This is a genomic window from Lysinibacillus sp. NPDC093216, from assembly GCF_050280325.1.
Taxonomy (GTDB): domain Bacteria; phylum Bacillota; class Bacilli; order Bacillales_A; family Planococcaceae; genus Lysinibacillus.
This window is the reverse complement of sequence record NZ_JBNNVB010000019.1, coordinates 1-105,902: the sequence shown is the minus strand read 5'-3', so window position 1 is coordinate 105,902 and position 105,902 is coordinate 1. Positions and strand designations below refer to the sequence as shown.

The following is a 105,902-nucleotide window of genomic DNA, read 5'->3' as shown; positions in this document are numbered from 1 at the left end:
ATTTTTTATGAAAAAAATTGAAAGCCGGTGAAATTTTACTGATCGTAAAATTTCGCCGGCTTTTTAGTTTAGAGATGGGTTTTGTCCCAGCCTCCAATTGATTTATTTAAAATAATTTGTGATAAAATGGTTGGCTTCTTGCCAGTTATAAACACGTACGACATTGTCTGGAACAGCAAGGCGATTATACGGAGTGTCAAATAATACAACCGGTATTTTTAATTCCTCCGCAAGCATAACCGCATTATCATGCTTATCTTCAAAAAATGCATCAACACCATGGTTTTTTGCTACGGAAATTTTATCGTGACTACCGATGAGCTCGATATGATCATACGGAATAGATTGTGATTTAAACCAATTTACCGTAACATCTGATACATTCCCACCACGAGCAGAGATGTAATAAAGTTCGTAGTTTTTTTTCCACGTATTTAAAATATCTTTCGCATCTTTAGCTGCTTCAGATACTTCATACATATATGGCTCATTTTCTTTAAACCATGTATTAAATGCTACACGATCAACAGGGTGGGGAAATGCTGATAAAAAATCATATTCGCACACATCGTCGAGTGTAATATTTATATTGTATTGTTTATTGATATGTGGAATGAGAGTACTAGGACATGTCACTGTTCCATCGATATCAATACCAAAGCGAGGCTTTTTCATACTAGCACCTCCTTAGGCGTTCGCTTTTTCTGCTTCTTCAGCAGCACGTTTTTCTGCCATTTCAGCTGCTAATTTATCGATTTCTTTTTTCAACTCTTCTACCATTGTTTCTTCAGGCACTTTACGAACAGTTTTGCCCTTCATAAATAGTAAACCTTCACCACGAGCACCAGCAATACCAATATCGGCTTCACGTGCTTCACCAGGACCGTTTACCGCACAACCAAGAACAGCTACTTTTAATGGTACATTAAGTTTAGAAATATATTCTTCTACTTCATTGGCAATTGAAATTAGATCAATTTCGATACGACCACATGTTGGGCAAGAAATAAGTGTTGCCATATTAGAAGCAAGACCGAATGATTTTAATAGTTCACGTGCTACTTTAATCTCTTCAACAGGGTCTGCAGATAGTGAAATACGTAATGTATTACCGATACCTTTTGAAAGGATTGCGCCAAGGCCAGCCGCTGATTTTACTGTACCAGCAAATAATGTACCTGATTCAGTAATTCCTAAATGTAGAGGATAATCAAAGGCTTTAGACGCTTTTTCATAGGCCTCAATCGCTAAATTTACGTCTGATGCCTTCATGGATACGATAATATCGTGGAAGTCCAAGTCTTCCAAAATTTTAATATGGTGAAGAGCAGATTCTACCATACCGTCTGCAGTAGGGTAACCATATTTTTCTAAAATATGACGCTCTAATGAACCAGCGTTTACCCCGATACGGATTGGAATACCTTTAGCCTTAGCTGCATTAACAACAGCTTCAACTTTTTCCTTACGCCCGATATTACCTGGGTTAATACGAACTTTATCGATACCATTTTCAATTGCTTTTAATGCTAATTTATAGTCAAAGTGAATATCAGCTACTAATGGAATATTGATACGTTTTTTAATTTCCGCTATCGCATCAGCTGCACGTTCATCTGGTACTGCTACGCGAACGATTTGACAGCCTGCTTCCTCAAGACGAAGAATTTCTGCTACTGTTGCTTCGACATCATGTGTTTTTGTTGTACACATACTTTGAATGAATAATTCATTACTACCACCAATTGTTAAATTACCGACACGCACGGGACGTGTATTTGTACGGTGACAAATTTCACTCATTAACTTTCTCTCCTTTTCGGGCCATACTTTCGACCGTCACTGACATTTATTTTAGCAGTGTAAGAAAATAAGGACAAGGAAGAAACGTTAACTTTTCATTTTCCGCATTTGTTTTCAAATTCAAATGACAGCGGAAGCTTAATATTTTCACCAGGAACAAGAGCCTGTAATTGTAAGTGTGGATTTAATTCATAAAATAGTTGTAAGCGTTCAGGGAAGGTCATTGGTACTTTGGCGGGATGAAGTGCAAATAAACTGTGAATAGTATCGCCTTGAATAGTCTGTATAGTTATATAATTTGGCTCTCGCTGCTTCTCACAAAGGGCGTTTTCAGTTTCTTTCGGAAAAATGGCAGCAAGGTGTAATGAACCTTCTGTTAAATCTACTTTTACAACAAAAGCAAAAATAATAATGATAGCTGTTAACACAAAAGCACGCAAAAAATCCCCTCCTTTTCTACACTATATTTAGAAGAGAGGGGATTCATGCACATTATTTTTTGATTGGTTGTTTTGGATATTTTGTAATGGCTACGATTAGTAGAGTCACAGTTAAAAATAAAGAAAAAACAGAGATAATTGTACTGTTAATCGGTAGATAATCTGCTAGCATACTTATTAGAATTGCCCAAGTCATGGCAAATGTCGTAGTACGCCAAATGTGACGGTATTCACCGCGACGCTTCATGACTTTTAAAATCAGTAGACCTGCTACGGCATAGAGCGCAATTTGTGCAAAAATAAGCATCGTAGTAAAAACAAAAAGCATAATGAATGTCACGGGATACAATACCCATTTAACGTCTTCTATGTATTCAGTAATACCATTTAAACTATTCATATCAAATGCATCAACAGACATTCCAGCCGTAAAACGACCAAAAGAGAAAACTGTAACAACAGTAATTAGAAGAAAGGTATATTGAATGACCTTTCCGATCGGTAATAAACGATAGGCAGCAAGTTTTTTTGGATGAATTAAGCTATCGATAAATAGTTGTGAGTGTTTCATAAGCATATCTCCTCCAATCGCTATTCTACCATGTTCAACTTTGACAAGATATGAAATAAGAAATAATAACTGAGAATACGATAATGAAATGTTAATATTGTGTAAAGAAGTTAAAGGTTTTCTTTACTTTTTCTATACTATCATTTAAAGATTAGGAATAGAGAAGTAGAGATGTAGGAATTGGAGCGAATACAATTGACAATAGATTGGCAAAGCATACTGTTTCAATTTTTAGGCGGTTTAGGAGTCTTTTTATTTTCCATTAAATTTATGGGGGATGGGCTTCAAAAATCAGCAGATGATCGACTGCGTGAATGGTTGAATCGTTTTACAACAAATCCTTTAATGGGCGTGTTAGTGGGCATAATTGTGACGGTTTGTATCCAGTCGAGCTCTGCAACGACGGTGATTACGGTTGGGCTAGTGAGTGCAGGTTTTTTAACATTACGTCAAGCAATCGGTGTCATTATGGGGGCGAATATTGGAACGACCATAACCGCTTTTATTATTGGTATTAATATCGGCATATATTTTTATCCGTTATTGGCAATAGGTGCAGGGTTGTTATTTTTCTTTAAGAAAGCGACGTATCAGTATATCGGGCAAATATTGTTTGGCTTCGGGGGTTTATTTTTAGGTTTAGAGTTAATGAGTGCAAGCATGCAGTCACTTCATCAATTAGCGGACTTTGCATCATTAACCCTTCTTCTAAAGGATCTGCCCGTTGTAGGGATTTTTCTAGGGGCAGTTTTTACATTGCTTGTCCAAAGCTCAACAGCAACTGTCGGTGTGCTACAGGGCTTATATGCTGAGCATTTGATTGGCTTAGATAGTGCTTTACCTATTTTATTTGGTGAAAATATAGGAACGACCATTACAGCAGTATTAGCTTCACTGGGTGCTTCTATATATGCTAAACGTGCAGCGGCGGCACATGTGCTATTTAATATTATAGGAACGATCATTTTCATGGTGTTCTTTACACCCTTTATGCATTACGTACAGTGGATTAGTGGGCTATTCCATTTAGAAGCGAAAATGCAAATAGCGATTGCGCACGGCTCTTTTAACATAATTAATATGATGATTCAGCTGCCATTCATCGGAGGGTTGGCTGCACTTGTCACAAAGCTAGTTCCTGGGCATGATGGAAATATTGATGTGACAACGAAGCATTTAGATCCATCATTCATTGATTCCTCTCCGGCGATTGCACTCGGGCAAGCGAAGGAGGAAGTGTTACGTATGGGGGAACATGCACTTCATGGTTTAGAAGAAACATTTTTATATATGAAAACAGGTGAAGCTGCTCATATTCCTACAGTTTTACAATTAGAAGTAGCGCTCAATCATTTAGACAAGGAAATCACGAATTATTTAGTGATGGTGTCTAAGCAGCCACTTTCTCGAGCAGACTCAGTAAGACACCATACACTTCTAACAAATGTACGAGACATAGAACGTATTGGTGATCATTTTGAAAATATTTTAGAGCTTTTACAATATAAAGATCACCATGAGGTAAGTTTAAGTAAGTCAGCGCGACAAGATTTAATAGGCATGTTTAGCTTGGCGATTGAAGCTGTACGAAAGAGCATAGCGGCTCTGGATACAGCAAGTTTGAGCTTGGCGCAGGAAGTAACTGAGCTCGAAAGCTTGATAGATGATATGGAAGATAAGCTAAGACAAAAGCATATTGCGCGCTTAAATACGTACGAATGTAATGGAGCTGCGGGAATCGTCTATACGGATATCATTAGCAATTTAGAGCGTATAGGAGACCATGCTGTAAATATAGCTGACTCTATTTTAGGAATTAGACATTAGATCAATTGCGCCTTGGGGTAATTGTAGCTACTTTGCTTTCGCTACAGAAAACATTTGTTGCTGACGCTTCGCTTTCGCGCAGAAGACATATGTAACTGAAGTTGCACTTACGATACAAATACATCTGCTGAATCAAAATAAATGAAACCTTCAGCTTTGTAAATCCGTATGAAAGGCAATGCACGATAAAAGGAGAGAATTTTCATGGAAGTTGTTGGCTGGATCTTAGTGATTGCCTGCTTTATCATTTCATTTGTTGGATTGGTATACCCGATAATTCCAGGTGTAATTTTTTTAATCGGTGGTTTTTTAGTATATGGATTATTTTTTTCATTTGCGGAGCTAAGCTGGTTGTTCTGGGCGAGTGAAATTATATTTGTTGTCATTTTATTTGTTGCTGATTCTGTGGCCAATGCCTTTGGTATTAAAAAATTTGGTGGTTCAAATGCTGGTATGTGGGGTAGTACCATTGGTTTATTAATTGGTCCGTTCGTCATTCCGGTTGTAGGTATATTAGTTGGTCCGTTTTTAGGAGCTGTGATTGGAGAGTTAATCGTAGAGCGTCGTACATTTGGAGAGGCTGTGAAAAGCGGTGTTGGCTCACTTGTTGGTTTCTTAACATCAACACTGGCAAAAGCAGTTATTCAAATCGTTATGATTGTCGTGTTCTTTATAGCGATATAATTTCCTCCTGTAGTTTAGCCATTTGGAAAACAGGGTAGTATAGTAATCGTATTGGCTTTTCAGTCAAAAGGCTGAAAATCTTCAATTTGAAGTATTTTTCGTTGAATGGTTTGACCAATTTTGATAATCTAAGGATGTATTAATTATTTCTTTACTTTAGGGAGGAACTTAACAATGGCTTACGAATTACCACAATTAACTTACGCTTATGACGCATTAGAACCACATATCGATGCAAAAACAATGGAAATTCACCATTCTAAACACCACAATACTTATGTAACAAACTTAAACGCAGCAGTAGAAGGCACTGAATTTGCTGAAAAAGACATTAACGATCTTATCGCAAACATTGATGCTCTTCCAGCTGACAAACAAACTGCTGTACGTAACAACGGTGGCGGACATGCTAACCACTCATTATTCTGGGAATTAATCGCTCCAGGCGGTTCAAAAACTCCAGTTGGCGAAGTTGCAAAAGCAATCGATGCTAAATTCGGTTCTTTCGATGCATTCAAAGAAGAATTTGCAAAAGCTGCTACAACTCGCTTCGGTTCAGGTTGGGCTTGGTTAATCGTTGATGGTGACTCAGTTGCTGTTACATCTACTCCAAACCAAAACTCTCCAGTTATGGAAGGTAAAACTCCAGTCCTAGGCTTAGACGTTTGGGAGCATGCTTACTACTTAAACTACCAAAACCGTCGTCCAGATTACATCGGTGCATTCTGGAACGTAGTAAACTGGGATGTAGTAGAAGCTAAATTCCAAGCTGCAAAATAATTAATGTTTAATAGAAGGCTATGTCAAAGGTGATTACTCACCGAGGCATAGCCTTTTTTGCTGTCTTTTTTTGGTTCTATAATCTTTGAGGTATTCAATACAATGAAAGGTAGAGTGAATGCTCCAAACGCCAACCGAAAAAATTGGCAGTCGGTTGGGTTGAAAGGGATGCGGTCGCCGGAAGGTTTGGAGTGCTTCGAATGGCCGTCATCCCCCTCAATCTTTAATATAAAAACTATTTTTCTAGCAATCGATAAAAAACAGCAACTTTTCATCTTAAAGTGCCGTCAAATAAATGATGTTTTCAAAACATAAATTCACAAGTGCATGCTTTCCTGTCGTACCTTCAAATGGTATACTAAATATCGTGTGTATTTAAATTGTAATTAGATGAGGAGGGGAATACATATGCGCAAAGCACCGGGAAAAAATCGCGCGACGAGTGTTAAAGCAAAACATCACTCTAATTTAACATTTCGTATGAATGTCCTTTTCTTTGCTATATTTCTCGTATTTTCAATGCTAATTTTTAGACTTGGCTATATGCAAATCGTAAAAGGAGAAGATTATGTACGTGATTTAGAGCGTAAAGAGGAGGTAGCTGTCAATACAAGTGTGCCAAGGGGACGTATGTATGATCGATACGGTCGTATTTTAGTGGATAACCAACCGGAAAATGCCATTACGTATACAAAAATGTCGACGACAACAACAAAGGAAATGCTAGACATAGCCGAAAAGCTGGCACAATTAATTGAGCAGCCAACGAACCGTGTTACATTACGTGACAAACAAGATTTTTGGATTATAAAAAATCATGACGCTGCCTATGCAAAAGTAACAGATAAAGAAAAAAAGAAAATTAGGGCACAAGAAGATGTAACGGAAAGTCAAATCAATGCACAGATAGATAAACTTGTTCGTGAACGAATCACAAACGAAGAATTATTGCAATTGACAGAAAAAGACTTAGAAGTACTAGCAATCTATCGAGAGATGGTATCAGGATACAATTTATCACCGCAAATTATTAAGAGTGAAAATGTATCTGCCGATGAATTTGCGCGTGTCTCTGAACGTTTAACTCAATTACCAGGCGTTAACACAACAACTGACTGGAAGCGTTTGAAATTATCTTCACTCGCTATTTTAGGACGCACAACAGTACCAGCAAAAGGGATTCCAAAAGAAAAGCTGAATTATTATTTAGCTCGTGATTATTCACGAAATGACCGTGTTGGTGAAAGTTATATTGAAGCGCAATATGAAGATTTACTGCAAGGGCAAAAATCAGTTGTTAAAAATATTACGAATAAAAAAGGGCAAGTAGTCGATACCATTACGACCTATGAAGGTGAGCCTGGTAAAGATTTAAAACTGACACTTGATAGTGAGCTACAATTAGAAACTGAAAAAATTGTTGAGCGTGAATTACTTAAGCTAAAATCACAAGGGGGTTCCCGTTTACTTGATCGTGCCTTTTTAGTAATGATGGACCCAAATACAGGCGATATTTTATCAATGGTTGGTAAGAAGATTGAGAAAAATCCTGAAACAGGGAAAAATGAAGTGGTCGATTATTCATATGGTACCTTTACAACAGCTTATGAGGCAGGTTCGGCAGTTAAGGGAGCAACATTACTAACTGGGTATAAATTAGGAGCTATTAAGCCAAGTACTGTATTAGGGGATGAACCAATCCATTTATTAAATACACCAGTAAAAAAATCTATTTTTAATCATGGTGGCTATATTTCAATGGATGGTTTAAGAGCCTTGGAGCAATCTTCTAACGTTTATATGTTTAAAACAGCTTTGCTTATTAACGGAACTCCATATAGCTATGGGATGCCACTTCGTTTAAAAGACGATACATTCCCTAAAATGCGCAATTCTTATGCACAATTCGGGTTAGGTGTAAATACAGGGATTGATTTACCAAATGAATTTAGTGGGGTACAAGGTCCAACTGGTCCAACCTATGGGGGTAAAGCACTCGACTTAGCGATTGGGCAGTATGATACGTATACACCGTTACAATTGGCACAATATATCTCGACAATCGCAAATGGCGGCTATCGCATTCAACCACATGTTGTGAAGGAGGTACGTGAGCCATCAAAAGATGGGCAATCGTTAGGACAATTAGTGACGGAAATTGGACCAACAATTTTAAATCAGATTGATAATTCATCAGATGAAATTAACTATGTCAAACAAGGATTACGTCGTGTTTATACGGGCGCAAATGGTACAGCAAAAAGACAATTTGCAAATGCACCGTATACAGCAGCAGGAAAAACAGGAACAGCTCAGGTAGTATATTATGGACCTTTAAAAGAGTATTATGGTACGGACACACTTACCGTTACTCATGTTGGCTTTGCTCCTTATGAAAATCCTGAAATTGCCTACGCTGTTGTCATTCCATGGGCGACGACTAACACAGGTGAACATTTAATTAATAATAATGTTATTGCTCGAGAAGCTGTTGATAAATATTTTGAGTTAAAAGCAAAATATCAAGCTGAAAAAGTGACTGAAAGTAATGTAAAACAACCAATTTTACCGGCTATTACAAATGACAAAATTGGTGAAGATGAGCAAGAATAAGAGAAACCGCTAGTGCATTTACATGCCTAGCGGTTTTTTTACAGTTTTAGAGTATTGTTGAATACCCGCGAAAAAACACGGTATGAAAGATCACCATTTTCATACCGTGTTTTATTTATTTTTATATAAAAGACCTATTATACAGATAATTGTTGAATAGCTATTTCAAATTGTTGTTTCGGTTTTAATCCATAAAGCTCTATATTATTACAGAAGTAAGACTCTACCATAAAATCAACAGCTTCCTGTAGAGTATATTCACGATGTTCCATAATAAGTGTTAAATACGTTTTAAAGTAATCGGTATTTTGTACTTTTGTATGTTTAATCACAAAGTCAAACTCCTCTTAGATTATTTCCTGACACAATTGCTTATTATAGCATCTTTCCAAAAGGAAGCAAGTTTTTAAAGGAAAACGGCTATATGATCTGCATCGGTAAAAACGCTATGTTGTGTGGCATTGCCGAAATGACCGACAACGTGTCGGACCTCGTGCAGACTAGGCACAAAAAATCTGGATGCATTGTTTATCTGTGCGACAGCTACAATTGTAAATTCATCTTTACAATCATTTACAAAGCATTACATTCCTTTACGTCTCTTTTACGAACTGTTTATACGACTTCAACATTTAGTCATTATAGTAAAGATTGTAAGACAAATAACTATAAAAATGTTAATGACGGAGGCAAATGAGATGAAAAAGTGGAAGTACTTAACGATGACAGCGGTAATGGGTTCAGCATTAATGCTTGGTGCATGTGGTAGTGACTCTGCACAAAAGGGTAACAATGCAGAAACAAACGCACCGGCGAGCTCAGGACAAGACGCTGCAGACAAAAAACTGCAAGGGGCTGTAGCTGGGGATGGTTCATCAACAGTCGCACCAATTATTGAAGCAGTTGTTGAAGAATATGCAGGGACTCAACCGAATGTCAAAGTATCGGTAGGTGTTTCAGGTACAGGTGGTGGCTTTGAAAAATTCATCGCAGGTGAGACAGACTTTTCAAATGCATCTCGTCATGTCAAAGATGAAGAGAAAGCAAAATTAGAGAAAGCAGGAATTGCTTTTACAGAGCTTCCTTTAGCATATGATGGCATCTCGGTTGTCGTGAACCCTGAAAATGATTGGGCGAAGGATCTAACAGTTGAGCAGTTAAAGAAAATTTGGGTTGAAGATGGGAAACCTAAAAAATGGTCTGATATTGATCCATCTTGGCCAGATGAAAAAATCGTCTACTATTCACCAGGTACTGACTCAGGGACGTACGATTACTTTGATGAAACGATTTTAGACGGTGCTGATCTAGCAAAATCAGCAACATTATCAGAGGATGATAACATGCTAGTTCAAGGTGTAGCAGGTGACAAAAACGCAATCGGCTTCTTTGGCTATGCTTACTACTTAGAAAATAAAGATAAATTAAGTATTGTGAAAGTAAACGGCATTGAGCCAACAAATAAAACAATTGAATCTGGTGAATACGCACCGCTTTCACGACCACTATTTGTATATGTGAAAAATAGTGCTATGAAAGAAAGCGAAGCGGCATATGATTTCATTAAATTTACACTTGAGCACGGGGGAGAAATGGCAGACGCTGTTGGTTATGTCAGTCTACCTGAAGATAAATATAGTGAAGCTTTAAAAACTTTAGAAGGCTTAAAATAAGTAGACATGCATAGAGGGAAAGAGATGTATGCTCTTTCCCTCTCTTATTTGAAAGGAGCACCCAATGGTTTCTCAAAAAGAAAACAAGACATCATCTGTGCAGCAATTAATTGCAAATTCGCGCAATCAAAAAACAAAGAAAATAGTGGAAAAAGCAATGCCAACTCTATTATTTTCTGCGGCACTTATCTCTATATTGACGACATTTGGCATTGTTTTCACCCTTATTTTTGAAACGTTTGAATTCTTTAAACGTGTTTCGATTACGGATTTCCTATTTGGTACACAATGGCTACCGTTTTCAGGAAAGGAACCATTATTTGGGATTTTACCTTTAATAGCTGGAACATTGAAAGTCACACTTATTGCAGTTGTCGTAGCAGTACCATTTGGCATTGCTTCTGCTATCTATTTAAGTGAATATGCAAGCGAAAAAATAAGACGTACGGTTAAGCCTATTTTAGAAGTGTTAGCAGGTGTGCCAACGATCGTTTATGGCTTCTTCGCATTAACATTTGTAACGCCGATGTTGCAGCAAATTATTCCAGGGCTGAAACTTTTTAATGCGCTTAGTCCCGGGATTGTTGTAGGGATTATGATTCTACCAATGATTACATCGCTTTCAGAGGATGCGATGTCATCTGTCCCGAATAGTATGCGTGAAGGAGCTCTAGCTCTTGGAGCAACAAAGTTTGAAGTAGCTATAAAAGTAGTATTACCAGCTGCATTATCAGGCATTATTGCTTCTATTGTCCTCGCTATTTCCCGGGCAATTGGTGAAACGATGATCGTATCACTTGCTGGTGGCTCTACACCTAAATTCGATTTAGATGTGACAGACTCGATTCAAACGATGACTGCGTATATAGTACAAGTTGCAACAGGCGATGCTGGCTATGGTACGACAATTTATTATTCGATTTATTCAGTAGGATTCACATTATTTATCTTTACTTTAATTATGAATTTACTTGCTCAATATATTTCGAAACGCTTCAGGGAGGTTTACTAGCATGCGGTATATCGATGACACGGTCGTCATGAAACGAATGACAAAGCGTATTACATTCAATAAAGTGTGGAAGTTCTTTTTCTTCTTAGCAACGACTTTTGCATTAGTGACACTAACTATTTTGCTTTATCGTATAGTAACACAAGGTGTCGGCTATTTATCAATCGACTTTTTAACAAATTTTGCTTCGCGTTTTGCAGATAAAGCGGGCATTAAGGCAGCTTTAATAGGTTCACTTTGGCTGATGGCAGTTGTTGCTCCGGTGTCGATTATTCTAGGTGTAGGAACTGCAATCTATTTAGAGGAATATGCAAAGAAAAATAGACTTAACGACTTTATTCGTATGAATATTTCTAACTTAGCAGGTGTACCTTCCATTGTTTTTGGTTTACTTGGGTTAACAATTTTCGTTCGAATGTTGGGACTAGGGAAAAGTGTTTTAGCAGCAGGATTAACAATGAGTTTATTAATTTTACCAGTGATTATTGTTGCGGCGCAGGAGGCGATTCGTGCAGTACCGAATGAACAGCGTGAAGCTTCTTACGGTATGGGTGCGACAAAATGGCAAACAATATTGCATGTTGTGCTACCAGCGGCCATTCCTGGAATTTTAACAGGAAGTATATTAGCGTTGTCTCGCGCGATTGGTGAAACAGCACCACTTGTTGTTATTGGAATTCCTGTTATTTTACAGTTTTTACCTAATGGTTTGTTAAGCCAATTCACAGCTTTACCAATGCAAATTTATGATTGGGCAAAGCGTCCGCAAGAGGCATTTCAAAGTGTAGCTGCGGCTGGTATTTTAGTGCTTATGATAGTACTTTTACTGATGAATTCTATTGCCATCTTTATTCGAAATAAATTCCAAAAACGTTATTAATGAGGTGACCTTATGGTACTGGGTATTAAAGAGGAAAAATCAATTGTCAAACCAATTCATACGGCTACAAAGCTATCTCCTGATGTTGCCAAAAAAGTAGTATATGATACACGTAATTTAAATTTGTGGTACGGTGATCATCATGGATTAAAAGACATCAATTTAAGCATCTATGAAAATGAAGTAACAGCTATAATTGGTCCTTCTGGCTGTGGGAAATCTACTTATTTAAAAACTTTAAATAGAATGGTAGAGCTTGTACCAAGTGTCCGAACTTCAGGGGAAATAGTATATCGTGAGCGCAATATTTTAGATAAAAGCTATGCTGTTGAAGAATTGCGCACTCGTGTAGGTATGGTATTCCAGAAGCCAAACCCATTCCCGAAGTCTATTTACGATAATATTGCTTATGGCCCACGTATTCACGGTATAAAAAATAAGAAAATTCTTGATGAGATTGTTGAAAAATCTTTACGCGGCGCGGCAATTTGGGATGAAGTAAAGGATCGCTTAAATCAAAATGCTTATGGTTTATCAGGTGGTCAGCAACAACGAATTTGTATGGCGCGTTGTTTGGCGATTGAACCAGATGTTATTTTAATGGATGAGCCAACATCTGCACTTGATCCGATTTCTACATTAAAAGTCGAGGAACTTGTACAAGAGCTGAAAAAAGATTATTCAATTATTATCGTTACACATAATATGCAACAAGCGGCACGAATTTCTGATCGAACAGCATTTTTCTTAAATGGAGAGGTTGTTGAGTACGATAAAACAGACGTTATCTTCCAAACACCAGCAGATCAACGTACTGAAGATTATATTTCAGGTCGTTTCGGTTAAGGAGGAGACTAGATGGTAGTACGTGAACGTTTTGAACAGGAATTAAAAGAAGTCCAAGAACAATTTATCGAGATAGCCAATAGTAGTATCAACGCTCTTAAAATAGCTTTTGAAGCATTATTAAATCAGGATTTAGAGACATCCTTGAAGATTCTTGAGGACGATTTAATCATCAATCGTCTTGAAGAAGAAATCAATGATCGTGTTATTTTAATGATTGCTAAGCAGCAGCCTGTAGCTACTGATTTACGTCGTCTCATGGTGCTTGTCAAAGCGGCATCTGATATGGAGAGAGTAGGGGACTATGCAGTGAATATTGCCAAAGAGACGATTCGTATTGGCAAAGAGCCGCTTATCTTTCCTACAACAAATTTGCAAACGATGTGTAACAAGACTGTAGAAATGCTAGAGAGTATTATCAAAGCTTTTACAGAGGAAGATACTGTTCATGCCAAGGAAATTGCTGAACTAGATGATTACGTCGATGATTTATATGGAGCGACAATTACGCTATTGATGCGCGCAGGAGCAGAAAATCCAGCACATATTTCTCAAATTACACACTTAACCTTTGTTTGCCGATTTTTAGAGCGCTCAGCTGACCATGCAACAAATATTGCTGAACACTTATTTTACTTAGTCAAAGGTAAACATTATGAATTAAATAATTAGTAAGAGAAGAGCCGATTATAGGCTCTTTTTTATATTGTTAAAAACAAATGGTCAAAGAAATCTTTGTAAATGTGGTGGTACTTTAAATGAGGGTGTTTCCTTGCTACTCGATTTCCTGCAGGTGACGCCGAGCCGTTTCCCCCACTTATACTATTGCTGCGCCTCAACGTTTTCGCACAGATAAAATATTGTTGCTGCCGCTACGTTGAACTTCGCTTTCGCACAAAAAACATCTTGCTGAAGTTGTGTTTTATCACTATAAATTAGAATGACTGACATGCCAAAAGATACATACTATGCAGAGTGTTTGATTGGAGTGGAGGCTGGGCGACTCCTTAGGGATCAGCGATAGAGGAACGAAGGCTAAGTGCATCACATCCTGTGATAATGCCTTCGTGACCAACATCGTGTTGGCCTGAGACCCTGGAGCGAGCGACGCGGCTCATCGGACGCCCCCAGCCGGAACGGAAATCAAACACTCGTTTTACTTAAGTGCCACATTTTATTTAATAGGATACCTTAATTTCATAAGCATAATAGTTTTCAAGACCATGTATATGCTCTTCTTTAAAGAAGGATCATAAAGAGAAGTGAGAACGTTTAATCCGAAGAAACCTTGCTCAAGACATGATTAATTAACAGCAACATTATTAATAAAAATAGCGTCAAAATACTGCAAACGTTATTGTATTGTCAAAAAATTATTTTGGTTATACTATAGACATTATCCGAAAAAATGTGCTGAGGAGGTGCTGCTTCGTGAAAGACGCTGTAGAATCACTCTTAGAGAAATTTGATCTGGAATTTACGTCAGAACAATGTGACTTTTTACGTTTTCTTTATGAAAACTTACATCTTGAGGAATTAAGTAACAAGGAACAACATTTTTTTATAGATTTTTTTTACAAGAGTGAAACCTTACGAAATATGGCAGCATTTGCACTTGAATTGGCAGATATCATGCATGAAATTTATGAAAATATACCAGCTGTTGAGCAAGCCGAACGATTGGCTAATGGAAAAGAGCAGCGCTTGTATTATGAGCGAAAGCGACAGGTAGCTAGGCGTCGAAAGCTTAATCGTCAAACAATAAAAAAAGGAAATATCCTATATGTTCCGTTTGATGAATATAAAAAAGAAACAGGTCCAATTATAATCTGCCTTGAGCAAACAACTGGTATGGCGACATATTCTGAGCTTTGTAAAAGCATAATTTTACCGTTATTTATGAGCGCGCACCGTGAACGTAGAGATTTATATATCGTTCCATATGACTGTCAAGTTCATGTACATTTTCGATTTGAAAACGGGCATTTAAATTTATCCGATTTTAAGGATTTTATTGATTATAAGGCAAAGGGAGAAGCTGCGGTTCTGCCTGTGCTCCATTTTGTAAAGGGCTTGCTCCAAGAAAATCAACATTGTACAGAAGCGGATATTATTATTTTTACTGAAGGCACTCCAATTGATGGACAGCATCTCGTTGGAAAGCAAGCGAAGGCTGTACTTGAGGAAATGAAGCGTAAGTACCATGCTGAATTTTCGGTGATCGCTATGCATGAACATAATTTTAATGAGCAGCAATTTTGGTTTGCTAATAAGGCTTTTTTTGCGGATGATGCAATTCAATAAAAACGGAGCTGATCGTCAATGTTGATCGGCTCCTTTTCTGTGAATATACATAGTAGTTAGAGGAGAATGAAATTTGAATTCATTGAAATGGTTATTACCTAATATTTCAACCCCAACGTGGATGGAAATTATTATTGCCGTTGCACTTTGTGTAATTGGTTGGCTTTTTCAGCAGTTTGTTATAAAGAAAGTTATTAATCGTACTGTTACATTTCTGAGAAATCGTCAGCGTAACTTTCAGGCAACAGTACTCGCACAATTTAATAAAGCGATTCGCTATGCATTTATGTCTGCAGTGATTGTACTCGGCTTATCAATATTATTAGAAATCTTTTTATTTACACATGTAGCAACTAAAAATTTTGTATTGTCTATTATGGTCTTTTTTGCCTTCAAAGGCGTATACGATGTTTTAAATTATTATACAAAGCAGCCACTACCGTTGAATAATGATGAGGAACCAAATGTCCTGTTACCTTTTTTTCTTCGTATAGGAAAAGTGCTCATTATGATATTGGCGATGTTTACGATTGCTTCTTTCTGGGATTTTAATTTGAATGGCTTTTTAACCGGGATTGGCTTAACTGGTGTCGCGATTGCTTTTGGTATTCGAGATACACTAGCACATGTTTTTGGTGGGATGTCAGTCGCATTAGATAACCCATTTCAAATTGGCGATTGGATAGCAACGGAGGACCAAAAAATTGAAGGAACCATCGAAGATATTAATCTTCGAAGTACTTTAATTCAAACGGGGGATAAAGGACTTGTTTATGTACCTAACTCCTATTTGGTAAATCGACCGATCTATAATTTATCGAGACGAGAAAAACGAAAATGTGAGCAATTTTTATTTGTAGCTGCTGAAAATGAAGAGGAAAAACTACGAAGTGCTTTAAGTACCATTCAAAAAGAAATTTATTTGCATGCTCAAACAGAAAAAGAAATGATTCATGTATTTATAGATGAGTTTTATCCAACCTCTTATCGCGTCCTTGTGCGTTTCTATGTGACAACAAATGATACTGCAGAGATGCTAAATGTGCGACAAGATATTTTATTTGCTATCCGTCAAATCTTTCAAGAACTAAATATTATACTAGCAAATCCAGCTGAAGATGAATGGCTTCGTAATAAAAAAATAAATTGAATTGTTAGTTTTTTTACTTTACAATGAATACATGTTATCAGCTTTGATGAAGAGTAGTAGCTATTATTATTTGTTATAGAGAGCTAGTGGTTGGTGGAAACTAGTACAGATAAATAGTGAATGGACTTCGGAGCTCTAATCCTGAATAAAGTATGGATTAGCGTCTGCCTACGTTATAAGGTATAGAGTGGGTCTTTTAACTTTTTCAGCGGGTATCCAAACATCAGCTGAATGTAATTATGCCGGGGCATAATTGATGAAGACCAATGAAGGTGGCACCACGGCTTTTCCGTCCTTTTGTGATGGGAAGGCCTTTTTATATGCTTTGGCGGAGTGTCCAAAACCCGGACGCAATGTTTATGTAAGTGAAATGCTGACGAAGAGGTAGCGACTATTACGCCAATGCATAATTGATTAATTTTGGTGTAGAAGAGCAGAGCATAGAAAAGGAGAGAAAGAGTATGACAGTTGAGCTTAGAAAGTTTGCTATGAAGGCATTACAGGGTGATATGATGACACCAATTTCCGTTTATCAATCACTTGAAGGGGAGCATAAGATGCTTTTCGAATCGTCTGCGAAGCATGAAGAAAGTGGGCGTTACTCGTTTATTGCCGTCAACCCAATTGCAGAACTTATTGGAGATAGGAATGGTTATTCTTTTTCCAAAGGTGGAGAAACAGAAAAATCGAGCACCAATGTATTAGTAAAATTACAGCAAGTAATGCCATTGCATAAGGCACAGTATCCGTTCGCCTTTTTTGGAGGAGCAATTGGATTCTTTGGTTATGAAACAGCATTTTATACAGAAAAAATAGGTGAATACTTGCAGGATGATTTAGAAATGCCGGATGTCCATATCTTTTTCTATGATACATTTATCGTTTTTGATCATTTAAAGCAAGAGATCACACTAGCGGCAATCGATTTATTTGATGAAGGACGTTCTCTTGAAGCGATGGAATTGGCTATTTCTATGATGAAGGAGCAGCTATATGCTGGAACAACGTTTGACGACACGACGTTTGGAGAGCTAGATTTCAGACCGATGATCGCCAAAGAAAATTTTGTAGCACTAGTTGAACGTGCAAAACAGCATATTCGGAAGGGTGATATTTTCCAAATTGTTTTATCACAACGCTTCACTTCACCATATACAGGAAATCCTTTCGCTTTATACCGTCAATTACGTACTTCTAATCCTTCACCTTATATGTTCTATATGGATTTCGGAACGTATACCATTTTAGGAACATCTCCTGAAAGTCTCGTTAAGGTGAAGGATCGAAAGGTAACGACTAATCCTATTGCTGGTACGAAGCCAAGAGGTAAAACAGTGGAGCAGGATAATGCGATCGCGGAAGGTTTATTAAATGATGACAAAGAAATTGCTGAACATCGTATGCTAGTGGATTTAGGGCGTAATGATCTTGGACGTATTGCCAAAGTGGGTTCAGTGAAGCTGATAAAATATATGAGTATTGAGCGATATAAACATGTTATGCATATTGTATCAGAGGTTATCGGCGAATTACGTGATGATGTACATGTCTTGGATGTTCTTCGAGCTTGCTTACCTGCTGGTACAGTATCAGGTGCGCCGAAAATCCGCGCTATGCAGCTAATCAATGAGTTCGAGCCTGTGAAACGTGGTGTCTATGCAGGTGCAGTGGGCTATATTTCTGCTACAGGGGATATGGATTTAGCTCTAGCCATTCGAACAATGATCATAAAGGATCATCGTGCCCATGTGCAAGCAGGTGCTGGTATTGTTTACGATTCGGTGCCTTTGTCTGAATACGAGGAAACGCTAAATAAAGCTCGCGCGCTATTGGAGGTAAAAAAATGATTTTACTGATCGATAACTATGATTCATTCACATATAATTTATTTCAGCAAATACGAATGCTTCGGAAAGATGTAAAAGTAGTACGTAATGATGAAATAACAATTGAAGACATTCAGAAAATGCAACCTGAAGCCATTATTTTATCGCCTGGCCCAGGTACGCCAATTGATGCAGGAATAACAGTGGATGTTGTCAAAGAGCTTTATACGAAGTTTCCAATTTTGGGCATTTGTCTTGGGCACCAATCGATAGGGCAAGCATTTGGAGGAAACATAGTTCAAGCTAAAAATATAATGCATGGAAAATTATCAACAATTCAATATGAAAAAACAGGCTTATTTGCTCAGTTAGACGGTAAAATCGAAGTAATGCGTTATCATTCTCTCATCATTGAGCAAAGCACGTTGCATGAGGATTTTAATATTTTAGCAAAGTCCAGTGATGATGGTGAAATTATGGCGATTCAACATAAAGAATACCCACTCTTTGGGCTGCAATTTCATCCAGAATCCATTGGGACAAAAGAGGGCAGTATAATGATGCGAGCTTTCTTAGAACAAATTTCTTAATTTCTTAAATTAAAAAGGCTGTCATCAAAAATCAGTAGTTGTGATTATTTGATGACAGCCATTTTTATATGAAATAGGATGGTAATATTATTGCTTTTTCCCTGTAATCAATTTTGCAATTTCCTCTAAAGACATCGAAGAATTGACTTCGTAAGAGCCAATTTGTAAGCTTCGCGCGTATTTAGGGTTAGCAAGAAGCAGTTCCATTTCAACACTATTTTCGATGACGCCACCATTTTCAAGCTTTTGTGCCACAATAAATGGTTCCATACCGCTGTATATTTGGAGTGTCATAGTTGTATCTTTTGCTGGTGCATCTGCCGATTTATGATTTTCTTTAGTCGTTGTTTTAGGTGTATCTGTCTTCTGATTAGTTTCCTTTGAAGCTTGCTTAGCTTGTTCCTTTAACAATGCAATTTCTTTATTTGCCTGTTCGAGCTTTTTTTGCAACTCCTCTACATTTTCTGTATTTGGGGAAGCTTTAGTTGGAAGACCGATATTAAGATCGAAACGCGCAGCTAAAGCTAGCAAAGCTCCGACAAGAAAAAGCGCAATGCCAAATGCACGGATAGCGGACATATTCATGAATTACCGACCTCCGTTTGCGATTACTTGGCGGACTTGCTCTTCAGTTAAATTTGAACGAATACTGATATCTGCTACAGAAAGACCTTGCTTATTTAGTTCAAGCACCTGACTGACAATAATTTGATGTATAGGTTTCGTTTTTGGAGCAGCTTGTCCTGTTTTCGATGCCTGAGCAGCCTGTTGAACAGCTTGCATAACTTGTTGAACCTTTGGATCTGATATAGCGTTATTTTGCGCTGACGGTGATTTAACCTGAAACTCTGGCTCTAATAACAGCTCTTCTTCAACAATTTTCAGACGACGCTTTAAATTATTTGTTTCTTGAAAAATAGAGATAGATAGCTCCTCTACATCTTGTTCGACCTTTTTCGCGCTATTTTTGAAAAAGAACGAAGTAATAATTAGGAGAATCCCTACAATCATAAGTATGATGGATAAATCCAATAGTTTCACCTCATTAAGTATGTAATTATAAGGTATTTTACCATATGCAAACTTAATATGAAATGAAGGTAGATTTTTTTTTGTTTTATGTTATAATAGGTTAGTCGTATAAATCATGCTCAAAATTTAAATTCTTGATATAGAGTGGGAGGGTTAATAATGCGCGTAAACATTACTTTAGCTTGCACAGATTGCGGCGAACGTAACTACATTTCTAAAAAGAACAAGCGTAACAATCCAGAGCGTCTTGAACTTAAAAAATATTGCTCTCGCGAGAAGAAATACACTCTTCACCGTGAAACTAAGTAATCGCTCATTAAGCCAAAACCACTTGTGGTTTTGGCTTTCTACATTTTAGGAGGTAGCTTAGCATGGATAAAACAACTTTACGGAACGAGGTAAAGGAAGCTCTTGCGAAAATGAGCGAAGTAGCTTACCACGATCAATCAAATGCTGTAGTTAAAAAAGTGCTACAGGAACCATATATAATAGAAGCAACTACAATTGGCATTACCATTTCCAATAAGCCAGAAGTCGACACAATTCAATTAATAGAAGAACTATGGCAACTTGGTAAAAAAGTCGCTGTGCCTAAATGCAACTCAAAAACAAGAGAAATGTTATTTTACGCCATTGACTCGTTTGCCCAGCTAGAAACTGTTTATATGCATTTGCGTGAGCCAATTCCAGAGAAGTGTGAGTTTGTTGACGCAAATGAAATGGACGTCATACTTGTTCCAGGAGTTGTTTTTGATAAGTTCGGCTATCGAATAGGCTATGGCGGTGGTTATTATGATCGCTATGTATTAAACTATAAAAAGGGTAAGCTCATGTCTCTGCTATTTAATGAGCAGCTATATGAACGAGTACCTACAGAAGTGCACGATTGCCCAGTAGATATCATTGTGACACCGACAAAGCGTATTGACTGTGTAACACAACGAGGAGCGAACTAAAATGGACAAAATGTTAGATATTTATGAATTATTAAAAACATATGGCACTTATATTTACACACGAGATCCCATTGGTGATTTGATGTTAATGGAGGATGAAATTCGCGAGTTGTATAAAGCGAATGTACTAGATATTAAAGATTACCAAATGGCATTATTACTAATTCGACAAGAAACAACAAAGCTTCGCATGAAGGAAAATAATCAGTAATGTTTTAAATATAATTCATTTGTGGTATTGTAAAGATAATGTAACATGTATGTAATATTCTTAAAAAAACAGTGGTTTTCCACTGTTTTTATGATTTACGAAACTTTTTACAAACGAAAACGTATATATTACTATCCGGCCCATGTACGAACAAGGAGCACAGTTTTTCCAAAAATATATCTATTGATTATCTGTAAAAAATGGATTAAGATATATTTTGTTTCAGTAACAAATTGTTAAAAATATTATTTTTTTGTAAGAAAGTAGGGAGGATGTTAGGGATGAAATCAATAAAGTGGCCTAAACATTCATTTATGATACTAGCAATTGTAGCAACTTGGATAAAAACGGTCATTGTTTATCACACAAGCTTTGAGATGAAAATCGAAAATGCGATGCAACAATTTATTTTGTTTATTAATCCATTAAGCTTCGTACTATTTGCTTATGGTATATCATTATTCTTTAAATCGCCAAAAGTTAAAAGTCGTTATATAATAACTGTCAGTGTTATTATGTCAATCGTCTTATATGGGAATGTCGCGTTCTATCGTTTCTACAACGACTTTATTACATTACCGGTATTATTCCAAACAAATAACTTTGGTGATTTAGGAACTTCAGTAGCAGCGATTGTTAGCCCTTGGGATTTATTATATTTCGTTGACGTACTTATTCTAATTTTAGCTAATAAATATTTGCCTATGATGAAAAATGCAGTAAAAGTAAACGTGGAATTCCGTCGTGCGTACTTCGTATTAGCGATTGCTGTGTCGTTCTTAAACTTAGGATTAGCTGAAACAGAGCGTCCACAATTGTTAACACGTAGCTTTGATCGTGAATTACTTGTAAAAAACATCGGTACTTATAACTACCATTTATATGACATTTATATTCAATCAAAATCTTCTGCTCAACGTGCATTAGCGGATGGCAGTGAATTAGTAGAAGTGAACAACTATATTCGTTCTAATCAAGCAGCAGTTAACCCTCAAATGTTTGGTAAATACAAGGGTCGTAATTTGATTGTTGTATCAATGGAATCTTTACAAAACTTTGTGATTAATAACCAAATGGATGGTCGTGAAATTACACCATTCTTAAACTCTTTAACAAAAGATAAAGATACGTATTATTTCAGTAACTTCTATCACCAAACTGGATTAGGGAAAACTTCTGACTCAGAGTTTATTACAGAAAACTCATTGTTCGGCTTAGGTCGAGGTGCGGTATTCTTCACGCACGGTGGAAATACGTATAACTCAATGGCTGAGCGCCTTGGAGATAATGGCTACTTTACAAATGTCATGCACCCGAATAATAAATCATTCTGGAACCGTGACATGATGTATCAATCATTACACATTAATAAATTCTATGACATAGACTCATATAAGATTGGCGAAGGGCAAGCTGTTAACTGGGGTATGAAAGATGTCCCATTCCTAGAGCAATCCGCAGCCTTAATGAAAGATATGCCACAGCCATTCTATTCTCGACTAATTACTTTAACGAACCACTATCCATTCACATTGGACCCAGAAGATGTAATGATTCCTGAATATACGTCAAACTCAGGTACATTAAATCGTTATTTCCAAACAGTTCGTTATATGGATGAAGCTCTTAAAGACTTCTTCCAAGGTTTAAAAGATCAAGGTGTATATGATAACTCTATTATTGTAATGTATGGTGACCATTACGGTATTTCAGAAAACCATAACAAAGCGATGGCTCAATATTTAGGAAAAGAAAGCATTACACCATTTGATAATGCACTGCTACAAGAAGTACCGTTATTCATCCATATCCCTGGATCAGGTGACGGTAAAGAAATGACAGAGGTTTCTGGACAAATGGATTTACGTCCAACAATTTTACACCTTCTTGGTGTTGAAACTTCAAAAGATATGCAGCTTGGTGCAGACCTATTCTCACCAGAGCATGAAGACTTCGTTATTTTCCGCGACGGTCGTTTTGTAACAGATAAATATGTATATGCTGGTGAAGCTTGTTATGACAAAGCAACTGGCGAAGAAATTGATGGTGAGCCATGTCAGCCATACGCTGATCGAGCTACGAAAGAACTTGAGAATTCGGATACCATCATTAACGGTGATTTACTCCGCTTCTATGACCAAAAGACAGGTAACTTGAAGCAAGGGGTAGCCAAGTAACAAAAAGTGAGATCTCATTTAATGGATGGCACTGAAAAAGTCCATACCTCGCTTTTTTCATTTGGCACTGTGACTCTACTGTTGTTTTCCGAAGCATTCCGCTCGCTTTCCGCGGGCGAGCGCCGAGCCTCCTCCTACGCTTCGCTTCGTGCGGGGTCTCGTCTGTCACGCTTTCCCGCAGGAGTCGAGCGATGCTTCTCCAAACAACGCAATGTATCATACTATTATTTTAGTCACGCTTCCTTTGTGAAGGATCAATTAGCTTACTGTAAGGGAGTCATTTCAGTCATTGAAATGAAAAGGAACCACAAATTGCACAAATACCGGCTGTCAAAGAGAAGTTGAATGTCTTAAAAGAAGTCGTAGAAGATTTTCAAGAACATCTAAATTACTTTTCTGATGCGGATGCTCGAAAAGGGCATAAGACGGTGGAATCTTCTTTCTTTGGGTACAAGACACATATCGCGATGAGTGATGAACGTATTATTACAGCGGCTGTCCATTACAACAGGTGAAAAAAGCGATGGAAATATCTTCAAGAATTAATTGAAAAAAGCACACAAGCAGGTATGAAAATTAATACAGTTATTGGAGACGCAGCTTACTCTGAAAAGGCAAATATCGAATATACTAAAGAAGAGAAAATCGCCCTTGTGGCAAAGTTGAATCCTATTCTTACACAAGGACCACGAAAAGAAGAAGACAAGTTTGAGTTTAATAAAGATGCTGGAATGTTTGTTTGTAAGGCCAGCCATCTCGCGACAAGAAAAACACGTACGGGTAAAAAAGGAACGAGTAAGAGTTGAAGTCAGACATATTATTTTGATATTGAAAAATGCAAGTATGTCCAATGAGAGAGGGCTGTTATAAAGAAGGCGCAAAAAGTAAAACGTATTCTGTCACAATTAAGTCGGATACACATGCCGAACAAGAGGCATTTCAAAATACAAAAGCTTTTAAGCAATTAGCCGCAAATCGCTACAAAGTAGAAGCGAAGAATAGTGAAATTAAAACGATAGAAAAAGAGCAGCCTCGAATGGAGGCTGCTCTTTTTTCTGTCTAAATTTTAGTGTAATTTTGGTGGATATCCGCTATTAATAACAGTCATAATTACGAACCAACCGAATACTGCAGCACTTAATAAGTTAAAAACAACGCTTAAAAGATTCTTTTCTTTAAGTGCTTGGAATGTACCAACTACAGCTAAAATAGCAACTAGACCAAAAATAACCATTAATAAGTTCATTAGAAATTGACACTCCTTTCGACATCAGAAAATGAATGTCGTAAACAATATTCCTCCTTAATTGTAAACGTTCTACCTGTTTTTGTCGAGAACTAATATAGACTAAACTATGAACATTTATCGTCAAATTGTGGCAAAGGCTGTATAATTGAAATAGAGGTGATAACAATGATAAACGTACGAAGTTATTCACTTGGACCCGTCCAAACGAATTGTTATATCGTATCGAATAAAAACAAGGAATGCTTAATATTTGATCCAGGAGAAGAAGCAGATCGCATCATCAAGGCTATTCGCAGTAACAATCTAAAACCACTAGCCATCTTTTTAACACATGCACATTTCGACCATATCGGTGCCGTGGATGCCGTCCGAGAGGCTTTTAATGTTCCAGTATGGATTCATGAAAAAGAAGTAAGCTGGTTAGGAGATCCAACAAAAAATGGCTCTAGTAAATACGCAGCATTACCAGATTATACTGTTGGTGCCCCAGCTGAAGATAATATTATTAAAAAAGAACAGCTATTTGAAATAAGTGATTTTTATTTTAAAGCTACTTTTACGCCAGGACATTCACCAGGTAGTATTTCATATATATTTGAAAATGAAGGCTTCGCTATTGTTGGAGATACACTATTTGAACAAAGTGTAGGTCGTACAGATTTACTTGGAGGCTCGACAAAAACATTACTTACATCCATTCATGATAAGCTATTGACACTACCTGAGGATACTATTATCTACCCTGGGCATGGCAATTATACAACGGTCGGTGCAGAAATGGAGACAAATCCTTTCTTGAATGGTTTTTAAGGTTAGGCGATAGTTAAAAATGGCTCTTCGTCATAGCGTGGGTTGATTTCCGTTTTAAAGCCTCCGGACGCAATTATGCCGAGGCATAATTGATTAAATTAAAGCCTAAATTAACTTCATAAAATACAAAAATCCCCCTTGCAATTCGTTGGATAGATAAAATAACCAAAATCTAACCATGTAATTGCAAAGGGGGATTTTACTATGTCTTGATATATGATCATGCATTTGGTGAATAAGTTTACATAAAAAAAGCATGTCTCACTTTTGGTGAGACACGCGTTTTTCTTTGTATTAATGACCGCCACCAGGTACGTGAATAAATGTTGTATAGTACGTGAAGCCAGCAAAGAACACAGTTAAATATGCTCCGAAAATGTACATGTACATACGTTCTGAAAGGTTTAAGAAGCCTAATAATAAGAATAAACCTGTATTACCTACGAATAATAGCGATACTTCGTTCATACCACCAAGGTAGAACATGACTGCAAAAATACCTGTCCAGAATGCCATAACTTTATACATATTATCCATGAAGATTTCCCCTCCTTTTGCCCACGACACAATAATCTCTTACTCATTATAAATGATATGAAAGGTATCTGTAAACTGGAACTTCTTCTTCTTTGTGACAAACAATTGGATATTTAAAAATTAACTATCAATTTCTGTCACTTTTATTTCATACTTACATAAATCGCAATTATGTATCATGCTATCAAATTGTACAAATTCATTGCTTGCATATAAAGCATCAACCTGTCCCTTTAAATAGGATTCATGTAAAGAACAAACAATTTCTGAATGGGTAGAAAGCTGCTCCTGGAATGGACAATTATAAATGGAGAAAGTCACACTTTTACCATGCTCTGTTTGTTGTACATGCGGAATATAGCCAATTAATGCTGCATTGTCAGTTAATAGTTGAAGCTTTTGTTCGAAGGAAAGGGTATTATTTAATTGTAACTCAGCATTTACATAATTCTTCATTTGTTGGTAGCCGTCTTGGTAGCTTATATCCTTGCATTTTTCTAATGCAGATGGTCCGAATTCTTGAATTAATTGGATTGTCCATTTTAATAGTCGATCTTCATCACGTCTCGGGAACGTTAATGATACACCTTTATCTGAGGCCTTATAAACACGCCCGGGTCTACCACCTTTCCCAGTTTTGGCAAAATCAGCTGTAATTATATTAATTTCTGAGAGTTTTGTTAAATGTAGACGTGCAACATTTGGATGGATGCCGAATCTATCAGCGATATTTTGGACCGTTACAGTTTTCTTCTCTTGCAGAATGTACTCATAAATAGAGTATCTAGTTTCATCGGCCAATGTACTAGTAATTTTTAATGGATTGATCATTTGCTTCACCTCTATGTATTTTTTGAAATTTTAGCTGTTCTACCAAGTGTAGGAAAAAAATCATGTTAATTCTATTATATTGCATTATTGAAAAAGATACAGTTCCTTTAGACATAAATATTAACTTTTTCATAAGATTATGTTCATATTTAGTGGAAATTTGCATGTTATCCACATTTTTATAGCAAAAAACATGTTTGGCAGGAAATTTTATAGCAAATTTTTATTTTAAGAAAAGGGCTTTTCTCGTGATCGTTTCCTATCTATACTAGGAAATAACGAATAGAGCGGTCATATTCGAATGAACCAGAAGAGGGGTGCGAATATGCAAAATTTTGAAACGGTTGTTGAGCAAAAATGTGAGCAACTTTTACTAAAAGCCTACCATTTCGATGCATCAGATTTATTATTAGTTCCAGAACGTGAACAATATCGTATTTATTTTCGAAAATATGATAAGCTACTCCAAGCAGGTGAATTACCAAACGGGCTTGCGGAACGAATGATTTCCTTTTATAAATTTTTAGCGGCATTAGATATTAGCGAGCGACGCAAACCCCAAAGCGGCTCCTTCCAAAAAGCTATGGAACAAGATCAATATGCCTTTCGTGTTTCTACACTTCCCTCAGTATTTTTAAAAGAAAGCCTAATTATCCGGCTACTTTTACAAAATCATGCATTCCCACTTACTTCCTTATCCTATTCCAAATATGTAGCAGAGTTGTTAATGGAACTAGTGAAACATCAACAAGGACTTTTATGTTTCACAGGTGCAACAGGCTCTGGTAAGTCAACATCCTTATATTCTCTAATCCATTACTGTTCGACAGAGCTAAATCGACATGTCATTTCATTGGAGGACCCTGTAGAAAATAATCAAGCTAACCTTTTGCAGATTCAAGTAAACGAACGAGCTGGCGTTACATACGCTACAGGATTAAAGGCTATTTTGCGCCACTCACCTGACGTCATTATGATTGGTGAAATACGTGATAAAGAGACTGCAAAAATCGCAATCGAGGCAGCTTTAACAGGTCATTTAGTAGTTTCGACTATTCATGCGAAAGATTCGATAAACTGCCTTTATCGATTTATTGACTTAGGCGTTTCAGTTGAAGAACTTCGTCAAACTGTGGTCGGTATTGTTGCTCAAACACTTTTCCAATCACCAATAGTTCAAGAAGAACGCCGTGCATTGTTTGAAATATTAAGCGATGTTCATCTTCAAATGGCCATCAAAGCAATTATGCAAAAAACTAGCTTTGAATTACCACATGATTTAACGCTTACAGGTCAAAAAGAATTGATGGAGAGTCAGATCTATGCGAATACGAAAGTTTATTGAAAGAGTTCGATTAAATTACAAAAAGGCAACAAAATGGCGAGTAAGGGAGCAAGCTCATTTTTTTAGTCGATTAAGCGTGTTAATGCAGGAAGGCTACTTATTCCCACAAGCTATTTCTATTCTATTACCCCATCATATTGAAGCGCATGAAGAAATACAAAAGCTAGTCAATGAAAGACTGAGGCAGGGTGTCGGTGTTTTAGGAGTTTTTGAAGCGTTACAAATTCCAAAGCAGCATTTAGTAGCTATTGCAGTTGCCGAAAATAATGGACATATGATTGAGACCTTAAAAGGTGTGGCAAAGCAAATGGCTTTAAGTGAATCGACGAAGAAAAAATTAATGAAGCTACTCTTATATCCAGTAGTGCTCATTATATTTTTGATGCTGTTGTTTTTAGTGTTTCGCACCATTTTCTTTCCTAATATAGAAAAAATGGTGGCAAGTCGAACTGCTGGCACAGAGGAGACAAGCATTGCTTTGTCAAAAGTATTATTGCATTTTCCTGATGCTTTAATTGTCGTAAGCATAGCCGTAATTTGTAGTATTTTCTTTTTTTACCTTTATCTCAAACGCCGTCCGATTGCTCACCGGCTAAATATTATTTTAAAAACGCCATTGATTCGAATTTATATACGAATGTCTTTGACGAGACAATTTGCTGCTTATTTAGGAAGTCTACTCCTAAGTGGCTTTTCTTTACAGGCAAGTCTACAAATTTTAGAGGAACAGCGACTTCAACCGTTTCTACAATATCTGGCACGATGTATAAAGGAGCGTGTTGTTTTTGGTGATACGCTAACACAAGCTGTTCATTTGATGACGGTTTGGCAGATGGACTTTTCAACATTTGTTGAACATGGAGAGCAAAGTGGTTATCTAGGAAAAGAGCTGGTACTGTACAGCGAATTATTGACAGAAAAGCAAGAGCAACTATTGCATAGAATCCTTGCGTTTGTGCAACCAACCTTTTTTATCATTATTGCAATGTGCATAGTTGCTGCATATGTAAGTTTATTATTACCGATATATCACATGATTGAACTAGTATAGGAGGATAATAATGAAACGTCTAAAGCAGCAAGCTGGATTTACATTGATCGAAATGCTCATCGTTTTGCTAATTATTTCCGTATTAATTTTAATAACAATCCCAAATGTTACGAAACATTTTGCCACCGTCGATGAGAAGGGCTGCAAAGCGTATATCTCTATGGTGCAGGGGCAGGTAGAGGCCTATCGAGTAGATTTTATGGCTTATCCAACAATTGAAGATTTGGTAGCAAAAGGCTATTTAAAGAAAAATGTAACGACTTGTCCTAATAAAGAAGAGATAATGATTACTAATGATGGAGAGGTACGTTTGGCGAAGACTTCTTCCAATAATGGCTCTTAACTAATGGATACTATAAAAAGTGAGCGTGGCTTTACGTTTGTTGAAATGATCATTGTTTTGTTTATCGTTATGTGTTTGTCAGCGGTTGTCGTAAAGTATTCGGTTAAAGCAGAGGAAACTAGGGAGCTTGAGCGATTTTTTACACAAATTCAATTAGATCTGCAATATATACAAACGTATAGCATGCACCAAAGGGAATACATTTCGATGAAGTTTGAGAGTTCATCAAAAAGATATATCATTAAAAAGGATTTTTATACAGAATTATATGAACGTCCTTTTCCTAAAGGGGTTGAAGTCATTCTTTCTTCAAGTTCAATTACCACGATTATTTACAATTACAATGGAAACGTTATGACCCCAGGGACAGTTTATTTTAAAACGCCTCAAGGCACTAAAAAGGTTGTGATTACGTTAGGGCGAGGGAGATCGAGAGTTGAATGAATCTGGTTATTCATTTGTAGAAACAATTTTATCAATCGTCATTGTTATGTTATTATGCACGACATTAATACCGATCAGCTATATGATGAAATCGACTCTTTATAACAAGAAGTTAGAAGTTATCGCAGCTGAAACGGCCTATGAAGGCTTAAAGCGTTATCGCTATTTACAGCAAATGGAAGGCACTAACACCGTTGAAAATGTAGATTTTCAATGGTCTATGAATGGACAGGGGATATGTGTAAGTTTTCAAAATACACGAGAATTACGTAAAAAATGTATACAACTGACAGGTGAAGTCGATGAATGAACGAGGCTATACATTATTAGAAGCGTTATTTCAATTAGTTGTTTTTGTGCTTATTGCACACCTTGTTGTGTTTATTATGCTCTGGTTTGCAGAAATGAAAACAACAGTACTATCTGATGAACAATCAAAGTGGGAGCTTTTTGTTTATGATTTGAATATGTATTTAAATGATATTTCTTCATTTACGATTCGACAAGACCAAAAGAGAATAACCTTCCAGGAAGGACTTACTATTCATTCTATTGATTGTTATAGCAATTTAATTCGTGATCAAGTAAATGGTGGTCATGTACCAATGCTAATTGGTATTAATAAATGTAGGTTCCAATTTGAAAAAGATATGTTAACAGTAGCTGTTGAACTTCCAAGTGGTATCAAAAAGGAGCGAACTTTCTATGTTCCAGTTATTGAAAAATGACAGAGGGGCTATTTTTTTAATCGCAATTGCATTATTATTTTTTGTAACTACTTTTGTTCTTACGTATTGTACGTCTTATGAGATTCAGTTTCGAACATATAATGACCTAGAAAAGCTGAATATTCGAGCTACGATAAATTTATTAGGACAAATTTTGTCAGACAGTGTAGAATCGTAGTTATAAGAAGGTGATTCGAATGCGAAAAATATATTTAGTTGGTTTTATGGGCTCCGGCAAAAGTGCGTTAGGAAGACGTTTAAGCTATTTGTTAAAGATGCCATATTATGATATGGATCATGAGATTGTTCGGCAGCAGGGAATGACAATTCCACAGATATTTGAAAAATATGGAGAAGCACGTTTTCGGGAAATAGAAACAGAATTTTTGAAAAATTTCCGAGACGAAGCTTGTATTATTTCAACAGGTGGTGGGGTAGCGATCAATGCTGAAAATCGAAAAATAATGAGACGCAGTGGGCTCGTGTTTTTTTTAGATGCGACATTCGAAGATATATACAAACGAATACAGCATGATCCGAACAGACCAATAGTACAGAGTTCAACGAAAGAGGAGCTAGAGAAGCTGTATCATTATAGAAGAAGATTCTATCGTGAAACAGGACATATACAAGTGTTAACAGAGGGCAGAACACTCCGCCAAATTCTTGAGTATTTAGTATTCCAAGTCAAAAGGTTAAAAGGCGAACATTGATAAAAATTAATGATTTGAATGTTCGTGTTTTGATATAGATTAAAAAATGATTGCCTTTTCAATGCAATTAATGTTAGGATATAGACAAATAAGTAACTAAATGTTCATTGAATACTAAATAGTACCAAGATGAATCTTGGGCGGATGATTGTGCGGGGAGAGCACGTGTAGACGTCACCGAAGGAGCAAATAACAAAATGTTATGAATCTCTCAGGTAAAAGGACTCGTACAAGACGCAACTCTGGAGAGAGCTGTAGTACTACAGCCACCAAAGGGGAAAGCCGGCTGATTGGCATTGTAGTAATGCGAGCCAGTCTGGTGTAACTTTCAGGTTTAAGGACAGAGAATCCCGAAAAGGGGTTCGTCTGTCTTTTTTTATGTCTAAATGTTTTGCTAATGATGTTAGTTCCTATTTCTTAATTGAATGAACAAACAGGGGAAGCATGATGCATTAATAAAAGCAGACGAACTACTACCAGTAAAAAATGTAACTACCATTAAGGGGGCAAAAATAATGACGAATGAATTAAAGCGTACACCTCTATTTGAAGAATATGCAAAGTATGGTGGTAAAACAATCGACTTCGGTGGATGGGAATTACCAGTGCAATTCTCTTCTATTAAAGAAGAGCATGATGCAGTACGTAATCGTGCTGGCTTATTTGATGTATCACATATGGGTGAAATTTTAGTAACTGGACCTAATTCACTAGATTTTTTACAAAATCTTTTGACAAATGATATTTCAAAAATTGCAGTAGGTCAAGCGCAATATAATGCAATGTGCTATGAAGATGGTGGCGTTGTTGATGATTTATTAACGTATAAATTAGCAGACAATCATTATTTATTGTGCGTAAATGCGTCAAATATTGAAAAAGATTATGATTGGATGATGGAAAATCAACATCAATATGATGTGACGATTGACAATCAATCAGATGCTTATGCACAAATTGCCTTGCAAGGACCATTAGCAGAAGAGGTTCTTCAAACATTAACAGACACTGATTTAAAAACAATTAAATACTTCCGTTTCCAAGCAGACGTTGAAGTTGCTGGTCATAAAGCATTAGTATCTCGTAGCGGTTACACAGGAGAAGATGGTTTTGAATTATACGGCTCTCCAGAAGATATTAAAGCTTTATGGAATGAAATTTTAGAGGCTGGAAAAGACAAAGGCGTTGTTCCAGCAGGTTTAGGCTGCCGTGATACACTTCGTTTTGAAGCAGGTCTTCCATTATACGGGCAAGAGCTATCAGCGACAATTTCACCTCTTGAGGCTGGTATTGGTTTTGCTGTGAAGTTAAATAAAGAGGATTTTCTTGGTCATGATGCATTAGCTGAACAAAAAGAAAATGGACTTTCACGTAAAATTGTAGGTATTGAAATGATCGATAAAGGAATTCCTCGTCATGGCTACAAAGTGTTTAAGGATGGTAAGGAAATCGGTGAAGTAACAACTGGTACACAGCTTCCTTCTTCTAAACGTAATGTTGGTCACGCGTTAATTGACAGCCAATTCACAACTATCGGAACTGAATTAGAAATCGAAATTCGTGGTAAGCACTTAAAGGTAGTAACAGTTGAAACACCGTTTTACAAACGTTCAAAATAAAAGTTGAAAAGAGGGACCTACATTTATGAAACATCGTTATTTACCAATGACGGAGCAAGATAAACAAGAAATGTTAGACGTAATTGGCGTATCCTCAGTTGATGAGTTATTTGGGGATATTCCAGAAAATGTACGTTTTAAAGGCCTATATGATATTAAAGAAGCAAAATCTGAATCAGCTTTATTAAAAGAATTAACGGCACTTGCTGCGAAAAATAAAGATACAAATGCTAACGTATCGTTTTTAGGTGCAGGCGTATACAACCACTATAAACCAATTATCGTGGACCATGTTATTTCTCGTTCAGAGTTTTACACAGCGTATACTCCATATCAACCAGAAATTTCACAAGGGGAATTACAAGCAATTTTTGAATTCCAAACGATGATTGCAGAGCTTACAGGTATGGATCTTGCAAACTCTTCTATGTATGACGGAGGAACAGCATTAGCGGAAGCGGGTATGCTGGCAGCTGGACATACACGCCGTAAGAAAATTTTAGTATCTGAGGCGGTTCATCCTGAGTATCGTGATGTCGTTGCTACATATGCATACGGTCAATCCATTGAAATTGTTACTGTTCCACAAAAAGATGGTGTGACAGATGTAGAAGCTTTAAAAGAACTAATTGATGACAATACGGCAGCTGTTATTACACAGTATCCTAACTTCTTTGGTCAAATAGAGGACTTACAAGTAATTGGCGATATTGCACATGAAGCAAAAAGTTTATTTGTCGTATCTTCAAATCCACTTTCACTAGGAGTTTTAACACCTCCTGGTAAGCTAGGTGCTGATATTTGTGTAGGGGACGCACAGGTCTTCGGTATTTCTGAAGCATTCGGTGGTCCGCACTGTGGTTTCTTTGCCGTAACAACGAAGCTAATGCGTAAAGTTCCAGGTCGTCTTGTTGGTGAAACAGTAGACGGTGAAGGTCGTCGTGGTTATGTTTTAACATTACAAGCGCGTGAACAACATATCCGTCGTGATAAAGCAACATCTAATATTTGTTCAAACCAAGCGCTTCTTGCACTTGCTGCTTCTGTAGCAATGACTGCTCTAGGTAAACAGGGCGTTCGTGAAATGGCAACGCAAAATATCGCGAAAACTCGCTATGCTAAAAATGCTTTTGAAGCGGCAGGCTTCACAGTAGCATTCCAAGGTGCTCACTTTAACGAAATCGTCGTGAAGACAAATAAATGTGTGAAAGAAATTAATAAAGGCTTAATTGATAAAGGAATCATCGGTGGATATCCTTTAGGTCAAACATATGACTCTCTAAAAAATCACGTGCTAATCGCAGTAACAGAATTACGCACGAAGGAAGAAATTGATGCACTTGTTGCGGAAATGGGGGCTCTTAATGCATAACGAAAATCAATCACTCATTTTTGAAATTTCCAAAGAAGGTCGCGTAGGCTACAGCTTAGAAGCACTTGATGTACCAGAGGTTGATCTTGCAGATTTACTGCCAGCAAACTTATTACGCTCGGAAGCAGCGGAATTACCCGAGGTATCTGAGCTTGATATTATGCGTCACTATACAGCACTTTCTCGTCGCAACCACGGTGTAGACTCTGGCTTCTACCCACTTGGTTCTTGTACGATGAAATATAATCCTAAAATTAACGAGGCTGTTGCACGAATTTCTGGTTTTGCAAATGTTCACCCATTACAGGATGAATCAACAGCTCAAGGTGCGATGGAACTTCTTTACGATCTACAAACTTCATTAGTTGAAATTACAGGTATGGATGAAGTGACATTACAACCAGCGGCAGGTGCTCACGGTGAATGGACAGCGTTAATGATGATTCGTGCCTACCATGAAGCAAACGGTGAAGGCCATCGTAATAAAGTTATCGTTCCTGACTCTGCTCACGGTACAAACCCAGCATCGGCAACTGTTGCAGGCTTTGAAACTATCACTGTTAAATCAGATGATAATGGTTTAGTAGATATTGAAGATTTACGCAAAGTAGTTGGTTCTGATACAGCTGCATTAATGCTAACAAATCCAAATACACTTGGTCTATTTGAAGAAAACATTATCGAAATGGCAGAGCTTATCCACTCTGTTGGCGGTAAAGTATACTATGACGGTGCAAACTTAAACGCAGTTATGAGTAAAGCACGTCCTGGTGATATGGGCTTTGACTGCGTACACTTAAATTTACACAAAACATTTACTGGTCCTCACGGTGGCGGTGGCCCAGGTTCAGGTCCAGTAGGTGTAAAAGCAGATTTAATTCCATTCCTTCCAAAACCAGTTTTAGTAAGAACAGAGGAAGGAACATATCACTTCGATTACGACCGTCCACAATCAATCGGACGTGTTAAACCTTACTACGGTAACTTTGGTATCAACGTACGTGCATACACTTATATTCGTACAATGGGTCCAGATGGCTTAAAAGCTGTAACAGAATACGCTGTACTAAACGCGAACTATATGATGCGTCGCTTAGAGCCATTCTATGATCTACCATATAACCGTCATTGTAAACATGAGTTTGTACTATCAGGTCGTCGTCAAAAGAAACTTGGCGTTCGTACTTTAGATATCGCAAAACGTCTGTTAGACTTTGGCTACCATCCACCAACAACTTACTTCCCATTAAATGTGGAAGAGGCACTAATGATCGAGCCAACAGAAACAGAATCAAAAGAAACATTAGATGCATTCTGCGATATTATGATCCAAATTGCAAAAGAAGCAGAAGAAAATCCATCAATCGTACAAGAAGCACCACATACAACAGTCGTAACTCGTCTTGACGAAACACGCGCTGCTCGTACACCAGTGCTTCGCTATCAAAAAGCATAATTAACTGCCTTAAAGCGTCCGATAAGTATTTAAATACTTGTTGGACGCTTTTTTATTTATTTTTGCTAGCCATTTTAAAGGCAAAAATAGGCGGTTCAATAAAGCCGAATTTAGAATAGAACTTGCATAGTGATGGATGGAAGTGTCAAAGTGATGGACAAAACCAGCGAATCGACGGATGGGAAGTCGAGAGCGACGGATAGGAGAGGGGAAATGTCGGTTAAACGTCCAAAATGGAGGGGCGTCACCGGAACGGTCGAGACACTTTGGAGCTGCTGCACCCAGGTCAGTACGTTCCAAAAGAAGTGTTCATAAACAAAACTCGAGGACATTTTGAAATAGAGCGAGCGTTCAGATTTCACCAATTTGCTCGCTACTTTGATCAGACGTGTGCGAATAGTTTGGATTTGAATCGCTTTATATTTTTTCTGGAAACTGAGTAAGCGTACTCAGTTCGTAAAATTATAGGCAAGTAGGCTTATCATCATACTTGCTTCATTGATGAAATTTTCCATATTGTCGGATGTGATGAACTCAATCAAGTAACGCCTGATTCGCCATTTGAAATTGATGAGTTGCTTGCATGTCAAAGCGCTTGAAGAATCTTGATAACGACGGTTGAGAAGTGAGTGCAGGTGTATCAAGCAATTGTGTAAAAATCAGATCATGTGTTAAACAGTCTGCCGAATCATCCTCATGATAACCTGCAATCAGCTGATAAATTTGTTAACGAAGTAGCTGTTAACCTTTTATAAAAGGCTATTACCTTATATTGACAAGGGAAAATTTGTTGTGTATTATGAGTTATAGATACCGACGGTCGGTATTAAAGAGGGGGAAGAAATATGGCAAGAAATAAATATCCAGAACAAACTTTAGAACAAATACTAACTGTATCAACAGTACTATTTAAAGAAAAAGGTTATGAAAAGACTAGTATACAAGATATTATTGACAAGTTAGGTATGTCGAAGGGAGCGATTTATCACCACTTCAGATCAAAAGAAGAAATATTACTTGCAGTGATGGAGAAACAATTTAGTTATGCTACACAAATGTTTGATAATTTGATTAATAATACTCAAGCAGCTAATTCTAAAGAAAAACTTACGAAGATTTTAGAACACATGGTAGCAGATCCCAAAGCACATTCCATAGACAGTATCTTGATCACGCAGATAAAAAATCCCCAATTTGTCGTGACAGGAATTAAAAATGGTGTGAATAAGGATGCACCTAGTATTGCGAAAATCATGTTAGAGGGAAAAGAGGATGGGTCAATTAATACGGATTTTCCAACTGAATGTGCAGAAATTTTTATGCTGTTAGTAAATATTTGGATTAATCCTATTCTATTTGAACGAGAACATGATGATACAGTTAATCGTTTAAGGTTTTTGCAACAGATGATGAAGGGATTGGGGGCGGATATTGTCAGTGATCAACTGATAAATAAACTATCTGAACATTATTCTGATATTGGAGGATACATTCAAAATGAATAACAATAAAATTGTAGTAAAAACAGAAAATCTGGTAAAAGTACTTTCTAATGTAGAAGTAATAAAAGGATGCAATATGACAGTTCGACAGGGGTCTATTTATGGTTTTTTGGGAGCGAACGGTGCGGGTAAAACAACCATTTTTAAAATTTTAACGGGTCTACTTACACCGACAGCTGGAAAAGTAGAAGTGCTTGGTATGGATGTTACTGTCAATAGGGATAAGATTTTAAGAAACATCGGCAGTATTATCGAAGTGCCTATTTTTTATGAACATCTTTCAGCAGAAGAAAACTTAAGTTTGCATATTGCTTACTTGAACAGAGAGGAGGTTGATATTTCTAAAGCTTTAGAAAAGGTAGGGCTTGTTAACACAGGTTCACAGCCAGTCTCCAAGTTTTCATTAGGGATGCGACAACGATTAGGAATTGCAAGAGCATTAGTCCATCAACCCAAATTGTTGATATTAGATGAACCGATAAACGGACTAGATCCTTCTGGGATTCGCGATATGAGAAAATTGTTTTTGGATATTGTGGATAATTATGGAATGACCATTCTGATTTCCAGTCATATTCTCAGTGAAATTGAGCAAATTGCTGATACAGTAAGCATCATTGTTGATGGAGTTATTAAAGGAGAAGCAACGTTGTCCGATATCAAAAAGCAGTATCCTGGTGGAATAGAGGAATTCTACTTTGAAATGATGAATAGGGGTGTCAAAATTGTTTAAATTAATGAAACTGGAGCTAAGACGAAATAATCTTAATACTTACATGAGGTTAAGTATGATTGGATGTATGTTTCTTATTGGATTTATCTATTTTGTAGCTATTGTAGCAAAAGTAGAAAATGAGCCGGATTTTCAAAATTATTCGAATATCTTTTTGTTCACTAGTATCATGAGTATGTTTTTTTTTTCCATCCTCTCCGCAACTATGTTTTCACGGTTTGTAATAGAAGAATATAAGGGGAAAAAGATGATACTTTTATTTTCTTATCCTGTCAATCGAAAAAAAATATTACTTTCTAAAATCGCGGTAGTTGTTGTGTTTTCAACTGCTTCAATGATTATCAGTAATATTCCTCCAATCGTTATTTTTAGTATTACTGAATCTTTCTCACCAATTGTTAATGATACGCTATCCTCAGAATTACTGTTTTCAGTCATTAAAACAATCATTATTTTGTCTATAGGTATGAATGGAATTACCTTAATTGCCATGAGAATAGGTTTTATCAATAAATCAATTCCTAGCACCATTGTGTCAGCTCTCTTGTTATGTGCTCTCTTTGGAAATGCTGTTATAGGCAGTTTTGAGAAAAGTACTTTAAGCCTGATTATATTAGCGATTTCTACAGCTGCAGGAATCATTGCCACAATGAATTTGATGGGGAAAATTAATAGAATCGAAGTGGAATGACTTTGCAAAAAATGACATTTTGATTATTACGTGTTGAAGATTGTTTTTGAATAGCTAAAATATGAAAAAAATAAATGAAAAGGAGAAAACGAAATGGTTGGATATAGTGAATTAATTGATAGAAAAAAAGTTTGTTTAGATCATACGATATCAGATATTGCACTAGATTGGATCACAGGTGATATTCATATTTTTGAAAATGAGAATGATGAAATAAAAGTTGTTCAAATCACAGATACAAAGTTTCCAGAACATAAACTTTTTCATCATACAGTAAAAAACGGAAAGCTTTCCATTACAGATGGTAGGAAAAAGAAGATACAAATTGGATTCAATCTTCATAAAACAAATTTGGAAATATATCTCCCTAAAAAACAATTTGATTCTATTTCTATTGACTGTACTGGAGTTAATTTGTTTGTTGATCATCTTGATACAATAAAATGCAAGTGTCATTTAACATCTGGCACTGCTAAACTTTCAGGGAAAATAGAGGAATTTACTTTCCATGCCATCGGGTCTAATGTATCGGGAGATTTTTTGGAAATTCAGAAAGTACACTTACAGACGACAGCAACTAAAATAGACTTTTCGGGGAAATTTTCAGAAATAAATGTCAACTCAACTGGTAGAACTATTAAAGTGAGTTCCTCAACTATGTTACAGGAAATCAAATCGACTTCTACAGGAGCAAATGTAAAAATAGAGATTCCAGAAAATGACGGCTTTTCGTGTCATTTAAAAAAACTTTCAGGAAACTTTAAAAGTGATTTTTCTTTAGTGCACTCTGGAGATTCTTATATATACAAAAATGGAAAAAATATATTTAGTGCAGAAATTAGAGGCGGTTCTTTTTCAATATCAAAAATTTAAAATACAACTAGTGATAACTGAAGTAGAATGCTACTTCAGTAAGTATCAAGAGAAGAAAGGTCTAGTGAGTTTTTACTTGATTTGACATATTATAATTCATCTTTATAAAGGAGAAAAAAACATGGAAATCCCATTTTTAGTAGGAACAGGAGTAGCTGTATTGGTGTTGTTAGTAGGGATTTTTGGATTAGTCAGTAAGAAGAACGGGAAACCCAACAAGTGGGCCTGGTGGTTGATAATAATTGCATGCTGTGCGTTTGTTAGTGCAATTATTAATTATGGCTTAATTTAAACAAATAATTATTGGGAGGCATTCTTGGAATTGGCTACTTTAAATAGAAACTTTGGAGTATTAGTTATTTGTCAAGTGATTACTTTATTTGGAAGCTCCATTCTAAGGTTTACATTATCATTGTATATCCTTGATCTAACTGGATCAGCAACAATATTTGGCTTAATATTAGCAATTTCAACAATTCCTACTATATTTTTAGCGCCTATTGGTGGTGCTATCGCCGATCGCACCAACCGAAGAAATTTGTTGGTAATACTTGATGTTATTAGTAGTGTCATAGTTGGCGGATTGGCAATATTTTTATTTACTAGTGAAACATCGATTATTCCGATGATTGGGATTGTTATGACTTTAATGATGATAGTTAGTGCTTTTTACCAACCTACTGTACAGGCAAGTATTCCTGTATTAGTGGAACAAGAAAAACTACTAGGGGCAAATGGTGTTGTGTCAGGAGTTTCTTCTATAACTAATTTTGCAGGTCCAGTTTTGGGAGGTCTTTTATATAGTATCTCAGGCATTGAAATGATCGTCATTATAACTTGTATCAGTTTTTTCCTCTCAGCTGTATTAGAGCTGTTCATAAAAATCCCATTTGAAAAGAGAGATCAACCTTATGGGGCAGTGAAGACAACTCTTCTGGATATTAAGGATGGAGTGTCATACATCGTAAAGGATAATCCATTTATATCCAAAGTAATATTAATAGCTGCAGCATTAAATTTATTTATTACACCACTATTTTTAGTAGGGATTCCGTATATTATCAAGATCACTTTAGGTATGAGCGATAGTTTATTTGGAATAACCCAAGGTGGTATTTCTTTGAGTATGATATTTGCGGCTATTGCAATTGGTATTATTTCAAAAAAACTTAAAGTAAATAATCTGTATCTCTGGTTTGTTGCAAGTGGATTTCTATTTATTCCAATGGCACTTACCATTTATCCTGAATTTGTAAATAATAATGGGGAAATAACCCTACAATACCTTATTTTCTTGTTAAGTTCAATGCTAATTATGTTCGCTATTACCATTATTAATATATTTATCATTACATTACTGCAACAACAAACTCCAAATTTATTGCTAGGAAAGGTAATGGCAATTTTAACAGCGGTTTCGACTTGTTCGGTACCTGTTGGTCAAGTATTATTTGGTACATTAATTGATAGATTTGCAGACTATGTATATACATTAGTATTTGCAGTAGCAGTTATAACAATCTTATTGGCATTAGTGACAAAAAGATTGTTTAGCACAGTTGAACAAGTTGATATCAATCAGAAAGTATCAGCGAGTAAATAAAAGTAGTAAATGTATACAAAGCAAAAGGTGGAGTAGAATCGAGGAATGAATGGTGAAAGATATTAAATTGTTTTGCTTACCTTATGCTGGTGGATCTGCTGTAATGTACAACTCACTTGAAAAATACATCAATGAAGTAATTGAAATTATTCCACTTGAGTATTCGGGACATGGAGAAAGAATTTTATTGTAATTTCAAAGAAATGGTCAGTGATATAGCAATAACTATTATAGAAAAATTAACTGATGCACCATTTGCCCTTCTTGGATATAGTATGGGAAGTTTAGTAGCATATGAAGTATACTATTTAAACCTTTTGATGAGCATAGTTGGATAGATGTGGGGATTGGTGGGTCTATTAGCCAGTCAAATACTTGAGCACCACTTAAACTAGGATATTCTTGAAGCCAGTTCACAATCCAATCGCGTTAAAGATCTAACTTTTTCTTTCGTTCAATTGAACCAAATTCTTCAACTGCTTCTTCAAATGTCATAGCCATATATTTATAAACTGTTTTTCGTGCTATTTCAACTGTTTAGCAATCTGTGATATTCGAAGTTTTTGTTCCCGTAACCGACGTATTTCTAGGTATAACATTAGCTTTTCCTATATTGGTTCAGCCCCTTGTAAAAGGGTAATTCTAGTTTACTAGAATTGGCTTTATCGGTGAAAAAGTGTTCAAATGAAATGAGCAAAATCTGTTGATTTTATTTTAGCGTTTATAATAGAACTATCAAAAAGATGGTTAGAACCGGCGAAATGACTTATAACACCAGCAAAGTGCCGGGAAAAAACAAAGCAACAGCTTCACATTGTGCCTAACACCACCATACGATGTAGAACTACTATAAGAGAACTATTTAATATAAGGGTGTACGTTGATATACTTACATTAATTTATATTTTAGTTAAAATAATGGTCGCAACCAAAAGTTGCGGGTGACAGTTGTTAAAACGTATGCCATTTATCTTTCACTAGTAGAAGACTCCTATCTCTAAGGTGGTGAAGTGTGCGGATGCGGTCCCCTATCAGTGGGGGTGTCCTAACACCTACTAAATGACAGGCGAAATCAACCACACGTTATGGTGATGATGTAATAAATTGTTCGTAATTCATGTGTTGAAAGGGATGATCGATCAAAAATGCAAGCGACTGAAGTTGAATTGGGCTTACCGGCAAACAGCGTTCTGAATGATACATATAAAATAAAAGAAGTTATTGCTACTAGTAAATTGTCCTTTGTTTATATTGCAGAAAATACTCAAGAAGGGAATCAGCTAATTATTAAGGAGTTCTTTCCGAATGACATTGCTTTACGGGATTTGGATAATAAAACAGTCATTAATCGTTTGCCTTCAACAAAGCAGAAATTCGAGGATTTAAAAGCTATTTTTCTAAATGAAGCGTTAATTATGCAGCAAATAAATCATCGTAATATGGTCAAATATATTGACCACTTTGAAGAAAATGAGTCGATTTATATCATCATGGAGTATTATGAAGGAACGTTATTGGATCAATATTTAAAGGATTATCCTATTAATGATAGAGTTCATTTATACACTAATATTTTTCTCCCTCTTATTGATGCTTTATGCTATTTACATAAGAAAGGCATACTCCATCGTGACATTAAACCAAATAATATTTTGATTGATTCTGAAGGTAATCCATATTTACTAGATTTCGGTTCAGCGACTTTTTACAAAATAGATGAAAATTATCAAATATTTACTAGCCCAGGATATTCTCCTCTTGAGCAATATTCGACTATATCTGAGCAAGGTGTATATACAGATGTTTATAGTTTAGCAGCAACATTTTATTATTCTTTGACTGATGTTATTCCACCTGATATATCGCAGCGGTTGATAGAGGATAATATTAAGAATGTAAGAATATACAATAATAAGGTGAGTACTCTTTTATCTCAAACTATAATGTGGGGGCTGGCCGTGCAAGCGAAGAAGAGGTGCTCTTCATTAAAATATATGAAATTGGTCATTACTATTGAAGATATTGTCAATAGGATAATGAACCATTTTAAGGAAAATAATTCAAACTGACCAATAATTTAGGTAATGTGATTCTATGTTATCATTTTACAATTAAAGGTAGGTGCTTACGAAGCAGCTTATGGTGTAAAAAAAATACGCTATAAGCTGTTTTTTAATAAAAAAAAATGAATACATACACTTTATTCGTTAAAATATCATAAATTTCTCAATGCTTATTTTTTACCATGCACCCAATTAAATACATTTATTTTACAAAATATTCAAATGTAAATATTGACAATATAATTAGATGTTGTATAGTTACTTTGTGATACATATTGTCATCAGTGATGTAGAAGTAGGTGGTTAAGAATACAATTCTAACTGTATATTCTTTATCTTGCGTTACCATTTTATTACTTAATAGTCATTTTTTTATTTAGTGCTCACTGATGATTATGCTTACTCGAAATTCGTTACAAAAGGGAGGGATGGCTGTATAATCATACGGCCGACTGAATGGAGATTATTAGTCAAACAAACAGAACCATGCTCTTTGAGGAAATTAATCCGGAAAAAATGGATTTAATTACGCTTGTTGGAGATGTAAAAGGAATTGACAGCCTTAGTGATGAAAAGATCAAAGAAATGAATGAATACCTTCTTGTCAAAAGCTTCGATGAATTTTTAGACAAGTTTTCTCCAACGGTTTATTCATTCTACAATGCTGCTAACCAAAAGGTTATGTATACATTAAAGAAACCAGAAGGAATTCAAGATGACTGTATTTCTGAAATAGCAATTGACCAAAATAATGATTTTTTGAAAATGCTCTTTACTCTAATTGATACGAAAAGAAGTCAGGGTATTGCGAATGTTGATTTTAAATTTGAAAATTTGCTAGATATGATCTCTCCTAAAAAGGTTATGGACGACATTCGACAAGTCAGAAAAGAAATCCATTACCTATACGGTGAATATGACAAATTAGATGACGGTGATCCAAAAAAATTGGATACAGGGGACAAGCTAAACTTGATGTTTGAAGTAGCAAGTAGAAATTACAACAATGTCATGGCGATGCTTCCTTTAGCAATTGAGGATATTAAAACAAGACTATTGTTAGGTGTTAATCAGGATGAAGATGAATCCGAAAAATTACAAATTGGGACACTTTCTATCGGTGATAATGGTGAATTAAAAATCATAGAGGCACCGCAAAATAATAGCTCAGAACTGATGGTTATTGAAGAAAATAGTAACTATGGTTTAAGCACAGTTTTTGAAGAGGATTATGAGGCGATTACAGAATCACCATCCTCCTATGTCAAAGATTTAGTCGTTAGAACTTTCTCTCCGTTACCAGCTGTGAAGGCAGAATTTGATGTAGAGACTGAAGTACAAAATTACAATACATACTTAGAATTCTATAAGGATGCTAAGGATGAATTTGTAAAAACTGTAAAGCCATTAATGGAAAAGCTATTGGGCGTAAAAATGTACTTCGACCAGTATGCAACTAAAAACAAAGGTATGCAGCCTTCGTTACTTGTAACGAACACAAAGTTAGATATGCTCGTTAAAAGTAATAATCTACCACGATTACGCACGTATTTAAATACAGTTAACTCGAAAAATGACTTTACAGATACGGTGTGGTATGGAATTGTTCCTGCTCTGGAACTAGAGGCATCTGGAAAAATGAAAGTAAGCAGAGCTAGATTTAAAGGGAACGATAAGGTTGCCAAGCAAGAAGGCAATACAATGGAATCGTTATCTATTCTTTTAGATACTGTGAAAGATTATAAAGTACAGATCTTCTTCAACTTCATGGCGGAAGAAGAAACGACTTTCAGTGGAATTGCTACTGCAGGTATTGATCGCCTAATCGATAAATGCTCAGTGCTTGTTCGAAAAGATTATAGTGAGTTTGCGATACCATGTTTACCGAACTTCACTATTATTCCTAAAGATAAATCAGGTGTAATCATTGATACAAGAATGCAGACAACAGAAAATGGAGCACGATTATCTAAAGAGAAAGAGGATATTTTAAAACTTTGGATAGAGGGCGTCTATGTTGGTGCTAGCTATGTAGCAGCAGGTATCGTTTCAGCTTATCAATGTCCAGAATATTTGAAAGACTCATTCAGAAGTGTTCAGAGAAATTATCCTGGTGTACGATTCGATATCGAAGCGGGTGATAACTCACTTAAAGCCGTTACAACAATGGCAAAAGAAATCTCAGGATTTACTAATAATATTAAAGATGCTATTAACAGCAGAAGCTTTGGCTTTGTATTCTCTTCGGAAAATGCGCAGCTGCAAGATAAAGATATTAAACGTATTACTGTGTATAAAGCTAGAAGTCTAGCGATGGAAGAAGATGGATTTGATTCAATCTACAAAACACAAGTTAGTACGTATATTGAGAGAATTTTACGATTCCAATCAGGCGACTTTAAGCACGAAAATATCGTTCGATTCTTTAGTAATAATCCGAGTAGCCAAAAAAGCAAATGGCTTCAAGAAAAAGGCTATGTAAACTCCATTATTCACGATGGAGATGACATCGGCTACATTATCGATGAAAAAACAAGCACATGTCAGATTGACCTAGTGTTTAACGGTAATGTGAAGAATCTTGAAGTCATGATTACAAAGGCAAGTAGTGCTGTTAAGGCCTAACAAGTTTACACAGACAATCAAAAACTTTTTAACTTCTTTCAGCATATCTCTTTTGTACCGAAAGCGAAGCGGCAGGTACAGAAGTCTCCCACCTCTATAGGTGGTGAGATGAATGCGAATTTAAGCTACTTTTCAGCGAGTATCCAAACACCCGCTGAAAGAAGTTAAAGCCTCCGGCGGATGTCACGGAATCGGAAAGGAATTCTTTGTGCAAGCACAAAGCCGATTCCGGACGCAATTATGCCGAGGCATAATTGATGTAGTATGTTTAAGATTTACACATAAATCTTTTAACATAAATAGAATTTTCCATAAATTTGCAAGGTGAAAACATTACATATTTCTTCATGCTTAATGTGTTTGCATTAGGCGTGGAGAAATGCATACAGCTAGTTATAAATTCACCTAAAGCAATTTATTGAGACGATTCAACAAATACTAGGAGGTACTAAAAATGGGTTTTGTATTAAAAGTAGAAGGATCAGAAGCAATTGAACTAGGGTTAGATAGCATTATGTCTGTTCAGTATGAAACAGACACACCAGATGACTCTAACGCACGTTCTACAGATGTAGGAGCAACTTTAAAAATAAGAGGTAAAATCCTTACTGCAACTGATGGTGACAATTCTGATGATACGATGAAATTAGGATTATGGTCATTAGTACCAGCTGAAAAAGCTGACTGTTACCGTAAAGTAACTTTAGAAGTTATTTCTGCTGATCAAGTAGTAAGAAAAATTAATTTCCCAAATGCTTTTGTCGTTGACTATTCAGAAAAATATGGTGACACAGAAGGTATTGGTGAATTTTTCTTATTCATTAAGCAAAAGAAAGACAAAACAGACTTGGCGAAAATCGAAGGCGGCTACGCTGTCTAAGATTGCTGCTTGATAGACACTCCACATTATCTAAGGGACTTTCATAGTTCCTTAGATAATTTTGAATAATCCTAATACTGGGGATGAAAAACATGAAAACGCATTATGAAACTTTAGGTGTCAGTAGAGATGCTACACCAGAACAAATAAAACTCGCTTATCGAAAACTATCCAAAAAACATCATCCAGACGTGAGCGGTGGAAACAAAGAATCTGAAAAGATTTTTTTAGCAGTGACAGAGGCATACAAAGTACTGAAGGATCAAGCTTCAAGAGAAGCATATGATGCTCAACTAGATGGAGCTGGTCAAAGTTGGAGTAATGGACAAACTTATGAAAAACAGTCGACACGCCAACAGTCTACTGAAAAAAAGCCAGATTTTAATATGAGTAATATTGAAAAAAACTTTGAGCATTTTTTTGGCTTTAATCCTAAAACGAAAGAAATGGGATCAACCCTTAACAAGAATGCAAAGAAGAATCCACTAGATACAACAGATTTATTTGAACGTTTTTTTAACAAGTAAAACGAAGCCATAGCTAGTATGAAGGAGTGTGATACCATGTATGGTCAAAATTCAATGGATGCATACACTGAAAACGCAAAGAAACAAATGATTATAAAAGTTATGGATATCATTATTGTCATAATCGCCTTCTTTTTCATTCTTTACGTATTTGTCATGAATCAGGAGTTTATGTTGAAAACAATTATTGGACTTATGTTGGTCATACTAGCAATTGTTTATGGCTCTGTTAAGTATGAAGCAAGAGATAAAAAAGATGATGTGACAAACAAAAAAATTCGAAAATTAGTTCTCCTCAATGATCGAGGAGCTGAAATAGATGAATGGGAGATAGATGACCAAACATCATTACTTATTGGGAAAAGTTCAGCTGACAATAAGGCAGATATCGATTTAAGCGGTACAGAATATGAATCGCTTATCAACTATGAACATGCCGTATTAAACAATGTTTCTGGAGTATGGTACATAGAGGATATTGATTCTGTAAATGGTGTTGGACTAAAAAAAGCTCATAAGCGCGTTAAAAATAGAATACAACACGAAAGCCCTTACCCAATCGGTAATGGAGACATGATATACATAGCAAATACGCGAATTTTAGTGAAATAGAGACAACTAAATTCGTAACATAGACGGGGGATAGCGAAAATGAGTTTGATTAGATGCACAAATGGTCACATGTTTAGTTCCAGAAGACATAGAAATGTATGTCCGTATTGCAACGTAATGGTGGAACAAGAGCAAAGACCAAGTAGTCAGCAAACAGCTGTAGCAGAGCTAGATGATAAAACGATGCCATACCTTGGAGAAATGGATGGAATTGATCCGGTAACGGGATGGTTAGTTTGTATTGAAGGGCCTCAAATGGGTCGAGATTATCGAATTTTATCGGAAAAAAACTTTATTGGTAGAGCTGAGGATATGCACATTCGTATTGTTGGAGATAATTCAATTTCTCAGCGCAACCATGCAGTCATTGTTTATGATCCTAAAAAAAGGAATTTTTATCTACTTCCAGGAGATGCATCAGGCTTAGCTTATCTTAACAATGAAGCGATTTATACGCCAACGGAGCTTGCAGCGTATGATGTGATTCAGTTAGGCAGAAGTATGTTTCTTTTTATTCCCTTATGTGGTGTTCACTTTGAATGGGAAAACAACAACAGTGAGGAATGATGACGAATGGATCAGAAACTACTGCCATACATAATTGCGCTTATTTTTATCGTTGTACTCATTGCATTATTAATCATTAGAAACATGCTTGCGCCACAAAATGAAAAAAACAAAGTAGCAATCGGAAATGGACAAACGATTGGCAGACGTGATGAGCAGGATGACTATTTCTCTACAGCTGAAACGAAAGATGGAACAATTGCTGTCCTAGCAGATGGCATTAGTGGCTTAGCAAACGGTAGAATGGCAAGTACGGTTGCTGTCAATACATTTATTGAAGAATTTAAAAAGCTTAGCGGTCTAAATACGCTAGAAAAATTTTTTAAGGAGGCCGCTTTTGCAAGTAATCATATGATTGTCGAAAATTTAAATGGCTCGAACGGTGGTACTACATTAGTGGCAGCCGTTATTGATGATAACGGATTTCTTCACTGGGGAGCCGTTGGAGATAGTGTCATAACCATTTTTCGAAACGGAGAATTTAAGGCAATCAATCAAAAGCATATTTTTGAATCAGTGTTAACTGAGCGATATATATCTGGTGAAATATCTCAGCTTGAGGTGCAGGAAAATCCTTTGAAAAAGAGACTTATCAATTATTTAGGGTATGAAGGCTTTAAAAATATGGATATAGGAAAAAGTCCAATTCCGCTAAATAGAGGGGATAAGGTATGTCTATTTAGTGATGGAGTCTATGATACTTTAACAGAGGTTGAAATGGAAAAAATTCTCTCTCAGCAAGCTACTCCCTATGATATTGCTCAAGACATGATAAAAGCCGTTGAACAAAAACGCTTAAAAAATCAAGATAATGCAACCATCGTTATTCTAGAAAAAACATGGTAATCATTTTACTTGTCGTCTTTAAATGAGTCAGTAAATAAGGAGGAGTAATCATGAGAAAGGAAAATAGCAACTTTAAAACAAGCTTTTTATCCGAAGCGGGCTCATTTTTGCAAAATAAAGATTACTTTGCCTATACAGAGCTGGACGATATAGCCTGCTGGGTAGCTATAAAAGGATTAGATTCTGATCAGGAAATAAGTAGTGCAGAGCTTGCTGTAAAGGCAATTTTAGAAAAATTTATGGAAAAGCCATCTATGTCTAGAAGAAGCATTAAAAAATATTTGAAAAATGCGCAAGACATACTTCAAGCTCAAAGCTTAAGGGTGAGATTGAAAGCTAGTATTGTCATGGTTGTCTCAGATTACTCAAAGATGATTGTGGCAGTTGCCGGAAATTCGAGACTGTATCATTTCCGTAATGGTACTTTATCGTATAAAAGCACAGACCAAAGCTTAGCACAAGAGATCGTGAATAATAGGAATCGTTCGCTCGACATTAGCCAGCATGAGGAAAGAACCAATTTACTAAATTATCTTGGTAAACCAAAAGATTTTCAGCCTTTTGTTTCTAAGAAAATGAAGTTAATGGATGACGATGTACTAGTGCTTTGTACAGCCGGCTTTTGGGAAGATGTCAATGAAATTGAAATGGCAGATGCGTTGGAAGAAGCAAAAGAGCCTGAGCAATACATTGATTTATTAGAAGAGGTTTTGTTAAGTAGGCAAAAGAAAGTTGTTAATAATTACACAATTGCAGCTATATTTGCTAACAAGGTTTATCAGGAAACAAATAAGAAAAGAATGAAATACATCAAAATGATTGCAGCTGCATTAGTGCTAGCTTTGGTCGTAGGTGGAGGCACGATTTTTTATCAGGCAAAACAAGCTAAAAAAATGGCTGAATTAACCGTAGAGATGAAAGATCATGAAAAGAGCGGAAACCAGTATTTTCAAGATGGAACTTATGATAAGGCACTGCTGGAATATAGCGAGGGCAGGAATGCGGCTAAAAAATTGAAGGATCCAATACATAGAAATATACTAGCTAGAAAATTAAGAGTTACCGATCTGATTATTAGTGGAGATAAATCCGCGGAAGAAGGTAAATTTAACGATGCGCTTGAGTCATATGAAAAGGCTAAAAAAGAAGGAAAGCTTATTAAAGACTTTGGGAAAGGAGTAGTTGAACAAAGAATCGCCAATATGGATACTATTGTACAAATTGCTGAAGCTGTGAAAGATGGAGATTTCCGATTTGAGGCAGAGGATTACAATGGGGCTCTTGAAACGTATCAAAAGGCAAGAAAAAAAGCCCTGACAATTGCCTATACTGGGGAACCTGAAATAAAGACAAAAATAGAAGATACAGAGGCTAAAATTGCTGAATTAAAAAAGGCCCAGAAGGAATTAAAGGCTGAGGGCTTAGAAAAAAGCGGAGATCAGAGCTATGCACGCCAAGAGTTTGGGAAAGCGATTGAATATTATACACTTGCACAGGAAATTTATCAGGAAACAGAGCTACTGTCGAAGGTTTTAGGTCTTGAGCGAAAGGTTATGAATACCAATGATAAATTAAATCCTCCTCCTCAACCGCAAACTGCTGATAATGCAACACCGCCTACGAATGAAGGGACAGCTGCCAGTGAGCCATCTAATGCTGAAGTGATGAAAGAGGGAAAATAAATTGATGAAAGAGCTCATGATTGAACGGTTACGCAAAATAGAAGATTTAGAGCAACGTCAACTGCTAAAGGATATTGTCAGTGGCGTTTTTGTAAATTTAATCGATTATCAGGATGAAATGAACAAAAGGCTCGAGGAGCGCATATTCAACGAAATGGATGATGTTGAGAATAGGTTTGATATTTATGTGACGCTAAGTTCTAAGGAGGATGTTGACCCTATTCATGAATGCTTATTCCCGATGCGACCAGCTGATTTAGAAAGTAATTCAATCAGTATTAAAAAAATGCTTGAAGCGTTTAAAAACAATGGATCGGCAGAACTGTTCACATTATTTTTAGAATGTGATTCCATGCAAATTCAACAGTTACTTACGGAGCAGCGACTCTTTAGTGGAAAGCTAGAAACGACAGAAGGACAAGTAGAGATTAAGGTCAGTCTTACACAAAATACGGACTATTTACAAGAGATTAACAAGCTTTATCCGCTTTTCCAAATAAATGGCTTACCATGGAAAACAATTAATCATCCATTCGTCTATAAATTTTTTAATATCAATTTAGTAGATTGTCCACCTTTAAATGAGGATGCCGAAATTACAGAAATAATTGTTGACTTAGAGGAGTATGAGCAAGTAAAACGACTGAATATGGTTCCACTATGGAATATTGAACGTCATGAAGTCAAAAATGTCGGTTTTCCCATTCCTGCAATCGATAAGGTGAATTATGAACATGTCCTTTCCATACGTAAAATCGGCAACGAGCATGGCTATCTTGTTGAGGCCGAAGAGGATAATGTTCGTTACGTTAAACGTTCAGACAATGAATTAACAATTGTTTCACCCCGAGATAAGTCAGGGGTTTGGCAGTTAATAAAAATTGCAAAAATGGAAGATGAGAAAATCGGGAAATTAAATTACGAGCTTGTATCAAATAGAAGAATTGAGCATTTTATACACAAATTCGCTAACAAGTATACGGCTAATGTTAAAACGAAGGGCGAAATTACGCGTATGATTAATTCTTTCGAGGCTGCTGACAGCTTTGAACTTATAGATGTCGAAATAGTGGACGCCTATTCTGGAACAAGCTTTACTCATTCTGCGAACACTTTCTTAACGGAAATGATAGGCGAAAATAATCATAAAAAAACGATGCTACTAAAGTTTAAGGCGAATGAGGAGAGAAACTTTATTGCAAACGATATTTTAAGCTTCCTCGTATCAGAAGTGCAACGGCATTTCTTTGAATATGAATGTGTAGGTGTTTGGCTATGAACTATATTTGGGATTTGCTCATTAAAGCTGAGGATGAAGGCCTTTCTAAAAAGGATATCTATTTTCATCTTGCCGAAACCTATTCACCTTATATGGAACTTAGTCCACAACTATTAAATGCACAGTATGTTGAACAGCACGTTGAAGTAAATCCATATTATCGCTATTACGGGATTTTTAATGGTCTCTTCCATCCAGATAATTTTGCGGATATTGAGTTTAGGAATTATCTTTTAGATACCGTATTGCATTTTTTAGCTGAAATTGATCGTATGCAGGGCATGAATAAACGAGAGTTCTATATTCGTTTTATCTTAAGAGAAATCGAGGCCGATGTATTTGGTAAATTAGTGCGTGACAATATTCATGCCTTTACGAAAAAGGAGCAAGAAATAGTTGCGCTCAACATGCTAAGACTGTACCGGACAGGTGAAGAAATTTACTTATTAAAGGATACGCTGAAAAGGCTTTTTAAAAATTGCATGATTTATGTGAAATCGGAAGACCAGGATGAGCTGCTTTTATACATTCGTCAAAAGCAGACAGAACAAAATCAGCAAAAGGTCCAGCTTGTACAAGAAATTTTTCTGCCAATAGGCTTTCATATGGAGGTTTATTGGCAATATCACTTTGGCATTATTGATGCAGAGGAAACAATGAAGCTAGATCGAATAGCTCTTTACTAAACAGAGCAGAGGAGGGATTCCAATGACAACTAAATATTCATATAAGCTGTATGCCAATAAGCGTAATACAGAAAAGAAATATATGACCTATACACGAGTAGAACTAATGGAAATGACAACCTTCCAGCTTAGAAATATTTGCTATAAGGAAAAGCTTGTGACTGGGCTTATTAATACACTGACAAGAGACGAGTTAATCGACAAAATTTTAAGATACCGTGGCTCTGAAGAAAACCCTCTTATTAGAGAAAAAAAGGATGGGGGCTTTGAACGAGTAGAAGCGGCCATGCAAGAGTATTTAAAAACGCAGATGTCTGACAATGGTGACATTAAAATTCCTGCCAAAATGAGCTTATATAGCGGGATGAAGATTGATAAACCAGATCAGTATTTCGTGGAAACAGGCGGTTTTCTTGTTGAATCCAATGTACTGCTAGTCAATGAGCAGCTGGAACTTTGTGGCATTCTTAATATCCTTAAAGATGACGAAGTCCCAAATCAATATTATTTCGCTGCTGATCAAGCAATAGGTATTCGGAAGACAAACAATAAAAACTACAGCTTTATTTTTTTAAGAAAGCAAGATTCCGAGTATATCTGTAAGACGTATTATCAGGAAACCCCACTTCCGCCAACAAATCTTCATTATTATAAGGTTCCAATACCAGATTTAGAGATGAAACAGCTGGAAACAACGAATGCCATTCTTGCGATTGACTTTGGTACAACAAATACAACAGCTGGTGTGTATTTAGAGAGCGATTATGTGTCCTCTCCTTGCAGTCATGATTTGTTAAATAACAGAATTCAGCTAAATAGCATCAATTTTGTGCAATTTCCAGATCCACTTCATCAAAACGAATGGATTGAAGTAGTGCCGACGGTCATGACTGTCGCAGATTGCTCAAATGCAGACCAAGTAAACTATCACTACGGCTATGAAGCGTTAAAAATGATGAAAAAAAATAGCTATACATCATTGGCTACGAAATTCCAAGGTATTAAACGCTGGGTTAGTAATTATGCCAAGCTGGAAGAGGTGATGGATGCCAACGGGAATACTGCACTTGTTCCACGGAGCCAAATTTTAAGAGAGTTTATACTTTATATTATTCAAATGGCGGAGCATCAATTTAAATGTCGTTTCAAGCATTTACATATCTCCAGTCCCGTTAAGTTGAAAACACAATTTTTAGATATGTTTCGCGCGATTTTGCCTGAGTACCAAATCGAAACTGAGCATGCCCTCGATGAAGGGATGTCAGTTCTTTATAATACGATCGCCAATCAAATAGAGAATAATAGCTTTCTCGATGGCAAGGAATATAAAGCACTCGTAATCGATTGTGGTGGTGGAACAACAGACCTTTCTTCTTGTAAGTTTCGCATAGAGGACGGACATATTTCTTACAAAATTGATATTCATACTACCTATGAAAATGGAGATACGAATTTTGGTGGCAACAATATTACGTATCGTATTTTCCAATTTATGAAAATCGTCTTTGCAAACTATTATAGTCGAGGAAAAAGTGATTATGATATCGATGCATTAATTGACATTCCAGGTAAGGATATTTATCGCTATGTAGACGACCATGGCGTGGAAGCAGTGTACGAGCAATTCGAAAAAGCCTTTCTAGATGCTGAATATATTATCCCTACCCGTTTTAAGGAATATGAAAATCGAACACGTGATGAGTACCTTCGTGTCCGCAATAATTATTATTTCTTATGGGAAATGGCAGAAGAGATGAAGAAGGAATTTTTCCGTAAAACAGGTATATTAAGAAGTCGTTTTTACGCGGATAGTGATATGCAGCACGATAGTGATTTAAATGTCACAGCAGTAGATCGCTGGTGCCTATCGTTGGTCGAAAATAATCAATTTAAGGAAGTTTATGACTTTCCAAATGTCTTTTTCAACATTAAAGAAATCAATCATCTCATTAAGGCTGATATTTATGATATCGTGCGAGAGTTTTTAGAAGAATTTTATGAGACTGGCATACTAAGTGACTATTCCATCATTAAATTGACTGGACAGTCCTGTAAAATAGACGCATTTCGCGAGGCTTTAAAGGAATTTGTACCAGGACGTAGCATTGAATTTAGACAAAAGGCTGAAAATATCGGGAAAGTTCCAGAGTTAAAGCTTGCTTGTTTAAGGGGAGCACTTCGTTATTTAAATGCCAAGAAAATCGGCATGATCGAAACAGAAGTGACGAATCATGCACCAGTTGTACCTTATGCTGTCAGTGCCTTTACACATAATCGTCAGGAAAAATTACTGATTAGTAGCTTAGAAAGACTGAATCAAATTCACGGTACGATTTCTCGCCCATGGGGTGTAAAAGAAGTTGAGTTTTTCCTAACGGGTAGCGACAACCACTCAACGTATAAATACACGTACTTTAATCGTCAGGAGGATTATGCGCCTGTTCTTTATGAGAATATCGCCATGCACTATCAAGATAAAATTCCGCAGGACGAGACGGACTCCATCACGAATGGGGAAGTGAAGTTCTTCGTCTTTGCAGGCGAAGATCATTGGGGCTTCCATGTAGTTCCAGTAGCAAGAAAAGACGAGCAGCTGTTTATCGGACACAAGGAATTCTTTGCCTTCGAAACCGATTTGTCTGAGCTAGATTTCTTTGATGGATTAAAGTAAAAGTGAAAAACAAGAAAAGAGGTGGGTGACAGCTTGTTTGCCAATCAATATCCACATTTTCAAAAAGGCCGCATTTTAAAGCGAGAAATGCTAGAAAATTTGCGAGATTACCCAAGAGATTTTTTAGATTTATATTTCCAAGATTATTCTAATGGCATTATTTCCGGTGCCAGAATTATTGTAGCAGATACAAGCCTCATCATTACAAAAGGCATTATCAAGCATAATGGAAAGCTCTATATGCTGCATAGTAGCTATGAGCTTCCTTATGAGGCGACAGGAAGCGAAACGATTGTAAAAGTACGTTTTGCTGAAGAAGTGAATGAATTAGATTTTAGAAACCATACGACAGAGATAGTCCTAGATGATTCGCTAGAGCTTGCACATAATGAGCTAGAGTTAGCGCGCTTTAAATTAAAATCGGGTGCCAAACTGCGTTCAGAGTATATTGATTTTCTTGATTTTGCTACTGAATACAATACGGTCAATTATCTTCACTGTCAGTATGCAGGTTTTCAAAAAAGCACATATCATCCAATCATTTTGCTATATTTTGCACGAGAGCTGTTAAAAAATCGACCAGCTAATCCGTATGATGTCGCTTTTGCTTTAGAGTGCTTAAATCAGGAGCGCGTTCAACGAGATGCAATCGATTTCTATATTTGTAATCGACTAGAGCTTGATTACCAAACATTTTCTAATAGTCAAATTCATAAATACTTGAATCGTATTTTATTGGAATCAAAACGTGGTGGTCGTATGACAGGGCATAGCCAAGGGCGACCAAAGCGCATGATTGTTGACTAGCTAATGGTCTGTAGATGAAGAACGTTCAAGAAATGGACAACGTGAAATAGCTCACAAGGAAGCGGCTTTATAAGAATGATAAACACCGTATGAGGAGCATTTCCTAGGGCTTTGTCAATATAGATGAGCAGGATATTTCAGTCATTGATTCAGCATGTCATGGAAGGAAAGATTTCGTTTCGAACGCCGAAGCTATTTTCGATCATGTCATCTGAGTTAGCCTTAATAGGAAAGCAAAAAATTACAAGGCTATGAGATAGAGAAAAAAGAATCGAAACAAAGGAGCGAAAACAATGAAATTTATGGATGAAGAAGTTATCGAGATGACGAAACATGCAAGGCAGAAGAAACGAATGGAGAACATCGAAAGCCAATTATTACATACTGATATTGTGAAAGCGATTAAAGATGGTCAGCTCATGATTGAAGATGAAACGATTGAGTTTAAAGAAATAAGTTTTTATGAGGATCAAATCCGGATGTGCATGCCTGCAACATTTGACGTGATGGAGACTGAATTAATGGATATTAAATATCCTTCCAGTCGTAGACCCGATTATATTTATACAAGCGAAAGTACGTCCATCAATGTCACGCTGAAAATCATGGAACAACAGGTAAAAGAAGAGGAATTAGAAGACTTCACAGAGGCCATGAGGAACATCCTACAAAAAACGCAGCCAACTACGAAAATGTTGGATAGCGGCATGAATGAAGTTAACGGTTTACAAATTGGTTACTTTGATTTTATTTCGCCAGCACTAGATAACAAGATTTATAATTTAATGTTTTTGTTTATTGTAGGCGAAAATGTGACGATGGGCTCGGTTAATTGTTTGAAAAAAGAGATGAATATTTGGAAACCCATTGCTTACGGCATGATGGAATCTATCTTGGTTGAAAACAAATTATTAGATGGAGAAGGTGTTGTCGAATGAATAAGGAAACAGCCTTAACGTATAAAGATATCATCGTGATGCCCTATAATATTCGCGTCAATCAAATCGAAATTACGCAACAAATGAATGAGCATGCTACTTTGCATTTAACGGGCGTGATTCCAGATGAACTCGAAGATTCCTATGTATATATGACCGATGCCGAAACGGCTATTGAAGTATTGCAAATCGGTAGTGGTGGACAAACTATTCCTATTTTTAATGGGCTGGCGTTAGATGTACAAGTGAAATCGGTTTTGGGTACCTATTATTTGGAGGTTAAAGCCGTTTCACATACGTATGTGTTAGATGTGAAGAAGATAAACCAAACCTATCAAAATGCGAGTATGCCCTATAGTGAATTAATAAATGCATGTATTGCCGATCAAAAAGGTGCAGATTTCATGGATTATGCCTCAAAGGGCGCTACTATTGGCCGTTTCACGATGCAATATATAGAGACAGATTGGGAGTTTCTTAAACGTATGGCATCAAGATTCCATACAGGTCTGGTGCCAGATACGGTTCACCCAGCCGCAAAGTTTTACTTCGGCGTACCATTTCAAGCTGGGGGTACGCAGAAAATGGAGGCCATTAATTATCGAGTTAAAAAGGCGATCGGCAATTTCCTTGTGTCCAGTAAAAATCATCTCGACGGTATTACCGATAGTGACTATATGTACTATGAAGTAGAATCGTTTCAACTATTCAAAATAGGCAATGAAGTGACGTTCCAATCAAAAAAATTATTTGTCTATAAAATCTTCTCAACTTTAAAAGATGGCTTGTTCAAGCACATCTACACGTTAACACCTCAGAACGGCTTCAGTGTTCACACTACTTATAATCAAGCTATTATTGGTGCCTCCATTCAAGGCAAAGTAATTGATGTTGCGGGGGACAAAATTCGTATTCATGTCGATTTCGATGAGGGTCAAGAAAAAGATACAGCGTATTGGTTTCCGTATTCAACGATCTATGCATCAGAAGATAATACAGGATGGTACTTCATGCCGGAGCTATCTGATAACGTTAGAATCTATTTCCCGGGCAATCGTGAGGATGAAGGGATTGCGATTAGTTCCGTATCAAAAGCGCCTCCACAATCTGGTTCGATGTTAGCAGCGACGAATCCGCCTAGTCCAAGCGGTGGTGGAAGTGCCAGTGCTAGTGGCGGTGGCGGCGGATCAAGACCTGCACCACCAGAGGATAGTCGCCAAGATCCAGCGCGGATGGCTGATCCAGATGTCAAAACACTCAGAACGAAGCACGGTAAACAAATTCTACTTGCACCCGATCGGATTGTCATATCTGGTGGTGGATTAATGATTTCGCTTATGGATGATAATGGGATCTCCATCATAAGTGATAAAAATATTACCTTACAAGCAACAGATAAAGTAGCCATCAATGCGAAGCAAATTATGATTAATGCGACCGAGAAAATAGAGATGACTTGTAAAGACAGTTCAATCAAGATGGAAGACAAAATGGAGATTAAAGGTACAGAAGTACGAGCAAATTAGTGAGGATGTGGACGCATGAAACGAGAAGAAGCATTACAGCATTTTATGGATGAATGCGTGTCAGTTCATATCAGCCGATTACAAGAGAAGGTTGATCGACAGTTTCGCCAAGAGAAGGAAATCTTACTAAAACCAATCATTAACGCACTTGAACAGCTGTTTGCCAATATTAGAGATCAGCAAGAACAAGGGTGGTTAGCGCCAGTTGCTTTTATTCATTTTTCACTGCTACGAACATCATTACTAGATAACAAGTGTACGTATTTGCTAGAAGCGTATGGAGAAAAATGGTACTACGATTGGGGAGAATGTACGGCCCAGTATGAAGCGGAATGGCTTAGTGAGGCGATTATAGATTTACACAAAACGCTTGAAATAGAAAGAAAGCCGTATCTCTCCATCCAAGCAGCTGATGTTCGAGGAATCATTCAACAGACTGTGATTCTGTTTCATCAGTATACCATTCAATTGGTACGCTATCTTTTCCGCTATCAACAAGAAACCGTACCCGAAATAGATTTCCAACGAGCAGCGTGTTTACGATTTCGTGTCGGGGAATATAAAGGATTTAGTGAAGATGTTGGGGTCATCGATGAACGGGAACGGGTGAAAGAAAATCTTCTCTCATGGTTAGAGAAAAATGAGACGGATAAATCATATACGTTTGAAAATTTCTCAAGCCTACAGTTACAGCAAAAACTTTTCGACCAAATGGACTTTTCTTATGCGAATTTCAATGGCAGTGACTTAGAGGGGGCTTCATTGAAGCAAAGCGTTTGCGTCGGGACTAGTTTTGTAGATTGTAGCTTAGGGAATGTTGATTTTTCCTATGCAGCCATTCAAGATGCTGATTTTCGAAATGCCAATTTAGCAGGTGCTAATTTTACGCATGCGCAGGGAAAAACACTGATGCTTCCGGATGATGAAGTTGCGTGTTACTTAGGCACTGATTTCAGTCATGCGAATTTGGAAAATGCAAAATTTGATTTTGCACAGATTGCAGGCGCCAATTTTACAGATGCCAATTTAAAAGGAGCTACCTTCTTTAAACGCGATCAAGAGAAGTGTCTATTTAGCCCAGACCAGATAAAAGACATTCATTGGATTCATTAACTTTGAAATCAACAGAAATGATAGTTACAGGAGGAAAAAATGGAGTATTTTATTGTTCGGCAAGATCAAAGCATTACAAATCCAATTATTCCTTTCAAAACAGACCTCGATGATAACTTCGTCTGTTCATCTGTATTCGGGGAAGTAATAGAAAAAGAGAATGCGGTATATCTGGATTATTTAGAGAAGCCTCGAAGAATCGTATCGGATGATTTGAAAGGGTTGTTAGTGAAATACGAGGACAACTTAGAATTTACAGCCATTGTCTTTACTGATGTGAAGAAAGGAACACAGCGTGTGCATTGGCTTATGGACATTGTAAAGAAGAACTGTATTTCCGATGAGACGATTTATTATCCAGACGGACAAATAAAGGAGCTCGTAATTGACCCTAAGAAAGTGGAACTGGATTGTATTTTTCAAGTCGACGGCAAAAAGGAATCGTTCACCATCGTCAATTTAGATGTGGCAGAAAGTATGCTACGACGACCATATCTCGGGATTCAGCTGCAACGAGTAAAACTACAAGGACGATAGATCATTCTAATAAATCATTCCAAAACACTGTCGTAGTTTGAAACAGTGTTCAATCGATACGAAAGGAAGGATATCCAATGGCTCAAGTTGTAGAAAGTTTGGAAACAGAAGGTTCGGAACAAGAGCAATTTAGTTATGTTGTACATGGAGCAATCATTTCATGTGAACATGGTAGCCACCTCAATTATTTAAATTTGCCGCAAGATCATGGCGTTTATATTAAAGAGAAAGCCGTCATGAATGTAGGGGATCGAAACCCTGATAACATCCCAACCTTTGGTGTTTGCCTAAAGTTAGAAAAACCGTGTACACCAACATGCTCTATTGATTGGATGGAAGGAATGGAAAATGTCAATATCGAGGGGAAGCAAGCGTTATTAAGCCGCTGCCATACCCAATGCTCAGCAGGTGGAGGCAAAATCGAAATTATTCATGACGGTCAAGAGGAAGTAGAGATACCGAAACAAGGTTTTTAAAAGACAAGGTTGATTGAAAGGAGGTAAGTAATGAAATCGCTAGAAGAAAAGGAAGTACACATGGTTAGTACGTATGAGGATCTTGTGCTCGAGTGGCCTTATCCACTTATTCATTTAGATAAACTAACTATCAAACATAAGGCCAATGACCATGCGAGGTTGTACTTTACGGGAATGATTGCTGAAGAGCAAGCGCAAAAGTATATTCAGCGGGTCAATCAAACAGATGAAGTTGTTGTGAAATTTGGGCGAGACAGTGCCATTTTGTTCTCAGGAAGAATTGATAATGCGGAGTTGCAGGCATCACAAGGGGTTCACTATGTCTCTGTTGAGGCTGTATCATATACAGCAAATATGGATATTGCGAAGCGCTCACGTTCTTTTCAAGATGCCAATATGACGTATGTGCAGTTAATGAATAACATCGTGAAAGCCTATCCTAATGGGGATTACATCGACCAAGCTTCTAACGGTCAAGCCATTGGTAGTATTGCGATTCAATACTTAGAAACAGATTGGGAATTTATTAAAAGAATGGCCTCCCATTTGCAAGCAGTTGTTTTTCCTGATTTAAAAGGAAAAGGTGCTCGATTCTGGCTTGGTACACCTCAAAGTAGGAAAAGCATAACGATCGACCATCTGCCTTCTATAGTACGAATGGACGTCGATGCGTATCGCTTGATTACTGAAAACGATGGTACTGATGTGAGTGAAGCCGATTATACATTTTGCGAGTTTGAAAGCACGGAACCCCATGAGTTGGGCACGTTGGTGCAATTCAAGGGAAGTTCCTATATCGTAACGGCTAGGGAAACCCATCTTGAAGAGGGTGTGTTGAAGTTTCAATATACTGCCCAACCAGAGAAAAGTATTCGTCAGCGATTGGTACGTAATTTAGATCTCATTGGTGCAGCGTTTACAGGAAAGATTATTGATGTTACGCAAAACACAGTCAAAATTCATTTAGATATAGATAAAAGCCAGGATAATGAAAAAGCACATTGGTTTGCTTATTCAGCAGATGCCAATGGTGTTATGTATTTAATGCCTCAAATAGGTGCACGTGCTCAATTACATTTTCCAAGTGCAGTTGAAGAAGAGGCTATTGTTATCAGCTCAGTGCGTGTTAATCCAGCCACACCAGAGGGTGGACAAAAGCAGGCGAAGAAAATGGCGGACACTACCGTTAAATCATTGGCGACCAATGTTGGGAAAGATGTGACATTAGGTGTTGGTGATATTACCTTTAGTGCAGTAGATGGTGTCTTGGACTTAAAGATGGATGATGGAGATGGCGTAACATTTCAAAGTAACAGTACCATCATGCTAGCAGCGGATGAAATACTCGAAATTAGTGGAATGAAAGAGCTAGCCGTAGAGGCGGAAGAATGGATTGCTATATCCGCGAAGGAACAAAGTCATGTGATTATGGCCGCTGACACACAATTAATTAGTACGCTCATTGAACAAGAAGGTATAGAGAAGCAAAGCCAACCACCGAAGTTAAATGAAGAAGCGATTGAAGCTACGACGAAAGTTGACCTAATTTTCCCACAAAAGGCAGAAGAGAAGAAAGAGAAGAAAGGCTGGTTCAGTAAATTAGTAGATGGCGTAAGTGCAGCATTGGATGTTGCTGGATTTATCCCTGTCATCGGTACATTTGCAGATATTGCGAATGCAGGAATTAGCTTGGCAAGAGGGAATTACATGGATGCAGCCATGAACTTAGCGGGGGCAATCCCAGTAATTGGTGATGCCGCAAAAGTAGCCTATAAAGCCAATAAAGCGAGAAAAATTGTAAAAACTGCGGATAAGATTATGGATGGATCAAAAGCATTACTAAAAGGGATGAAGGCAGCTTATCCGAAAATATCTAAAACGTTAGATGCAGTAAAGGGACTAGCGGAACTAGCTAACAAAGCATCTAAGGCTGTGAAGACGGCCGCAGATAAAGTCATTTCTTCGATGGATGAATTGCTCGCTGTGTCGAAGGCAGTAGACGGAATGAAAGCTATGGCCAAAGCTGGGCTAACGAAATTTAATCATGGAGTATTAAAGAAATTTAATTGTACACAAGGGTTAAGTAAAAAATTCTGTAAAAGAGGTTTTGAGCCCGTTGATTTAATCACAGGGCGTATGATTTATGAAGGCGTCGACTTTGAACTACCTGGACCTATCCCCCTTTCATGGGAACGCGCTTGGTACAGTGATAGTAGCCGGATTGGCTTGTCAGGTCATGGTATGCACTTTACATACGATCTAGCCTTAGAGATTTTTGAAGAAGATGACCTGATTGGGATTGTTGTGACGGATGGTCGCGCAGTTGGGTTTCCAATTTTACCAATAAACTTGCCTTATTTTAACAAACGAGAAAGAATGACCTTAACAAATACAGGCGAGGAGTATCATTTGTTTGAGCATGATACACGATTGATTTATGTATTTGAACAAACAACAGAAACAAAATACCGATTAAAAGAAGTAAGAAATGAGCAAGACCATCATATTCAATTTGCGTATAATCTTAAAGGTTTCTTATCCCAAGTAACCGACAGTGTTGGAAGAGTGCTCGATGTTACGACCAATGAGTTAGGCAGAATGACAGAAGTTGCCTTACGTAACCAGATGAGTCGTGAAGTCTTAGTTCGTTATGTTTACAATGATGGACAAGATTTAATCGAAATACAAGATGCGTTAGGGCAAAGTACACATATCAAATATGTTAATCACTTAATGATGCAAAAAACGGATCGCAATAAAAATAGCTTCTTCTGGCGCTATGATGGGCCAACTACAGGTGCACGAGTCATCAAAACATGGGGAGATGGCAATGTCCTTGCAGGGGAGCTTTCCTATCACGAAGGCTATAATGAAATTACGAATAGCTTGGGCGATAAAAGTTATTATTATTTCAACGAAGATAACCTCTGTACGAAAATTGTTCATCCAGATGGTAGCGAAGTAAGCTACGAATATAATGAAGACTTTGAATTACTCCAAGAAGTAGATGAAGATGATCGTGTCACGGCATATAGCTATGATGAGTGGGAAAATCCAGTGACGATTACTCTTGCAGATGGCAGTACCTTATCGGCTCAATATGATGAAAAAGATAGACTGATTCAAGCAGTTAACGCAGAGGGTGGCAGTCGTCAGTGGATTTATAATAAGGATGGTACATTGCAGGCAAATATTTTAGAAGATGGCACAAAGACTGAATTTTCCTATAATGAGAAATCTTTGATCGAAACGGTGACAAATGCGCAAGGCCATATGGTAAGCTTAGCTTATGATGCTGATTTGAACCTGAATCAAGTGACATTGCCAGACGGGACGAGTTCGACCTGGACATATGACCATCGTGGTAACTGCACAACAACGACAAATCCGCTAGGAGCCACAGAGAAATTCCGTTATGATAACTTGAATCGCCTTGTACGGGCAAATCTATCAGATGGTAACGACGTTCAATTAAAGTACAATGCCTATGACGATGTTGTTTTTGCGAAAGATAACCATACGCAAGTAGCCTTTGATTACACCATTCTCGGCAGCTTGGTGTCTCGAGAACAAGTTGGAAAGAAAGTTAAATTCACCTATGACACAGAAGAACAGTTAACCGCTGTCATCAATGAAAAAGGCGAAGCGTATCAGTTTGAACGTGATACGAAAGGCAATATCATCAAAGAAATCGGCTTTGATGAGATGGAAAGAACGTATGAGCGAAGTCTGGCAGGATTAGTTCAGAGAATTCAACGTCCAGGTAATCGTTGGACAGCGTACCAGCATGATGGTCTAGGGAATATTATTCGAGCTGATTATTATGATGACACATGGGAAACGTTTGGCTATGACAAAAATGGTTCGTTAATTGAAACTGAGAATGAGGATGTGGCCGTAAAGTTAGAGCTAGACCCAACTGGACAAGTGATCAAGGAGTGGCAAAATGACCATTGGATTGCGAGTAACTACGATGAATTAGGCAATCGTTCACAAATTACGAGTAGCTTAGGTGCAAAAATCGAGGTCGCTCGTAATGAAATGGGGAATGTGTCACAAATCACGGCTTCTCGCTCAGAGCAAGAAAATTGGACAGCGTCAATGCAGTACAATGAACTTGGACAGGAGATTGAAAGAATCTTACCAGGGGATGTCATTAGCAAATGGCAGTATGATGTAGCAGGTAGACCAACACATCATCGAATAAGTAGCCAAAACCGCGATACAAGAAGACGCGCGTATAATTGGGACGTCAACCATCGATTACGAAGCATGGTCAACGAGTTAACAGGTGTAAAAGTTACCTATGGTTACGATGAATTCAGTAACCTCGTTTGGTCCAATCAAGGTGGTCAATTTGACTTCTTACACCGCAATGTCGACGATGTCGGGAATTTGTATGAAACGAAAGAAAAGACAGATCGTGTTTATGGTGTTGGAAGTAGATTGCTTGAAACGAGCGAGGCAACATTCACTTACGATGTGGAAGGAAATCTGGTTCAGAAAGTCGAAAAGAATGGTGATACGTGGAAGTACGATTACTATGGCAATGGCATGATGTCGAAGGTCATCAAACCAGACAAGACAGAAGTTACTTTCAAGTATGACGCGCTAGGTAGACGAATAGAGAAGTGTTCAAACGAAAAGATAATGAAATTCGTATGGGATGGGAATACTATCCTACATGAGTATTTCTCAGAAAATGATTCAGCTGAACTAGAAAATGATAATCTAGTCACATGGGTATTTAACGATGGGTTTGTACCTTCAGCTAAAATCACAAGTGAAGGTAATTACAGTATTATTAGTGACTATTTAGGAACGCCTGTTGAAGCCTATGATGAAGAAGGTAATAAGGTTTGGTCAGCAGTGCTTGATATTTATGGACGAGTGCAAGAATTCACAGGTGAGAAAGATTTTATTCCATTCCGTTATCAAGGGCAGTATGAAGATGAAGAAATAGGATTGTATTATAACCGATTCCGTTACTATGACCCAGAGCAAGGGAATTATACTCAAATAGACCCGATTGGGCTTGTTGGAGATAACCCAACATTATATGGATATGTAAGTGATACGCATACAAAGATAGATCCATTTGGATTGGATTCAGCACCTACTTTACCAAATAGAATTATTGCTTCGCTTAAAAATACAAGTATTGTCCATTATTATAACGATTTAGCTAGGGAACATGCAGATCCTATTCATTTCCACATAGAAGAAAATGGAAGGTCGATTGGAAAAATAAAAGCAGATGGAACTGTATTAGATGGAAAGTTAAATAAAAATGCAACTGAATTAATAAAAGATAAATCTGTAATTAGTAAAATGCGTAAATCAGAAAAAAGAATAGCTAATTATATAAGAAAAGTTGGAGGTGCTATGGTAGGCGGACGTCCATTTAAATCAGGAGCACGGGGTTCAAAAGGGAGATGCTTATAAAATGAAAGAAAAAACAGATATTCTAAGTATAATAATTTACTATTATAGAGATGAAGAAAGAATGAAAAATCTTTGGTTAAATAAAAAAGAGTTTTCAAAAACACTCTCTCTAGTCATGGAAGTTGAGTATGATACCCCATCAAAAACGATGATACAAAGTTGTGCTGAGTATTTTATAAACTTTACTAGTGTTTTTTTAATAAAAAAAAGCTCTGATTTTATAAACTTATTTTCTGAGATAAATGACATTAATAAACGTATTTCGTTTATGAGAAAATTTTTTATAAATGATCTTGTTTCTGATAAGATTATTTTCAGTTTTTTAAATGATATAGAAATGATAAAAAGTGTAGGTCCTTACAGAGAATGGATAGAATTACCTATTATTATAAGGGCAAGGAAAATTATCACAACATCTAACGATAATGAAGTATCTGTAGATAAAATTATTCCATTAGATTTAGATTTAGATAATAGTTTTCAAGAATATTTATTATCTTGGGCTTTTGAAGAAAAAAAGTTATCTAAAGAAGGTAAAGAATATTTTAGAAAAAACTTTGAAAAAAAGTATAAACAATTATGTTTTATTATGGAACATAATTATCCAGATATAAAATAAGAATGCTTTAGACTAATGACTTCCTTGGTCAACACTTTTCCAACCACTTGCATAGTCTCGAACAAGTTATCTATATAATACTTTAAATCCCCATCTACATAAGGATGGGGATTATTTGGTTCTTACTTTGCAAATGGCAGTATGACGTTACAGGTAGACCAACACACCACAGAATAAGTAGTCAAAACCGCGAAACACGAAGACGCGTGTATAATTGGGACGCCAATCATCGCTTACGAAGCATGGTAAACGAGTTAACAGGTGTAAAAGTTACCTATGGTTACGATGAATTCAGTAACCTCGTTTGGTCCAATCAAGGCGGTCAATTTGACTTCTTACAACGTAGTGTCGATGATATTGGTAATTTGTATGAAACGAAAGAAAAGACAGATCGTGTCTACGGCGCCGGTGGCAGATTACTTGAAACGAGAGAGGCAACATTCTCTTATGATGATGAAGGGAATCTGATTCAGAAAGTTGAGAAGAATGGTGATACGTGGAAGTACGAGTACTATGGCAATGGCATGATGTCGAAGGTCATCAAACCAGACAACACAGAAGTTACTTTCAAGTATGACTCGCTAGGTAGACGAATAGAGAAAAGTTCTGACGAAAAAACAATGAGTTTCGTGTGGGATGGGAATACTATTCTACATGAGTATTTCTCGTAGGATAATTCAGATAAATTTGAAAATCTAGAGGTGGATTCTTCACAGAACAAGTCTGAAATACCTGACAATCTAGTAACATGGGTGTTTAATGATGGGTTCATTCCTTCTGCTAAAATTACGAATGAAGGTAACTACAGTATTATTAGTGACTATCTAGGAACGCCTGTAGAAGCCTATGATAAAGAAGGTAAAAAGATTTGGTCGGCTGAGCTTGATATTTATGGACGAGTGATGGAGTTCACGGGTGAGCAGGATTTCATTCCGTTTAGGTATCAGGGGCAGTATGAGGACATAGAAATCGGATTAAATTACAATAGATTCCGATACTACTCGCCAGGTGAGGGGATATATTTACAACAAGATCCTATTGGGCTTGCAGGGAATAATCCTACTTTATATGGGTATGTGAAAGACACAAATACTTGGATAGATCCTTTTGGTTTGAAAGGTAAGCTATCTAAAAGTGAACAAGCACGAAATTTCGCAGCATACAAAAAGACCCGGGGTGGAACAGAGACTTTGGCAATGATTGGAGACCAAAGAATTAGTACAGAGTATCATCACATGTTTATTACACAGCGTATACAAAGGAGATATAATTTGCCGGATTGGCTAGTAAATAACAGATTAATGTGTGGAAATTGAATACTATACAACATTCTATAATTGATAGATATAGATTTAAATTTCTAAAAAAATGGATTAAACCAGATGTTGGATGGTTTGAAAAATATAACAGGTTTACTAAGTTCCCATCAAAGAAATGTAGGTAAATTATAAGAACGAGTTAGGAGTGATTAAATTGTTTGGTTTTTTTCGTAAAAAAAAATCTTTTGAAATTGAAGTTGACTGGTTTAATAAAAGGCTGATAGCAGTTTTAGAAAAACTACCAAGTAAATATTCAATTTATTTAAAACAAATAAAGGAAGGAATTTTACAAGGCATTTTTCCGGTAACTGGATATTTAGATAATTATATTGGAGTTTCATTTCATAGAGAAGTTGTGAAAAAATATGAAAAAAAAGGTGAAAAAAGTTTTTCTATTACAGGTGTTAAAATATTTAATAAAAATATGAGCAAAGATGTAAATCTTGAGATTTTTTTTAACAACGGAGTAATTGCAGGCGTCTCCTCTGATGTTGAATTAATCCAATTTGATTTAGACCTAAGTAAAATAAATATTGACTTTGTTAAAGTAAAAGAAAAAGAAATAGAAGGAACCATAAAAAGGAAATTGTTATCTTGGGGAATTCGAAACTTTAATGAGAGTGAAGTATTTGAGGTTAAAGTAGAAGACCGTAGAATGTTACACTTAAGGGATTTATCTGATGGTGATTTCTTGGCTATTGAAGATGGTGATTTCTATATAATCAGTATTTCTCTTAAAGAAGTATTAAAGATTTCATCAGCACATTATGAAAATGTTAAGATGAATTTATTTGATTTATCAGAGGACGATATATACTCATATATTCAAGAATAAGAAATTTATAACATGAGTTATTTGCTTAGATCAGCATTGCCAGCAAAAGATGCAGAATAAAGCTATTTATAAAGATTCCAAAACATGTGTAAAGAGGAGTAATAGTTCTTTCTTTACATATGTTTTCCTGTTTAGAAGTGGAACTGTTTCTTCAGTGTGCTTACTCCTTGCTCTATGATGAATTAGGCAATTGTTCAAAGATTACGAGTAGCTTAGGTGCAAAAATCGATGTCGCTCGTAATGAAATGGGGAATGTGTCACAAATCACGGCTTCTCGTTTAGAGCAGGAAAATTGGACAGCATCAATGCAGTACAATGAACTCGGTCAAGAGATTGAGATAATCTTACCGGGAGATGTCATTAGCAAATGGCAGTATGATGTAGCAGGTAGACCAACACATCATCGAATAAGTAGCCAAAATCGCGATACAAGAAGACGCGCGTATAATTGGGACGTCAACCATCGATTACGAAGCATGGTCAACGAGTTAACAGGTGTAAAAGTTACCTATGGTTACGATGAATTCAGTAACCTCGTTTGGTCCAATCAAGGCGGTCAATTTGACTTCTTACACAGCAATGTCGATGATATCGGGAATTTGTATGAAACGAAAGAAAAGACAGATCGTGTCTATGGTGCCGGAAGTCGATTGCTTGATACGAGCGAGGCAACATTCTCTTATGATGAAGAAGGTAATCTCGTTCAGAAAGTTGAGAAGAACGGTGATACGTGGAAGTACGAATATAACGGAAATGGGATGATGTCGAAGGTCGTCAAACCAGACAACACAGAAGTTACTTTCAAGTATGACTCGCTAGGTAGACGAATAGAGAAGTGTTCTGACGAGAAAACAATGAGTTTCGTATGGGATGGAAATACTATACTACATGAGTATTTCTCGGAGGAAGATTCATGTGAAGTTGAAAACCTAGGGGAGTGTTCTTCACAGAGTAAATCTGAAATACCAGTCAATTTAGTAACATGGGTGTTTAATGATGGTTTCGTACCTTCAGCTAAAATCACGAATGAAAGTAATTACAGTATCATTAGTGACTATCTAGGAACGCCTGTTGAAGCCTATGATGATGAAGGTAATAGGGTTTGGTCAGGAAAACCAGCTGTAAAGTCTTCTAATACAGAACGGCTTCTCGATAAAGCGCTTTGAAAAAGAACGATGATCGGTCCTTGACTTGGCACGCTTCGGAACACCCAATTATAGGCGTTCGATTGACCGGATTTTCCGTCTGAACGTTTGATTATTTGCGCATAGGTTTCATCTACATGCAGAACAGATTTTGCTGTTAATGTCTGCTTCATCTGTTCATATACCGGTAGAAGCCAATCTTCAGCTGCACGGATCACCCAGTTTGATAAGTTCTTATCATTCGTAAGCAGGCCATATCGTTCCCACTCCTTTACCTGACGGTAAAGAGGCAAGTATTGGATGAACTTATCATAGATAAGTTTTGCTAGAACGGTAGGTCCCGCGATGCTTCGCTGAATGGCAGCTTGTGGGGCTTTCCCACGTTTCATTTGTGCTTTTTGTGTGGCATCCATTTTGCAGTGCTTGCACTCGTAGGCATGTTCAATATGCTGAATGCGCATCATTTTTGCCGGAATGAATTTTGCTTCTTCACGCGCAATAGTTGTACCGGCTTCGGTCATTGGGCCAAGGCAACAGTCGCATTGTGTATTGATGGGATGATGGTGAATTTCTTCTATTTCAATCCCATCATGAAAAGAATCATTCCGTTTTTTCTTATGTAGTTTACGGACAACGGTATAGGTAACAGTTGGCGTGCTTTGTTCTTCTGTGTGCTCAGATTCGTTAAAAGATGGATCGTCATCGAATAAAGAGCCTTGCCCGTCTGGTGCTTGATACTTTGATTTTTCTGATTTAGAGCCGTATAAAGCTTTTGTTAATTGGCGAACTTGTTCTGTTAGCACTTCAATTTGTTTCGATAAATCTTTGTTTTGGTTTTTCATATACGCAAGTTGTTCTTCAAGAAGTTGAATCACTTTTTCGTTAGAAGTGCTCATCAAATCATTCACCACATTTCGTTCAATATAAGTTATGGTTGATTATACCATTATAGAAAGTAAATTTAAAAGACACCTTTTGCAGATTTCGCAATTGCCTTTGGCTGCTGAAGAGATAAACCTTCTAAAAGCCAGCGAAGTTCCTTTTGTGAAAGGTTTCGTACTTCCTTTTCATCTTTTGGCCATTGCAGTTTGCCATTATCTAATCGTTTATAAAGTATGGCGAAGCCATCTCCATCAAAATACAAACATTTATATCGGTCTTTACTCGTTCCAGAAAATAAGAAGATGGAATCACTATATGGATCAAGTTTAAAAGCATCCTGAATGAGTGTTGCGAGACCGTCAATACCTTTACGCATATCGGTCTTACCGCAAATAATGTAGATGTTCTGCACGCTCGTAAAATCTTGCTTCATTGATTATTCAACTCCTTCAGAATCGTTTGGATGATGCGCTCATCTACGCCATTAAAGAAGGAAATTTCAGCACTAGTTGTTTTAATGATGCAGCTCGGCTCAGGAGAATTTTGTAGTGAAGTTGTTGATGATGAGTTGTCAGTGATCGGATCTAGTGTCACAGGGACAATTGTTAGTTTGGTAGTTGACATAAAGAAGCACCTCCTCTAATTTTTGATACATTTATCGTACCGGAGGTGACTGTTTGTTTATATGCGTTATTTGATTACGGGCTTACAATTGAAAAGAGTTCAAACGAAAAAAGAACGAAATTCGTTTGGGATGGGAATACTATCCTACATGAGTATTTCTCGAAGGGAGATTCAGATGAATTAAAAGAGGAGTGTTCTTCACGGAACAACTCAGAAATACCAGACAATTTAGTTACATGGGTGTTTAATGATGGGTTCGTACCTTCAGCTAAAATCACGAATGAAGGTAATTACAGCATTATTAGTGACTATCTAGGAACGCCTTTTGAAGCCTATGACGAACATGGAAAGCAAATTTGGTCAGCTGAGCTTGATATTTATGGACGAGTGGTGGAGTTTACTGGTGAGCAGGATTTCGTTCCGTTTAGGTATCAGGGGCAGTATGAGGACATGGAGATCGGATTATATTACAACAGATTCCGATACTACGACCCAGAACAAGGGAATTATACTCAAATTGACCCGATTGGACTTGCTGATGGAAATCCAACATTATATGCATACGTTTTTGATCCGAATATTTGGATAGATCCATTTGGACTAAATGTAAGTACAGGTGCTGGGAGAACACATATTACTTATGAAGGTATAAGAAATGGCAAAAGCTATACAGGTTATGCAAGTATACCAGGAACAGGAAAAACTGCGCAAGAAGTTCTGGATTATCGTTATCCCGGAGGATATGATCCTGCAAATCCGAAAGTACCGGATTACCAACCTAAAGTTGTATATCGAGGCGATGATATTAACGGTAAAAACACCGCTCGTGGACTGGAACAATATGGATTCGAGGAAAACGTTAAAAAATATGGAAGAGATCAAGTTGATAATAAGCAAAATCCTGTAGGGAAAAATAATCTTAAAAGAGACAAGTATAAAGAAGCGGCAGATGCGGAATTGAAAAAACGAGCGAATATTTCAGTTTGCAAAAAAAGGTAAGAAAGGGTGTTGATATGTTAAAAAGGTTTAGCTGGAAGAAAAACGATATTCATTCAATACAATTAAAAGAAGATTTATACATCATTGCTCAATTATTAGAAAACCCATATGTTGCTTTTTTTAATATCACGAGTGAAAGTAATAATTTTAATGAGAAGCCGTTTGACTTAAATAATTTGAAACCATTTGGAGTATGTATGGTTTTAAAAGGTTTTTTTAAAACATCATCGATGGGAAAGGTAGCAAAAAATATTAGTCCTAATTTGAAAGTTCCAATCCCAGAGCTTTTCATTAGTAGTGACAGAGCACAGTGGGGGAATCGGTCTGATTATAGCGATAACCAACTGATTTATAACTTGGTGAAAATAGATCCAAAAATTGGTGATCAAGGTATTATGGGTAATGAGATTATTCATTATAACATTGATAGAAACGATTCAAACATTTTAAATGACTATGAATTTGTTGGATTTAATACTGGATACCAACTACTACGTCGATTAATTATATCGATAGATAATAATAAGTGGATTGATCCATTAAAGGAGCAACAGTTGATTGGTGAAGATAAGTATCCATTGAAAACTGTTGAAGAAATGTGGCAAGCTGGAGTTCCGAAGTTTGGAGTAGAGGCTAAAAATGAGAACCAACAAAGAGAACAAGGAACTAAAATTAATTATTTAATTAATATGTATAACGATCCATTTTATCCAGAATTTTTAGTAGATAAAGTAAAGGAATGTGTTCTGCAAGTTGTTCGATTTATAGAAAAAGGGGAACATGAAGTAGATAAGATTCAAAGTAAACTTGATGAAATGACAATGGCTATTAACGGTTTGGTAGGTGAGTTTGAACAAAATAATAGTGAAATAGAGACTGTTGCAAGAGATTCTATTGCTAATACAGTAGAATCGATTTTACAATATTTTAAGATAGGTATTGATGTTGAGGATGCCCTTAGGGAAAGAGATTGGTAGTAGCTAATTTGCACACGAAACTTTCTTTTATTTCGATATGAAAACAATATGCATATGTAAAAACAGAACTGTTAAAGACTATTCAGAATACTTACCAATTTGATGAGCCAGTCTAGTTACTTATATCCCGAAACACATGTGATAAAAGTAATCGTTAATGCGCATATTTATAAATCCAATCCTACAAGCTCTAGAATATCTTCTCTTTACCATGTTTATGAGGAAAATGGTTTAGGTTACTATATTTCAGTTGCACCACCCAATAATTGGTATGTTAGAGTTGGTGAGTTGCAAAATAATAGAATAAAAAAATATCAATGTTTACTACAAGTTGGTATAAACAACCGGATTCCAGTATTTACTATGATAACAGTTCCATTTTATCGAAAATATTGATTGTAAGTTTTGATACCTTTCGATGCACAAAGAGGTTCCACGCTAACATTTTTCTTTTCTTTAGATAAAAAAGTTCGGTATTTTTTCTTGAATAAAAGGAAAAATTAATGAAAGTATCTAGACTTGCAACAAGTCTTTAAGTTCTTCAAAATGATTTGAAGCTTAATTTAAAAAGGGCAATAAATCCAGTTAAAAGGATTTTATTGCCCTTTTGTTCTTTCGTAATAATACCTAAATGTTGATTTATATCCATCTAAAGCTTAGCCTATGATGCTGATCTGAACTTAAGTCAAATGACATTGCCAGACGGGACAAGTTCGACATGGGCATATGACCGTAGTGGTAACTGCACAACAACGACCAATCCGCTAGGGGCTACTGAGAAGTTCCGATATGATAACTTGAATCGTCTTGTACGTGCAAATCTATCAGATGGTAACGACGTTCAATTAAAGTACAATGCATATGACGATGTCGTTTTTGCAAAAGATAACCATACGCAAGTAGCCTTTGATTACACCATTCTTGGCAGTTTAATATCCCGAGAACAAGGTGGGAAGAAAGTTAAATTCACCTATGATACAGAGGAGCAGTTAAACACTGTCATCAATGAAAAAGGCGAAGCGTACCAGTTTGAACGCGATACGAAAGGCAATATCATCAAGGAAATCGGCTTTGATGAGATAGAAAGAACGTATGAGCGAAGTCTGGCTGGATTGGTTCAGAGAATTCAACGTCCAGGTGATCGTTTTACAGCGTATCAGCATGATAATCTAGGAAATGTCATTCGAGTTGATTATTATGATGACACATGGGAAACGTTTGGTTATGACAAAAATGGTTCGTTAATTGAGACTGAAAATGAGCATGTGATTATAAAGCTGGAACGCGACTCATCTGGGCAAGTAATCAAGGAGTGGCAAAATGACCATTGGATTGCGAGTAGCTATGACGAATTAGGAAACCGTTCACAGATTACGAGTAGCCTGGGTGCAAAAATCGATGTCGCTCGTAATGAGATGGGAAATGTGTCACAAATCACAGCCTCTCGCTCAGAGCAAGCACATTGGACAGCGTCAATGCAGTACAATGAACTCGGTCAAGAGATTGAGCGGATCTTACCAGGAGATGTCATCAACAAGTGGCAGTATGATGTAGCTGGTAGACCAACGCACCATCGAATAAGTAGCCAAAATCGAGATACACGAAGACGCGTGTATAATTGGGACGTCAATCATCGATTACGAAGCATGGTCAACGAGTTAACGGGTGTAAAAGTTACCTATGGCTACGATGAATTCAGTAACCTCGTCTGGTCCAATCAAGGCGGTCAATTTGACTTCTTACACCGAAGTGTCGATGATGTCGGGAATTTGTATGAAACGAAAGAAAAGACAGATCGTGTTTATGGTACCGGAAGCAGATTACTTGAAACGAAAGAGGCAACCTTCTCTTATGATGATGAAGGTAATCTGATTGAGAAAGTTGAGAAGAATGGTGATACTTGGAAGTACGAGTACTATGGTAATGGCATGATGTCGAAGGTCATCAAGCCTAACAACACAGAAGTTACTTTCAAGTATGACTCGCTAGGTAGACGAATAGAGAAGAGTTCCGACGAAAAGATAATGAAATTTGTATGGGATGGGAATATTATTCTGCATGAGTATTTCTCGCAGAATGATTCAGATAAATTTGAAGATCTAGAGGAATATTCTTCACTGAAAAAGTCTGAAATACCTGATAATCTAGTCACATGGGTGTTTAATGATGGGTTTGTACCTTCAGCTAAAATCACGAATGATGGTAACTACAGTATTATTTGTGACTATCTAGGAACGCCTGTAGAAGCCTATGATGAAGAAGGTAATTCGGTTTGGTCGGCTGAGCTTGATATTTATGGACGAGTGATGGAGTTCACGGGTGAGCAGGATTTCATTCCGTTTAGGTATCAGGGACAGTATGAGGACATGGAGATCGGATTATATTACAACAGATTCCGATACTACTCTCCAAGTGAGGGAATGTATTTACAACAAGATCCTATTGGGCTTGCTGGTGGGAATCCGACTTTGTATGGATATGTAAGTAATCCAAATATTCAATTCGATCCTCTGGGTTTATTTACGGCGGGTCAAGTAATGAATTTTGGTAATAAAAATTTAGGTGATTGGGGAGAAAAAATCACTTCTAAATACCTAAGTAGCAACGGATTTAATGTTTTAGGCTCGGTACAAAATAAATCAAACCAAGGCTTTGATCTAGTTGCAATAGATCGTGCAACAGGTGAACTCAATGTTATAGAAGTCAAATCAAGTAGAAGAGGTTATAGTTCTAAATCAAATATGCCTACATGGACAAAAAATAATATTCAAAAAATAATAAAAAATGAAAACGGACACTGGGGTAATATGCCGAAGTATCAAAATGATTTAATGAGACAACTTAGAAATGCACAAACTCAAGGTACTTTAAAATATAAATTGGTACAAATAAATGTTGATAAAAGGAGAATTAAGATTAAGTGCAAATAAAACCGCAATTTAAACATAATCTGATTAAAAAAGCACTGAAGAGATATAGATATGATGAGGTTATTAATCAGTGTGATACTAAAGAAAATTTCTATGAAGACTATTCCTTTTTCTCTGAAAAAAGGAATTTGAAGAAAAATACTAATGTTGTTTATGAAACTTTATCTGGAACGCCTAATTGTAACCATATTGCTGCTAAAAATCTTCTTTTTCAAGGTAATGATGAATGCTGGAAATTCTTTGAACGTACTGCACAATTCGATGCTTACTCATATACAGGTGCTAGTTTTCCTTTAATTGATCCAATTGCACCAATATTAAATTATGCGTTGTATGTGGAAAGAATAGATTTAATAGAACTACTATTAACAAAAGCTGCTGCTGATTTAGTAAGAGATGAGTATAAGAATAATAAGGAATACATTAAGCAAAAGGTATACCCAAGTACGTATTTGATACATTACTTAATTGAGAAACTAGGGATACCGAATCCTATAAAAGATAAGGTCATGCAATACGGTGATGGATTAGGTATCTATGAGCGAATTGTAGCTGAGTGGGATCATTCATTCAATGAAATTGAGGATGAGTATTGGGATAGCTTATGTGAGTATCATTTAAATGGAATCGGTGTTACGGGAACTAAATGGAAAGATGAGGAGTTTCTATATTTTGGTCTTGTACCTATGGAACTAATTAATCTATTTAAAGTGAGACAAAAGTTAGGATTAGGTGTCCCTGTAATTAAACATGAGCTGTTTTCAACGCCTATGGCTGTCTATCCCATGATTCCTACTGGTTATAGTTCAGAGCTAGACGTAAAGTTTCAACTTGTTGAGAGAACTAAGAAAGAGGCAAAGATATATACATTTGAAGAAATAGCGGAGCAATTAAAAAAAGAGCATGGGGAAAATGCTGATCTATTTTACTAAACTTCTCAACTGCGTTCTATAGAGTAGTCAGTGTAATAAAAAGGAAGTGCCTTACTGCGGCAATCAGATGACTTGTAAACATTATATACGGCATGATGAAGCACAAAAACAGCCTATGAATTACCGATAATAAAGAGGGAGAAGTAGTTTAAATATGGTTTAAGTTGATTATTTTTTATTAAGGGATTTTAAAATTACAACATTGGGTACGGGTGATCGTTGCAGGTTATTCCCAAGCGTTGATGATTTATTAGATGTTGCAAAAATTAAAATCACCTAGTCAGAGGGCTACTTTGAATCAACGGGAAAGAACATACACACATATAACCTAAATGGATTTAAAAGGAGCACAGAGGGACTTAGTTGGTGACCCTATTCCAAAACCGGAGGCTATTATGATCATGCTCAAGAAGTTTCTGACGCATATTAAGGTTTTGTTGATTTTGAATCGAAGTTGGGAAGGGATGGTTAAAAATCCTAATTTAGATAATGAATTTCGACATCTAAGTTGAATGAGGTAAACGCTTCGATGAAAAAAATTGAAGATATGTTTGCCCCCATGTTGGAGTGTATCCACCTAAATAGTGATTGGAGTAATGTATATGATTAATAGAAAAATGACATTAAAAGGGTTTTTGACTAATGAAGAATATGAAGGTGTAGTACAAAATGCAACTCAATATTCGGATATGTCACTTCCTGTATGGTACTTAGAAATTACTGGGAAACGTCTGTGTGAGTTATCAAACTTTGATTTGATTCGTTGTATTAGACAAGATGTTTTTATTGATTTAGCAACGTTTGAAATTATTGAAAGGATTGATGAACAGAACACACCTTTCTATGCTGATATTGATTCAATGGAATTGATGGAAAAATTGTCATCCATTAGTTCGAAAATGCTCTCAGCACATAAGAGTAAATTAGATAGAATGATTGTAAATGTTGAAGAGAACAACTTAATAGATTTAGCGGATGTTTGGATGTTCGATGAACAGAAGGGAACGTATCAGGGCTATATCAATATAATAAAAAATAAAATTAAATAATATTTTGGTGGGACACCCTAGTGCCGAATGAATCTATCATTCAATCAATAACACATATAACCCATGTAATACCTGTCAAGTTTGGTGCAGTAATTAATTGGAAATCAGGACAAGCTAGAACAAGGAAAATTCTATAATCAAATGATTGTAAAATATAAAAATGGTGTGTTTACATAGCTGGATGACGGGGCTAAATAAAAAAGGAGTTAAAGAAAAATGAGAGAAGAACTGATGAAAAGAATAGAATGTTTTCTTGAAAATCATCCTGAATTAAAAGGAATACCTGCCACGCTTAAAGAGATTGCGAAAGCAGAGGAAGAACTTCAAATAAAGCTAGATGATGATTATAAAGAATTTATTAAGCGATTTGGAGGCAGTTATGCAGGAATAGCAATTCATGCCTTTTCTAATGGTTCATCCATAGGTAATGAAACTATTATTAATTTGACGAATTGGTGCAGAGAATCATTTGAAGGAGATGAGTTTTCTCCTGAAATTAACAAAAGCTTAATTTTTTCTGATGATGGTTCAGGTAATCCAATAGCAATAAATGCTAATGGTGAAGTCGTAATATACTACCACGACTCAGGAGATAAAGAAGTATTATCGAAATCTTTTGGAAATTTCGTTGAGGAGAATTTTGCTGAATGGTAATTTATGAATTACTCCCAAGCAGTTAAATTAAATTTCGGATAACTTTATCCACTAATGAAATAGCCAGTTAATAATTATCCAAAAACATATGTATGAAGCTGTTAAAAGCCTACCTTACATGAGTTTACTTGCCTGCTGATACTTCTGGAAAACATAATTTAAGGTGTGGTTAATATGAAGAATATAAAATTGATTGACTTAAAAGAAAATATAGAACGCGGAGCAATACTAAGATGTAAGGGGAAATATCCCTATGAAGATTATGTAGATTTTATGGTTGTTGAGCAACAAAAACAGTACTCATTATTAGTTGCATCTGGATATAAAGCTGGCTTAACTTTTGTACATTTACCTCAAGAGTCAATTCCAAAAGATAATGAGGGATATGCAATAGATATTAAGTGGCTGAAATTAAATTGGAATAAGTGGGGATACATTGACTGTCCAATTGATGAAGTACACATTATATACAAAGACTCCCCTAACCATTTTTATGATATTTAAAAACCACATTAATCGCAAGATGTTTGTAGTCTTCATGGTTGGTGCTAGCATTTACATTTGTAGTTATTACGTATGGTTTTAAAAAAGAGCCATATGGATTATAGGGTACATAAAGATGATCCCGTTCATCGAGCAAATAAAATGGCAAAAGGAGCAAAAGAGGCTTTAGTGGAAGGAGGAATACCTAACAGTGCTATTACCTGTACGGGTTGAATTTTATGAAAGATAGTTTAAAGCAGTTTCTTGAATATGATGATTCTGATGAGGAGTTAGCATATTACATTAGAATGAATGCAGAGTGAAATGAAGAATCATTTATAAAAATGCAACAGTTGGTTAGGAAAGTTATAGAGGACTATTCAGATGATGATTATTATAATAAAACCTTTGTATATTATTGCGTGGAAATTATTAGAATAATAATAGGTACGATTTCACGTGAAGAATTCTGTAATACGTGGCCTGAGTGTTTTACACAAGAAAGTTATAAAGATTTTATAGCAGAGAGAATTGAGCAATTAAAGTTACTTCAGAAAGATTTATTTTATTAGGATGTTGTAGTAAAAGTAATGCCCCCCTGTATTAAAGGAATCAGCAATTGATTATAAACTATTTAAGATATTGCCGACCTGGAATAGGGAAACGTAGACTGAAATTATAGCGAAAGAAGTTTTGTTTCGGGTGAGGCGTTGTAGGAATTTTTCTGTTCGATCCTAAGAAGATTCGAACATTTACCCTGGGTGTTTAAATTAGCTGCAAATATTTATGTTGATGTTTGAAAACTAAAATAGCGTATCTTTTTTGATGTTGCAGCTTTAAATGTTCGTGAACCTAGATTAGGGATTTTATTATTGAATTTAGATATTCTGAAAGAGGTGGACATTAGTGGAGGAAAAGATTGAAAGCTTATTATACTACAAATGCGATAATATTGATTTTGCAAAAGGTAACGGACAATTATTTACAGAATTTGAGAATGGAGTTGCAACTAGGCAGATCAATATAATCAATAACGATATGTATATTTCTTCATCGTTGAACGATTGGAACGAAAATATTGGATTTTTATTGTACGATGGACATATCGATAGTTTAGACTTAAGTGATAGTATACCTATTACTAGATTAGAATTTGAAGGTAAGTGGAAAGAGGGAATTTTAGATCATGTTAACAAATCACAAATAAGTTACTTAAAAGGTGATGCTTCTCTTCCTTTAGAACAAAATACACTAATCATTCATGTTGTTAACCTATTAGGATTATGGGGAAAAGGCTTTGTTCTATCTCTATCAAAGCAATTCCCGCTTGCAAAAAAAGAATATCTAAAATGGTCTAATGACAAAGAAACATTTAGGTTAGGAGAAGTTCAGTTTGTATGTGTAGATCAACAGAAAACAATTTTTATTGCAAATATGCTTGCGCAAAAAGGTGTGAGAAAAAATTATAAAGATAGTACAACTTATATTGATTACGATGCACTTCGTTTATGTTTAAAAGAAGTTGCAAGATTTTCATTAATACATAGATTATCTATACAGATGCCTAAAATTGGTTCAGGGTTAGCAGGCGGGGACTGGAGAGAGATTGAAAAAATAATAAATGAGGAACTGATTTATAATAAAATTAAATTTAGTGTTTTTGAATTGTAATAAATAAAGAATATTAAAAACGTATGGGTATCTACGGAACAGCCGGTAGGATGTTGCTTTAGGTAAAGAAATGGAGGGCATAATGAGAACCAGATTAATAGAAACAACTGTTGGTGTAATAGATGCTAGAGATGCGTTGATTTTAAAAAAGCTCATTATGGATCGATTTCCAAGAGAAGTTGAACTTTCGTTAAATTTATCAACTGCGTTGGCATCAAATATTTCTACAGAAGAACGATGCATTGATATTTCTTTCATTTTTAAAAATGTAGTCAAGTTTGGACTTTGTGGTCTTGATTACTTTAACGAAAATTTATTGGATACATGTTTTTGTGAAGTGATTGATTCCGACTTTTTGAATCAGCAAAAGACATTAGTTGAAAAGGGGTTTAAGCATTATTTTCTTGAATGTTACGATGAGGTTATTGAAGTTGTGGCTCAAGAATACAATCTTATTTTGCCAGATGGACTTAGAATAGCTGATGAAAAAATGGATAAAAGCGTATAATTTTATAAACCACTACAATTATTTAACAAGAGCACAGAAATCTACAACATAGAAATGTGTAGCTTTGTAGGAAATTTTAAAACACATGTAAAGGGTATTATTCCATGGACATGTGTTTTTTCGTGTTTTGATTAACTGGGTTTATTCCTCCTTATCTCGGAACGATTACAGAAATAATTGTTAAATTATATATTAAGGTAAGCGTTTGTTTGAGCGCTTTTGAACAAGTATCTTGATTATGTAAGGTCGGGTGAATCGATTGCAAAGAATAAAGATGGTTCTGGTCTTGTTAAGAATGTAACAAGTTGTCTAGGTGAAAAAACGGGAGGTTTTAAGAATGTTAACTTTAAAGTCATTAAATTTTATATTCAAAATATCTACTACTGATTTAGAGTTGGTATATACAGAATCGGGTGGCGTGAGAATTGAAGTTGGTGCTATACCATTAAAGAGCATAGATAAAGAAAAATGTGTTAACATAGAAATTATTTTTTCAATTGTAGCCGAAGTTAAATGTGTAACGCTAAATTTCGATGAATCCAATTATAATGGTTTTTGTATTTCTAAGGAATCATCAAGTGGAAATCACTTGGAGAATGATGAAGAGATACTTCATCAGCCAGATTCAGGATTTTATGAAGTGATAGATTCTAAACATTTACAGGAAAATATAAAGAAGTACGACCCCAGAAATAGGTTGAATTTGAAACATTATATTGTTAAGGGATATGATAGCTATATTGAATTAATAGCATCGACGTATTCTGTCAACGAGCTAAATTGATTTGTATTATAGCCCTGCCGAATACGAACCAAATCTGACAGGATTGGTTCAGAAAATTCATCGTAAGGTAATCGTGGATACTTGTAAGGCATGTTAAAGATAGAAAAATTCTAAAGCACTGAAAAAACAGGATTATCCTTATCGGAGGTTAAAATTAAATGCACAAGTTAAGTAGGAACTTTGCGCTTAAATGTTATTCTATTAATAAAATATCAAGTTTATCTGAAAACGAAATAAAAGATAGACTTTGTGCTGATTACTTAGATGATAACGGAAATTCAATTGAATACAGTGATTTATACTCTGATGAAGTACAAAATTTTTTAATTAACTTCTATTGCGAAAAAATATTTGCTGGTGTTTCAAATGAATTTTTAGAAAAATTTATTAAAGACTGTTTCAAAGAAAATTATACTGTTATAGGCAAAGAAAAGGAATTATACAAATGTCACTGCTGTGGGTACTTAACATTAGAATCTAGAGGTGAGTATGATGTTTGCCCAGTATGTTTTTGGGAGGATGATGGCAAATCAGAAGCCTCTCAAGACAATTATAGTTATGCCAATGCTTCAACACTAAGAAACTACAGAGAGAGCAAACTCAAAGAAATTAATACAAATATAATTCCTTTTAAGAAAGGTTACGAGAATTCACAGTAGTTTCTCGCTGTAACTGAGGTTTCTATTTAGAAGCATTTTGAATGTTATTCCTATATAGTAACACCGGAGCAATATAAGCAGGAGTTGTCTAAAGTAAAAACAGAATGTACAAGGTGATAATAAAATGGAAATTAAACTAAATGGTTTTCAAGTATTTTTCGATTATGATTTAGATGACGAATTAGTTCAATTTGAAATGCAATCAAAAGGTTATTTATATGGTACTATTTTAAAAATAAATAATGAAAATGAATTCCAGATCAACTTTTATGATTCTACAAGGTTTAAGCAAGATGTAGATGATGAATTAAAAATGTATAGCTTCTTTTATGAGGAAAATGTTGTCCTAGTAGATAAAATCACCAAAGAGAAACTATTATCCGCTATTAATGATGTATTTTTGAGGGGAGTCTATAAAAAAATGATTCCAGTTACTCGGAAATAACAGAAAATTTAAATTAAACTGTTTAGCTATAGTTACACCTTATAAAAAAATTAAAAAGCAGGGCTACTTGTTTCAAGATGAAACTTAAAAGCATGTAAAGAAAAGTATTTAAGTCCTTCTTTACATGTGTTTTTTTAGAAATAGAAATGTATTATCTCGTATGTTGTGAGCCCGAAATACAAAAAATATGCGCATCTTTCCGGACCGCACAACGAATGTCCATCTATCTGAAATTTTTTTCGAATAGATGGCTATTTTGCACATGTGGCTTGGATATTTTTCGACCAAGGCATGTATTTATTTAAAATTTGGGGTTGCTGATGGATCGGTAAATTCGGCAGCTCCATCCTTAGTTTAACTAAATATTGATAGAAATCGATACCATTCGCTTTTGCTGTTTCAGCCAGACTCAAGCAGTGCATTCGCTTTAGCACCAGCTTCACTCACAGAAAAACGCCAGTTCTTTCGGCCAATCACATTAGGACGAATCGGATTTTCAACTGGATTATTATCAATTCCAATCCGACCATCGAACAGAGAAACTTTTAACCTATGTACACGATTTAATGTATTTTTGGAAACTTTATCCAAGGTGTTTTTTCCGAAGAATGGCGATTTATCTACCCATTCCTGAAACTTTTCGACAATCGGTTTTGATTGCTTTTGCTGTGCTTTACGACGCTTTCCTGGTGAGAGATGCTTATATTGCCGTTCTAAGCGATACAGTTGATCACAGTAATCCAAGCCGATTTTCCCATTTTTGCTATCGGCTTTCAGCCAATAACGTCGTATATGCGCCCAACAATTAGCGAATGAAATATTAGATAGCTTACCGTATGCTTATAAAATGCTATTTTTATCGCAATTATTGTCGAAATAATGTCGAAGATTGTAAAAAATAAATACAGTATTATAAATATCACTACTCATGATGATCTTATCTGTGTATAGTTGCATAAGATAAAATGAATAATATTCTACGATAGATGAAGGGGATTACTTTTAAATGGGAAAGAAAATTGCATGGGTTACAGATACAGCAGCATTGTTAGATGAAAAGTTCATACAGGACAATCAAATTCACGTATTACCACTTAATATAGTGTTCGAAGAAGGGGCTTTACGCGAAACTGTTGATATGACACATGATCAGTTTTACGAAAAGCTACGAAATGCTAAAAAAAATCCAAAGACATCACAACCTGCTATTGGTGAAGTTGTAGACTTATATAAATCATTAAAAGAACAAGGGTATACATGTGCAATTGCAATTCATACCTCTCAACATCTTTCGGGCACTTATCAAAGCACTTTCACAGCAGCTGGTCAAGCTGAATTTGAAGTATATCCAGTGGATTCAAAAATCGGGTCATTTCCGATGATGAAAATGATTAAACTCGGTCAGCAGTTAGAGCGTGAAGGTTTTGAACCTGGCTATATTGTTGAAAGAATCAATGAGATGGCAGATAACAGTGAGCTTTCATTTATTCCGGCTAACTTATCACAATTACATAAAAGTGGTCGAGTTTCAGGGACTCAAGCATTTTTAAGTAACTTGTTGAATATTAAAGTTGTCATATCATTTGAAGATGGGAAGCCCGTTATGAAAGAAAAAGTACGCGCTACGACTAGAGCTAAAACATATGTACAAAATGTTTTAAATACAGATCTAGAAAAAAGTATTATCCCTGAAGTTGCAATTATTCACTGTAATGATGAAGAAGGCGCAACCGCTTGGAAAAAAGCTTTAGAGAACGAATATCCGCTCATAAACTTCTCCGTATTACCACTAAGTGCTTGTGTAGCGGTTCATGCAGGTGAAGGAACGCTTGGTTTAAGTTGGGTACGTCTACCAGAGCTTGCACCACTTAAGAAAAAGAAAGCTGAATTAGTTACTATATAAAGAGTTGTCAGTGATCGGATCTAGTGTCACAGGGACAATTGTTAGTTTGGTAGTTGACATAAAGAAGCACCTCCTCTAATTGATACATTTATCGTACCGGAGATGCCTGGTTATTTATATGCGTTATTTGATTACGGGCTTACCGTATGTTTTTCTCTAATGATACATAAGAGTAGTTAATCGCTGTGATCAATGAAAAAGGCGAAGCGCATTAGTTTGAACATGATACGAAAAGGTAGATCATCAAGGAAATCGGTTTTCATGAGATTGAAAGAACGTATGAGCGAAGTTAGGCTAGATTGATTCAGAGAAATCAACGTCTTGCTATCATGTAAATAGGGATTGTTTGGTATTGATAGAGCAACTTACTTACTGGAAGTAGAGTTTATTGCCTTTTAGTTTTTAACTTTAGATATCAAGGGCAGTATATAGATGAGGAAATAGAACTCTATTCAACTGATTTCGCAATATCATATTAAGATAAATACGATTATTACTTTCCAAAAAATATGTAAAGAGGAGCCTTAAGCCTTTTCTTTACATATTTTTTTGCGTTAAAAATGGAATTGTTTTTTCGTGTATGTAGTGTTTATCCTCATCATCAGGTGAGTAGTACCTGGAGTTGTAGTAAAATGGGGTAATACCCATTTTTTGATCAATAAATACCTTTATATCAAGGCTTTTGATAGGAGCTCAGATTTTACTGCAGCATTTAAAGAAGCGGATATTAGTGCTATAGGATAAGGCACCAAGTAGCAAATTTTAATCCTAAAACAGGCGAGGTAACCATGCAATTAAGGCCACTTTGAAACATCAAGGGTCGGTTAAACAGTTCGAACATCATTTTGGATTTTTTGGTACGTATGAAGCTTCATATGAATCTGGATGGAGAAACAATGAATCTAGAAAAATGACATGTAAGTAGTAACTAAGGAGCGAAGAGAATGTTTATAGATTGTTCTACTCAACTAACAATAAACGACTTAAACGATGTTGAAATTACATTAGGATTTAATTTACCACAACAGCTTAAAGACCATTATTTACAATTTAATGGCGGGATTCCAGTTAAACCTTGTTATTATGCCCATGATATTGACATTGAAACGGAAATTGCCGAGTTTTCTCCAATAAAATATACAAATAGCTCAAGGCTACTAGAAGAAAGGTACCTAGATTTCATAAATAGAGATGCACTCCCAAAAAAATATCTCCCGTTTGCAAATGATTGGGGTGGAAATTTATTTTGTATTGATCTAGATAACGGAAGTGTTGTTCTTATATGGATGGACTTGGGGGAAGTTACAGAAAGAAGCATCAATTTTTTATCAAATAGCTTTGTTACCTTCATAAATAATCTTGAAAAATGTGAAGATGATTAATTCCAGAAGAGATAAAAAAGGGCCTTAGGTAAAGAAAACAGACAATTTAAACAGAGGTTATCGCTTTATCCTGTCTGTTTTTTCCTTCTGCTAATGAAGAACTCAGAAACAAACAGCGAAATGGGGAAAAGATTCCTTAAAGGTATAGCAAATAAACTAGGTCATATTTAATTGGAGGAAATCAATGATTTTAAATTTTAAGTCGACACCTTTAATCACTAGAACAGAAAGAAACTTTGATGCAAATGAGATCAATACCAGTTTACAAACGAACATACCTACGAGACTAATTGAGTTTTGGAATTTTTTTGAGGAAGTTACATTTGAAAACGGAATAAATATTTATGGTTTTAACATGGCAGTGGAAAGGAACGGGTTGTATGAAGTAAGTGTTTATGCAGCAGATTATATTTTGATAGGGGATGATGGTGGAGGTCAAGGAGTGTTTTTAAAAAAGAATAGCGACCAACTAAACGTATTCTATCAAGATTTGGGTGCATTGTCGTCGCCTTTATATTCTTTAGATATTGATTTTTTTACTTGGCTTGAAAATAATCCTGTTATAGATGAAGAAGATGTTCCTTCAGTCGAACTTGATTTGATAGATGAGGTAAAAGTGTATGTTGTCAGAGTACCAAATGATGCAAATAAATTTATTATGGACATAAGAAAATGCTTTAATTTGAAACTTTCTATAAAAGATATTAGAGAAAAACTGAATGGTGTACCTTTTTTAGTGATCCAAGATATCACACTTATGAAGTATGGAAAAACAATTGAAATTTTAAATCAAAAATACAATTGTTTAGAGGTTCACAATTCAAAGAATGTGATTTTAATTAGTCCAGTAAAAAATTAAGCAAATGGCCTTCCTTAAGAAATAGAGTAATGTATAGAGAGCCAACGCTAATAAAATTAAGAGCTCCTTCCTTACATGTTGTAAAATTTGAGGAGTCTATTCCATGACCTCAAAATCATCCGCCAAATGTATCTGAAGTCTAAAAAAGCTTTTCTAGTAAAGGGAATGGTGCATGAAAGGTTAGTTGTATAGGTGAAAGGCATTGGAGGTGTTTGTCCTGGATAAAGAAGAAAATATCCACGGTTTTGATAATTATTTAAATGATGAAAAGGTATATGAAGCTTTAGAAAAATATTGGATGGATAACTTTTTTAAGTGGCTAGATACAGAAAATATTAATAAGAGCGATTGGTTAAGCCCATTTTATAAAACCACTTTCAGTAATGGGAAAAAAGTGATGGATGGAAACCCAATATTCTCAGCGAGATCTAAAAAAGATGGGAGAATAATAAGGGTTATTCAAGAAAATCCAATTGAAGGGGACGTATTTACCTCTTGGAGAAATAGTACTGTTGATGCCAAAGGTACTCTGAATGAATTAGTAATAGTTTGTACATTAAATAATGATAATTTGAAAAAGGCAAAAGGGATAATAATTAGCTGGATTGTTGGATGACTTTAATATTTTGATGGAATTTAAATATAAAACTTTCAAAAAGGTATGTAAAGAAAATATTATACCGGTAGACCATCGAATAAGCAGTTGACTTGGCTGACGAAGATGAAGAAATCATGAAGAAGGGGTTGATAATATGGGTATTGAGTACAGTATAGTTCTTGAAGATAAAGAAAAAATAGATTTGGTAATCGAGGAAATATTCTCTGTCCTAAAGTCTAATGAAATGTATAAAGATGTAATTATGGATCAAAAAGTAATTGTATTTCCATATGACGATTTTAATTGGGATCGATGGTGTACTATAGAAAATTGCAAGGATGAAATATACATCTGCATCTGCACTAATGGTAACAGAAGAGTTCAAGAAATTGAGTTAATAGAGGAAGTTTGTAAAGTCATTGTAAACCTAAGTTTGCAATATGAGCTGGAAGAGATGTAATATTTACTCTTCAACCTCTTCTTAGACTAGGATTTACAGCTATGATAGGGCCACTTGATTCAGAAAACAGAACCGAATGGCGATGTGTGGAAGTACGAATACTTTGGTAATGGAATGAAGTCGCCTGAAGACATGGATTAATCTGTAGAAAGTAACTCAATGCAAAGGGGTGTAAAATCCGATAAGTTATTTGGATAATAATATGGAGAATAAAAATAACATAGTAGTTGAACGAAAAGAAAGTATTATATTTCAGTTAGACAAAAATCAGAATGTTGGTAATGGATGGATTGGTGGAAATGCCCCAGCATATTTTGACGATAAAAGTGAATTTTTTAGTGAAATTGGATCTGATTATCACTTCTATCTTTGTTTTGTAAGTCCACTAGATAAAAATAAGATGGTTTCGGTCTTTATACCAAAAGAATACGAAAATCGTGTTTCAAAAAATATTTATCCAAACTGCTCATTGTACGTGTTTGAACATCCGGTTTCAAAAGAAAGTTTGGATTCCACTTATACCGAATTTGGAATTGTTAAACACTATATTTCAGAAGGTATTTTTGTAAATGAGGAACAAGCCTTTGAAACACCTTTTTTTATTAAGTTTGGTGGGAATCCCTTTCACATCCAAGAAGAAGAATATTATTACTCAGAATTAGAAAAAGATGGGTATAGTTTCTTGTGTCAAATTGATGAGGACGGTTATCCCAATGGATTATTCCATTCAGGTACAAGCCTTCCATTTGGGTTTGGTGCTGTGTATTTGTATGCAATTGTGACGGAGGATTCAATAAAGAATCCAATAGTAGGATATTGGCAATATTCATAGGTTGATAAATATTCTAGTGAAATAAGTTATTTTTATAAAATAGAGGATAGAAAACGAAACTATATTTGAATAATGTACGAGGAAATCAAGTTGATGAAGACTTATTGTAAATGGAAAAACCAATTGCTAGAACACCAGCCAAGGGGATTTGCGGATGAGGTTCTCCTTTAATGCAGAAAAATTTGAAGACATTTAACTAAGGATGGAAATACTTTGAGAAAAATTTCCGGGATCAATTTTAAGAAGGAGAACTATGTCAATTAAACATTTAGAAATGTTAGAGAATCAGCTAATTCAAAGTGGCTGGTCGGTTTCAAATGCATATTCTGATCAATTGTATTATGTAACAAATGATTTTACAGTTTATTGGAAAATAACGAGAGGTATAAATAAAGAAGTTATTACTTTAATATTCCCTATTCATGGTGATTTTGGGAGAAGAAGTACTAATCTGAATGATATTTTCTATTGTGAAGAAAGTCGGAATGGCAAGATACTTTACTTTAAAAAAGTTAAGAGTAAAGAGTGGACTGTAAATCTTAAAGAGTGGGTAAGTAGTCTTATGCCGTAGTTAAGTGATTTATATGTTACCTCTTATAAAAGGTTCAATGATATGTGTTTTTAAATGGAGGAGTAGAATGAACTCAACAGTACTTGAAATTCGAAAAGAATTATTAGATAAGAGGAGTGAAGTAGAACAGAATATAGACAGTATGATTACTACAAAGTTATCAGAGATTTCTTATTGGAAATATGCTTCTGATGAATATTATGCTCATCTTCCTTACTTTCATGAGATAAATAAATTTAAAAAGGGGAGAATTTTAAAAAATATAAAGGAAAGCGAAAGATTTAGTAAAAGAATGATTCATGAATAAATTCGATGATACACAGTTGTATGTGTTACTAAATGAATCAAATTACGAGAAAATTAATGCGTTTTTACAAAAATATGGTTTAGATAGTGTGGATAGGGACGGTCGTACGTTTCTGATGACCGCAATCGTTGAAGGAAAGGATGATATTGTTAATTATCTTGTGAATATTGGATGTAATGTTAATATTAAAGATGCATCGGGCTTAACCGCACTGCATTTTGCAGCTATTTATGACAGATATAATATTGTTAAGGTTCTTATAATTCGTGGTGCTGAAATTGATGCAGTAGATAATTTAGGCAATACACCCTTATGGAGAGCGATCATGGAAAATAGTAATGAAACATCAACAATAAGATATCTATTAGAGAATGGAGCAGATCCTAAAAAGGCAAACAATCGTGGGATAGCACCAAAGGATTTACTCGAATAGTGCGATCTACAACTAATTCTATATTATTTTCTTGATAATAATGTATTTTATTAAGATTCAAAAACATATGTAAAGAAGACGTATAAGCACTTTCTTTACATATGTTTTTTGTATTTGACGAAAGACTTATCAGCATGACGGTCTACGGAAAATCCAGATGGAATTAAAGTTGGGAAACAAAAACGACAAAAAATTAGGGAAGTGTACAAGGTGATAAAAAAAGAATACGATTTGCTGCGTAAAATTTTTGAAAAATATTTCGACTCATACGAAGATATGCTTTACCAAATAAAAGACATAGTAAATGAAACAGTTATTTGGAGTGATTCGTTTTTGGAATTTTTCCCATACCAAAATGCACTGAATCAATTAAAGGAACCGAAAATCTATAAAGCTGAGCCCAAATCTAACGAGGGGGTTATAGTAAATAAGTTAAAAGATGGTGAACTGTACTATTCATATGATAGTGAAAATAAGGGATGGAGCAGCGTTTTTGTAATAAAAGAAGATGGAATGAAATTGTATCTTAGGTATCTAAATAACGATAATGATGAAATAGTTTTAGAACAAGTATATTGTGTAGTTTTTAAAGAGACTGCGATTGAAAAAGTAATATTCTATTTAAAGGACGTTGACTTGGATGGAGACGAAGAATTGAACGAAGAAACATTTTTGGTGGATAAATATTCTTATAATAGCAATGAGACAATTGATACAATTATTAGAAATGGTTTCTATCATGAAAATAAAAATATTATACCAACTACCACATTTCGATTTGAGTATGTTAACGAAGATATATTCATATACACAAAACAATTGAAACTAAATCAAATGGATGTCGAAAAGTTAAGGTGGAAGATCAAAAAATCCAAAATCCAGTAGAATATAATCCAAGTGAACATGGAAAGAATCCCTAACAAACTGCATAAAGATATTACTGAAAGAGAAAATAATGCTGGTTAATCTATATATGGTATTGGAAACTAAATCACATGTAAGGAGCTTAAAAACTGAATTTTATAAAGGAAGGAAATCATTTCTATGAATGAAATAAAACTAGAGGTTCAGGGATATTATGAAATTTTAAACTTACATAAAGCTTTACTTGAGGCAAAATTTCATAAGAGTCCAGATAATTTCGATGTTGCGGGTAGTCCCATTATTGCAAAAATCTGCAACAATATTGTAGATATGTTAACAGAATACGAAATCGAAGAAAAAGGTAAAGATACATGGAGTGAATGGCGGAAGATTGAAAATCATAATTTTTTTAAAGAAAGAGCAGTAGAAAATGCTCAAAATGGGGCATGGGAGAAGTTGAGTTATGAAGAAAAAGAGTTGTTAACAAAAAATATTTTTAGTCCATTTTCTTTTACGGAAAAAGATGTAATAGATTTTATAAAAACGGTTGAGGGAAAATTTAACATAGAATAAAAAGAGTAGCTAATTACAAAAGATGTAGAAACCTAAACGAGCACATGTAAATTTAATAAGGCTACCTGGAAAATCTAGTAAAGCAAGTAGTAATTTTCATAGACAATTGTCTCAGGCTTTCAAGAACTCCAAAAGGGAAGTTAGAAAAATAATTGCAGAATATCATAAAAATCATATAAAAGTGAGTTGTAAATAATAATGGGGATAATGAGTAAGGTTCATGTTTGGATAGGAATTAGCAACGTAGATAACGATACCTTTAATGAATACTTTGAAATCGATTATAGTGATCCAAACATGGATATCGATGATCCAAAATATAAGATATGTGAATTTTGTAAGGATATTAATGAAAAAGTGTATGACGAGGATTGGATTGGTGTCTACTGGCAAGATAAATTAACAGACGTGGATGAATTTATTGAAGAACTATCAGTAGAGGATGAGTCGATGGTTGAAATAAAAAACATCTGTATTCAAAAAGGATTAGACAAAGTAAACACAATGTTTTATTATTTCGATTCGGAAATCGAAATTACAGATGTTAAAAAGCTTTATAACGGCCTGCATTATATCGGATTATTCGAAACCGATTTTTAGTGCAAACGTAAAAATAACAATGTACATTTTTGCTAGTATAAGTATGTACACTTTCGCTGATTAACTACTTTTCTATACAAATGCGTGAATAATTACAACTTGACACGGACCTCTACTCAATAGCCTAGAACCCAGCTATATCAAGAGCTGGCTAACCGGTCAAGGCTATGATGCTCGCCACTTCCTGTAAAGTTATAATACAAAGGAAATCAAAAATGTACTTGGTTAAAAAAGCATTTTTGTACATATTTATTTAAACGTTTATATTTTAGTGCAGTAAGCATATCAAAAGAGTAATAGAACCTTAGGTGATAGGTGGTTTTTCTGCTCTTTTTTGCTATAAATTGAGCTGTTTTCACATTGCTATGGATCATCCTGCTGCTCCAAGGCCAATAGAAATTTTGAAACAATACGATATTGATTTCAACAGTGAGATAATGGAATTTATCTACGACATATGACTCGAATAGTTCTCAACCTGGGGTATAACAGGTAGAAAGAAAGAATAGAAGACAGGAAATATTGAAAGATATCAAAGAAGGTAAGGTTGCACAAAAATTAAGAAAGGAAAATAGGGTTACAAAAAATATGTCGATAAAAAAATCATTAATTGAACTAGTATCTGTTTGGGAAAGTACAAACGATCCTATTGAGATTGCCAAATCTGCTTATATTGTTTATTTAGAATATAATCGACACTTACCAAATGAAATTGAAGGCATTATTAAAGACATAATGATTATGGAAGCCGACGAGTGTATGATTATGGGAGTTGATGAAATCAATTATCTTATAAAAAAATTACAAAATTTTGCTGAATCGTTAACAATAAATATTTAATATCATGGTGTTTGTTGCTCATATTTGAATCGCTATAAAACATACAACGAATGTCTGCGAGTTGAGCAAATGGATTTCTAAGCAATACCACTATGCTATGAAAGATATAATAAATAGGGAAAGAAAAATCTTAGAACTGGCAAAACCAGACTACATTGTGAAGGATGAGTATGAGATGAGTTATTTCAGATTGTTAGCTTCTTACAAAAGAGATGTATATTTCTTTTATTCTAATGAGAATAAATATAATAGATTTGATTTAGATAAAGGAACACCTTATTCTCAGAGTGAAAAACTTTTATACGTGGTAGATAGGTTCGATTCTTATATGGAACAGTATGATATTTTACCAACAGTCGGTGGTAAACTAGTAAGTTTAAAGCTAAAAACACTAATAGAAGGATTAGGTTCAGATTGCGAGTTCATTCCTGCAATAATAAAATCTACAGAAACGGGAGAAATAAACAATTCTTACTTTGTAATGAATGTTTTAAATCTGATTCCTTGTTTAGATCATAATAGATCAGACTATGAACCACTAATTAAATCCATACCTGATGGGCCAATTAGTTTAAATATTATTGCTTTTATTCAAGAATCCCTTAATGGATATCATGTCGTAAGAATGAAAGAATCAAAAGAAGAGATAGTTGTAGATGAAGTTTTCGTGGATGCTTGCAGAAAAGAGAAAATTCAAGGCGTTCTGTTAGTTAAAGAAGGAAATGTACGTAGTCCGGAATTTGTTGATTTAAAATAAAATAATTCTGAATGGAAGTAGAAACTTAGTGATAATAAAACAGACATCGTAGTACTCGCTGGATGATATGTGATAACATTTGTCTATATATCTCTATGATAATTAAGAATTTCTCACTTGCAAAAAACATTTAAGGAGTAGCATAAATCCGCAGTATCTGGATTTATTGCTACTCTTTTTTTAAACTAAATTTATTTACCTTTTGGATAAAGTTTAACTATTGTTATGACGTATTCAGAAGTGATTCGAGGAAACAATTGGAAAAGTAGGGGGATTGGGATAAAATAATAGCAAAGCAAGCACAAGAGTTGTTAGATGTAACGTTTGATGCAGCTAAGTACCTAGGGGAAGCACGAGATAAGTTTTACAAAGAATTCAATAAATACATATATGATAAATACAAGTAAATTTGAGATTAAAGGAGCAAGTATGAAGATAATAGAGATTATTAAAAAAATTGAACAGGATAGTAATTGTAGACTTGTGAAAAGGATCACAGATTTCACAAGTGATTTAGCTCTTCCAAAAGATTTGCATTATTTTTTTAGTAATTATGACTCCCTACAAATGTTTTTAGATAAGCCTTATGGAATAAAAATAGTTTCTTCAAATGAGTTTATTCCAACTAGTAAAAGGCTTTACCCAGAGGATGATGTTATTTGGGAGGAACTAGAAGATGATATTAGTAATGACTGGTATCTTATTGCTGAATCTGAACAAATAAACCAATACATTAGTATTGACATGAGCAAGTCTCATTTCGGTTATTGCTATGATAGTTTTTTGGAAACCCATGCAACACCAGGGGATAGTCAGATTATTGCTAAAAGCTTTACGGAACTGTTAGAGCATTTATACTCTAGTAAAGGTGAAAATTGGTTTTGGTTGGCTGAAAATTTCGAATCGTATGGGGATGCTTATGATGGTACCAATTAGACAGATAGGGGAAGACGATTGGATTGAAAACCTAACATCCTTTCTTGAGGATTATGATGTAGAAGTGATTTCATTAGAATGTGAAAAAATTTTTCAAAAGACAGAGCAATATCTAGACTGGATAATTCCCTCACAAACGAAAGACTATTTCATAAATTTTGGTGGTATTGAAAGTTCTGATTTCATGTACAACCTTAAGAAAATTGATGAGTGGGAAGTATTCACAAATTCTATTTGGGAATTTGTATCATTACACTTTCAACAGTAAGAAACAGATAAATATATTGTTTTTTCTGAAAGCCCTAGCAATGATCCTATTTGTTTTAAAAGAGACACTGGAGAGGTTTATTTGTTTTCTCATGATCCCATTAATGGGGCTAAAGTATATAAAGATTTCAATGACTATTTATTAAATGAGATAATTGAAATCCAGAAATTGTACACAGAAGTTACTTTTGATAGTTCTAAGGAAGAAATAGAGTATAAAGCAAATCTGCTGGATGGCGAAGGTATTGATTTTGATTTCCGTTATTTAAAACTTTAGGCACAAATAACAACAGAAATGATTTAAAAACACATATAAAGAAGCCAATTAAGCTTTTTTATATGTGTTTTTGTTGGTAAAGAACTGCCTTGTCCTGTGTATTTACTACTCTGTTTCATCAGACAAAGGGTTTTCAAGGATTGGCAGATAACCTTTGGATTGCGAGTAGCTTAGTGCAATAATCGATGTCATTCGTAATGAAATGGGAAATGTATTGTAAATCACGGTTTCTCTCTTAGAGGCAAGAACATTGGACAGATCAATGAAAAAAATAAACGAGAGGGTTGAGCTTATGTGAAACAAATAGAAAATTCGATATTAAAATTTATACAGACAATGAATAAATACCCACAAGAAGAATCCCCAGTTGTAAAGAATGGTGGAGTACGTTATAAATCAGAATTAGTAAAACTACAGGTAGATGAAAAAATTTATTTTTCTCCTGAATTAAATTTTTTTTATGAACGTTGTGAAATAATTTGTGATATCCGTCATGATGGTCACAAGCTAAAAAGCACGAGCATTGATTTAGGAAATTCATCTCTTAGTCTTTGGTCTCCTGAAAATCTTGTCTATAGGCAAGAGGGGTTTCGTTGGATTGGAACGGATCTAGAAGATGATCCAGAATGGAATCCATTTTGGCTTGTCATTGCAGATAAAAATGATGATCCTGTCGTGGTTGTAACTGATAAAGAAGGCTCACCAGTCATGGCCTCTTATGAAACAGGTGCTCTTTTTCCGATTGCAAACTCTTTTTCCGATTTTCTGGATTATCTCTCAATTACTTTAGAATTAGTACAAGGAAAATATAATGGGGAAATAATAGATGATGAATCTTGTGAATTGCTCGAAGGCTTTATAGAAGATTTAAAAGAGATGATAAGTAAGATAAATAAAAACGATGAACTTGTTGAAAATTTTATCGATTACTTATATGGTTGATAATCAAAAAAATGTAGTTACGGAACTTTATCTTGCGTTTCACATTAAGAGTTGATGTTAAAATTATTAAAAAGAAGGAACGATTAACGAAATAATTGAAGAGGGGCTGTCAACTGGCAGCCCCTTAGTTCATTTTATCGAGAAGAATCCTGAATTAATCGATTAATTTTGCGAGTTTATCGAGAACTCAATTAATTGCAGTCAATCCTCACCTAAGCTATGCATTTATAGATTCCTTTTTAATACCTAAATAAGTGAATGACCTCCAAATATATTCTAATGGCCCGAAGCGGAATTTGGATAACCAAAGCTTACTAAAAATCACTTGGAAAACAAAAATGACAATGGCAATGATGATAGCTGTAGTTAAGTGGAGTTTTCCGTATACGCCGAATGCAAATGGTCCAAATAAAAATGTACATATAATAGATTGCCCGATATAGTTTGTGAATGCCATTCTTCCTGGGAACGCTAACCACTGTAATATTTTCTTCCCTTTCACCGTGTGATAAATAAAGATTAAGCTAATGGCATAAAAGATTGTTAGGAGTGGCGAGCTAATATATTGAACAGTAGAAAAGTTTTCTGAAAGGGAAGGTAATATCCAGCCCAATGTTCCACCAAAAATCAATGTTAGTAACCACGTAATGAAAAATCCTTTTCGATATTCTTCAAAACGATGAATCCATTTTTTCTTCGCAACAGCTGCTCCAAATAAGAACATTAGTAAGAATGGAAGATTTGAAAATAAAAAAAATATAGGATTGCCTAAAAAAAGAACATACAGCCCATTACGCATTGTATAAAAAGTTCTTTCCATAAGATTAGCATCTAATAATTCTTGAATATCTCCATTTTGGTGGGCATCGATCGTAACTTGCATGAGCTGACGACTTTCCTCTGACATGGACATGGACATTGACATAGTAGAATCAGAAGATATTGCCCCAAACGTAAATGATCCCAAAAGTAAGCTATATAAAGTTAAACTAATAATTAACATAGCTTTTGGTTTTAACTTATGCATGAGAAGGAGTAATAATCCTAAAATTGCATAGTCTGTTAAAATATCTCCAAACCAAATGAAATAGGCGTGGATACAACCGAAAATAAATAACGCAATAAGTCGTCTAGAATAAATTCCCCAAAAGTTTAATTGCTTAGCAGTGGCTCTTTCTTGCATAATGACCATTCCAAAACCGAACAGCATAGAAAACAGCATAACAAATTTTCCTTCGACAAACATAGTAAGAATAGTATGAACTGTATAATCGGCTTGATTCCAAAAAGAAGTCCATTCATTTTTAAAACTTAGATCTTCCTGCATATAGGCCGGATAAAGGAACCAAACAATATTGGCTAATATGATTCCTAATAATGCGAACCCCCTTAATACATCGAGTGTTTCAATCCGCTCTTTGGCAGATATGGGTGAAAGCTTTTGCTTCATATAATCGTCCTTTCAATTGTTATTTTGTCCTTTCAACAAGTGGCCTATAGTTGAAAAAAACTTGTTAATGAAACTTTAAATGATAATTATCAGGATTTTATAAGGAAAACTAAATATCGTGATTTTTTGTGAAATATTTACTGTATAAGAAATTCATTCTTTTTTATGCATGAACTATTAATTATCGGAATTAACAGAGATAAGGAAGTAGGAAAAAGAGTGTATCATAAGGAAAAGATATGTTAAGTTAGATATTCCTGGAATATACATGGAAGATAAATTAAGGGAATTTTATGTACGGTAATGATGACTTTATAAGAGGTGAAACTACAATGAAAACTAGATTAGAAGACTGCATTCTTTCGTTAAAATTTATAGAAGCGAAAGCATTAGTGGATGGTTTGAATAAAGATGAATTTGAAGATTATATATTGGAGTTGTGTTATAAATCAGAAAGTATCATATATTATTCTTTTGTTTTAGATTTATTAAAAAATAGAGAAACAGCTTTCCTTCACTATATAGCTTCAATTATTTTATCTCTCCCATTATGTCATTTAGAGGGAGCTTATCAGGCAGCATTTTATCACGCAAAAAAGGCAATCGACTGCGATGAAGATGATGTAGAGCTAAAAGAATATTTATTATTTTTTAACGCTATACCTGATAAATTATTAAGTGATCGAGAGGCTAAAATACTAGCTGAAAAAGTCTTAAAAATAAAACCAGATAGTGAGGTTGCAAAAAAGCACAGATAAGTTTTCGAAAAATCAATTTCTTGTTTATCATATAATCTCCAAATTTAGTGAAAATGGAATATAAACCTTCCGCGTTAATTAAAACGTCTGCGCAACAGGGAGAGTGGCAAGGTGTACCAATGTTTGCAGCTTGTTCTACCGTAAGTATGCCTTGAAAATTATCAAACATACCTAAAATATGGTAATCTTATATGAGAAGACGATACGTTTTCATCGATGCCAAATGGACGGCATTAGGGGAACAAATTCTCACAAGTTTGCCGTTTAGGTTTAAGAATAAATTGATAGAAAAAAAGGAGAAGATACACGATGGGAATCATGGCCAGTTACTTATCATTAAACGATGCTTTAGCGGATGAAATTTCCCAGTTAGACAATTCTCATATCGTCGAGAAGATTGAGGAGCTTATGGAAAAACAATGCTGTCCCGTATATGAAATGGATAAATTATGGGACGGATTGCATTGTTTGCTAACAGGGATCTCTGCCTCGCAGCCAATCGAGGACCACCCATTAAGCGAGGCCATTGTCGGAGTCCGCGTGCTGGATATTGAAGAATTCGTCAGCGTCATTGGTTCTGATGAGCTACCCCGCATTTTAGAGGCTCTTCATTCTATGGATAGGACCGTCTTGCAGCAACAATTCAAGCCAGCCGATTTTAGAGCGAAACAGATTTATCCGGATATTTGGGCGGACGATGAAGCTGAGGAACTTTTCGCAGAACTTATAGCGGAACTCGATCAGTTAATCCATTTTTATGAACAAAGCCTTGCCCGGGGTCATGACATATTGATCAGCATTTATTAAAACCGCAACAATAATAAACTGTACCCCATCGAGAGACTTTTATAAAGTGTCTACTCGATAGGGCACAGTTTATTCTGACGAGTTTTTTCTTTTACTCTAAAACGCTTAGAAATAGAGTGGCAAAAATTACACCTACATCTACACGGTCAACTCCAGCAGTCGCCGACTGACAGCTTTAATCACAACCAACATTTGTTTTTTACATCGAACATCGCTTTTTTCAAGTATTAAGAACATTTTTCAGTTACGCTTCACTATGCCCGTTGACGCTTACACGGATAAGAGGAGCTTGATTGGATTTGATTTATACCTTGGACTACCAAATGAAAAGAGGGTTAGAGCATAGTGCATTTAAAAAACAAAGAACTAATTAAACAGAGATTAGATGGTGCTTGGGTTTACGAGAGAATCGTAAAGATTGAATATAATGTTGAAAAGGATGTTGAAGATAACTATATTGGAACACTGGATCTTACCTTTCATATTACCTTTATAGAAACAAAAGAACCTTTCAAAATAAGGATTAGATATTATCATGTTTACGATTTAACGATAAGAAAAGCAACAACTTTTCCACTGTCTAGGGACTTAATTGTTCATGATATGAAAGAGCAAGGTTTGGTGAGCAGTCAGCGTTATCATGTACATGATGATAGTGGATATGGTGAAAATGATGGATTCGAATTTATTGAGTTTTATTGTACTTCTATGGAAGTCATTTCGGTAGAAGAATTTTATAAGGTTTGAATAGTTACATTGAGTAAAGAAAAAATCATAGTATTAAAAAATAGAGCTCGTTAAATTTTTTCATTGACCAAATACAAACCCTTATTCATAGCGAATAGATACCAAGTGCGAACCCTATCATTTATCATCTAATCGAAAGGAAGATATTAATCAATGTTTGAGGAAAAAATAAGGAAAGTCATAGGTGAACGAGCATTACTTCATGATAATGATCCAAGAATTGAGCAGAAATGGGAAGAACTAATAGCCTTACTAAGTGAAGAAGAAAATTTGACCATGAATTTCTTGCAAGTATGTACAAAAATGGAACTTTTATTTGTAAGTGAGGTTTTCGAAGAAGTTGCTTATAATTTGCAAAGTAAAAAGTATATTGAGTTACTATATTCTTTAGATCAAAGATATCCAGACTTAAATTTAAAAACGCATATACAAATTGCTGAAGAGCATATGGAATAAAAAAGGGGGAGGTGCATTAAGCTATTGCATATTCAAAACTTTCTAATATAAAAAGAGAGGTAATGTAATATGACATATGATGAAGTGGAAGCCGTTTTATCTCAAGTGTTGGATAGAGAATGGGATGACTTAGATCCACCTTCTTTGAATGATTGGGAAAAAACAGAGAGAAAACTTAATTGTAGATTTGGGGATGAGTTTAAATATTTTTTTATCTTAATTTCTAAATATGTATTACCAGGTATTTTAAACGTATCAACAGGAAAAAATAATGGGAATGATTTAATTACGTTTGTGTATGATTATGAGATTAATAATGGCAATTGGAATGCAAATATGATTCCATTCTTCGAGATCGGTAACGGTGATTATTTTTGTATAAATGCAAAATACGGCCCAGCATCCCCTGTATATTACTATTCTAGTGAAGATTTTAATGTTGAGGAATACAATACAAGCTTTGAAGAATGGATCAACAACTTGCCTCAGTTTTTAAATGGATAAATGTTGATTAGCCTTGATAAAAGTTTCAGTGAAGTTTCTTCTTCTGCTAATAATTATTTGTACTACATAAAAGAGACAATCCTCTCCAACATTGAATTAGAATAATCAGTAGCTGATTGAGGAGTAGCTGATTGAGTTAATCTGGTGATAATATTTTCGAAGCATTAGATTATTGTGCCAAGCCCTGTTAGGAGAAGAAATAGAATCTCTTTCGAATAGAAAGGAATTAAAATGAAAAATCTTAAGAAAGTCGAACTTTCTCAACTAAGTGATATTCAAGTTGATTATTACTTTGGGGTTTCAGAAGAAATAGAAATATTAGTAATAAAGTATTCTGGTAAATACGGGTTCGGATCTGCTGGAAATACTGATGCTATTTATATGAATGCTATGGGAAAGGCAGCGATGGAGGCATGGGATCCTGATGCCATTATTATTGATCTGCAAGATTTAAATTATGAATGGGGAGATATGCTAGAATATGTGTTTAATATTAGTGCAGATAAATACCCTAATGAGGCATTACCATTAGCTGTTATCGTTGGGACGGGCTGTGAAAAGGCAGTTAGAACATTATTATTAGGAATTGATAGTAAAGAACCTATAGATAAAATTGGATGGATATTTAAAGATCTCGAGACGGCTTGTAAATATATTAATAAGAAATTCGAGGGTAATTTATAAATGCAAAGCTATCCAGAGTAAGCAAAACTGTGAGAATTTATCCTGTTTTCTGTAAAGGAGTGAGTAGAGTGATTGATAACAATTTACCTATTGTTCCTTGGGTAGGACTTGGAGGGGTTAAGCTTTATAGTCATATAAGCCAGTTCTACGATTTAATTGTTAATATGGATGAGAAGTCAAGATTGTTTACAAAGTTTTTTATTAGATATGAAATTAAAGATTCTGTAGACCTTTGGTTCAATTTGATGAATGGGAAGCTCTTTAAAATAACAGCATTGAAAGATTACAAAGGGTTATTATTTAACAAGATACATATTGGGATGCATATTGATGAGGTGCACAAAATAGAGCCGAGTTTTCAATATGATGATTTTGAAGAAGTCTATGTTAGTGCAAATGGTATATATATTGAAACTGATCCAATTGAGCATACCGTATTGTGGATATCGGTATTTGTTAAAGAAATAGATACTGATGATTTTGAGAGAGGGAAATGGTAAAGAGTGCTTATGGAGAATTTGTCGGTAAAAACGAGAGACATACTACTACAGGCAGGCTGGAATCCAAATAATAAGATTAACGTAACTAAATCCGTAATGTTTTTGGAAACGATGGGATATCAAGTAAATGATTCTGTGATTGATGTATTAGGTAAAAATGCAAGCTCATTATATAAATTCGGCGACAACATTTTTGAAGCATTAGATACTCTTTGTTTATATAAAATACCGGAAAAAATCAATTAAAATAGGTGATATTTACAACTTGGTCTAATCGGAATTCAGGATGAAAGTGCTGTTATTGAAGATATAGGGAATCTTTAATTATAAACAATGGTCAAAGGAGTAAACAATACAAATGACAAAAGAGTGGTATGAAGAAACAGTAATTCCAATAAAGATCCCAAGTTTCAGTTCAACGAATATGAACTATATTACAGGTTTCAATTATTATATAGGATACAATTCATATTATGATGAAGTTTCCTATTTAGAAGTAGATTTTTTAGTAGAAGTGGATAGAAGTAAGTATACGTTGAAGATGAAATTTAATGATGTTTCTTCCCTTGATTTAATAGGATTTGGAAATAGCTACAACCAATTAATGGGCTTTACAATTCATAATTTAAGTAAAAATGGTTTTGAATTAGATAATAAATATTTGGTAGAAGATTATGAAAATAACATCATTAAATTTTACTGTGCTAGTTTTGAAGTGCTGTCTTTAGTTGAAATTTAGGTGGAAACAATATAGAAGGAACTAAAGGAGAAATTAGATGATTAACTATGGAACTCTTTACTTCGATCATTACACAAAATTTTTAGGAAGGCCAATCGATCGGGAGGTGTATAAATATAGTGAAGAAATGCCAAGTATCCAAATTTTGAAGTATGAAAATGTCTTTGAAGAATGCTTGGTTTATACCACACTTGGTTTGAGTAAATATACAGAAGTAGTGGGCGATTATATTGAGATTTCTATGGTAGTTGATGGAGCGTTTAATAGTTCGGGCTTTATTCTTGCAAATACGTTATTTTACTGTGTCCAAAATCAAATGCAGATAGGGAGAGGCATAGCGATCAGTGGAATAGAGAACATTGATGCTGCTTTTGTTCATAAATATAATAAAAGTGCTGTCTATTTTACTGAGCTGTATGCTTTTCCAGAAGAATATAGTACGGCCCTTACAGACTCTTACGAAAGGGATGGAAAACTGCTGCTAGCATTTTTCATTTCAAAGTCCGAATATGATTATTTTGCAAAACATGGGGCAGAGAAATTTGAGGATCTGTTAGAAGAAGGGAACGTGGATCCATTTAACGTTAAAAGAGCTTTGGTGGTTTAATAGGGAGTGTCTGCCTGCTACATAGATTAATAACAAAAGTATATACATAAAAGGTAAATGAATATATGAATCTAAAAGAAGTTGAAAATTTACCGGACAGATTAGCAACAGAAACGATAGCATTGATTTTTCAAAAAACTTTAATTGAATTTGGAGAAGGAAAGATTGTAAAGGGTGAGTTTTTACTTATCATTAGTCAATTAACTGATAGACAAGTTATGACATACGAATTATTAGAAAATAGTATAAGAAATAAATTGGATTTAACGATTTTAAAAATATGGAATACAGATTCTTATGAAGAGGTTGATATCATACTTTCTATAGTTGTAAATCTTGGACTGGTAAAAAGTTTTCAAAAAATAAGAGACTCTATAAATATGAATAAGCGGATAAATCAAATAATACTAGCTGAAATAATAGAGACAGTTGAAGAAGTGGGGGATACTATTTCGAATCCATATTATAGTTTAGGAAAGTTTAAATAGCTGTGTATCTTTAACAAGATACATTCAATCGGGATTCTAAAGAGGAATTATTATGATTAATATGGAACCATTTAGACAGATCTCCTTCAGAGGGAGAGTAGCTTATGGCGTTAGTTGTTTTGAGAATGCACTAATAGCATTAAATTATGATAGTAACGATTGGAAAATAGTTTTAAACTATTTATGGGAATTCACAAGCATACAATATTTAGATAATTGGAATGATGTAGTAGTCGAATTAATTCCAGAAAATTTATTGGAATTTAAAACATACGAAGAAGAAGAGTTTGAGCGTTTAAGTAGAGATGAATTTACAACTTTATATAAATTATATCAAAGTGTTGAGGACTCTATTAATGTGTTACTTCGATATATCTATAATCTTGGAATCAGTCATGTGTACACAATCATTGAAGAATACGGTGAAGGCAGTCTTTTATCCTTGGAAGTACTCATAAATTTTATGATTGAAAATAAATTCCCATTGCCAAACATTGAACCGTTTCTAAAATCTTCTATAGTAGAAAATAGAGGATGGGGGAATAAATTTATTGGTACAGAACTATCAAAAATTCTATAATGTATTAATTTCTATTTGAATCAATTTCATAAATCACTTTTTTCAAGAGCTTAGACTGCTCCTATTAAGAAAACTTACGTTTTTAAAAATTATGCTGCTTGAGTTTGTACT

At 35.5% G+C, this 105,902-nt stretch carries 115 protein-coding genes, 4 pseudogenes, 1 riboswitch and 1 other annotated feature; of the genes and pseudogenes, 102 read left to right on the top strand and 17 right to left on the bottom strand.

What is annotated here, in order from left to right:
• Positions 1 to 102 precede the first annotated feature (102 nt).
• The 4 genes from ACQKOG_RS18985 to ACQKOG_RS18970 form a co-directional block, all read right to left on the bottom strand.
• Positions 103 to 675, bottom strand: a complete 573-nt coding sequence (locus tag ACQKOG_RS18985; RefSeq protein ID WP_415731429.1) for a 5' nucleotidase, NT5C type — start codon at positions 673 to 675, stop codon at positions 103 to 105.
• A gap of 12 nt (positions 676 to 687) precedes the next feature.
• Positions 688 to 1,803 (bottom strand): flavodoxin-dependent (E)-4-hydroxy-3-methylbut-2-enyl-diphosphate synthase, encoded by a 1,116-nt coding sequence (gene ispG, locus ACQKOG_RS18980; protein WP_370081589.1) that lies wholly within the window; start codon positions 1,801 to 1,803, stop codon positions 688 to 690.
• A gap of 95 nt (positions 1,804 to 1,898) precedes the next feature.
• Positions 1,899 to 2,243 (bottom strand): hypothetical protein, encoded by a 345-nt coding sequence (locus ACQKOG_RS18975; RefSeq protein WP_370081591.1) that lies wholly within the window; start codon positions 2,241 to 2,243, stop codon positions 1,899 to 1,901.
• 52 nt (positions 2,244 to 2,295) lie between these two features.
• Positions 2,296 to 2,814 (bottom strand): DUF1189 family protein, encoded by a 519-nt coding sequence (locus ACQKOG_RS18970; RefSeq protein ID WP_370081593.1) that lies wholly within the window; start codon positions 2,812 to 2,814, stop codon positions 2,296 to 2,298.
• 195 nt (positions 2,815 to 3,009) lie between these two features.
• Here ACQKOG_RS18970 and ACQKOG_RS18965 point away from each other — a divergent pair, with 195 nt between their 5' ends.
• From ACQKOG_RS18965 to ACQKOG_RS18950, 4 genes are all read left to right on the top strand, one after another.
• A complete protein-coding gene (locus ACQKOG_RS18965) occupies positions 3,010 to 4,641 on the top strand; it encodes a Na/Pi cotransporter family protein (RefSeq protein ID WP_415731431.1) in 1,632 nt (543 codons plus the stop codon).
• A 204-nt stretch (positions 4,642 to 4,845) separates the two neighbouring features.
• On the top strand, positions 4,846 to 5,325 hold the full coding sequence (locus tag ACQKOG_RS18960) for a DUF456 domain-containing protein (RefSeq protein WP_370081597.1): 480 nt from the start codon (positions 4,846 to 4,848) through the stop codon (positions 5,323 to 5,325).
• A 174-nt stretch (positions 5,326 to 5,499) separates the two neighbouring features.
• On the top strand, positions 5,500 to 6,105 hold the full coding sequence (locus ACQKOG_RS18955; RefSeq protein ID WP_427447925.1) for a superoxide dismutase: 606 nt from the start codon (positions 5,500 to 5,502) through the stop codon (positions 6,103 to 6,105).
• Positions 6,106 to 6,513: 408 nt separating this feature from the next.
• Positions 6,514 to 8,718 carry a peptidoglycan D,D-transpeptidase FtsI family protein gene (locus ACQKOG_RS18950; RefSeq protein ID WP_427447923.1) on the top strand — a complete coding sequence of 735 codons (2,205 nt, stop codon included), beginning with the start codon at positions 6,514 to 6,516 and terminating at the stop codon, positions 8,716 to 8,718.
• A gap of 137 nt (positions 8,719 to 8,855) precedes the next feature.
• Here ACQKOG_RS18950 and ACQKOG_RS18945 read toward each other — a convergent pair whose 3' ends face one another.
• The gene (locus tag ACQKOG_RS18945) at positions 8,856 to 9,050 is read right to left on the bottom strand and encodes a hypothetical protein (protein ID WP_427447921.1); all 195 of its coding nucleotides are present in this window, start codon (positions 9,048 to 9,050) and stop codon (positions 8,856 to 8,858) included.
• 366 nt (positions 9,051 to 9,416) lie between these two features.
• Here ACQKOG_RS18945 and ACQKOG_RS18940 point away from each other — a divergent pair, with 366 nt between their 5' ends.
• The 9 genes from ACQKOG_RS18940 to ACQKOG_RS18900 all read left to right on the top strand — a co-directional run bounded on the left by ACQKOG_RS18940 (position 9,417) and on the right by ACQKOG_RS18900 (position 18,999).
• A complete protein-coding gene (locus tag ACQKOG_RS18940; RefSeq protein WP_427447919.1) occupies positions 9,417 to 10,391 on the top strand; it encodes a PstS family phosphate ABC transporter substrate-binding protein in 975 nt (324 codons plus the stop codon).
• Positions 10,392 to 10,455: 64 nt separating this feature from the next.
• The gene (gene pstC, locus ACQKOG_RS18935; protein ID WP_427447917.1) at positions 10,456 to 11,403 is read left to right on the top strand and encodes a phosphate ABC transporter permease subunit PstC; all 948 of its coding nucleotides are present in this window, start codon (positions 10,456 to 10,458) and stop codon (positions 11,401 to 11,403) included.
• Between the two features lies 1 nt (position 11,404).
• Positions 11,405 to 12,283 (top strand): phosphate ABC transporter permease PstA, encoded by an 879-nt coding sequence (gene pstA, locus ACQKOG_RS18930; protein WP_427447915.1) that lies wholly within the window; start codon positions 11,405 to 11,407, stop codon positions 12,281 to 12,283.
• 12 nt (positions 12,284 to 12,295) lie between these two features.
• A complete protein-coding gene (gene pstB, locus ACQKOG_RS18925) occupies positions 12,296 to 13,129 on the top strand; it encodes a phosphate ABC transporter ATP-binding protein PstB (protein ID WP_427447913.1) in 834 nt (277 codons plus the stop codon).
• Positions 13,130 to 13,141: 12 nt separating this feature from the next.
• The gene (gene phoU / locus ACQKOG_RS18920; protein ID WP_370081609.1) at positions 13,142 to 13,801 is read left to right on the top strand and encodes a phosphate signaling complex protein PhoU; all 660 of its coding nucleotides are present in this window, start codon (positions 13,142 to 13,144) and stop codon (positions 13,799 to 13,801) included.
• Positions 13,802 to 14,560: 759 nt separating this feature from the next.
• Entirely contained in the window at positions 14,561 to 15,433 is an 873-nt protein-coding gene (locus ACQKOG_RS18915) for a hypothetical protein (protein WP_427447911.1), read from the top strand.
• Between the two features lie 73 nt (positions 15,434 to 15,506).
• Positions 15,507 to 16,583, top strand: coding sequence for a mechanosensitive ion channel family protein (locus ACQKOG_RS18910; RefSeq protein ID WP_427447909.1), 1,077 nt, complete (start codon positions 15,507 to 15,509; stop codon positions 16,581 to 16,583).
• Positions 16,584 to 16,617: 34 nt separating this feature from the next.
• Positions 16,618 to 16,883, top strand: a binding site (T-box leader).
• A gap of 161 nt (positions 16,884 to 17,044) precedes the next feature.
• Positions 17,045 to 18,430 carry an anthranilate synthase component I gene (gene trpE, locus ACQKOG_RS18905; protein WP_415731443.1) on the top strand — a complete coding sequence of 462 codons (1,386 nt, stop codon included), beginning with the start codon at positions 17,045 to 17,047 and terminating at the stop codon, positions 18,428 to 18,430.
• Entirely contained in the window at positions 18,427 to 18,999 is a 573-nt protein-coding gene (locus ACQKOG_RS18900; RefSeq protein WP_415731444.1) for an anthranilate synthase component II, read from the top strand. Before trpE ends, ACQKOG_RS18900 begins: the two co-directional genes overlap by 4 nt.
• 87 nt (positions 19,000 to 19,086) lie before the next feature.
• On the opposite strand, the gene ACQKOG_RS18895 is transcribed toward ACQKOG_RS18900, so the two are convergent.
• Together ACQKOG_RS18895 and ACQKOG_RS18890 are read right to left on the bottom strand one after the other, a co-directional pair.
• Positions 19,087 to 19,584 (bottom strand): hypothetical protein, encoded by a 498-nt coding sequence (locus ACQKOG_RS18895; protein ID WP_427447906.1) that lies wholly within the window; start codon positions 19,582 to 19,584, stop codon positions 19,087 to 19,089.
• 3 nt (positions 19,585 to 19,587) lie between these two features.
• Entirely contained in the window at positions 19,588 to 20,040 is a 453-nt protein-coding gene (locus ACQKOG_RS18890; RefSeq protein ID WP_370081616.1) for a hypothetical protein, read from the bottom strand.
• Positions 20,041 to 20,190: 150 nt separating this feature from the next.
• Here ACQKOG_RS18890 and rpmG point away from each other — a divergent pair, with 150 nt between their 5' ends.
• From rpmG to ACQKOG_RS18865, 5 genes and pseudogenes are all read left to right on the top strand, one after another.
• A complete protein-coding gene (rpmG, locus tag ACQKOG_RS18885; protein ID WP_008408521.1) occupies positions 20,191 to 20,340 on the top strand; it encodes a 50S ribosomal protein L33 in 150 nt (49 codons plus the stop codon).
• Between the two features lie 62 nt (positions 20,341 to 20,402).
• Complete coding sequence (locus ACQKOG_RS18880) at positions 20,403 to 20,987, top strand: 5-formyltetrahydrofolate cyclo-ligase (protein ID WP_370081618.1); 585 nt, start codon at positions 20,403 to 20,405, stop codon at positions 20,985 to 20,987.
• 1 nt (position 20,988) lies between these two features.
• Positions 20,989 to 21,198, top strand: a complete 210-nt coding sequence (locus ACQKOG_RS18875) for a YqgQ family protein (protein WP_049663926.1) — start codon at positions 20,989 to 20,991, stop codon at positions 21,196 to 21,198.
• A gap of 281 nt (positions 21,199 to 21,479) precedes the next feature.
• The gene (locus tag ACQKOG_RS18870; RefSeq protein ID WP_427447903.1) at positions 21,480 to 23,375 is read left to right on the top strand and encodes an LTA synthase family protein; all 1,896 of its coding nucleotides are present in this window, start codon (positions 21,480 to 21,482) and stop codon (positions 23,373 to 23,375) included.
• 246 nt (positions 23,376 to 23,621) lie between these two features.
• Positions 23,622 to 24,438: pseudogene (locus ACQKOG_RS18865) on the top strand (transposase); the annotation flags it as partial.
• A gap of 3 nt (positions 24,439 to 24,441) precedes the next feature.
• Here the strand turns inward: ACQKOG_RS18865 and ACQKOG_RS18860 are convergent.
• The gene (locus tag ACQKOG_RS18860) at positions 24,442 to 24,621 is read right to left on the bottom strand and encodes a DUF2759 domain-containing protein (RefSeq protein WP_132356740.1); all 180 of its coding nucleotides are present in this window, start codon (positions 24,619 to 24,621) and stop codon (positions 24,442 to 24,444) included.
• Between the two features lie 168 nt (positions 24,622 to 24,789).
• Between ACQKOG_RS18860 and ACQKOG_RS18855 the strand changes: the two genes are divergently transcribed.
• Positions 24,790 to 25,434 (top strand): MBL fold metallo-hydrolase, encoded by a 645-nt coding sequence (locus ACQKOG_RS18855; protein ID WP_427447901.1) that lies wholly within the window; start codon positions 24,790 to 24,792, stop codon positions 25,432 to 25,434.
• Between the two features lie 294 nt (positions 25,435 to 25,728).
• Here ACQKOG_RS18855 and ACQKOG_RS18850 read toward each other — a convergent pair whose 3' ends face one another.
• Positions 25,729 to 25,971 (bottom strand): DUF2626 family protein, encoded by a 243-nt coding sequence (locus ACQKOG_RS18850; protein ID WP_024361272.1) that lies wholly within the window; start codon positions 25,969 to 25,971, stop codon positions 25,729 to 25,731.
• Between the two features lie 120 nt (positions 25,972 to 26,091).
• Positions 26,092 to 26,802, bottom strand: coding sequence for a helix-turn-helix transcriptional regulator (locus tag ACQKOG_RS18845; RefSeq protein ID WP_370080495.1), 711 nt, complete (start codon positions 26,800 to 26,802; stop codon positions 26,092 to 26,094).
• Between the two features lie 325 nt (positions 26,803 to 27,127).
• On the opposite strand from ACQKOG_RS18845, the gene comGA reads away from it, so the two are divergent.
• The 10 genes from comGA (at position 27,128) to gcvPB (ending at position 35,873) form a co-directional block, all read left to right on the top strand.
• Positions 27,128 to 28,147 carry a competence type IV pilus ATPase ComGA gene (comGA, locus tag ACQKOG_RS18840; protein WP_370080497.1) on the top strand — a complete coding sequence of 340 codons (1,020 nt, stop codon included), beginning with the start codon at positions 27,128 to 27,130 and terminating at the stop codon, positions 28,145 to 28,147.
• Positions 28,125 to 29,198 carry a competence type IV pilus assembly protein ComGB gene (gene comGB / locus ACQKOG_RS18835; protein ID WP_370080499.1) on the top strand — a complete coding sequence of 358 codons (1,074 nt, stop codon included), beginning with the start codon at positions 28,125 to 28,127 and terminating at the stop codon, positions 29,196 to 29,198. The genes comGA and comGB overlap by 23 nt, the downstream gene beginning before the upstream one ends.
• 10 nt (positions 29,199 to 29,208) lie before the next feature.
• The gene (comGC, locus tag ACQKOG_RS18830; RefSeq protein WP_402869756.1) at positions 29,209 to 29,541 is read left to right on the top strand and encodes a competence type IV pilus major pilin ComGC; all 333 of its coding nucleotides are present in this window, start codon (positions 29,209 to 29,211) and stop codon (positions 29,539 to 29,541) included.
• Between the two features lie 3 nt (positions 29,542 to 29,544).
• Positions 29,545 to 29,985 (top strand): competence type IV pilus minor pilin ComGD, encoded by a 441-nt coding sequence (gene comGD, locus ACQKOG_RS18825; protein WP_370080614.1) that lies wholly within the window; start codon positions 29,545 to 29,547, stop codon positions 29,983 to 29,985.
• Entirely contained in the window at positions 29,978 to 30,295 is a 318-nt protein-coding gene (locus ACQKOG_RS18820; protein WP_370080615.1) for a hypothetical protein, read from the top strand. The genes comGD and ACQKOG_RS18820 overlap by 8 nt, the downstream gene beginning before the upstream one ends.
• Entirely contained in the window at positions 30,288 to 30,713 is a 426-nt protein-coding gene (gene comGF / locus ACQKOG_RS18815; protein WP_370080617.1) for a competence type IV pilus minor pilin ComGF, read from the top strand. Before ACQKOG_RS18820 ends, comGF begins: the two co-directional genes overlap by 8 nt.
• A 197-nt stretch (positions 30,714 to 30,910) precedes the next feature.
• Positions 30,911 to 31,426, top strand: a complete 516-nt coding sequence (locus tag ACQKOG_RS18810) for a shikimate kinase (RefSeq protein ID WP_402869759.1) — start codon at positions 30,911 to 30,913, stop codon at positions 31,424 to 31,426.
• Positions 31,427 to 31,570: 144 nt separating this feature from the next.
• Positions 31,571 to 31,663, top strand: a riboswitch (glycine riboswitch).
• A 278-nt stretch (positions 31,664 to 31,941) separates the two neighbouring features.
• The gene (gene gcvT / locus ACQKOG_RS18805) at positions 31,942 to 33,045 is read left to right on the top strand and encodes a glycine cleavage system aminomethyltransferase GcvT (protein ID WP_402869761.1); all 1,104 of its coding nucleotides are present in this window, start codon (positions 31,942 to 31,944) and stop codon (positions 33,043 to 33,045) included.
• A gap of 25 nt (positions 33,046 to 33,070) precedes the next feature.
• Positions 33,071 to 34,417, top strand: a complete 1,347-nt coding sequence (gene gcvPA, locus ACQKOG_RS18800; protein WP_427447896.1) for an aminomethyl-transferring glycine dehydrogenase subunit GcvPA — start codon at positions 33,071 to 33,073, stop codon at positions 34,415 to 34,417.
• On the top strand, positions 34,410 to 35,873 hold the full coding sequence (gcvPB, locus tag ACQKOG_RS18795; RefSeq protein WP_415731455.1) for an aminomethyl-transferring glycine dehydrogenase subunit GcvPB: 1,464 nt from the start codon (positions 34,410 to 34,412) through the stop codon (positions 35,871 to 35,873). The genes gcvPA and gcvPB overlap by 8 nt, the downstream gene beginning before the upstream one ends.
• A 266-nt stretch (positions 35,874 to 36,139) precedes the next feature.
• Here gcvPB and ACQKOG_RS18790 read toward each other — a convergent pair.
• Both ACQKOG_RS18790 and ACQKOG_RS18785 read right to left on the bottom strand, forming a co-directional pair.
• Positions 36,140 to 36,376 (bottom strand): annotated as a pseudogene (locus tag ACQKOG_RS18790) (transposase); the annotation flags it as partial.
• Positions 36,377 to 36,407: 31 nt separating this feature from the next.
• Complete coding sequence (locus tag ACQKOG_RS18785) at positions 36,408 to 36,536, bottom strand: hypothetical protein (protein WP_427447931.1); 129 nt, start codon at positions 36,534 to 36,536, stop codon at positions 36,408 to 36,410.
• 182 nt (positions 36,537 to 36,718) lie between these two features.
• On the opposite strand from ACQKOG_RS18785, the gene ACQKOG_RS18780 reads away from it, so the two are divergent.
• The 31 genes from ACQKOG_RS18780 (at position 36,719) to ACQKOG_RS18630 (ending at position 70,494) form a co-directional block, all read left to right on the top strand.
• Positions 36,719 to 37,378, top strand: coding sequence for a TetR/AcrR family transcriptional regulator (locus ACQKOG_RS18780; RefSeq protein WP_427447893.1), 660 nt, complete (start codon positions 36,719 to 36,721; stop codon positions 37,376 to 37,378).
• Complete coding sequence (locus ACQKOG_RS18775) at positions 37,371 to 38,108, top strand: ABC transporter ATP-binding protein (RefSeq protein ID WP_427447891.1); 738 nt, start codon at positions 37,371 to 37,373, stop codon at positions 38,106 to 38,108. The genes ACQKOG_RS18780 and ACQKOG_RS18775 overlap by 8 nt, the downstream gene beginning before the upstream one ends.
• Complete coding sequence (locus ACQKOG_RS18770) at positions 38,101 to 38,799, top strand: ABC transporter permease (protein WP_427447889.1); 699 nt, start codon at positions 38,101 to 38,103, stop codon at positions 38,797 to 38,799. Before ACQKOG_RS18775 ends, ACQKOG_RS18770 begins: the two co-directional genes overlap by 8 nt.
• Positions 38,800 to 38,892: 93 nt before the next feature.
• A complete protein-coding gene (locus tag ACQKOG_RS18765) occupies positions 38,893 to 39,672 on the top strand; it encodes a DUF4097 family beta strand repeat-containing protein (RefSeq protein WP_427447887.1) in 780 nt (259 codons plus the stop codon).
• Between the two features lie 121 nt (positions 39,673 to 39,793).
• Complete coding sequence (locus ACQKOG_RS18760; protein WP_370080635.1) at positions 39,794 to 39,964, top strand: hypothetical protein; 171 nt, start codon at positions 39,794 to 39,796, stop codon at positions 39,962 to 39,964.
• 30 nt (positions 39,965 to 39,994) lie between these two features.
• Positions 39,995 to 41,275 carry an MFS transporter gene (locus ACQKOG_RS18755; RefSeq protein WP_427447885.1) on the top strand — a complete coding sequence of 427 codons (1,281 nt, stop codon included), beginning with the start codon at positions 39,995 to 39,997 and terminating at the stop codon, positions 41,273 to 41,275.
• A 49-nt stretch (positions 41,276 to 41,324) separates the two neighbouring features.
• Positions 41,325 to 41,468, top strand: a complete 144-nt coding sequence (locus ACQKOG_RS18750) for a thioesterase domain-containing protein (RefSeq protein WP_427447883.1) — start codon at positions 41,325 to 41,327, stop codon at positions 41,466 to 41,468.
• Positions 41,446 to 41,613, top strand: a complete 168-nt coding sequence (locus tag ACQKOG_RS18745) for a thioesterase domain-containing protein (protein WP_370080641.1) — start codon at positions 41,446 to 41,448, stop codon at positions 41,611 to 41,613. Before ACQKOG_RS18750 ends, ACQKOG_RS18745 begins: the two co-directional genes overlap by 23 nt.
• A gap of 807 nt (positions 41,614 to 42,420) precedes the next feature.
• Positions 42,421 to 43,344 carry a serine/threonine-protein kinase gene (locus tag ACQKOG_RS18740; protein WP_370080643.1) on the top strand — a complete coding sequence of 308 codons (924 nt, stop codon included), beginning with the start codon at positions 42,421 to 42,423 and terminating at the stop codon, positions 43,342 to 43,344.
• A 450-nt stretch (positions 43,345 to 43,794) separates the two neighbouring features.
• Positions 43,795 to 45,963, top strand: coding sequence for a transcriptional regulator (locus ACQKOG_RS18735; protein WP_415731461.1), 2,169 nt, complete (start codon positions 43,795 to 43,797; stop codon positions 45,961 to 45,963).
• A gap of 454 nt (positions 45,964 to 46,417) precedes the next feature.
• The gene (locus ACQKOG_RS18730) at positions 46,418 to 46,843 is read left to right on the top strand and encodes a membrane-associated protease 1 (RefSeq protein ID WP_370080647.1); all 426 of its coding nucleotides are present in this window, start codon (positions 46,418 to 46,420) and stop codon (positions 46,841 to 46,843) included.
• 92 nt (positions 46,844 to 46,935) lie between these two features.
• A complete protein-coding gene (locus ACQKOG_RS18725; RefSeq protein WP_427447880.1) occupies positions 46,936 to 47,370 on the top strand; it encodes a J domain-containing protein in 435 nt (144 codons plus the stop codon).
• Between the two features lie 36 nt (positions 47,371 to 47,406).
• Positions 47,407 to 47,982 (top strand): FHA domain-containing protein, encoded by a 576-nt coding sequence (locus ACQKOG_RS18720; RefSeq protein WP_370080651.1) that lies wholly within the window; start codon positions 47,407 to 47,409, stop codon positions 47,980 to 47,982.
• 39 nt (positions 47,983 to 48,021) lie between these two features.
• Entirely contained in the window at positions 48,022 to 48,549 is a 528-nt protein-coding gene (locus tag ACQKOG_RS18715) for an FHA domain-containing protein (RefSeq protein WP_376075819.1), read from the top strand.
• A 6-nt stretch (positions 48,550 to 48,555) separates the two neighbouring features.
• Complete coding sequence (locus ACQKOG_RS18710; protein ID WP_427447877.1) at positions 48,556 to 49,395, top strand: PP2C family protein-serine/threonine phosphatase; 840 nt, start codon at positions 48,556 to 48,558, stop codon at positions 49,393 to 49,395.
• Positions 49,396 to 49,445: 50 nt separating this feature from the next.
• Positions 49,446 to 51,077 carry a serine/threonine protein phosphatase gene (locus ACQKOG_RS18705; RefSeq protein ID WP_370080657.1) on the top strand — a complete coding sequence of 544 codons (1,632 nt, stop codon included), beginning with the start codon at positions 49,446 to 49,448 and terminating at the stop codon, positions 51,075 to 51,077.
• A 4-nt stretch (positions 51,078 to 51,081) separates the two neighbouring features.
• Positions 51,082 to 52,356, top strand: coding sequence for a normocyte-binding protein (locus ACQKOG_RS18700; protein WP_427447929.1), 1,275 nt, complete (start codon positions 51,082 to 51,084; stop codon positions 52,354 to 52,356).
• On the top strand, positions 52,347 to 53,042 hold the full coding sequence (locus tag ACQKOG_RS18695) for an iron-dependent peroxidase (protein WP_370080659.1): 696 nt from the start codon (positions 52,347 to 52,349) through the stop codon (positions 53,040 to 53,042). The genes ACQKOG_RS18700 and ACQKOG_RS18695 overlap by 10 nt, the downstream gene beginning before the upstream one ends.
• A 22-nt stretch (positions 53,043 to 53,064) precedes the next feature.
• Positions 53,065 to 55,713, top strand: coding sequence for a molecular chaperone (locus ACQKOG_RS18690; RefSeq protein WP_427447875.1), 2,649 nt, complete (start codon positions 53,065 to 53,067; stop codon positions 55,711 to 55,713).
• A 33-nt stretch (positions 55,714 to 55,746) separates the two neighbouring features.
• Positions 55,747 to 56,520, top strand: coding sequence for a DNA and RNA helicase (locus ACQKOG_RS18685; RefSeq protein ID WP_427447873.1), 774 nt, complete (start codon positions 55,747 to 55,749; stop codon positions 56,518 to 56,520).
• 293 nt (positions 56,521 to 56,813) lie between these two features.
• Positions 56,814 to 57,458 carry a hypothetical protein gene (locus ACQKOG_RS18680; protein WP_370079720.1) on the top strand — a complete coding sequence of 215 codons (645 nt, stop codon included), beginning with the start codon at positions 56,814 to 56,816 and terminating at the stop codon, positions 57,456 to 57,458.
• Complete coding sequence (locus ACQKOG_RS18675; protein ID WP_427447870.1) at positions 57,455 to 58,984, top strand: phage baseplate assembly protein V; 1,530 nt, start codon at positions 57,455 to 57,457, stop codon at positions 58,982 to 58,984. Before ACQKOG_RS18680 ends, ACQKOG_RS18675 begins: the two co-directional genes overlap by 4 nt.
• A 15-nt stretch (positions 58,985 to 58,999) precedes the next feature.
• Positions 59,000 to 60,097, top strand: coding sequence for a pentapeptide repeat-containing protein (locus ACQKOG_RS18670; protein WP_427447868.1), 1,098 nt, complete (start codon positions 59,000 to 59,002; stop codon positions 60,095 to 60,097).
• A 39-nt stretch (positions 60,098 to 60,136) separates the two neighbouring features.
• The gene (locus tag ACQKOG_RS18665; protein ID WP_427447866.1) at positions 60,137 to 60,634 is read left to right on the top strand and encodes a hypothetical protein; all 498 of its coding nucleotides are present in this window, start codon (positions 60,137 to 60,139) and stop codon (positions 60,632 to 60,634) included.
• Between the two features lie 77 nt (positions 60,635 to 60,711).
• Complete coding sequence (locus ACQKOG_RS18660) at positions 60,712 to 61,110, top strand: DUF4280 domain-containing protein (protein WP_370079728.1); 399 nt, start codon at positions 60,712 to 60,714, stop codon at positions 61,108 to 61,110.
• A 30-nt stretch (positions 61,111 to 61,140) separates the two neighbouring features.
• The gene (locus ACQKOG_RS18655; protein ID WP_427447863.1) at positions 61,141 to 66,555 is read left to right on the top strand and encodes a DUF6531 domain-containing protein; all 5,415 of its coding nucleotides are present in this window, start codon (positions 61,141 to 61,143) and stop codon (positions 66,553 to 66,555) included.
• Position 66,556: 1 nt separating this feature from the next.
• Entirely contained in the window at positions 66,557 to 67,174 is a 618-nt protein-coding gene (locus ACQKOG_RS18650; protein ID WP_370079732.1) for a hypothetical protein, read from the top strand.
• Positions 67,175 to 67,278: 104 nt separating this feature from the next.
• Entirely contained in the window at positions 67,279 to 67,845 is a 567-nt protein-coding gene (locus tag ACQKOG_RS18645) for an RHS repeat domain-containing protein (protein WP_370079734.1), read from the top strand.
• Between the two features lie 30 nt (positions 67,846 to 67,875).
• A complete protein-coding gene (locus ACQKOG_RS18640) occupies positions 67,876 to 68,490 on the top strand; it encodes an RHS repeat domain-containing protein (protein WP_370079736.1) in 615 nt (204 codons plus the stop codon).
• A gap of 157 nt (positions 68,491 to 68,647) precedes the next feature.
• On the top strand, positions 68,648 to 69,328 hold the full coding sequence (locus ACQKOG_RS18635) for a hypothetical protein (RefSeq protein ID WP_370079738.1): 681 nt from the start codon (positions 68,648 to 68,650) through the stop codon (positions 69,326 to 69,328).
• A gap of 167 nt (positions 69,329 to 69,495) precedes the next feature.
• On the top strand, positions 69,496 to 70,494 hold the full coding sequence (locus ACQKOG_RS18630; RefSeq protein WP_370079740.1) for an RHS repeat domain-containing protein: 999 nt from the start codon (positions 69,496 to 69,498) through the stop codon (positions 70,492 to 70,494).
• On the opposite strand, the pseudogene ACQKOG_RS18625 reads toward ACQKOG_RS18630, so the two are convergent.
• The 3 genes and pseudogenes from ACQKOG_RS18625 to ACQKOG_RS18615 all read right to left on the bottom strand — a co-directional run.
• Positions 70,440 to 71,369 (bottom strand): annotated as a pseudogene (locus ACQKOG_RS18625) (IS66 family transposase); the annotation flags it as partial. The gene ACQKOG_RS18630 and the pseudogene ACQKOG_RS18625 sit on opposite strands and share 55 nt — an antisense overlap.
• A 65-nt stretch (positions 71,370 to 71,434) precedes the next feature.
• Positions 71,435 to 71,788 (bottom strand): IS66 family insertion sequence element accessory protein TnpB, encoded by a 354-nt coding sequence (gene tnpB / locus ACQKOG_RS18620; protein ID WP_370079744.1) that lies wholly within the window; start codon positions 71,786 to 71,788, stop codon positions 71,435 to 71,437.
• Complete coding sequence (locus ACQKOG_RS18615) at positions 71,785 to 71,979, bottom strand: hypothetical protein (RefSeq protein WP_370079746.1); 195 nt, start codon at positions 71,977 to 71,979, stop codon at positions 71,785 to 71,787. The genes tnpB and ACQKOG_RS18615 overlap by 4 nt, the downstream gene beginning before the upstream one ends.
• Before the next feature lie 45 nt (positions 71,980 to 72,024).
• Between ACQKOG_RS18615 and ACQKOG_RS18610 the strand changes: the two genes are divergently transcribed.
• The 12 genes from ACQKOG_RS18610 (at position 72,025) to ACQKOG_RS18555 (ending at position 84,070) form a co-directional block, all read left to right on the top strand.
• Positions 72,025 to 72,978, top strand: coding sequence for an RHS repeat domain-containing protein (locus ACQKOG_RS18610; protein ID WP_370079748.1), 954 nt, complete (start codon positions 72,025 to 72,027; stop codon positions 72,976 to 72,978).
• Positions 72,979 to 72,992: 14 nt separating this feature from the next.
• Complete coding sequence (locus tag ACQKOG_RS18605; RefSeq protein ID WP_427447859.1) at positions 72,993 to 73,955, top strand: DUF5713 family protein; 963 nt, start codon at positions 72,993 to 72,995, stop codon at positions 73,953 to 73,955.
• A 689-nt stretch (positions 73,956 to 74,644) separates the two neighbouring features.
• Positions 74,645 to 76,885, top strand: coding sequence for an RHS repeat domain-containing protein (locus tag ACQKOG_RS18600; RefSeq protein ID WP_427447857.1), 2,241 nt, complete (start codon positions 74,645 to 74,647; stop codon positions 76,883 to 76,885).
• A complete protein-coding gene (locus ACQKOG_RS18595) occupies positions 76,876 to 77,817 on the top strand; it encodes a hypothetical protein (protein ID WP_370079751.1) in 942 nt (313 codons plus the stop codon). The genes ACQKOG_RS18600 and ACQKOG_RS18595 overlap by 10 nt, the downstream gene beginning before the upstream one ends.
• Positions 77,818 to 78,419: 602 nt before the next feature.
• The gene (locus ACQKOG_RS18590; protein WP_370079753.1) at positions 78,420 to 78,866 is read left to right on the top strand and encodes a contact-dependent growth inhibition system immunity protein; all 447 of its coding nucleotides are present in this window, start codon (positions 78,420 to 78,422) and stop codon (positions 78,864 to 78,866) included.
• Between the two features lie 216 nt (positions 78,867 to 79,082).
• Positions 79,083 to 79,520 carry an SMI1/KNR4 family protein gene (locus ACQKOG_RS18585; protein WP_370079755.1) on the top strand — a complete coding sequence of 146 codons (438 nt, stop codon included), beginning with the start codon at positions 79,083 to 79,085 and terminating at the stop codon, positions 79,518 to 79,520.
• A 174-nt stretch (positions 79,521 to 79,694) separates the two neighbouring features.
• On the top strand, positions 79,695 to 80,024 hold the full coding sequence (imm45, locus tag ACQKOG_RS18580; RefSeq protein ID WP_370079757.1) for an Imm45 family immunity protein: 330 nt from the start codon (positions 79,695 to 79,697) through the stop codon (positions 80,022 to 80,024).
• A gap of 885 nt (positions 80,025 to 80,909) precedes the next feature.
• The gene (locus tag ACQKOG_RS18575) at positions 80,910 to 81,674 is read left to right on the top strand and encodes a hypothetical protein (protein ID WP_370079759.1); all 765 of its coding nucleotides are present in this window, start codon (positions 80,910 to 80,912) and stop codon (positions 81,672 to 81,674) included.
• Positions 81,675 to 81,756: 82 nt separating this feature from the next.
• A complete protein-coding gene (locus tag ACQKOG_RS18570) occupies positions 81,757 to 82,182 on the top strand; it encodes a hypothetical protein (protein ID WP_370079761.1) in 426 nt (141 codons plus the stop codon).
• 337 nt (positions 82,183 to 82,519) lie between these two features.
• On the top strand, positions 82,520 to 82,966 hold the full coding sequence (locus ACQKOG_RS18565; protein ID WP_370079762.1) for a hypothetical protein: 447 nt from the start codon (positions 82,520 to 82,522) through the stop codon (positions 82,964 to 82,966).
• A 158-nt stretch (positions 82,967 to 83,124) separates the two neighbouring features.
• Positions 83,125 to 83,625: a CPCC family cysteine-rich protein gene (locus ACQKOG_RS18560; RefSeq protein WP_370079764.1), complete on the top strand. Its 501-nt coding sequence runs from the start codon at positions 83,125 to 83,127 to the stop codon at positions 83,623 to 83,625.
• A gap of 124 nt (positions 83,626 to 83,749) precedes the next feature.
• Positions 83,750 to 84,070, top strand: coding sequence for a hypothetical protein (locus ACQKOG_RS18555; protein WP_370079766.1), 321 nt, complete (start codon positions 83,750 to 83,752; stop codon positions 84,068 to 84,070).
• Between the two features lie 251 nt (positions 84,071 to 84,321).
• Here ACQKOG_RS18555 and ACQKOG_RS18550 read toward each other — a convergent pair.
• Positions 84,322 to 84,910: pseudogene (locus ACQKOG_RS18550) on the bottom strand (IS66 family transposase); the annotation flags it as partial.
• A 166-nt stretch (positions 84,911 to 85,076) separates the two neighbouring features.
• Here ACQKOG_RS18550 and ACQKOG_RS18545 point away from each other — a divergent pair.
• The 18 genes from ACQKOG_RS18545 to ACQKOG_RS18460 all read left to right on the top strand — a co-directional run bounded on the left by ACQKOG_RS18545 (position 85,077) and on the right by ACQKOG_RS18460 (position 97,471).
• On the top strand, positions 85,077 to 85,973 hold the full coding sequence (locus tag ACQKOG_RS18545) for a DegV family protein (RefSeq protein ID WP_323646460.1): 897 nt from the start codon (positions 85,077 to 85,079) through the stop codon (positions 85,971 to 85,973).
• A 944-nt stretch (positions 85,974 to 86,917) separates the two neighbouring features.
• Complete coding sequence (locus tag ACQKOG_RS18540) at positions 86,918 to 87,355, top strand: SMI1/KNR4 family protein (RefSeq protein ID WP_370079768.1); 438 nt, start codon at positions 86,918 to 86,920, stop codon at positions 87,353 to 87,355.
• Between the two features lie 184 nt (positions 87,356 to 87,539).
• Complete coding sequence (locus ACQKOG_RS18535; RefSeq protein WP_427447851.1) at positions 87,540 to 88,214, top strand: hypothetical protein; 675 nt, start codon at positions 87,540 to 87,542, stop codon at positions 88,212 to 88,214.
• 202 nt (positions 88,215 to 88,416) lie between these two features.
• Entirely contained in the window at positions 88,417 to 88,830 is a 414-nt protein-coding gene (locus ACQKOG_RS18530; RefSeq protein WP_370079772.1) for a hypothetical protein, read from the top strand.
• A gap of 136 nt (positions 88,831 to 88,966) precedes the next feature.
• On the top strand, positions 88,967 to 89,272 hold the full coding sequence (locus tag ACQKOG_RS18525; protein ID WP_427447849.1) for a hypothetical protein: 306 nt from the start codon (positions 88,967 to 88,969) through the stop codon (positions 89,270 to 89,272).
• Positions 89,273 to 89,474: 202 nt separating this feature from the next.
• Positions 89,475 to 90,104, top strand: coding sequence for a hypothetical protein (locus tag ACQKOG_RS18520; protein WP_427447847.1), 630 nt, complete (start codon positions 89,475 to 89,477; stop codon positions 90,102 to 90,104).
• A gap of 253 nt (positions 90,105 to 90,357) precedes the next feature.
• Positions 90,358 to 90,675 (top strand): hypothetical protein, encoded by a 318-nt coding sequence (locus tag ACQKOG_RS18515; protein WP_370079778.1) that lies wholly within the window; start codon positions 90,358 to 90,360, stop codon positions 90,673 to 90,675.
• A gap of 67 nt (positions 90,676 to 90,742) precedes the next feature.
• A complete protein-coding gene (locus tag ACQKOG_RS18510) occupies positions 90,743 to 90,982 on the top strand; it encodes a hypothetical protein (RefSeq protein WP_370079780.1) in 240 nt (79 codons plus the stop codon).
• Positions 90,975 to 91,415 (top strand): ankyrin repeat domain-containing protein, encoded by a 441-nt coding sequence (locus ACQKOG_RS18505; protein WP_370079782.1) that lies wholly within the window; start codon positions 90,975 to 90,977, stop codon positions 91,413 to 91,415. Before ACQKOG_RS18510 ends, ACQKOG_RS18505 begins: the two co-directional genes overlap by 8 nt.
• A 210-nt stretch (positions 91,416 to 91,625) precedes the next feature.
• Positions 91,626 to 92,300: a hypothetical protein gene (locus ACQKOG_RS18500; RefSeq protein WP_427447844.1), complete on the top strand. Its 675-nt coding sequence runs from the start codon at positions 91,626 to 91,628 to the stop codon at positions 92,298 to 92,300.
• A 159-nt stretch (positions 92,301 to 92,459) separates the two neighbouring features.
• Positions 92,460 to 92,852 carry a hypothetical protein gene (locus ACQKOG_RS18495; protein WP_370079786.1) on the top strand — a complete coding sequence of 131 codons (393 nt, stop codon included), beginning with the start codon at positions 92,460 to 92,462 and terminating at the stop codon, positions 92,850 to 92,852.
• A gap of 207 nt (positions 92,853 to 93,059) precedes the next feature.
• Entirely contained in the window at positions 93,060 to 93,452 is a 393-nt protein-coding gene (locus ACQKOG_RS18490; RefSeq protein ID WP_370079788.1) for an immunity 22 family protein, read from the top strand.
• A gap of 522 nt (positions 93,453 to 93,974) precedes the next feature.
• Positions 93,975 to 94,292 carry a hypothetical protein gene (locus ACQKOG_RS18485; RefSeq protein ID WP_370079789.1) on the top strand — a complete coding sequence of 106 codons (318 nt, stop codon included), beginning with the start codon at positions 93,975 to 93,977 and terminating at the stop codon, positions 94,290 to 94,292.
• Positions 94,293 to 94,353: 61 nt separating this feature from the next.
• The gene (locus tag ACQKOG_RS18480; protein WP_370079791.1) at positions 94,354 to 95,049 is read left to right on the top strand and encodes an imm11 family protein; all 696 of its coding nucleotides are present in this window, start codon (positions 94,354 to 94,356) and stop codon (positions 95,047 to 95,049) included.
• Positions 95,050 to 95,478: 429 nt separating this feature from the next.
• The gene (locus ACQKOG_RS18475; protein ID WP_370079793.1) at positions 95,479 to 95,985 is read left to right on the top strand and encodes an SMI1/KNR4 family protein; all 507 of its coding nucleotides are present in this window, start codon (positions 95,479 to 95,481) and stop codon (positions 95,983 to 95,985) included.
• On the top strand, positions 95,969 to 96,253 hold the full coding sequence (locus tag ACQKOG_RS18470) for a hypothetical protein (protein WP_427447841.1): 285 nt from the start codon (positions 95,969 to 95,971) through the stop codon (positions 96,251 to 96,253). Before ACQKOG_RS18475 ends, ACQKOG_RS18470 begins: the two co-directional genes overlap by 17 nt.
• An 81-nt stretch (positions 96,254 to 96,334) precedes the next feature.
• Positions 96,335 to 96,529, top strand: coding sequence for a hypothetical protein (locus tag ACQKOG_RS18465; protein WP_427447839.1), 195 nt, complete (start codon positions 96,335 to 96,337; stop codon positions 96,527 to 96,529).
• Between the two features lie 294 nt (positions 96,530 to 96,823).
• Complete coding sequence (locus ACQKOG_RS18460) at positions 96,824 to 97,471, top strand: hypothetical protein (RefSeq protein ID WP_402869834.1); 648 nt, start codon at positions 96,824 to 96,826, stop codon at positions 97,469 to 97,471.
• Positions 97,472 to 97,688: 217 nt separating this feature from the next.
• Here the strand turns inward: ACQKOG_RS18460 and ACQKOG_RS18455 are convergent, their stop codons facing one another.
• The gene (locus ACQKOG_RS18455) at positions 97,689 to 98,921 is read right to left on the bottom strand and encodes a DUF418 domain-containing protein (protein WP_427447837.1); all 1,233 of its coding nucleotides are present in this window, start codon (positions 98,919 to 98,921) and stop codon (positions 97,689 to 97,691) included.
• 332 nt (positions 98,922 to 99,253) lie between these two features.
• On the opposite strand from ACQKOG_RS18455, the gene ACQKOG_RS18450 reads away from it, so the two are divergent.
• The 12 genes from ACQKOG_RS18450 (at position 99,254) to ACQKOG_RS18395 (ending at position 105,791) form a co-directional block, all read left to right on the top strand.
• Positions 99,254 to 99,679 carry a hypothetical protein gene (locus tag ACQKOG_RS18450; RefSeq protein ID WP_402869838.1) on the top strand — a complete coding sequence of 142 codons (426 nt, stop codon included), beginning with the start codon at positions 99,254 to 99,256 and terminating at the stop codon, positions 99,677 to 99,679.
• Positions 99,680 to 99,988: 309 nt separating this feature from the next.
• The gene (locus ACQKOG_RS18445; RefSeq protein ID WP_402869840.1) at positions 99,989 to 100,486 is read left to right on the top strand and encodes a YfbM family protein; all 498 of its coding nucleotides are present in this window, start codon (positions 99,989 to 99,991) and stop codon (positions 100,484 to 100,486) included.
• A gap of 345 nt (positions 100,487 to 100,831) precedes the next feature.
• Positions 100,832 to 101,233, top strand: coding sequence for a hypothetical protein (locus ACQKOG_RS18440; RefSeq protein WP_402869842.1), 402 nt, complete (start codon positions 100,832 to 100,834; stop codon positions 101,231 to 101,233).
• A gap of 153 nt (positions 101,234 to 101,386) precedes the next feature.
• The gene (locus ACQKOG_RS18435) at positions 101,387 to 101,689 is read left to right on the top strand and encodes a hypothetical protein (RefSeq protein WP_402869844.1); all 303 of its coding nucleotides are present in this window, start codon (positions 101,387 to 101,389) and stop codon (positions 101,687 to 101,689) included.
• Between the two features lie 69 nt (positions 101,690 to 101,758).
• The gene (locus tag ACQKOG_RS18430) at positions 101,759 to 102,193 is read left to right on the top strand and encodes an SMI1/KNR4 family protein (RefSeq protein WP_402869846.1); all 435 of its coding nucleotides are present in this window, start codon (positions 101,759 to 101,761) and stop codon (positions 102,191 to 102,193) included.
• Positions 102,194 to 102,424: 231 nt separating this feature from the next.
• Entirely contained in the window at positions 102,425 to 102,877 is a 453-nt protein-coding gene (locus ACQKOG_RS18425; protein WP_402869848.1) for a hypothetical protein, read from the top strand.
• Between the two features lie 68 nt (positions 102,878 to 102,945).
• Entirely contained in the window at positions 102,946 to 103,377 is a 432-nt protein-coding gene (locus tag ACQKOG_RS18420; RefSeq protein ID WP_427447834.1) for a hypothetical protein, read from the top strand.
• A 9-nt stretch (positions 103,378 to 103,386) separates the two neighbouring features.
• On the top strand, positions 103,387 to 103,623 hold the full coding sequence (locus tag ACQKOG_RS18415) for a hypothetical protein (RefSeq protein ID WP_427447832.1): 237 nt from the start codon (positions 103,387 to 103,389) through the stop codon (positions 103,621 to 103,623).
• Between the two features lie 112 nt (positions 103,624 to 103,735).
• A complete protein-coding gene (locus ACQKOG_RS18410) occupies positions 103,736 to 104,116 on the top strand; it encodes a hypothetical protein (protein ID WP_402869854.1) in 381 nt (126 codons plus the stop codon).
• Between the two features lie 37 nt (positions 104,117 to 104,153).
• Entirely contained in the window at positions 104,154 to 104,723 is a 570-nt protein-coding gene (locus ACQKOG_RS18405) for a suppressor of fused domain protein (RefSeq protein ID WP_427447830.1), read from the top strand.
• Between the two features lie 65 nt (positions 104,724 to 104,788).
• A complete protein-coding gene (locus tag ACQKOG_RS18400) occupies positions 104,789 to 105,211 on the top strand; it encodes a hypothetical protein (protein ID WP_415733272.1) in 423 nt (140 codons plus the stop codon).
• A gap of 52 nt (positions 105,212 to 105,263) precedes the next feature.
• Positions 105,264 to 105,791 carry a hypothetical protein gene (locus ACQKOG_RS18395; RefSeq protein WP_427447828.1) on the top strand — a complete coding sequence of 176 codons (528 nt, stop codon included), beginning with the start codon at positions 105,264 to 105,266 and terminating at the stop codon, positions 105,789 to 105,791.
• Positions 105,792 to 105,902 lie beyond the last annotated feature (111 nt).

Coding starts and splice junctions, on each gene's coding strand:
- ACQKOG_RS18985 (WP_415731429.1), bottom strand. CDS start 675: ATGAAAAAGCCTCGCTTTGGTATTGATATCGATGGAACAGTGACATGT.
- ispG (WP_370081589.1), bottom strand. CDS start 1,803: ATGAGTGAAATTTGTCACCGTACAAATACACGTCCCGTGCGTGTCGGT.
- ACQKOG_RS18970 (WP_370081593.1), bottom strand. CDS start 2,814: ATGAAACACTCACAACTATTTATCGATAGCTTAATTCATCCAAAAAAA.
- ACQKOG_RS18960 (WP_370081597.1), top strand. CDS start 4,846: ATGGAAGTTGTTGGCTGGATCTTAGTGATTGCCTGCTTTATCATTTCA.
- ACQKOG_RS18955 (WP_427447925.1), top strand. CDS start 5,500: ATGGCTTACGAATTACCACAATTAACTTACGCTTATGACGCATTAGAA.
- ACQKOG_RS18950 (WP_427447923.1), top strand. CDS start 6,514: ATGCGCAAAGCACCGGGAAAAAATCGCGCGACGAGTGTTAAAGCAAAA.
- ACQKOG_RS18940 (WP_427447919.1), top strand. CDS start 9,417: ATGAAAAAGTGGAAGTACTTAACGATGACAGCGGTAATGGGTTCAGCA.
- pstC (WP_427447917.1), top strand. CDS start 10,456: ATGGTTTCTCAAAAAGAAAACAAGACATCATCTGTGCAGCAATTAATT.
- pstA (WP_427447915.1), top strand. CDS start 11,405: ATGCGGTATATCGATGACACGGTCGTCATGAAACGAATGACAAAGCGT.
- pstB (WP_427447913.1), top strand. CDS start 12,296: ATGGTACTGGGTATTAAAGAGGAAAAATCAATTGTCAAACCAATTCAT.
- phoU (WP_370081609.1), top strand. CDS start 13,142: ATGGTAGTACGTGAACGTTTTGAACAGGAATTAAAAGAAGTCCAAGAA.
- trpE (WP_415731443.1), top strand. CDS start 17,045: ATGACAGTTGAGCTTAGAAAGTTTGCTATGAAGGCATTACAGGGTGAT.
- ACQKOG_RS18900 (WP_415731444.1), top strand. CDS start 18,427: ATGATTTTACTGATCGATAACTATGATTCATTCACATATAATTTATTT.
- ACQKOG_RS18895 (WP_427447906.1), bottom strand. CDS start 19,584: ATGAATATGTCCGCTATCCGTGCATTTGGCATTGCGCTTTTTCTTGTC.
- rpmG (WP_008408521.1), top strand. CDS start 20,191: ATGCGCGTAAACATTACTTTAGCTTGCACAGATTGCGGCGAACGTAAC.
- ACQKOG_RS18880 (WP_370081618.1), top strand. CDS start 20,403: ATGGATAAAACAACTTTACGGAACGAGGTAAAGGAAGCTCTTGCGAAA.
- ACQKOG_RS18875 (WP_049663926.1), top strand. CDS start 20,989: ATGGACAAAATGTTAGATATTTATGAATTATTAAAAACATATGGCACT.
- ACQKOG_RS18870 (WP_427447903.1), top strand. CDS start 21,480: ATGAAATCAATAAAGTGGCCTAAACATTCATTTATGATACTAGCAATT.
- ACQKOG_RS18860 (WP_132356740.1), bottom strand. CDS start 24,621: ATGAACTTATTAATGGTTATTTTTGGTCTAGTTGCTATTTTAGCTGTA.
- ACQKOG_RS18855 (WP_427447901.1), top strand. CDS start 24,790: ATGATAAACGTACGAAGTTATTCACTTGGACCCGTCCAAACGAATTGT.
- ACQKOG_RS18850 (WP_024361272.1), bottom strand. CDS start 25,971: ATGGATAATATGTATAAAGTTATGGCATTCTGGACAGGTATTTTTGCA.
- ACQKOG_RS18845 (WP_370080495.1), bottom strand. CDS start 26,802: ATGATCAATCCATTAAAAATTACTAGTACATTGGCCGATGAAACTAGA.
- comGA (WP_370080497.1), top strand. CDS start 27,128: ATGCAAAATTTTGAAACGGTTGTTGAGCAAAAATGTGAGCAACTTTTA.
- comGB (WP_370080499.1), top strand. CDS start 28,125: ATGCGAATACGAAAGTTTATTGAAAGAGTTCGATTAAATTACAAAAAG.
- comGC (WP_402869756.1), top strand. CDS start 29,209: ATGAAACGTCTAAAGCAGCAAGCTGGATTTACATTGATCGAAATGCTC.
- comGD (WP_370080614.1), top strand. CDS start 29,545: ATGGATACTATAAAAAGTGAGCGTGGCTTTACGTTTGTTGAAATGATC.
- comGF (WP_370080617.1), top strand. CDS start 30,288: ATGAATGAACGAGGCTATACATTATTAGAAGCGTTATTTCAATTAGTT.
- ACQKOG_RS18810 (WP_402869759.1), top strand. CDS start 30,911: ATGCGAAAAATATATTTAGTTGGTTTTATGGGCTCCGGCAAAAGTGCG.
- gcvT (WP_402869761.1), top strand. CDS start 31,942: ATGACGAATGAATTAAAGCGTACACCTCTATTTGAAGAATATGCAAAG.
- gcvPA (WP_427447896.1), top strand. CDS start 33,071: ATGAAACATCGTTATTTACCAATGACGGAGCAAGATAAACAAGAAATG.
- gcvPB (WP_415731455.1), top strand. CDS start 34,410: ATGCATAACGAAAATCAATCACTCATTTTTGAAATTTCCAAAGAAGGT.
- ACQKOG_RS18780 (WP_427447893.1), top strand. CDS start 36,719: ATGGCAAGAAATAAATATCCAGAACAAACTTTAGAACAAATACTAACT.
- ACQKOG_RS18775 (WP_427447891.1), top strand. CDS start 37,371: ATGAATAACAATAAAATTGTAGTAAAAACAGAAAATCTGGTAAAAGTA.
- ACQKOG_RS18765 (WP_427447887.1), top strand. CDS start 38,893: ATGGTTGGATATAGTGAATTAATTGATAGAAAAAAAGTTTGTTTAGAT.
- ACQKOG_RS18760 (WP_370080635.1), top strand. CDS start 39,794: ATGGAAATCCCATTTTTAGTAGGAACAGGAGTAGCTGTATTGGTGTTG.
- ACQKOG_RS18750 (WP_427447883.1), top strand. CDS start 41,325: ATGGTGAAAGATATTAAATTGTTTTGCTTACCTTATGCTGGTGGATCT.
- ACQKOG_RS18745 (WP_370080641.1), top strand. CDS start 41,446: ATGGAGAAAGAATTTTATTGTAATTTCAAAGAAATGGTCAGTGATATA.
- ACQKOG_RS18740 (WP_370080643.1), top strand. CDS start 42,421: ATGCAAGCGACTGAAGTTGAATTGGGCTTACCGGCAAACAGCGTTCTG.
- ACQKOG_RS18735 (WP_415731461.1), top strand. CDS start 43,795: ATGGAGATTATTAGTCAAACAAACAGAACCATGCTCTTTGAGGAAATT.
- ACQKOG_RS18730 (WP_370080647.1), top strand. CDS start 46,418: ATGGGTTTTGTATTAAAAGTAGAAGGATCAGAAGCAATTGAACTAGGG.
- ACQKOG_RS18725 (WP_427447880.1), top strand. CDS start 46,936: ATGAAAACGCATTATGAAACTTTAGGTGTCAGTAGAGATGCTACACCA.
- ACQKOG_RS18720 (WP_370080651.1), top strand. CDS start 47,407: ATGTATGGTCAAAATTCAATGGATGCATACACTGAAAACGCAAAGAAA.
- ACQKOG_RS18715 (WP_376075819.1), top strand. CDS start 48,022: ATGAGTTTGATTAGATGCACAAATGGTCACATGTTTAGTTCCAGAAGA.
- ACQKOG_RS18710 (WP_427447877.1), top strand. CDS start 48,556: ATGGATCAGAAACTACTGCCATACATAATTGCGCTTATTTTTATCGTT.
- ACQKOG_RS18705 (WP_370080657.1), top strand. CDS start 49,446: ATGAGAAAGGAAAATAGCAACTTTAAAACAAGCTTTTTATCCGAAGCG.
- ACQKOG_RS18700 (WP_427447929.1), top strand. CDS start 51,082: ATGAAAGAGCTCATGATTGAACGGTTACGCAAAATAGAAGATTTAGAG.
- ACQKOG_RS18690 (WP_427447875.1), top strand. CDS start 53,065: ATGACAACTAAATATTCATATAAGCTGTATGCCAATAAGCGTAATACA.
- ACQKOG_RS18680 (WP_370079720.1), top strand. CDS start 56,814: ATGAAATTTATGGATGAAGAAGTTATCGAGATGACGAAACATGCAAGG.
- ACQKOG_RS18675 (WP_427447870.1), top strand. CDS start 57,455: ATGAATAAGGAAACAGCCTTAACGTATAAAGATATCATCGTGATGCCC.
- ACQKOG_RS18670 (WP_427447868.1), top strand. CDS start 59,000: ATGAAACGAGAAGAAGCATTACAGCATTTTATGGATGAATGCGTGTCA.
- ACQKOG_RS18665 (WP_427447866.1), top strand. CDS start 60,137: ATGGAGTATTTTATTGTTCGGCAAGATCAAAGCATTACAAATCCAATT.
- ACQKOG_RS18660 (WP_370079728.1), top strand. CDS start 60,712: ATGGCTCAAGTTGTAGAAAGTTTGGAAACAGAAGGTTCGGAACAAGAG.
- ACQKOG_RS18655 (WP_427447863.1), top strand. CDS start 61,141: ATGAAATCGCTAGAAGAAAAGGAAGTACACATGGTTAGTACGTATGAG.
- ACQKOG_RS18650 (WP_370079732.1), top strand. CDS start 66,557: ATGAAAGAAAAAACAGATATTCTAAGTATAATAATTTACTATTATAGA.
- ACQKOG_RS18645 (WP_370079734.1), top strand. CDS start 67,279: ATGGGGATTATTTGGTTCTTACTTTGCAAATGGCAGTATGACGTTACA.
- tnpB (WP_370079744.1), bottom strand. CDS start 71,788: ATGAAGCAAGATTTTACGAGCGTGCAGAACATCTACATTATTTGCGGT.
- ACQKOG_RS18615 (WP_370079746.1), bottom strand. CDS start 71,979: ATGTCAACTACCAAACTAACAATTGTCCCTGTGACACTAGATCCGATC.
- ACQKOG_RS18605 (WP_427447859.1), top strand. CDS start 72,993: ATGTTAAAAAGGTTTAGCTGGAAGAAAAACGATATTCATTCAATACAA.
- ACQKOG_RS18600 (WP_427447857.1), top strand. CDS start 74,645: ATGACATTGCCAGACGGGACAAGTTCGACATGGGCATATGACCGTAGT.
- ACQKOG_RS18590 (WP_370079753.1), top strand. CDS start 78,420: ATGATTAATAGAAAAATGACATTAAAAGGGTTTTTGACTAATGAAGAA.
- ACQKOG_RS18585 (WP_370079755.1), top strand. CDS start 79,083: ATGAGAGAAGAACTGATGAAAAGAATAGAATGTTTTCTTGAAAATCAT.
- imm45 (WP_370079757.1), top strand. CDS start 79,695: ATGAAGAATATAAAATTGATTGACTTAAAAGAAAATATAGAACGCGGA.
- ACQKOG_RS18570 (WP_370079761.1), top strand. CDS start 81,757: ATGAGAACCAGATTAATAGAAACAACTGTTGGTGTAATAGATGCTAGA.
- ACQKOG_RS18565 (WP_370079762.1), top strand. CDS start 82,520: ATGTTAACTTTAAAGTCATTAAATTTTATATTCAAAATATCTACTACT.
- ACQKOG_RS18560 (WP_370079764.1), top strand. CDS start 83,125: ATGCACAAGTTAAGTAGGAACTTTGCGCTTAAATGTTATTCTATTAAT.
- ACQKOG_RS18555 (WP_370079766.1), top strand. CDS start 83,750: ATGGAAATTAAACTAAATGGTTTTCAAGTATTTTTCGATTATGATTTA.
- ACQKOG_RS18545 (WP_323646460.1), top strand. CDS start 85,077: ATGGGAAAGAAAATTGCATGGGTTACAGATACAGCAGCATTGTTAGAT.
- ACQKOG_RS18540 (WP_370079768.1), top strand. CDS start 86,918: ATGTTTATAGATTGTTCTACTCAACTAACAATAAACGACTTAAACGAT.
- ACQKOG_RS18535 (WP_427447851.1), top strand. CDS start 87,540: ATGATTTTAAATTTTAAGTCGACACCTTTAATCACTAGAACAGAAAGA.
- ACQKOG_RS18525 (WP_427447849.1), top strand. CDS start 88,967: ATGGGTATTGAGTACAGTATAGTTCTTGAAGATAAAGAAAAAATAGAT.
- ACQKOG_RS18520 (WP_427447847.1), top strand. CDS start 89,475: ATGGAGAATAAAAATAACATAGTAGTTGAACGAAAAGAAAGTATTATA.
- ACQKOG_RS18515 (WP_370079778.1), top strand. CDS start 90,358: ATGTCAATTAAACATTTAGAAATGTTAGAGAATCAGCTAATTCAAAGT.
- ACQKOG_RS18510 (WP_370079780.1), top strand. CDS start 90,743: ATGAACTCAACAGTACTTGAAATTCGAAAAGAATTATTAGATAAGAGG.
- ACQKOG_RS18505 (WP_370079782.1), top strand. CDS start 90,975: ATGAATAAATTCGATGATACACAGTTGTATGTGTTACTAAATGAATCA.
- ACQKOG_RS18495 (WP_370079786.1), top strand. CDS start 92,460: ATGAATGAAATAAAACTAGAGGTTCAGGGATATTATGAAATTTTAAAC.
- ACQKOG_RS18490 (WP_370079788.1), top strand. CDS start 93,060: ATGAGTAAGGTTCATGTTTGGATAGGAATTAGCAACGTAGATAACGAT.
- ACQKOG_RS18475 (WP_370079793.1), top strand. CDS start 95,479: ATGAAGATAATAGAGATTATTAAAAAAATTGAACAGGATAGTAATTGT.
- ACQKOG_RS18470 (WP_427447841.1), top strand. CDS start 95,969: ATGATGGTACCAATTAGACAGATAGGGGAAGACGATTGGATTGAAAAC.
- ACQKOG_RS18455 (WP_427447837.1), bottom strand. CDS start 98,921: ATGAAGCAAAAGCTTTCACCCATATCTGCCAAAGAGCGGATTGAAACA.
- ACQKOG_RS18450 (WP_402869838.1), top strand. CDS start 99,254: ATGAAAACTAGATTAGAAGACTGCATTCTTTCGTTAAAATTTATAGAA.
- ACQKOG_RS18445 (WP_402869840.1), top strand. CDS start 99,989: ATGGGAATCATGGCCAGTTACTTATCATTAAACGATGCTTTAGCGGAT.
- ACQKOG_RS18435 (WP_402869844.1), top strand. CDS start 101,387: ATGTTTGAGGAAAAAATAAGGAAAGTCATAGGTGAACGAGCATTACTT.
- ACQKOG_RS18430 (WP_402869846.1), top strand. CDS start 101,759: ATGACATATGATGAAGTGGAAGCCGTTTTATCTCAAGTGTTGGATAGA.
- ACQKOG_RS18425 (WP_402869848.1), top strand. CDS start 102,425: ATGAAAAATCTTAAGAAAGTCGAACTTTCTCAACTAAGTGATATTCAA.
- ACQKOG_RS18415 (WP_427447832.1), top strand. CDS start 103,387: ATGGAGAATTTGTCGGTAAAAACGAGAGACATACTACTACAGGCAGGC.
- ACQKOG_RS18410 (WP_402869854.1), top strand. CDS start 103,736: ATGACAAAAGAGTGGTATGAAGAAACAGTAATTCCAATAAAGATCCCA.
- ACQKOG_RS18405 (WP_427447830.1), top strand. CDS start 104,154: ATGATTAACTATGGAACTCTTTACTTCGATCATTACACAAAATTTTTA.
- ACQKOG_RS18400 (WP_415733272.1), top strand. CDS start 104,789: ATGAATCTAAAAGAAGTTGAAAATTTACCGGACAGATTAGCAACAGAA.
- ACQKOG_RS18395 (WP_427447828.1), top strand. CDS start 105,264: ATGATTAATATGGAACCATTTAGACAGATCTCCTTCAGAGGGAGAGTA.